General features: G+C 30.2%; 80 protein-coding genes, 1 other RNA gene, 2 pseudogenes and 1 riboswitch (1 of these 84 only partly in view). Of the genes and pseudogenes, 53 read left to right on the forward strand and 30 right to left on the reverse strand.

The genetic code is table 11. The annotated features are described in order from the left end of the window. From Q0684_RS11170 to Q0684_RS11205, 8 genes are all read left to right on the forward strand, one after another. A protein-coding gene (locus Q0684_RS11170; protein ID WP_299016625.1) for a hypothetical protein crosses the window boundary here: on the forward strand, window positions 1-258 show its final stretch. 261 nt of this gene lie to the left of the window's left edge; only the last 258 of its 519 coding nucleotides appear in the window; the start codon falls outside the window, past its left edge; it ends in the stop codon at window positions 256-258. 24 nt (window positions 259-282) lie between these two features. After that, entirely contained in the window at window positions 283-732 is a 450-nt protein-coding gene (locus Q0684_RS11175; protein ID WP_299016627.1) for a DUF2147 domain-containing protein, read from the forward strand. A 1-nt stretch (window position 733) separates the two neighbouring features. After that, window positions 734-1,858, forward strand: coding sequence for a DUF6268 family outer membrane beta-barrel protein (locus tag Q0684_RS11180; RefSeq protein ID WP_299016629.1), 1,125 nt, complete (start codon window positions 734-736; stop codon window positions 1,856-1,858). Between the two features lie 199 nt (window positions 1,859-2,057). Then, a complete protein-coding gene (locus Q0684_RS11185) occupies window positions 2,058-2,675 on the forward strand; it encodes a hypothetical protein (RefSeq protein ID WP_299016632.1) in 618 nt (205 codons plus the stop codon). A gap of 60 nt (window positions 2,676-2,735) precedes the next feature. Next, complete coding sequence (locus Q0684_RS11190) at window positions 2,736-3,683, forward strand: phosphoribosylaminoimidazolesuccinocarboxamide synthase (RefSeq protein WP_299016635.1); 948 nt, start codon at window positions 2,736-2,738, stop codon at window positions 3,681-3,683. A 32-nt stretch (window positions 3,684-3,715) separates the two neighbouring features. Continuing rightward, the gene (gene fabV / locus Q0684_RS11195; RefSeq protein WP_299016637.1) at window positions 3,716-4,903 is read left to right on the forward strand and encodes an enoyl-ACP reductase FabV; all 1,188 of its coding nucleotides are present in this window, start codon (window positions 3,716-3,718) and stop codon (window positions 4,901-4,903) included. An 85-nt stretch (window positions 4,904-4,988) separates the two neighbouring features. After that, window positions 4,989-5,471, forward strand: coding sequence for a hypothetical protein (locus Q0684_RS11200; RefSeq protein ID WP_299016639.1), 483 nt, complete (start codon window positions 4,989-4,991; stop codon window positions 5,469-5,471). After that, window positions 5,464-5,832 (forward strand): glyoxalase, encoded by a 369-nt coding sequence (locus Q0684_RS11205; RefSeq protein WP_299016641.1) that lies wholly within the window; start codon window positions 5,464-5,466, stop codon window positions 5,830-5,832. Before Q0684_RS11200 ends, Q0684_RS11205 begins: the two co-directional genes overlap by 8 nt. Window positions 5,833-6,064: 232 nt before the next feature. Here the strand turns inward: Q0684_RS11205 and Q0684_RS11210 are convergent, their stop codons facing one another. Both Q0684_RS11210 and Q0684_RS11215 read right to left on the reverse strand, forming a co-directional pair. Continuing rightward, complete coding sequence (locus Q0684_RS11210) at window positions 6,065-6,856, reverse strand: tellurium resistance protein TerC (RefSeq protein WP_299016647.1); 792 nt, start codon at window positions 6,854-6,856, stop codon at window positions 6,065-6,067. Window positions 6,857-7,066: 210 nt separating this feature from the next. After that, complete coding sequence (locus tag Q0684_RS11215; RefSeq protein WP_299016648.1) at window positions 7,067-7,795, reverse strand: sulfite exporter TauE/SafE family protein; 729 nt, start codon at window positions 7,793-7,795, stop codon at window positions 7,067-7,069. 415 nt (window positions 7,796-8,210) lie between these two features. Here Q0684_RS11215 and Q0684_RS11220 point away from each other — a divergent pair, with 415 nt between their 5' ends. The 10 genes from Q0684_RS11220 to Q0684_RS11265 all read left to right on the forward strand — a co-directional run bounded on the left by Q0684_RS11220 (window position 8,211) and on the right by Q0684_RS11265 (window position 20,924). Further along, a complete protein-coding gene (locus tag Q0684_RS11220; protein WP_299016649.1) occupies window positions 8,211-8,630 on the forward strand; it encodes a helix-turn-helix domain-containing protein in 420 nt (139 codons plus the stop codon). A gap of 106 nt (window positions 8,631-8,736) precedes the next feature. Continuing rightward, window positions 8,737-9,951 carry a hypothetical protein gene (locus tag Q0684_RS11225; protein WP_299016651.1) on the forward strand — a complete coding sequence of 405 codons (1,215 nt, stop codon included), beginning with the start codon at window positions 8,737-8,739 and terminating at the stop codon, window positions 9,949-9,951. A 13-nt stretch (window positions 9,952-9,964) separates the two neighbouring features. After that, window positions 9,965-10,225 (forward strand): DUF4212 domain-containing protein, encoded by a 261-nt coding sequence (locus Q0684_RS11230; protein ID WP_299016654.1) that lies wholly within the window; start codon window positions 9,965-9,967, stop codon window positions 10,223-10,225. Window positions 10,226-10,255: 30 nt separating this feature from the next. Further along, a complete protein-coding gene (locus tag Q0684_RS11235) occupies window positions 10,256-12,025 on the forward strand; it encodes a sodium:solute symporter family protein (RefSeq protein ID WP_299016657.1) in 1,770 nt (589 codons plus the stop codon). Between the two features lie 283 nt (window positions 12,026-12,308). Next, window positions 12,309-14,999, forward strand: a complete 2,691-nt coding sequence (locus tag Q0684_RS11240; protein ID WP_299016663.1) for a sensor histidine kinase — start codon at window positions 12,309-12,311, stop codon at window positions 14,997-14,999. A gap of 15 nt (window positions 15,000-15,014) precedes the next feature. Next, on the forward strand, window positions 15,015-15,380 hold the full coding sequence (locus tag Q0684_RS11245) for a response regulator (protein WP_299016665.1): 366 nt from the start codon (window positions 15,015-15,017) through the stop codon (window positions 15,378-15,380). 49 nt (window positions 15,381-15,429) lie between these two features. Further along, a complete protein-coding gene (locus tag Q0684_RS11250) occupies window positions 15,430-15,666 on the forward strand; it encodes a hypothetical protein (protein ID WP_299016670.1) in 237 nt (78 codons plus the stop codon). Window positions 15,667-15,776: 110 nt separating this feature from the next. Next, window positions 15,777-17,684 (forward strand): acetate--CoA ligase, encoded by a 1,908-nt coding sequence (gene acs, locus Q0684_RS11255; protein WP_299016673.1) that lies wholly within the window; start codon window positions 15,777-15,779, stop codon window positions 17,682-17,684. 320 nt (window positions 17,685-18,004) lie between these two features. Next, window positions 18,005-19,771: an ABC transporter ATP-binding protein gene (locus Q0684_RS11260; RefSeq protein ID WP_299016677.1), complete on the forward strand. Its 1,767-nt coding sequence runs from the start codon at window positions 18,005-18,007 to the stop codon at window positions 19,769-19,771. A 385-nt stretch (window positions 19,772-20,156) separates the two neighbouring features. After that, the gene (locus Q0684_RS11265; RefSeq protein ID WP_299016679.1) at window positions 20,157-20,924 is read left to right on the forward strand and encodes a DUF6503 family protein; all 768 of its coding nucleotides are present in this window, start codon (window positions 20,157-20,159) and stop codon (window positions 20,922-20,924) included. A 38-nt stretch (window positions 20,925-20,962) separates the two neighbouring features. On the opposite strand, the gene Q0684_RS11270 is transcribed toward Q0684_RS11265, so the two are convergent. Then, on the reverse strand, window positions 20,963-21,505 hold the full coding sequence (locus Q0684_RS11270; RefSeq protein WP_299016681.1) for an NUDIX domain-containing protein: 543 nt from the start codon (window positions 21,503-21,505) through the stop codon (window positions 20,963-20,965). Window positions 21,506-21,658: 153 nt separating this feature from the next. Further along, entirely contained in the window at window positions 21,659-22,747 is a 1,089-nt protein-coding gene (locus Q0684_RS11275) for a M42 family metallopeptidase (RefSeq protein WP_299016686.1), read from the reverse strand. A 149-nt stretch (window positions 22,748-22,896) separates the two neighbouring features. Between Q0684_RS11275 and Q0684_RS11280 the strand changes: the two genes are divergently transcribed. From Q0684_RS11280 to Q0684_RS11335, 12 genes are all read left to right on the forward strand, one after another. Continuing rightward, window positions 22,897-23,313 carry a hypothetical protein gene (locus tag Q0684_RS11280; protein WP_299016689.1) on the forward strand — a complete coding sequence of 139 codons (417 nt, stop codon included), beginning with the start codon at window positions 22,897-22,899 and terminating at the stop codon, window positions 23,311-23,313. A gap of 9 nt (window positions 23,314-23,322) precedes the next feature. Beyond that, window positions 23,323-24,210: an ABC transporter ATP-binding protein gene (locus tag Q0684_RS11285; RefSeq protein ID WP_299016692.1), complete on the forward strand. Its 888-nt coding sequence runs from the start codon at window positions 23,323-23,325 to the stop codon at window positions 24,208-24,210. 85 nt (window positions 24,211-24,295) lie between these two features. Then, window positions 24,296-27,946 carry a M1 family aminopeptidase gene (locus Q0684_RS11290; protein WP_299016695.1) on the forward strand — a complete coding sequence of 1,217 codons (3,651 nt, stop codon included), beginning with the start codon at window positions 24,296-24,298 and terminating at the stop codon, window positions 27,944-27,946. 243 nt (window positions 27,947-28,189) lie between these two features. Further along, window positions 28,190-29,263 (forward strand): esterase-like activity of phytase family protein, encoded by a 1,074-nt coding sequence (locus Q0684_RS11295; RefSeq protein ID WP_299016697.1) that lies wholly within the window; start codon window positions 28,190-28,192, stop codon window positions 29,261-29,263. A 37-nt stretch (window positions 29,264-29,300) separates the two neighbouring features. Next, window positions 29,301-29,813 (forward strand): hypothetical protein, encoded by a 513-nt coding sequence (locus tag Q0684_RS11300; protein ID WP_299016699.1) that lies wholly within the window; start codon window positions 29,301-29,303, stop codon window positions 29,811-29,813. 104 nt (window positions 29,814-29,917) lie between these two features. Continuing rightward, a complete protein-coding gene (gene dapA / locus Q0684_RS11305; RefSeq protein ID WP_299016704.1) occupies window positions 29,918-30,802 on the forward strand; it encodes a 4-hydroxy-tetrahydrodipicolinate synthase in 885 nt (294 codons plus the stop codon). A 230-nt stretch (window positions 30,803-31,032) separates the two neighbouring features. Further along, on the forward strand, window positions 31,033-31,893 hold the full coding sequence (gene bamD, locus Q0684_RS11310) for an outer membrane protein assembly factor BamD (RefSeq protein WP_299016706.1): 861 nt from the start codon (window positions 31,033-31,035) through the stop codon (window positions 31,891-31,893). A gap of 3 nt (window positions 31,894-31,896) precedes the next feature. Next, window positions 31,897-32,217: a DNA-directed RNA polymerase subunit omega gene (locus Q0684_RS11315; protein ID WP_299016708.1), complete on the forward strand. Its 321-nt coding sequence runs from the start codon at window positions 31,897-31,899 to the stop codon at window positions 32,215-32,217. After that, window positions 32,218-33,429, forward strand: coding sequence for a bifunctional phosphopantothenoylcysteine decarboxylase/phosphopantothenate--cysteine ligase CoaBC (gene coaBC / locus Q0684_RS11320; protein ID WP_299016710.1), 1,212 nt, complete (start codon window positions 32,218-32,220; stop codon window positions 33,427-33,429). 102 nt (window positions 33,430-33,531) lie between these two features. Beyond that, the gene (locus Q0684_RS11325) at window positions 33,532-34,422 is read left to right on the forward strand and encodes a DUF4835 family protein (protein ID WP_299016713.1); all 891 of its coding nucleotides are present in this window, start codon (window positions 33,532-33,534) and stop codon (window positions 34,420-34,422) included. An 84-nt stretch (window positions 34,423-34,506) separates the two neighbouring features. Next, a complete protein-coding gene (recN, locus tag Q0684_RS11330) occupies window positions 34,507-36,159 on the forward strand; it encodes a DNA repair protein RecN (RefSeq protein ID WP_299016715.1) in 1,653 nt (550 codons plus the stop codon). Between the two features lie 231 nt (window positions 36,160-36,390). Next, window positions 36,391-37,197: an SDR family oxidoreductase gene (locus tag Q0684_RS11335; protein WP_299016717.1), complete on the forward strand. Its 807-nt coding sequence runs from the start codon at window positions 36,391-36,393 to the stop codon at window positions 37,195-37,197. A 241-nt stretch (window positions 37,198-37,438) separates the two neighbouring features. Here the strand turns inward: Q0684_RS11335 and Q0684_RS11340 are convergent, their stop codons facing one another. The 17 genes and pseudogenes from Q0684_RS11340 to lysA form a co-directional block, all read right to left on the reverse strand. Further along, entirely contained in the window at window positions 37,439-37,576 is a 138-nt protein-coding gene (locus tag Q0684_RS11340; protein WP_299016719.1) for a hypothetical protein, read from the reverse strand. A gap of 18 nt (window positions 37,577-37,594) precedes the next feature. Next, complete coding sequence (locus Q0684_RS11345) at window positions 37,595-38,455, reverse strand: substrate-binding domain-containing protein (RefSeq protein WP_299016721.1); 861 nt, start codon at window positions 38,453-38,455, stop codon at window positions 37,595-37,597. 4 nt (window positions 38,456-38,459) lie between these two features. Continuing rightward, window positions 38,460-38,780, reverse strand: coding sequence for a hypothetical protein (locus Q0684_RS11350; protein WP_299016724.1), 321 nt, complete (start codon window positions 38,778-38,780; stop codon window positions 38,460-38,462). Then, the gene (locus Q0684_RS11355; RefSeq protein WP_299016726.1) at window positions 38,781-39,650 is read right to left on the reverse strand and encodes a nucleoside phosphorylase; all 870 of its coding nucleotides are present in this window, start codon (window positions 39,648-39,650) and stop codon (window positions 38,781-38,783) included. Window positions 39,651-39,653: 3 nt separating this feature from the next. After that, window positions 39,654-40,598, reverse strand: a complete 945-nt coding sequence (locus tag Q0684_RS11360) for a DUF1835 domain-containing protein (protein WP_299016728.1) — start codon at window positions 40,596-40,598, stop codon at window positions 39,654-39,656. 21 nt (window positions 40,599-40,619) lie between these two features. After that, entirely contained in the window at window positions 40,620-40,943 is a 324-nt protein-coding gene (locus Q0684_RS11365; RefSeq protein ID WP_299016730.1) for a translation initiation factor, read from the reverse strand. A 107-nt stretch (window positions 40,944-41,050) separates the two neighbouring features. Further along, window positions 41,051-41,998, reverse strand: coding sequence for a 2-oxoglutarate and iron-dependent oxygenase domain-containing protein (locus tag Q0684_RS11370; protein ID WP_299016738.1), 948 nt, complete (start codon window positions 41,996-41,998; stop codon window positions 41,051-41,053). Between the two features lie 60 nt (window positions 41,999-42,058). Then, window positions 42,059-42,778 carry a DUF6048 family protein gene (locus Q0684_RS11375; protein WP_299016739.1) on the reverse strand — a complete coding sequence of 240 codons (720 nt, stop codon included), beginning with the start codon at window positions 42,776-42,778 and terminating at the stop codon, window positions 42,059-42,061. Next, the gene (locus Q0684_RS11380; RefSeq protein WP_299016740.1) at window positions 42,759-43,130 is read right to left on the reverse strand and encodes a DUF6452 family protein; all 372 of its coding nucleotides are present in this window, start codon (window positions 43,128-43,130) and stop codon (window positions 42,759-42,761) included. The genes Q0684_RS11375 and Q0684_RS11380 overlap by 20 nt, the downstream gene beginning before the upstream one ends. A gap of 132 nt (window positions 43,131-43,262) precedes the next feature. Further along, complete coding sequence (locus tag Q0684_RS11385; RefSeq protein ID WP_299016741.1) at window positions 43,263-43,556, reverse strand: 4a-hydroxytetrahydrobiopterin dehydratase; 294 nt, start codon at window positions 43,554-43,556, stop codon at window positions 43,263-43,265. A gap of 190 nt (window positions 43,557-43,746) precedes the next feature. After that, a complete protein-coding gene (rlmD, locus tag Q0684_RS11390) occupies window positions 43,747-45,201 on the reverse strand; it encodes a 23S rRNA (uracil(1939)-C(5))-methyltransferase RlmD (RefSeq protein ID WP_299016742.1) in 1,455 nt (484 codons plus the stop codon). Between the two features lie 54 nt (window positions 45,202-45,255). Then, entirely contained in the window at window positions 45,256-47,691 is a 2,436-nt protein-coding gene (locus tag Q0684_RS11395) for a type IA DNA topoisomerase (protein ID WP_299016743.1), read from the reverse strand. Window positions 47,692-48,035: 344 nt separating this feature from the next. Beyond that, window positions 48,036-48,407, reverse strand: a complete 372-nt coding sequence (locus tag Q0684_RS11400) for a hypothetical protein (protein ID WP_299016744.1) — start codon at window positions 48,405-48,407, stop codon at window positions 48,036-48,038. A 25-nt stretch (window positions 48,408-48,432) separates the two neighbouring features. After that, a pseudogene (locus Q0684_RS11405) lies at window positions 48,433-50,556 on the reverse strand (Tex family protein). 194 nt (window positions 50,557-50,750) lie between these two features. Further along, window positions 50,751-51,266, reverse strand: coding sequence for a GNAT family N-acetyltransferase (locus Q0684_RS11410; RefSeq protein ID WP_299016745.1), 516 nt, complete (start codon window positions 51,264-51,266; stop codon window positions 50,751-50,753). 10 nt (window positions 51,267-51,276) lie between these two features. Then, the gene (locus Q0684_RS11415; protein WP_299016746.1) at window positions 51,277-51,888 is read right to left on the reverse strand and encodes a fumarylacetoacetate hydrolase family protein; all 612 of its coding nucleotides are present in this window, start codon (window positions 51,886-51,888) and stop codon (window positions 51,277-51,279) included. 96 nt (window positions 51,889-51,984) lie between these two features. Next, a complete protein-coding gene (gene lysA / locus Q0684_RS11420) occupies window positions 51,985-53,223 on the reverse strand; it encodes a diaminopimelate decarboxylase (protein WP_299016747.1) in 1,239 nt (412 codons plus the stop codon). Window positions 53,224-53,492: 269 nt separating this feature from the next. Between lysA and Q0684_RS11425 the strand changes: the two genes are divergently transcribed. The 8 genes from Q0684_RS11425 (at window position 53,493) to Q0684_RS11460 (ending at window position 61,783) form a co-directional block, all read left to right on the forward strand. Continuing rightward, window positions 53,493-55,352: a DNA topoisomerase IV subunit B gene (locus Q0684_RS11425; RefSeq protein ID WP_299016748.1), complete on the forward strand. Its 1,860-nt coding sequence runs from the start codon at window positions 53,493-53,495 to the stop codon at window positions 55,350-55,352. A gap of 491 nt (window positions 55,353-55,843) precedes the next feature. After that, on the forward strand, window positions 55,844-55,972 hold the full coding sequence (locus tag Q0684_RS11430) for a hypothetical protein (protein WP_299016749.1): 129 nt from the start codon (window positions 55,844-55,846) through the stop codon (window positions 55,970-55,972). 28 nt (window positions 55,973-56,000) lie between these two features. Continuing rightward, complete coding sequence (locus tag Q0684_RS11435) at window positions 56,001-56,195, forward strand: hypothetical protein (RefSeq protein ID WP_299016751.1); 195 nt, start codon at window positions 56,001-56,003, stop codon at window positions 56,193-56,195. An 89-nt stretch (window positions 56,196-56,284) separates the two neighbouring features. Continuing rightward, the gene (locus tag Q0684_RS11440) at window positions 56,285-56,503 is read left to right on the forward strand and encodes a hypothetical protein (protein WP_299016754.1); all 219 of its coding nucleotides are present in this window, start codon (window positions 56,285-56,287) and stop codon (window positions 56,501-56,503) included. 31 nt (window positions 56,504-56,534) lie between these two features. Continuing rightward, the gene (locus Q0684_RS11445) at window positions 56,535-57,062 is read left to right on the forward strand and encodes an ORF6N domain-containing protein (RefSeq protein ID WP_299016756.1); all 528 of its coding nucleotides are present in this window, start codon (window positions 56,535-56,537) and stop codon (window positions 57,060-57,062) included. Window positions 57,063-57,224: 162 nt separating this feature from the next. Then, complete coding sequence (locus Q0684_RS11450) at window positions 57,225-59,963, forward strand: DNA gyrase/topoisomerase IV subunit A (protein ID WP_299016761.1); 2,739 nt, start codon at window positions 57,225-57,227, stop codon at window positions 59,961-59,963. 160 nt (window positions 59,964-60,123) lie between these two features. Then, entirely contained in the window at window positions 60,124-60,459 is a 336-nt protein-coding gene (locus Q0684_RS11455; RefSeq protein WP_299016764.1) for a DUF2834 domain-containing protein, read from the forward strand. After that, the gene (locus Q0684_RS11460; RefSeq protein ID WP_299016767.1) at window positions 60,449-61,783 is read left to right on the forward strand and encodes a LuxR C-terminal-related transcriptional regulator; all 1,335 of its coding nucleotides are present in this window, start codon (window positions 60,449-60,451) and stop codon (window positions 61,781-61,783) included. The genes Q0684_RS11455 and Q0684_RS11460 overlap by 11 nt, the downstream gene beginning before the upstream one ends. Before the next feature lie 137 nt (window positions 61,784-61,920). Here Q0684_RS11460 and Q0684_RS11465 read toward each other — a convergent pair whose 3' ends face one another. Beyond that, on the reverse strand, window positions 61,921-63,030 hold the full coding sequence (locus tag Q0684_RS11465) for an ABC transporter substrate-binding protein (protein ID WP_299016771.1): 1,110 nt from the start codon (window positions 63,028-63,030) through the stop codon (window positions 61,921-61,923). A 105-nt stretch (window positions 63,031-63,135) separates the two neighbouring features. Between Q0684_RS11465 and Q0684_RS11470 the strand changes: the two genes are divergently transcribed. From Q0684_RS11470 to Q0684_RS11480, 3 genes are all read left to right on the forward strand, one after another. Beyond that, complete coding sequence (locus Q0684_RS11470; RefSeq protein WP_299016773.1) at window positions 63,136-64,056, forward strand: ABC transporter substrate-binding protein; 921 nt, start codon at window positions 63,136-63,138, stop codon at window positions 64,054-64,056. A 27-nt stretch (window positions 64,057-64,083) separates the two neighbouring features. Beyond that, window positions 64,084-64,320: riboswitch (cobalamin riboswitch) on the forward strand. 30 nt (window positions 64,321-64,350) lie between these two features. Beyond that, window positions 64,351-66,225, forward strand: coding sequence for a TonB-dependent receptor (locus Q0684_RS11475; protein ID WP_299016775.1), 1,875 nt, complete (start codon window positions 64,351-64,353; stop codon window positions 66,223-66,225). Between the two features lie 10 nt (window positions 66,226-66,235). Next, window positions 66,236-67,294, forward strand: coding sequence for a DUF5074 domain-containing protein (locus Q0684_RS11480; protein ID WP_299016777.1), 1,059 nt, complete (start codon window positions 66,236-66,238; stop codon window positions 67,292-67,294). A 75-nt stretch (window positions 67,295-67,369) separates the two neighbouring features. On the opposite strand, the gene Q0684_RS11485 is transcribed toward Q0684_RS11480, so the two are convergent. The 3 genes from Q0684_RS11485 to Q0684_RS11495 are packed head-to-tail and all read right to left on the reverse strand — an operon-like array spanning window position 67,370 to window position 69,216. Next, window positions 67,370-67,882 carry a hypothetical protein gene (locus tag Q0684_RS11485; protein ID WP_299016780.1) on the reverse strand — a complete coding sequence of 171 codons (513 nt, stop codon included), beginning with the start codon at window positions 67,880-67,882 and terminating at the stop codon, window positions 67,370-67,372. A 3-nt stretch (window positions 67,883-67,885) separates the two neighbouring features. Beyond that, the gene (locus Q0684_RS11490) at window positions 67,886-68,602 is read right to left on the reverse strand and encodes a DUF3307 domain-containing protein (RefSeq protein WP_299016783.1); all 717 of its coding nucleotides are present in this window, start codon (window positions 68,600-68,602) and stop codon (window positions 67,886-67,888) included. Beyond that, window positions 68,587-69,216: a SatD family protein gene (locus Q0684_RS11495; RefSeq protein ID WP_299016786.1), complete on the reverse strand. Its 630-nt coding sequence runs from the start codon at window positions 69,214-69,216 to the stop codon at window positions 68,587-68,589. Before Q0684_RS11495 ends, Q0684_RS11490 begins: the two co-directional genes overlap by 16 nt. Before the next feature lie 205 nt (window positions 69,217-69,421). Between Q0684_RS11495 and Q0684_RS11500 the strand changes: the two genes are divergently transcribed. From Q0684_RS11500 to Q0684_RS11545, 10 genes and pseudogenes are all read left to right on the forward strand, one after another. Continuing rightward, the gene (locus Q0684_RS11500; protein WP_299016790.1) at window positions 69,422-71,743 is read left to right on the forward strand and encodes a UvrD-helicase domain-containing protein; all 2,322 of its coding nucleotides are present in this window, start codon (window positions 69,422-69,424) and stop codon (window positions 71,741-71,743) included. Between the two features lie 153 nt (window positions 71,744-71,896). Beyond that, window positions 71,897-72,553, forward strand: coding sequence for a DUF4290 domain-containing protein (locus Q0684_RS11505; RefSeq protein ID WP_299016792.1), 657 nt, complete (start codon window positions 71,897-71,899; stop codon window positions 72,551-72,553). Window positions 72,554-72,556: 3 nt separating this feature from the next. Beyond that, on the forward strand, window positions 72,557-73,867 hold the full coding sequence (gene murA / locus Q0684_RS11510; protein WP_299016794.1) for a UDP-N-acetylglucosamine 1-carboxyvinyltransferase: 1,311 nt from the start codon (window positions 72,557-72,559) through the stop codon (window positions 73,865-73,867). A 263-nt stretch (window positions 73,868-74,130) separates the two neighbouring features. Continuing rightward, window positions 74,131-74,679: a nucleotide exchange factor GrpE gene (locus Q0684_RS11515; RefSeq protein ID WP_299016797.1), complete on the forward strand. Its 549-nt coding sequence runs from the start codon at window positions 74,131-74,133 to the stop codon at window positions 74,677-74,679. Window positions 74,680-74,754: 75 nt separating this feature from the next. Continuing rightward, on the forward strand, window positions 74,755-75,888 hold the full coding sequence (dnaJ, locus tag Q0684_RS11520; protein WP_299016803.1) for a molecular chaperone DnaJ: 1,134 nt from the start codon (window positions 74,755-74,757) through the stop codon (window positions 75,886-75,888). 183 nt (window positions 75,889-76,071) lie between these two features. Continuing rightward, window positions 76,072-76,375, forward strand: an RNA gene (rnpB, locus tag Q0684_RS11525) — RNase P RNA component class A. 219 nt (window positions 76,376-76,594) lie between these two features. Beyond that, a complete protein-coding gene (locus Q0684_RS11530; protein WP_299016811.1) occupies window positions 76,595-79,375 on the forward strand; it encodes a bifunctional aconitate hydratase 2/2-methylisocitrate dehydratase in 2,781 nt (926 codons plus the stop codon). Between the two features lie 176 nt (window positions 79,376-79,551). Beyond that, a pseudogene (locus Q0684_RS11535) lies at window positions 79,552-81,819 on the forward strand (aconitate hydratase). 107 nt (window positions 81,820-81,926) lie between these two features. Beyond that, window positions 81,927-82,598 carry a Crp/Fnr family transcriptional regulator gene (locus tag Q0684_RS11540; RefSeq protein WP_299016814.1) on the forward strand — a complete coding sequence of 224 codons (672 nt, stop codon included), beginning with the start codon at window positions 81,927-81,929 and terminating at the stop codon, window positions 82,596-82,598. An 81-nt stretch (window positions 82,599-82,679) separates the two neighbouring features. Next, window positions 82,680-83,570 (forward strand): anti-sigma factor, encoded by an 891-nt coding sequence (locus Q0684_RS11545; protein WP_299016817.1) that lies wholly within the window; start codon window positions 82,680-82,682, stop codon window positions 83,568-83,570. Window positions 83,571-83,845: 275 nt separating this feature from the next. On the opposite strand, the gene Q0684_RS11550 is transcribed toward Q0684_RS11545, so the two are convergent. Next, window positions 83,846-85,645 (reverse strand): DEAD/DEAH box helicase, encoded by a 1,800-nt coding sequence (locus Q0684_RS11550; protein ID WP_299016819.1) that lies wholly within the window; start codon window positions 85,643-85,645, stop codon window positions 83,846-83,848. A gap of 139 nt (window positions 85,646-85,784) precedes the next feature. After that, window positions 85,785-87,179 carry a hypothetical protein gene (locus Q0684_RS11555; protein WP_299016821.1) on the reverse strand — a complete coding sequence of 465 codons (1,395 nt, stop codon included), beginning with the start codon at window positions 87,177-87,179 and terminating at the stop codon, window positions 85,785-85,787. A gap of 181 nt (window positions 87,180-87,360) precedes the next feature. Here Q0684_RS11555 and Q0684_RS11560 point away from each other — a divergent pair, with 181 nt between their 5' ends. Continuing rightward, on the forward strand, window positions 87,361-88,980 hold the full coding sequence (locus Q0684_RS11560) for an ATP-binding cassette domain-containing protein (RefSeq protein WP_299016823.1): 1,620 nt from the start codon (window positions 87,361-87,363) through the stop codon (window positions 88,978-88,980). A 212-nt stretch (window positions 88,981-89,192) separates the two neighbouring features. On the opposite strand, the gene Q0684_RS11565 is transcribed toward Q0684_RS11560, so the two are convergent. From Q0684_RS11565 to Q0684_RS11575, 3 genes are all read right to left on the reverse strand, one after another. Then, window positions 89,193-90,134: a hydrogen peroxide-inducible genes activator gene (locus tag Q0684_RS11565; protein WP_299016825.1), complete on the reverse strand. Its 942-nt coding sequence runs from the start codon at window positions 90,132-90,134 to the stop codon at window positions 89,193-89,195. A 288-nt stretch (window positions 90,135-90,422) separates the two neighbouring features. Beyond that, complete coding sequence (locus Q0684_RS11570) at window positions 90,423-91,310, reverse strand: 3-hydroxybutyryl-CoA dehydrogenase (RefSeq protein WP_299016827.1); 888 nt, start codon at window positions 91,308-91,310, stop codon at window positions 90,423-90,425. A 151-nt stretch (window positions 91,311-91,461) separates the two neighbouring features. Next, entirely contained in the window at window positions 91,462-92,421 is a 960-nt protein-coding gene (locus tag Q0684_RS11575) for a Gfo/Idh/MocA family oxidoreductase (RefSeq protein ID WP_299016830.1), read from the reverse strand. Between the two features lie 147 nt (window positions 92,422-92,568). On the opposite strand from Q0684_RS11575, the gene Q0684_RS11580 reads away from it, so the two are divergent. Beyond that, the gene (locus Q0684_RS11580; RefSeq protein WP_299016833.1) at window positions 92,569-93,210 is read left to right on the forward strand and encodes a protein-L-isoaspartate(D-aspartate) O-methyltransferase; all 642 of its coding nucleotides are present in this window, start codon (window positions 92,569-92,571) and stop codon (window positions 93,208-93,210) included. The last annotated feature ends 220 nt before the right edge of the window (window positions 93,211-93,430 follow it).

The raw sequence follows: 93,430 nt of genomic DNA on the forward strand, positions 1-93,430 counted from the left end.
TATCCTGAGATTGGTAAAATAGTTATGGAACTAAAACCAGGAAACCAGGGGATGAGCAGAGTTGGTCTCTTGGAAGGTAATTTTGATAAAAATAAATTGAATGAATTAACAATTGCTACGAATCAAGAAGATTTTAAAGAAGGTTTTACTGAAGAGCGATTAACGTTTGTAGTTGATTTCGATTTAAAAGTAGAAGAATTTTTTGATGATATAAAATTCGAGTTGGACTTAACTTTTGAAGTAAAAACAAAAATATAAACACAATCTTAAAATAGTAATACAATGAAAAAAAAGATTTTTATAGTTGCATTTTGTTTATTCGCTTATGTTGGTTTTTCTCAAGATGCCAATGCAATAGTGGGCGTTTGGGAGCCAAGTAATGGTAAAGTATATGTAAAAATTAGTAAAATAGATAATAAATATTATGGTAAAATTGTCTGGTTAAGAGAACCTAATGATACAGATACAGGTAAACCAAAAACAGATAAAAATAACCCTGATGAAAGCATGAAAAATGTTCCATTAAAAGGTTATAGAATGCTAAAGGACTTGGTTTATGATGGGAAAAGTGAGTGGAAAGACGGTACTATTTACGATCCACAAAATGGAACCACATATAATTGTGTAGTCAATTTAAAAAACAAAAACACTATAGAATTAAGAGGTTATGTAGGTGTTAAAACTTTTGGAAGAACAGATACTTGGAAACGTTTAGAAAAAAAGAAAAAGTAAGATGAAATCAGTTCATATTCTAATTACGTTATTAATTTTCGGTTGTTTTCACTATGGTTTCTCTCAAGAAGAGGAAGAAGATTACAGCAATTTTGGCGCTGTGGATAGTACTCCTATAAAAAGGTATGCAAAACCTACTATTTCTGGTATGAGCCCACAAAAATTTATAAGCATTTCATTTGATGCTCAAATGCCATATAACTATCAGTTTTCTGATTTAAGATTTCCTCAAACCAACCCAGGAAGTGGCTTTAATGTAGACGAGGAAAATCCTAACATTAACGAGAGCGGTAGAGTTAATGTTACTGGAGGATTACGATTTAATACCAATATTCCAATAATTTCTAAAAGTAGTTTTGTTTGGCAATCAGGTATTAATTTTATAGATACTAGATACAATATTACAGAAAATACAAATACTCCAAATTCGTTACCCGATGGCACGCAAGTAAGAAGTTTAGGAAGAATATTAAATGAAGATGGTTTAAGAAATTTAAATTGGACAAATACTTTCTTTTTTCCACTGAATGAGAAAAATTTTATTGTATTTCAAAGTCAAATGGATTTAAGTGGAAATTACAATTTTGGAGATTTTCAACCTTTAAATACAGTTAGGTTTAGTGCTGCTGCTATCTATGGAAAAAGAGTAAATGATTATTTTAGATGGGGTTTAGGTGTGGCAAGAACATACAGAGTTGGTAATTTAAATTATGTACCAGTTGTAATGTATGATTGGACTTCTAAAAATCGAAAATGGGGAACAGAAATTTTGTTTCCAGCAAGAGCTTATGTTAGATATAATGTGAATCCAAACTCACTTTTTTTAGCAGGTTTTGATCTTCAAGGGCAAAGTTATCGAATAGAAGATTATTCTTTTGGAGGCAATTCTTTTGAAATAAGAAGAGGAGAAGTTCGTCCAAAAATTGAATTTCAGAAACGCTTAAAAGGATATTTTTGGTTGAGTTTAAAAGCGGGATATAGAATAGATTGGTCTTTTAATGCAGATCAATTAAACGGGAATACAGACTTTTTTAGAGGTTTTTTTGGAGAGCAACAACTTGGCATGGTTAATAATCTAAACAATCCTTTTTTCTTTAATATTGGTATCAATTTTGTAAGTCAATAAACACGTTTTTATAAGTTTTACTAAAGGTTATTCTTAACAAATAGATTTATCAAAAAAACAGCTATCTTGTTTATAAGAATTTTAGAGGTTTTAAAATGTATAGAACTTATTGCGAAAGAATGATGAATTGATAAAGGCTTGTTAGAAAATAAATTGATTAAAGAATACATACTTCAGCTAAAATTTTACAAATAGAATAATGAAATTTAAAAAGAAGAAACTACATTTACAAGACCTATTTTACATTGCTTATTTGTATTTAATAATTTTAGGTATAGTTAGCGATGCTATTTTTTACGGAATTTTTGGCGTTTCTTATTTAAATTATACCACTATTCTAGATGCGTTAATATCTCCAATAAGTCTGTTAACAAATAATTGGAAACTTGCTTTGACATTAGCTGTTATGTTTACATTGCTATATGTTTATTTAACAAAATGGGCTCCAAAATTATATAAAAAACTAAGGGTAAAGAAATGGTATCAAAAAATATACAACATAGAGAAATGGGATAAACGTTATGCAGATTTAGAAGAGAAAAAAAATCTAATTCCAGGAATGATGTTTCTTTTTTTTCTACTATTTGTTGCTATGAGAACTGGTTTAGGGTTTGGACTTAAACACAAATATCAAGAAAAGGAAATTATACCAAACTACACGTTAGTTTTTAAGGACAATCAGCATTTAAATGTTAGAAAAATTGGCCAAAACTCGGCTTATTTTTTCTATTTTATTCCTGGTGAAAAAGTGATTACTGCAACGCCAATTTCAGATAATTTAAAGCAAATAAAAGTATTGGAAAAGAAAAAGAAATAAGCTTAGAAAAGCTTATTTTTGTCGCCAGTTATCACAAACTAAAAACATCAATTTAAAAAGATGAATACAATTAACGAAACAAATTTTAAGTTTCCAAAACAGAAATCTGTTTACAAAGGTAAGGTTAGAGAGGTTTACAATATAAACGACGACCTTTTGGTAATGATAGCATCTGACAGATTATCTGCTTTTGATGTAATTTTACCACGTCAAATTCCTTTTAAAGGACAAATTCTAAATCAGATTGCTACTAAAATGATGAATGATACTGCAGATATTGTTCCTAATTGGTTAATTGCTAATCCAGATGAAAATGTGGCTATAGGGCATTTGTGTGAACCTTTTAAGGTAGAAATGGTAATTAGAGGTTACCTTTCTGGACATGCAGCAAGAGAATATAAAGCAGGTAAAAGATTGCTTTGTGGTGTTGCCATGGCAGAAGGTTTAAAAGAAAATGATAAATTTCCAGAACCTATAATTACGCCTTCAACCAAAGCAGAAAATGGAGAACATGATGAGGATATTTCTAGAGAAAACATACTTTCTCAAGCAATTGTTTCTGAAGAAGATTATATTGTTTTAGAAAAATATACAAGAGCTTTATTTCAAAGAGGAACAGAAATAGCAGCAAAAAGAGGCTTAATTTTAGTGGATACCAAATATGAATTTGGTAAAACTAAAGATGGTAAAATTGTATTGATAGATGAAATTCATACACCAGATTCATCTCGTTATTTCTACGCAGAAGGTTACCAAGAAAGACAAGATAAAGGAGAAGCACAAAAGCAATTGTCTAAAGAATTTGTAAGACAATGGTTAATAGAAAATGGATTTCAAGGCAAAGAAGGCCAGCAGATTCCAGCAATGTCTGATGAAAAAATATTAGAAATTTCTAACAGATATATAGAATTATACGAGCAAATTACAGGAGAAACTTTTGTAAAAGCTGCTACAGCAAATGTTTTGCAAAGAATTGAAGACAACGTAAATGCTTTTTTAGCAAACTAACAACCCAAAACAAACAATTATAAACTAAAATAATGATAATAGAACCAAGAACAAGAGGCTTTATATGTTTAACATCACATCCTACAGGTTGTGCACAAAATGTAAAAGATCAAATTGCTTACGTAAAGTCGAAAGGAAAAATTGATGGCGCAAAAAAGGTATTAGTAATTGGCTCTTCTACAGGATTTGGATTGGCATCTAGAATAACCAGTGCATTTGGTTCCGATGCTGCTACAATTGGTGTCTTTTTTGATAAACCAGCAACAGAAGGCAGACCAGGTTCTCCAGGATATTACAATACTGCAGCTTTTGAGCAAGAAGCACATGCAGCAGGTTTGTATGCAAAAAGTATAAATGGCGATGCATTTTCTAACGAAATAAAAGAGCAAGTTGTAAATCTAATTAAAGAAGATTTAGGTAAAATAGACTTAGTAATTTATAGTTTAGCATCACCAGTAAGAAAACATCCGGTTACAGGTAAAAGATTTAAATCTACCTTAAAACCAATTGGTGAAGTTTTTACCAATAAAACAGTAGATTTTCATACCGGTAACGTTTCAGAAATTTCTATAAATCCTGCAGAAGGAGAAGATGTAGAAAATACAGTAACTGTTATGGGAGGTGAAGATTGGAAAATGTGGATGGATGCTTTAAAAGAAGCAGACGTTTTAGAAGAAGGTACAACAACTGTTGCGTATTCTTACATTGGCCCAGAAGTTACAAAACCAGTGTATAGAAATGGAACAATTGGTGCTGCAAAAGATCATTTAGAAGCTACAGCTTTTGAAATTGCTGAAGATTTAAAAACAATAGGAGGTAAGGCTTATGTTTCTGTAAACAAAGCATTAGTTACACAGGCTAGTTCTGCAATTCCTGTAATTCCTTTATACATTTCTTTATTATTTAAAATAATGAAAGAAAAGGGAATTCATGAAGGTTGTATAGAGCAAATTCAGCGTTTGTATAGCCAACGTTTATTTGGTGGGAATTTAGATTTAGATGATAAAGGCAGAATACGAGTAGACGATTGGGAAATGCGCGAAGATGTGCAAGCAGAAATTGCTGCACTTTGGAAAAAAGCAACTACAGAAAATTTATCAGAATTAGGAGATTTAGAAGGCTATAGCAATGAGTTTTTTAAACTATTTGGTTTTAAAGTGCCAGGAGTAGATTACACAGCAGATGTAAACGAAGTGGTTGCCATACCAAGTGAGCAATAAAAATAAAAACACATAACTTATAGAAACCTCACAGTTGTTTAAATGATTTTAAATACTGTGAGGTTTTTTGTAAAACACCATTTTTTTGAAAGCAGTTACTATAAAACAATTAAAAGACGAATTATCTCACAAATCTGCCACTGAGTTAAAAGATTTGTGTTTGCATTTGGCAAGATTTAAAAAAGAGAATAAAGAGCTCTTAACATACTTATTATTTGAATCTACAGATGAAGAAGGTTATATAGCAACAATAAAAGAAGAGGTAGACGAGCAGTTTGATGAAATAAATACAAATAGCTTTTATTATATTAGAAAAAGTATGCGTAAAATTTTAGCGGCTATAAAAAAGCACATTCGTTATTCTAAGAAGAAAGAAACAGAAGCAGAATTGTTGTTATATTTCTGTAAAAAATTAAAAGAATTTAGACCATCTATAAAAAGAAGTACAAGACTGCAAGGTATTTTTGATATGCAGTTAAGAATGGCAAAAAAAGCCATAGAAAAATTACACGAAGATTTACAATACGACTTTCAACTAGAGGTAGATAATTTATTAGAAGATGCATAAAGAAAGACCAATTTTAGAAAATATTATAAAAGAGAACATGTCTATAACTGAAGTTTTTCAGAACAAAACTTTAAGACCTGTTATAAAAATGCAGCACTTGTTACTGATAAAATCATTTAAAAATTACCTTTTAAACCGAAAAATAGATTTTTCGGTTTTAACAGATCAAAAGAAAAAAAGCAGAATTAAAGGTATTTTTACAAAAGATATCAATTATAAAAACTTTACTATAGGTCTTATTGTTGGAGATTTTACTACTGATGAGTTTCATTTCTATGCAGAAAATACATCAGAAATTAATAGAAGAATATTACAAATAATTACACAGCGTGTACAAGACTCTATAAAAGAATTGGAATAAAAAAACCGTTGCTCCTCAGCAACGGTCTATCAATCAACCAAAAAACTTCTTATGTTTAAAAAACAGACCGCTTTAAAAATCTGTTTGTAAGAAGTAAAATATAATATTTTTACACTACAAAGATACTTAATTATTGTTTACTATTATTCAATAAAAGTTAAACAAAACTTAAAATACTCACAAAAAAAGAGCTATAAATGTCTCTATAACTCCTTTTTTAATTTTAAATAATTTATTTTTTAGCTAATAAATTTTTCTGATATTTTCCTTGTACAATATCTATTATTACTAAAATCCCTATTACAAAATAGAATGTAGTTTTACTCATTGGCACAATTTCTTCTCCAAAGATTTTAATATGTGCTAAATGGCCACCTTCTGTAAGCAACATAATACCAACTATAAAAAGAATAAATAGGCCTAAAACCTCATACATTCTGTTTTTAGATAAAAATTCAGATATTTTGTTGGCCATAAAAAGCATTAATAATCCACTTACAACAATGGCTGCAGCCATAACCAAAAAAGCAGTTGTTTCGTTTTCAATTTCTCTTGTAAGTCCAATAGCCGCTAAAATAGAATCAAAAGAAAACACTAAATTCATTAGTACAATGCTAAAAACAACAGCGTTAGAAGATTTGGTTCCTTTATCTGAAGCCATTTCGTTAATTTCTAATCCTTTTGTAGAAATTATGTGCCAAATTTCTTTAATTGCAGTATAAATTATAAATCCACCTCCTATTAAAACAATAAGACTGTGACCATTAAAAGCAAAGGCCACAATATCTTTTATTTCTGCAGTTAAAAAGGAAAAAGGTTTTTGAAAATATTTGATAAGAGAAACTAATATAAAAAGTAAAACAATACGTAATCCAATAGCAATTAAGATTCCAATTTTTCTTACCTTTTTTTGATCTTTAAGCGGTGCTTTTTTAGACTCTAAAGAGATATATAAAAGATTGTCAAACCCCAATACAGCTTGCAATAATATTAGCATTATTAAGGTGAAAATAACTTGTAACATTTATTTTATTTTTTTGGTTGAAGTTTTCAAAGGTATTTTTAATGCATGTATTGTGCAATTTTTATTTTATTTAGTTTTAAGGTTTTAAAGTTTTAAGGTTTTAAAGTTTTAAAGTTTTAAAGTTCTAAAGTTTTAAGGCTATCAGGTTTTAAAGTTTAATTTTTTTTAAATTCCACAAACCACAAACCACAAACCACAAACCACAAACCACTAAACCAAATATTTCCATAAAATTCTTAGACTTACAAACGCAATTAAAATTGCAGTTGCTTTTTTAAGCTGAATAGGTGTAAAAAAATTAGTACTTAATCTACTGCCTATTTGTCCGCCAATCAAAACAACTACCAATAAAATGGTGGTCAAATTCCAATCTATATAAAAGTTGGTATTCGCATATTGCCCAGTCAAACCTGCAATAGAATTTACTAAAATAAAAACACTGGCAGTTGCTGCAATTTTTTTGGGTGTGTCCCATTTTGTAAGGTGTAAAAGTGGAGCTAAAAATACGCCACCACCAATGCCAACCATTCCAGATATAAAACCTATAAATCCACCAAAAGTACTATTTACTATTTTGTTTTGGTTTCTTTTAGGACTTGATTTTACACTATGTTTTTTAGAAAACCACATGGTTAATGCAGCAAAAAGCAAAGTAAAACCTAATAAAATAAAAAAGAAATTTTGACTAATTCTTAATTTTCCGCCTAAAAAAGAAAAAGGAATGCTAAAAAGTACTAATGGAATAATTTTTTTCCAATCAATTACTTTCTGTCTATAAAAAAGAAGAACATTGCCCAAAACCACAACAATATTACACAATAAAGAGGTGGCTCTTATCTGTGTAAAAGCAATTCCTGTTAAGGCTAAAATTGCTAAATAACTAGAACCACCACCAAAACCAACGGCAGCATATAAAATGGCAACTATAAAAAATAGCAAAATAATATGCCAGTTTTGTAAAATGGTTTCAAAAATCAAATAATAAATAAATTAGTAGATAATTATTATAATTGTTTCAAAAATAATCATAAAAGTCTTAAAGGTTGCCTATAATTGAATTGATTTTATAAACTTCTGTGCACCTTTTTTGATAATAAATTTAAACCAATATTTTTTGTGATTAATTTTTCTTTAGGCTTTTCGTTTTAATTTATTTTCAGATATAAACTAAATAAGAAGCTGTTTTTTTTGAAAGTTGATGTAAAAATAAGTATTTCCTTTTTGTTATAAAAAGGCTTAAATTTAAACATATTTGTTTTTTTTAAAGGCTTTTTTTGTAAATAATGTTTAAAAATTTATTTTTTAGTACATATTTATTGTGCTAATTTAATATATTTATGCTAAATTAATATATATGACTATAGAATTTTGTCCTAATTGTAGTTCTAATGAGTACATTAAAAGTGGAGTAATTAAAAATAGGCAGCGTTATAAGTGTAAAAAATGCAATTATTTTTTTACCGTAAATAAGGTGGGTAAAAATATTGATGATTATTATGTAAACAAATCATTGCAATTATATCTAGAGGGTTTAACTTATAGAGAGATTGAGCGTATTTTAGGAATATCGCATGTAAGTATTATGAATTGGGTTAAAAAATACAACATAAAAAGACCTTATAATTCTAAATATCACCCAACTTATAAAATTTTTAATGCAAAAGAATTAAGTAATTTTTTTCAGGAAACTCAAAATATAAAAGGCGCGGGAGTAGTTGTAACAGAGTTAGGAGATAAGTTTATGTTAATAAAATGGGAACGATTTAAAGAATAGTATAGTAAATTAACATAAAAATATAGTAATATTTTTTTAACTAATTTATTTTAAGAGTTTAGCAGTGCACACAAAATCAATTATTCAATAACTAAACTATTATTTAATGAGAAAACTAAAATTATTACTATTAGGACTTTTTTTAGTATCCTATCAATTTTTAAGCGCCCAAGGATCTCCAGATTATGATGGAGGTCTTAAAATTAAGTTTGATGATGATGGTAAAAAATACCTTCGTTTAATTTCATGGGGTCAGGTACAAGCAACTTATAATAATGATGCAGGACCAACAACAAGTAAAACGAGTTTCAATTTAAGAAGAGCACGTATTTTAATGTTCTCTCAAATTACAGATAAGTTTTTAATACTAACCCATTTTGGTTTAAATAGTTTAAATAGCAACACACTTCATCCTTTAGGAAAAGGAGATGGTGCTCAATTGTTTTTTCATGATTTTTGGGCACAATATAATTTAAATAAGGATCATACTATAGGAGCAGGTTTACATTATTTTAATGGAATATCTAGGTTAAATAACCAAAGTACTTTAAATATGATGACCTTAGATAACAATCGTCAATCTTGGGCAACCCTGGGTCTTTCAGATCAATTTGCAAGACATATTGGCGTTTTTATGAAAGGTAAATTTGGTAAACTTCAATACAGAGTTGCCATAAATGATGCCATAAGCAATGGGTTGGATACAAGACCTGCTGTAAATGGAGAAGCTGTTTACACAGGTGCTAATATATTAGGTACTAGAGACGCAGGTAAAACTTTTGCTGGGTATTTTGAATATAATTTTTTAGATCAAGAATCTAATTTTTTACCATTTAAAGTAGGAACTTATCTTGGTGGTAAAAAAATATTTAATGTAGGTGCAGGATTTTTTCTGCATCCAAATGGTTCAGTAAAACTAGAAAGTGGCAATCCTGTAGGTGATGATGTTTCAATTTTTGCTTTAGACGCTTTTTATGATACACCATTAGGAGATAATGGAAGTGCTTTAACGGCTTATGCAACCTATCAATCTAACAATTACGGAGAAAATTATTTGTTTAGTGCTTATGGTACAGGAACAATGTTGTACTCGCACGTGGGTTATGTTTTTGCAGGTGATAAAACAAAAACAAGGTTTCAACCTTATTTTTCTTATGGTAGTAATAATTATGATGCAACATCAAATAATAGAAATATTTTAGGCTTAGGAATTAACGCTTATATGAGTGGGCATCACTCCAAATTAACTTTAGAATATAAAAATCAAAGTTTTGGTACTTCTACAAGCGCTTTAACTTTACAAGCAATGATTTATTTATAAAAAACAATAAAAAATGGAAAATAAACAACAGCATGCAACAGCGTATTGGAAACAAAACCTAAAATACCTAATTATCTTACTTTTAATTTGGTTTATAGTTTCTTTTGGTTGTGGAATTCTTTTTAGAGAAGAATTAAATGAAATAAGACTTGGTGGTTTTAAACTAGGCTTTTGGTTTGCACAACAAGGATCAATTTATGTATTTGTATTACTAATATTTGTATACGTACGATTGATGAACAAATTAGATAAAAAATTCGGTTTCGACGAATAATCAACTAAACTTAAAAAAAATATATTTATTATGAGCGTACAAACGTGGACTTGGATATTAGTAGGAATAACTTTTGCTCTTTATTTTGGAATAGCAATTTGGGCAAGAGCAGGATCTACAAGAGAATTTTATGTTGCTGGTGGAGGCGTTTCTCCATTAGCAAATGGTATGGCAACAGCTGCAGATTGGATGAGTGCTGCCTCTTTTATAAGTATGGCAGGTATTATTTCTTTTGCAGGTTATGATGGCTCCGTTTATTTGATGGGCTGGACAGGTGGTTACGTGCTTCTGGCTTTACTTTTAGCACCCTATTTACGTAAGTTTGGTAAATTTACAGTCCCAGATTTTATTGGAGATCGTTATTATTCTCATACTGCAAGAACAGTAGCTGTATTTTGTGCCTTAATAGTTTCGTTTACATATGTTGCTGGCCAAATGAGAGGTGTAGGAATTGTATTTTCTCAATTTTTGCAAGTAGAAATTGTTTGGGGAGTTTTAATAGGAATGACTGTTGTTTTAGTTTTCGCTTTTTTAGGCGGAATGAAAGGAATAACATACACGCAAGTAGCACAATACTGCGTATTGATTTTTGCATTTATGGTGCCAGCGTTTTTTATCTCTATGCAAATGACAGGTAACATAATACCTCAAATAGGAATGGGAGGTACTGTAGAAGGTGGAGAGTTTTTACTAGATAAATTAGATAAATTACATGTTCAGCTTGGTTTTAATGAATATACAAGCGGAACAAAAACTACTTGGGATGTTTTTGCAATTACTTTAGCATTAATGACAGGTACAGCAGGTTTGCCACACGTAATTGTTCGTTTCTTTACCGTACCAAAAGTTAAAGATGCACGTAAATCTGCGGGTTACGCTTTACTTTTAATTGCAATTTTATATACTACAGCACCAGCAATTTCTGTTTTTTCTAGAACAAATTTAATAGAAACTGTTAGTGAAACTAAATATTCTGAAATACCAGAATGGTTTAAAAACTGGGAAAATACAGGTTTAATTTCTTGGACAGATAAGAATGGAGATGGTAAAATACAATATGTAGCTGGTAATGCATTAGATGGAAAAAAACCAGTATATACAGAATTAAGAGGTACTTATGGAGAAAGAGTAATTGCCAATGCAAATATGTCTGCAAAAAATGAACTGTATGTAGATAGAGATATTATGGTATTAGCAAACCCAGAAATTGCAAACTTACCAAATTGGGTTATTGCTTTAGTAGCAGCAGGTGGTTTGGCTGCAGCTTTATCTACAGCAGCAGGTTTATTATTGGTAATTTCTACCTCTGTTTCTCATGATTTAATTAAAAAACAATTAAAACCAGAAATATCTGAAAAAGGAGAGTTGTTAGCAGCTAGATTAAGTATACTTGGTGCAATTATAATTGCAGGTTACTTTGGCTTAAATCCCCCGGGGTTTGTAGCAGCAGTTGTTGCACTGGCCTTTGGGTTGGCTGCAGCGTCATTTTTTCCTGCCATTATTCTAGGAATTTTCGATAAGAGAATGAACAAAGAAGGTGCTATTGCAGGTATGATTGTGGGTATTGTATTAATGTTGTTTTATATGATGAAATACAAACTAGATATGTTTGGAGGTGGTACAAAAGAAGATTGGTGGTTTGGTACATCTCCAGAAGGTTTTGGTACTATAGCAATGTTAGTTAATGTAATTGTATCATTAGGGGTGTCTAGATTAACACCTGCACCACCTCAAAAGGTTCAAGATTTGGTAGAAAGTATTAGAATACCATCTGGTGCAGGAGAAGCCTCTTCTCATTAAAAATTATTCATTTTTTGTTAGTTATAGAAATCAGTAATACAATTTGTATTGCTGATTTCTTATATTAGACAAAATTTAACCAAAATTATTGTAAAAATGAAAAAACACCATTCTCAAAAGTTAATCATACTTTCAATTGTGCTTTTTTTGTTGTTAAATATTCCATTCATATTAATTTTTAATATTGATGGAAACATACTAGGAATTCCTGTTTTTTACTTTTCAATTTTTTTAATTTGGTTGCTTTCAATTATAATTTCATTTAACGTCTTAAATCGTTATTATGAATAATTATTTACTGTTTTTTATTATTGTTATTTACCTTTCTTTGCTTTTTTACATTGCTTTTTTAGCAGAAAAGAAAAAACATAGTAAATGGGTAAATAATCCTTATGTATATACATTGTCTTTAGCTGTTTACTGCTCTGCCTGGACTTATTATGGCAGTATTGGTATTGCTGCAGATAGTGGTGTAAATTTCTTACCCATTTATTTAGGGCCAGTTATTGCTGCACCACTTTGGATATTGCTTCTAAAGAAAATCATGAGAATTTCTAAGCAACACAAAATATCTTCTATAGCAGATTTTATTTCATTACGCTATGGAAACAATCGTTTTTTAGGCGCATTAGTTACTTTTATCTGCTTATTTGGTACATTACCTTATATTTCTTTGCAATTAAAAGCCGTTTCAGAAACATTTCAAATTATGACTCATAATACTAGTTATAATTCAACAAGTGTTTTAGGAGATTCTACTTTTTATGTAGCACTTTTATTAGCTGTTTTTGCTACTTTTTTTAGCACTCAAAAAACAGATGCATCAGAAAAACATAAAGGTATTATTGCATCTGTGGCTTTTGAGTCTGTATTAAAATTAGTTTTTTTTCTAGTTATTGGGGTTTATATAACTTTTTATTTGTTTGATGGGACTATTGATATTCATAACCAAATTTCTAAGAAAGAAAATTTTAAAGCGTTAACTTCTTTAAATGGATTAGAAGACGGTTTAAATTGGTTTTTTATGATTGCACTTTCATTCTTCGCCATTTTTTTGTTGCCAAGACAATTTCAAGTATCTGTTTTAGAAAATAATAGAGAAAAACATTTAAAAAAAGCAATATGGTTGTTTCCTTTGTATTTATTATTGTTTAATATTTTTGTAATATTTATTGCTTGGGCAGGGAAATTAACCTTTGGCAACGATATTAGTACAGAATATTATTCGCTTTTATTACCTTTAAAAAATGGCAATATTTTTTTAGCAACACTAGTTTTTTTAGGAGGATTTTCTGCGGTAATATCTATGGTAATTGTTTCTACTTTGGCATTATCTAATATGGTTAGTAATAATTTAATAATTCCTTATGGCTTTTTAAATAAGTTTAAACGAAATGAAACAAATAGAAACTCTAAATACATTAAAAACATTAGAAGAATTTCTATTTTCACAATAATTATTATCTCTTATTTTTTCTATATATCTTTCTCTAAAGAATTGTCCTTATACGCTATTGGTTTAATTTCTTTTGTAATTATAGCGCAGTTAGCGCCTTCATTTTTTATTGGTTTATTTTGGAATAGAGGTTCCTCCAAAGCATCAATAATTGGTATTATTATTGGTTTTTTAATTGTGGCGTACACACTTATTTTGCCTTTTACAATGTTTGCCTATACTGGTGCTAACACTTTTGTAGAAAGTGGTTTTTTAGGATTAGATATATTAAAACCACATCAATTATTTCATATCGATTTTTTAAGTCCGCCTGCACACGCTTTTTTCTGGAGTATTTCTTTAAATACAATATGTTATTTGTTTTTTTCTTTAGCTTTAAAAAGTAATTATAGAGAACGTAATTATGCAGAAATGTTTGTAGAAAGTAGTAGTTTTAGTAGTTTGCAAGACAATGCATTTGTCTGGAAAGGAGAAGCTTATGTAAAAGATATAAAAAATGTTTTAGTCCGTTTTTTAGGAGATGTAAAGGCAAATAGAGCATTAAAACTTTTTTTTCAAAAGTATAATTTAGATGCAAATACACAATTGGCAGATGCTCGATTAATAAATTTTTCTGAAAAACTATTAACAGGAAATATTGGAAGTGCTTCAGCAAAAATCTTAATTGCAAATGTTGTAAAAGAAGAAGAAATAAGTTTAAGAGAAGTCTTAAAAATTTTAGAAGAATCTAAAGAAAATATTAGCAACAATAAAGTGCTACTTGAAAAAACAGATCAACTCTCTAAAATATCATCAGAATTAAAAAATGTAAATGAAGAATTGGTGGTAAAAGACAAACAGAAAGATGAGTTTTTAGACACAGTGGCTCATGAACTTAAAACACCAATAACAGGCATACGTGCAGCAACAGAACTTTTAATTGATGATATGGATGAAATGCCAACAGAATTAAAAAAACAATTTTTAAATAATATTTTACAGGATTCAGACAGACTAGGTAGGTTAATTAATAATATTTTAGATTTTGAAAAATTAGAATCGGGTCAGTTAAATTTAGATTTACAAGTAAACGACATCCAAAAAACCATAATAAAGGTTTTTGCAAGTATTTCTCAACTAGCGGCTAAAAAAGGAATAAAATTAATAAATAAAAACCCATATAAATTGCACTTGTTTTTTGATGAAGATAAGATGCATCAGGTACTTACAAATCTAGTATCTAATGCTTTAAAATTTTGTCCAGAAAAAAATGGTACAATTAGTATAGATTATTATTTAGGAAATAAAGAAGCCATAATAACTGTTGAAGATAATGGTAAAGGAATACCAAAAGACGATTTTAACTATATTTTTGATAAGTTTTATCAATCTAAAAATCAGAATACAATAAAGCCAGAAGGCAGTGGTTTGGGTTTAGCCATTACAAAACAAATTGTAGAAAAACATAATGGAAAAATATGGGCAGAAAAACGCCAAAAAAGTGGTGCTAAATTTGTTTTTACCATTCCTTTTAAGTAATTTTATACGTCTTATATGAAAAAAAAGATTTTAATTGTAGATGATGAGCCAAACATTGTAATGTCTTTAGAATATGCATTTAAAAAACAAAATTTTGAAGTATTTATAGCAAGAGATGGTAGTGAGGTTTTCGAGATTTTAAAAGGAGAAATACCAGACGTAATTATTTTAGACGTAATGATGCCAAATGTAGATGGGTATCAAACCATAAAAAAAATAAAAGAAACAGTAAATTTAACAGCTACTAAAGTAGTTTTTTTATCAGCAAAAAATAAAGCTTCAGATATTGAAAAGGGTTTAAAACTTGGAGCAGACAAATATTTAACAAAACCTTTTTCAGTAAAAAAAATAGTTTCAGAAATTCTAGAACTACTCAATTAAATTTTGGTTTTGTGTGCAAACAAACAATTTTTAATTTAAGTATTATATTATGAAATTTCAACTTAATTCTCTTACATCAGATGTTTTTATAACCATCTATGTAATTACTACATTGTATTTTCGATTCAAATTTGAAAATAGTAAAATTATAGATCCTGCACTTTCTATTGTGTTGGGAATTTGTTTTGTTGCCTTAATTTGGGCATTGATTAAACTTAAAATTCTAAATCCAAATTGGTTTGGTTTAATAAATACGAAACAACGTAAAATTTCAACAAAAAAATAAATAGTATTAATTTTATCATTTGGCGGTTTTTATGCCAGAATTTTAATTTTAGAATAATTGTTGCATTTATGTTTATGCAACAAAATCAAATTAAACAAAACATTTAAGTTATGAGTAATTATCACATAAAACACATAGAAGAATATTATAAAGTATATAGAAAATCTGTAAGAGAACCAGAAAATTTCTGGGAAGAAATTGCAGAAGAACATTTTTTATGGCGCAAAAAATGGGACAACGTTTTAGATTGGGATTTTTCTAAACCCCAAGTAAAATGGTTTGAAGGTGCCAAATTAAACATTACAGAAAACTGTATAGACAGGCATTTAACCACAAGAGGCGATAAAACCGCCATTTTATTTGAGCCAAATGATCCTAAAGAAGCTACAGAACATATTAGCTACAAACAATTGCACGAAAGAGTAAATCAGTTTGCAAATGTACTAAAATCCAACAATGTTGGTAAAGGAGATAGAGTCTGTATTTATGTGCCTATGATTCCAGAATTGGCAATTGCAACCTTAGCCTGTGCAAGAATTGGAGCCATTCATTCCGTTGTTTTCGCAGGTTTTTCATCAACAGCATTAGCCACAAGAATAAACGATTGCGATTGTAAAATGGTAATTACTTCAGACGGTTCTTATAGAGGCTCAAAAACAATCGATTTAAAAGGAATTGTAGATGAAGCCTTAGAAAATTGTCCTGGTGTAGCAACTGTTTTAGTGGCAAAAAGAATCAATTCTAATATAAAAATGAAAGAAGGCAGAGACCAATGGTTACAGCCTTTGCTAGACAATGCTTCTAAAGAATGTGTGGCAGAAATTATGGATGCAGAAGATCCGTTATTTATCCTATACACTTCTGGTTCTACAGGCAAACCAAAAGGAATGGTGCACACCACAGCAGGTTATATGGTATATACAGCCTATACTTTTAAAAACGCATTTCAATATAGAGAAAACGATGTCTATTGGTGTACAGCAGATATTGGTTGGATTACTGGGCATTCTTACATTGTTTATGGTCCTTTAGCAAACGGAGCAACTTCAGTACTATTTGAGGGCGTACCAAGTTATCCAGATTTTGGTCGTTTTTGGGAAATTGTAGAAAAGCATAAAGTAAATCAATTTTACACAGCACCAACAGCCATTAGAGCTTTGGCAAAACACGGTTCTGCACTTGTAGATAAATACAATTTATCGTCTTTAAAAGTACTAGGTTCTGTAGGAGAACCCATAAACGAAGAAGCTTGGCATTGGTATAATGATAATATTGGAAAAAACAAAAGTCCAATAATAGACACTTGGTGGCAAACAGAAACAGGTGGAATGATGATTACTCCAATTCCGTATGTAACTGCCACAAAACCAACCTATGCAACCTTGCCTTTTATAGGTGTTCAGCCTTGTTTAATGGATGAAAACGGACAAGAATTAAAAGGAAACCAAGTAGAAGGTAGGTTGTGCATAAAACACCCTTGGCCAAGTATTGCCAGAACCATTTGGGGCAATCACGAGCGTTATAAAGAAACCTATTTTTCTGCCTATAAAAACATGTATTTTACAGGCGATGGCGCTTTAAGAGACGAAGTGGGTTACTACAGAATAACAGGTAGAGTAGATGATGTAATTATTGTTTCTGGCCACAATTTAGGCACTGCACCAATAGAAGACGCTATAAATGAGCATCCTGCAGTTGCAGAATCTGCCATAGTTGGTTTTCCTCACGATATTAAAGGAAGTGCTTTGTACGGTTATGTAATTTTAAAAGACACAGGAGAAAGCAGAAATCACGATAATTTGCGCAAAGAAATCAATCAAATTATTACAGAACATATTGGCCCAATTGCAAAATTAGATAAAATTCAGTTTTCAGAAGGCTTACCAAAAACACGCTCAGGAAAAATTATGAGACGTATTTTACGTAAAATTGCGTGTAACGAAATGGATAATTTAGGAGATACAAGTACACTTCTAAATCCAGAAGTTGTGCAAAATATTATAGAAAATAGATTATAGCACAAGCTAAACTGAACTTGTTTCAGTTTCTGATAATAGGTAAGCTAGAATTTTTTTATGGCGTGTTTTTGTTGAAAAAACAAAAACCGCGCTTTTCACTATATCTTTTTGCTGAAAAACAAAAAGGATGCCGTTTCAATCGCTCACGCAGGTTTATTTAATAGCTAATTACAAATCTTAAAGTATATTTCTTTTTTATTTTAGACCTGACAGGTAATGCACTAAACTTGATTTAGCATCTCCTGTCAGGTCTTTTTATGTTAACTTTGTAAAGGTGGCAGATTAAATAATTCAGGCATAAAAATTGACTATTTCTAAATATGCAACATTTAAAAGAATCTAAAAAGAGTAAAACCAAACCAAAAGTAACTTTAAAACAAGCGTTTAAAACCATTATTTGGCCAAGGCGAAATTTGGTTTTTATTGGTTTAATTTTAATTATTATTAGAAGTTTATCGGGTTTTGTATTACCATTACAAAGTAAAGTTTTGTTAGATGAGGTTGTTCCTAAAAAAGATTTTAATCAATTATATCTTGTAATTGGAGTTGTAATTGCAGCCATTTCAGTGCAAGCCATTACTTCATTTTTACTTACAAAAATATTAAGTATTCAAGCGCAATATTTAATATCAGAATTAAGAGCACAAGTGCAAAAAAAGGTGTTGTCTTTGCCAATCAGTTTTTTCGATAACACAAAATCTGGTGCTTTAGTTTCTAGAATTATGAGTGATGTAGAAGGTGTTAGAAACTTAATTGGTACAGGTTTGGTACAATTAATTGGTGGTTCTTTTACTGCCATTTTAACCTTAGTAATTCTCTTAAAAATGAATGTTTGGATGACCGTTTTTACCTTCGTTCCATTATCTATTTTTGGTTTAATTGCTTTAAAATCTTTCAATTACATTCGCCCAATTTTTAGAGCAAGAGGAAAAATAAATGCAGAGGTAAAAGGACGTTTAACAGAAACTTTAGGCGGAATTAGAGTTATAAAAGCTTTTAATGCAGAAGCACAAGAAACAGAAATCTTTGAAAAAGGCGTTGCAGAAATTTTCGTAAACGTTAAAAAAAGCATGACAGCCACTGCAATTATGACGAGTGCTTCCACTTTTTTAATTGGTTTGGCAACAACAGGAGTTATGGGAATTGGCGGTTATTTTATGATGCAAGGAACCTTAACTTTTGGAGATTTTGTACAATTTACATTTTTGCTTGCATTTATGGTAGCACCAATTGTGCAAATGAGCAATATTGGGAGTCAGCTTACAGAAGCTTTGGCAGGTTTAGACAGAACAGAAGAATTAATGAATTTACCTGCAGAAGAAGATGATAAAGACAGAACAATTGAACTAGAAAATCTAAAAGGGGCACTAAATTTCGAGAATGTTTCTTTTGCTTATGATGAAGGAAAAGAAGTATTGCATAATATCAATTTTAACGTTCCTGCTGGTTCTGTAACGGCTTTGGTGGGTAGTTCTGGTTCAGGTAAATCTACTATTGCAGGTTTATCTGCTACTTTTTTAAATCCAAAGTCGGGTGTAGTTACTATAGACAATCATAATTTATCCAAAGTAAAGTTAAACAGTTTTAGAAAACACTTGGGTGTAGTTTTACAAGACGAATTTCTGTTTGAAGGTTCAATTAGAGAAAATATTTTATTTCCAAAACCAAACGCTACAGAAGAAGAGTTGCAAAATGCTGTAAATGCAGCCTATGTAAACGAATTTACAGACAGATTTGAGGATGGTTTAGATACCTTAATTGGCGAGCGAGGTATAAAATTATCTGGCGGACAAAGGCAACGTTTGGCAATTGCAAGAGCTATATTAGCAAATCCTAAAATAATTATATTAGACGAAGCCACATCAAATTTAGATACAGAAAGTGAAGCTTTAATTCAGAAAAGTTTATCAGAATTAATAAAAGATAGAACTACCATTGTAATTGCGCACAGATTAAGTACTATAAAAAAAGCAGATCAAATTTTGGTAATTGAAGCCGGAAAAATCGCAGAAAGAGGCACACATGATGAGCTAATAGCAAAACAAGGCAGATATTTTGATTTGTATACCTATCAAAGTAGGATTTAGTGAGACTCAATTTTTAAAAGTTGCAAAGCAACGCATTAAAAATTGCAAGTCGAACTAACCACGCTGAAAAGCGTGGTCTTACAACTTAAATATTCTCAATTAATAATAACTAATTCAGTCTGAGCTTGTCGAAGACCAACTATTTAGTATTCATCATGATATGGAAAACACTTCGACAAGCTCAGTGTGACTCCGTTTTGTTAAGAAGGTTGTTTAAGCTTTTAAAAGTTACTTATTTTCAAATATATCAATAAAACATACCAAGTCAGTCTGAGCTTGTCGAAGACCAGTAAATAACGTTATAAATAACTAAACATTTCTTATTTTTGTAAGTAGTAGTCTTTAAAATCGACTTTAGGAAAATCAACATAAAACCAATACAATCATGAAAAAATACGCCTTTATATTCTTAGTAGCAATTACAATTTTATCTTGTAAAAATGAAACTAAAAAAGATACCGATGAAACTACAAAACAAGAAATTGTTTCAGAAAATTATCCTGCAGAATTAGCTAAAGTTTTTAAAGCGCACGGTGGCATTGATGTTTGGAAAAAAGCAAAAGTCTTGTCTTTTAATAAAGGCGAAGAAGTACATACTACAGATTTACATACAAGAGATATTGTTGTAAATTCTCCTAATTTTTCTTTAGGATATCAAAATGGAAAAGTTTGGCTAGATGAAGAAAAAGAAGGAACATACAAAGGTAATCCAGCTTTTTATTACAATTTGTATTTCTATTTTTATGCAATGCCTTTTGTTTTAGCAGATGACGGAATTACGTACACTAAAGTAGAAGATTTAGTTTTTGAAGGTGTAAATTATCCAGGTTATAAAATTTCTTATGCGTCAGACAAAGGAACTTCACCAGATGACAACTATATTATTTATTACAACCCAAAAAGCTATAAAATGGAGTGGTTGGCTTATACGGTAACTTTTAGTTCTAAAAAACCGAGTGAAAAATATAGTTTAATTCGTTATAATTCTTGGGAGAGTTCAACAGGTTTGGTGTTACCAAAAGCAATTACTTGGTATAAAAAAGATGAAAAAGGAAACCCAACAGAACCTGCAAGGCCAGCAACAGAATTCACGTTACCTTTATTAAGTAATGCAAAGTTAGCCGATAGTTTTTATGCAAAACCCGTTAAATAATTTACGATAAATTTATTTGTGGAGAGAATTAATATTATTCATTTTAGATGATTTATAATCTTCTCATAAACACCAACATAATATTCATGAAACCTTGAAAGCAAAACGTTTTCGAGGTTTTTTGTATCTTTTAAAACAGTTAAATCAAACAATTTTATATCATCAACTTCCTCTTCTTGAACTTTTAATTTAGAAACAGGTACTTTTAATTCGGCAATAAAAACATGATGGTGTTCATTGTCTTTAATTCCGTTTGCATGCGCTACTTGATGAATTCTTGTGCCAATTTTAATAAAATCGTTTTCATTTAGTGATAAGCCAATTTCTTCTAAAACTTCTCTTTTGGCACTTTCTAAAACAGATTCTCCTGCACCAATATGTCCTGCCACAGAAATATCCCATAAGCCAGGAAACACTTTTTTAGTTATAGCTCTTTTTTGGAGTAATATTTTTTCATCTTTAGTAAATAACCAAATATGCACAGTAGCATGAAACCAGCCGTTTTTATGCGCTTCAGATTTTAGAGCAGTTTTTCCTGTTGGTTTTCCGTCGGGAGTAAGTATGTCTATAAGTTCATCCATTTTTTATGAAGTAAAATTGTAATTTATACGAAATGAAAAATCTCATAATTAATTAATAGAATTATGAGATTTCTCAATCGCCTAAAGAAGCTCATTTCGAAATGACACTTCTAAATTTAAAAGCCCTTTCCTTAGGAAAGGCATGGAATAGGATTAATCAAAATAAGAAAAAGTCTCTCCGTCTTTAATATTTAATAATGTTTCGTAAATCATTTTAATTACATTTTCTACATCATCTCTATGCACCATTTCCACAGTAGTATGCATGTATCTTAAAGGTAAAGAAATTAAAGCAGAAGCTACACCACCATTGCTGTAAGCAAAAGCATCTGTGTCTGTTCCTGTGGCTCTAGAAAGTGCAGAACGTTGAAAAGGAATTTTCTTTTCTTCTGCAGTTTCTGTAATTAAATCTCTTAATTTTTGTTGCACTGCAGGAGCATAAGCTACAACAGGACCTTTACCAATTTCTAAATGACCCGCTTTTTTTTGCTCAATCATTGGTGTTGTAGTATCATGAGTTACATCTGTAACAATAGCAACATTTGGTTTAATGGTTTGGGTTATCATTTCTGCACCACGCAAACCAATTTCTTCTTGTACAGCATTGGTAACATATAAACCAAAAGGCAATTCTTTTTTGTTTTCTTTTAACAAACGTGCTACTTCAGCAATCATAAAACCACCCATTCTGTTGTCTAAAGCTCTACATACAAATTTGTCTCCATTTAAAATGTGAAATTCATCTGGATACGTAATTACACAACCCACATGAACGCCTAAAGCCAAAACTTCTTCTTTGGTAGCGCAGCCTGTATCTATAAAAATATTGTCTGGTTTTGGAGCTTGCTCATTAGATTTATCTCTAGTGTGTATTGCTGGCCAACCAAAAACACCTTTTACAATTCCGTTTTTAGTATGAATATTAACTACTTTACTTGGCGCAATTTGATGATCTGAACCTCCGTTTCTGATCACGTAAATTAAGCCATTATCTGATATGTAATTTACATACCAAGAAATTTCATCTGCATGACCTTCTATAACTACTTTGTATTTTGCATCTGGATTGATTACACCAACTGCAGAACCATAAGTATCTGTAATAAAAGTGTCTACATAAGGTTTTAAATAATCCATCCAAATTTTTTGGCCTTCCCACTCATAACCTGTTGGAGCAGCATTATTTAAGTATTTCTCTAAAAAGTCTAAAGATTTTTTATTTAATATTGATTTTTCTGCCATTATTAATTGTTTTGTAGAATTTCTATTGTTCTTTGTTCTTGGTAAAAATAAAACGTTTTTTTAGCAATTGCATTAAAATTGTCATAAAAAATGTAACAAAAAGCACTAGCAGAATACTGATAAAACACTTATATTTAATTTTTTAAAATATGAAGCATAATTCAAAATTCTTCCTGGTATTTCTAATGCTATTTTTTGCGAGTTGTAATGTGAACAATTCACCTAAAAACACACCACCTTCACCCAATTTTAAAATTGGTAAAACAGGTTTTGAGAAAAAATTACAAACCATTTTTGATTTTGAAAAACTTCTTGTAGGTACTTCTTTAGATAGAAACTTTGGTATTTCTAAAACCGGTTTAAACTTAACTTTTAAAGTAAAAGACTTAAGTATGATGTCTAATGAAAGAATGCACAAACACAGTGAAGTTATTAAATTTGAAACCAAACAGAGTTTACTAAAATTAGATTCTTATGATTTTTTAAATGTTATTTTTAAAGAAGAAATGAAAGATGGTGACTTTACAAAATCATCAACAGTAACAATTAAAAAGCAACTAAAATAACCAATTGATATGAAATTAGTAATAGAAAATTTAACAAAGACCTATAAAAACGGAGTTAAAGCCATAGATAATTTAAGTTTAGAAATTGGAACAGGAATGTTTGGTTTGCTTGGGCCAAATGGTGCTGGTAAATCTTCTTTAATGCGAACCATAGCCACTTTACAAAGTCCGGATTCTGGTAGCATAAAATTTGGAGATATTAATGTTTTAGAAGATAACATGTCGCTTAGAAAAGTATTGGGTTATTTGCCACAATCTTTTGGCGTATATCCTAAAATGTCTGCAGAAGATTTGTTAGATTATTTTGCCACTTTAAAAGGAATTTCAAATAAAACAGAAAGAGCAACTATTGTAAAAGAGGTTTTAGAAATTACCAATTTGTATGATGTAAGAAGAAAATATGTGGCAGGTTACTCGGGTGGAATGAAACAACGCTTTGGGATTGCACAATTGTTATTAAACAACCCAAAGTTAATAATTGTAGATGAACCTACAGCTGGTTTAGATCCTGCAGAAAGGCACAAGTTTTTAAATGTTTTAAGAGAAGTAGGTAGTAATTGTACCATAATATTTTCTACCCATATTGTAGAAGATGTAAAGGAATTGTGTAATGAAATGGCGGTTTTAAACGGCGGAAAAATACTAAAACACACCACGCCACAAAAAGCAACGCAAGAATTAGAAGGAACAATTTTTACAAAAGCTATAGTAAAAGAAGATTTAGAAGAACATATGAAATTGTACAATGTGTTGTCTAGAAGTTTTAATGCGGATAATACTTTAAACATTAGAGTATATTCAGAAGAAAAACCTTCTGAAGAATTTATAGCAGCTAAACCACAACTAGATGATGTGTATTTTATAGCTTTAAAACAAGACGAACCAATATTAGTCTAAAAGTTGAAAGTTTAAAAGTTGGAAATACTAAAATAATCCGACAATCTAAAAATCTTACTTTCTAATTATCTAACAATCTAAAAATATGTTTTCAACAATATTTAAACAAGAATTAAAATATTGGTTTAACAAGCCTTTACTTTATATCTACATCATTATTTTTTTATTATTATCTTTTTTTATTGCGGGAACTACAGCTGGTTTGTTTGATGGCATAAACGGAACCACAGGCTCTTCTAGAATTGTAAATTCACCTATACAAATTACAGGTCTTTTTAATGCATTAACCGTATTTATTTTCTTTTTGTTCCCTTCAATTATAGGGGTTTCTATATACAGAGATTTTAAAAGTGAAATGCATACCATTTTGTTTTCTTATCCATTTACCAAAGCAAATTATTTATTTGCCAAGTTTTTTAGTGGTATTGTAGTGGTTTCTGCAATTGTTTTGGTAATTGCATTCGGTCTTTTTATTGGTTTTCGTTTTCCAGGTACCAATCAAGATTTGGTTGGTAGTTTTAATTTTGTTACCTACGCACAGTCTTATTTGGTTTTTATTTTACCAAATGTATTGTTTTTTGGTGCCGTAGTTTTTGCAGTCGTTACTTTTTCTAGAAATATTGGTGCAGGTTTTATTACGGTTATTATTTTACTATTTTTTCAAGGAGCAATAGGAGGTATCTTATCAGAACCAGAACAAGCAAATTGGTTGGCAATTTTAGATCCTTTTGGGTCTTCTGCTATAGAAAAATACACCAAATATTGGACAATGTCTGAGCAAAATGAGTTGCAGATTCCTATAAAAGAATACATTATTTACAATCGTTTATTTTGGTTAGCCATATCTTCTTTAATATTTGGCCTGGTGTATAAATATTTTAAATTTAGTCAGAATGCATTAACCATTTCTTTTAAGAAAAGGAAAGGAGAACGTGTTACCAAAACTAATTTTAGTGGTATTACAACCATAGAGTTAACTAAAGTTTCTTACGATTATTCTTTTCTACAAAATTTAAAAACTACTTGGAGACTTTCTGTATTGGAGTTTAAATACATTTTTAAAAGTTTACCTTTTATATGTATTCTTCTTGTTGGTATTTTAATATTGGTTATCGCTTTATTTGGAATTGGAGAAATTTTTGGAACTAAAACATTGCCAGTTACTTGGCAAATGTTAACAGGAGGTGCAACTTTTACATTAATTATAAATTTATGTACTTTTTTGTATGCAGGTATGTTAATACAAAGAGCAAGAACTGTTAAAATGAATCATTTAGTAGACAGCACACCCATACCAAATTGGGCTTTGCTATTTTCTAAATTTATTGCAATATTAAAAATGCAATTGGTTTTATTGGCTGTAATTATGGTGGCTGGTATTTTGTTTCAAACCTATAAAGGGTTTTATGATTATGAAATAATGCACTATGTTAAAGAATTGTTTGGTTTAAAGTTTTTGAATTATGCAGTGTGGGCATTTTTAGCCATTTTTATACAAACCTTATTTAAAAATCAATATTTAGGCTTTTTTGTATTGTTAATTTTAACGATTGTAATTCCGCTTTCTAGTTTAATAGGTATAGAATTAGCAGTGTTTAAGTACAATGAAGGTCCAGGGTTTAGCTATTCAGATATGAATGGTTATGGCTCTGCTTTACCAAGATATTTATGGTATAAATTGTATTGGATTTTAGGAGGAACCTTATTACTAATATTAAGTTTATTAATGTGGGTTAGGGGAATACCTAATAATTTTTCTGAGCGACTTTCTATAGCAACTAAACGTTTTAAATTACCACAAATAGCAGCTTTTAGTCTCTTTTTTATTGCTTTTTTAAGTTTAGGTGTTACTATTTACCAAGCTACAAAATCAGATTCTAAAAACTCTAGTTCTAAACAAGCAGAATTAGACGCTGTAAAATGGGAAAAAACATATAAAAAATTTGAGAATTACAAACAACCAAGGATAGTTGGTGTGGTAGCAAATATGGATATTTTCCCCAAAAAGAGAACCTACAAAGCGTCTGCAGTTTTTAAAATGGTTAATAAAACCAATAAAGCTATAGATAGTGTTTTCTTAAATCACAATTCTTTAGAAACTACCTTTGAGTTTAATAAACCAAATAATTTGGTATTAGAAGATACTGTTTTTCATTTTGATATTTATCAACTAGAACAAAAATTACAACCAGGAGATTCTTTAGAGCTTTCTGTAACTATTAAAAGTAAAGAAAACACAACTTTTAGAAGAAGATCTCCTGTAAGAGAAAACGGTACGTTTATAAACAATGGTATTTTTCCTTCTTTGGGGTATTCTTCTGTTGGCGAATTAAGAGACGATAAAACAAGGGAAAAATACGATTTACCTAAAAATAATTTACGTCCACATCCATCAGATTCTACTGCTTTAGGCAATACTTATATTTCTAAAGATAGTGATTGGATAGATTTTGAAGCAACTGTTTCTACCTCAGAAGATCAAATTGCAATTGCACCAGGTTATTTACAAAAAGAATGGGTAAAAGACGGCAGAAAATATTTCCATTATAAAATGGATAGTAAAATATTAAATTTTTACGCCTTTAACTCTGCAAGATATGAGGTAAAAAAAGAAAAATGGAATGGCATTAGTTTAGAAATTTATTATCACAAACCACATACCTATAATTTAGATAGAATGATGAAAGGTATGAAAGCATCCTTGCAATACAATGCAGAACACTTTAGTCCTTATCAACACAGACAAGCAAGAATTATAGAATTTCCAAGAACTGGCGGTACATTTGCACAAGCTTTTGCTAATACAATTCCGTTCTCTGAAGGCTTTGGTTTTATTGCAGATGTAGATGAAGAAAATGAAGACGGTGTAGATTATCCGTTTGCAGTAACTGCGCACGAAGTTGCACATCAATGGTGGGCACATCAAGTTATTGGTGCAGATGTTTTAGGGGCGACTATGTTGTCTGAAAGTTTGTCTGAATATGTTTCTTTAAAAGTTTTAGAACATCAACATGGAAAAGAAAAAATGCGCAAGTTTTTAAAACAATCTTTAGATGCATATTTAATGCAAAGAACATTTGAAACTAAAAGAGAAAAACCATTAATGTATAATGATGGGCAAGGTTATATTCGCTACCAAAAAGGATCTTTAGTTTTTTATGCTTTAAGTGATTATATAGGAGAAAAAAAGTTAAACGGAGCGCTTAAAAAATATGTAGAAAAAGTAGCATTTCAAGAACCACCGTATACAACTTCTATAGAAATGGTAGATTACATACGAAAGGTTACGCCAGATTCTTTACAATACGTAATTAAAGACATGTTTGAAACCATAACTTTATACAAAAATAGAATTGTAGATGTAAAATCTACAGCATTAGAAAACGGTAAATATAAAGTAGATATAGAATTTGAAGTTTCTAAATATAGAAATGATGAAAAAGGAAAAAAGTTTTATGGTGAGCAAGTAGGAGATACCTTGTCTTATCAAACAGAAAAAATGAATAAGCCACTTTTATCTGTGCCTTTAGCAGATTATATAGATTTGGGTATTTTTACAGAAGAGGAAATTGATGGTAAAAAGAAGGAGAAACAATTGTACTTTAAAAAACATAAAATTACTACCATAAATAATAAGGTTTCTATAATTGTTGATGAAAAACCAACAGAAGTAGGTATAGATCCCTACAATAAATTAATAGATACAAAGTCTGACGATAATAGAAAAACCTTATAAAATCTAAAAAAGTAATTTCGTTTTGCGGAATTGCTTTTTTAGATAGGAGTAAATGTTATAAGAATTTATGTTTAATTATTAGGGCTACAAACATAAATAAGGTTATTTACCGGTTTTAAGTACTTTTAATTATCATAATTCTTTTAGGGCAAATTATTTTTTAAAAGATGTACTTAACTGGGGTTAATGATTATAGAAAACATCTAATGATTGTAAAACAAAATTTAATTTAAAGTAATAATTATGAGAAAATTTGGTTTTCTTTTATTTTTAACTGCTCTATTATTGCAAGCTTGTGTAGTAAAAAGTAATGTAAAACTTGCTTTTTTACATGAGTATGTGTTAAAAAGTAATGTGCTTAATGATTCTACTAAGGTTGGTGGACTTTCAGGTATAGACTATGCTAATAATTTTTATTATATAGTTGTAGATGACCCTAAAGCCCCAAGATTTTTAAAAGCAAGCATAAACATAAAAAACAAACGTATTGATACTATAGTTTTTAAAAAAGCTCTTTATCTGAAAAATATTGACAGTAACAATTACTTAGATTTAGAATCTATTTTTATAGATTTAGCAAAGCAGCAAATTAATTTTACGAGTGAAGGTTCTATTAATAAAAATAAAAGACCTTTAATTTTTACAACAGATTTTAGCGGTAATTTTAAAAATGAAGTTGATTTACCAAAATCATTCCAGAACCTAAGCAATATAAGACATAATGGGGTTTTTGAAGGTTCTTCTAAAGATATAGCTCATAATGGTTTTTGGGTTGCTATGGAAGCGCCATTAAAAAGTGATGGAGAAGAACCAAAATTTAAAACAACACAATCTCCAGTAAGAATTACCTATTTTGATGCTTTTTCTAGAAAAGCAACCAAACAATTTGCTTATGAATTAGAGCCCATAACAAAACCTGCAAAGGGAAATGTGAATGTAAATGGGGTAACTGCAATTTTAGCTTATGCAACCAACAAGTTTTTAATAATAGAAAGAACTTACCAAAGTAATTATGGTGCTTATGGTAATATAATAAGAATATTTGATGCAGAAATTACCAAAAACACCTCTAACATTTTAAATACAACAGCTTTGCAGAACACTAGATATATACCTATTAAAAAACGTTTGTTGCTAGATTTTAAAGATTATAAAGATAAATTAACAGAAGGTATTATAGACAATATTGAAGGAATAACCTTTGGACCTGAGTTAGAAAATGGAAATGTTTCCTTAATTTTGGTTGCTGATGATAATTTTAAACTTTACGGAAAACAATTAAATCAGTTTATTTTATTAGAAATGATAAAAAAATAGATACCATTATTAAAAGTCCTAATTCAACACTTATTAAATGCTACAAGGTTTTAAAGAGAAAATTTTAAAGAAAAAATTACTTCAGTTAATTTCTAATCAGCAACAAAAGCAAGTTTCCGAAGTAAAAAAAATACAAACAATTGGTATTGTAACAAGTCTAGCAGTAGCATCAAAAATAAATTTAGCATTAGAAATAGAGCGTGAATTGCAAGTTAAAGGTGTTACTCAATATAATTTGGTAAAAGTGCTACCAAAAGAGGAAATTACCAAGCAACAGTTTACAGAAAAAGACATCAACTTAAAAGGAGAGTTTACACAACCTGAATTTAAAAATTTTTTGAACAAACCTTTTGATTTATTAATAGGTTATTTTAGTGAAAGTAATGTGTTTTTAGAAAGTGCAGTAGCGCAGTCTAAAGCAAGGTTTAAAGTTGGTTTTTCAAATGTGAATGAAGACTTGTATCTTATGGAGTTTTCTGAAAATATAGAAAATGTAAGCGGTTTTTTATTAGAACTAAAAAAATACCTTATAATTTTAAATAAATTGTAAAATTTAACTTTCCTTTTAAAGTTGTTTATTCTTGTTATTAATGCTTAAAAACACATCGAAATATCATCTTAAAATTGTAGTTTTGCTATCTAAAATATTTAAAAATGCAAAAGTTTGTAGGTACAGGAGTTGCTTTAATAACCCCATTTAAAGAAGATTTAAGTATAGATTTTACTGCGCTTGAAAAATTAGTAGAATATAACATTGCTAATGGTACCAATTATTTGGTAATAAATGGCACTACTGCAGAGAGTGCAACTATTACCAAACAAGAAAGAAAACAAATTATAGACGCTATTGTAAAAACAAATGCAGGTAGATTACCATTGGTTTTGGGTATAGGAGGTAACAATACACTTGCAGTTATAGATGATATTAAAACCACAGATTTATCTAATATAGACGGTATTTTATCTGTAGCACCATATTACAGCAAACCAACACAAGAAGGTTTCTATCAACATTTTAAAGCAATTGCACAAGCTACAGAAAAACCAATTATTTTGTATAATGTTCCTGGTAGAACAGCCAAAAATATGGATACAGAAACAACACTAAAATTAGCAAATGATTTTAAAAATGTTGTTGGTGTTAAAGAAGCAGGCAACAATATGCAGCAATATTTAGAATTAATTAGAGATAAACCTTCAGGTTTTTTAGTTATTTCTGGTGATGATGATTTAGCATTAGGAGTTACTTTGGCTGGTGGTTCTGGTGTAATTTCGGTTATAGGACAAGCTTATCCAAAAGAGTTTTCTACTTTAATAAATTGTGGTTTACAAGGGAAAAATAAAGCAGGTTATGCCATTCATTTTAAAATGATGCAAATTGTTGATTTAATTTTTGCAGAAAATAATCCTGCAGGTGTTAAGACAGTTTTACAAGAATTAGACATCTGTAAGAATGCAGTTCGTTTACCACTTGTTAAAGCATCTAACAATTTACAAGAACAAATTGCAGCTTTTGTAAAAAGTTTTAAAATAGATTAACAAACATTTAGCAGAAAATACACTTTCAATTCAGAATTTTTAGAGATTATTGTGTTGCACAATTAAGTCTTATATTTTACGTTGTAAAGAAATAATTTTATAAAAAAAGTAGCGCTTGTTAATATCTAATTCTACGTTAGAAATATTAAGGTTTTAGTTTAGAAAAAATAAAATTATTCAACTAGAAATAATTGTTTTTATAATCCATAATTAATCACTAATTTTGCCCGATGCAAAAAATTAAAAATTTAACGTTTTTAGTATTGTTTAGCTTGTTACTTGCCTCTTGTGGCGAGTATCAAAAAGTATTAAATAAAGGTACTACAGAAGAGCAGTATAAGTTGGCTGTAAAATTGTACGAGAGTCAAAAATACAGTAAGGCATTGCGTTTGTTTGAAAAGGTTGGTCCTACCTATAGAGGAAAACCTCAAATGGAACGTATTTCTTTTATGACTGCACAATCTGAATTTAATGTTAAAAACTATCCCACTTCCGGTTATTATTTTGATAGATTTGTAAAAAGTTATCCAAAAAGTTCTAAGATAGAAGAGGCTGCATTTCTATCCGCTTACAGTTATAAGCTGGCTTCACCTAGATTTAGTTTAGATCCAACAGATACAAATAAAGCACTAGAATCTTTTCAAAATTTTATTAATACGTACCCAGATTCAGATAAAATTGATGAAGCAAATACTTATTACAGTGAATTAAGATATAAGTTAGAAAAGAAACAATTTGAAATTGCTAAAACATATTATAGAACAGCAGATTACGATAAAAGAAATTATAAAGCAGCTATGCAGGCTGTAGATAATCTTTTAGAAGATTATTTAGGAACTAGTTTTAAAGAAGAGGCCTTGTTTTTAAAATTTAAAGCTGCTCACGACTTTGAATTAGAAAGTACAGATAGAAGAAAGAAACAACGTATTACAGTAGCTATTGATGCTTACGAAAAATTTGCCAATAGTTTTCCAGAGTCTGAGCATATGAAGGAAGCTAAAGAAATGTTAGCAACTTTGAAAAAGGAAGAAGTAAGGATAGACGCTATTATTGAGAAAATAGAAAAATTAAAAAAGGAAACCACAAAATAAGATATGGATTATAAAGAAACAAATGCGGCTTTAAGTACAATTACGTATAATAAAAATGAGATAGAAGCTGCTACGGAAAATATTTATGAAGCGATTTCAATCATTTCTAAGAGAGCAGAACAAATAAACTCTGATTTAAAAAGAGAATTGGTAGATAAGTTAGATGAGTTTGCTACTTATAACGATTCTTTAGAAGAGGTTTTTGAAAATAAAGAACAAATTGAAGTTTCTAAGTTTTACGAAAGATTGCCAAAACCTACGGCACTTGCTGTAGATGAATGGTTAAATAATAAAGTATACCACAGAACACCAGAAACAGAGTAAATGTCTGTTTTCAGAGGAAAAAAAATTCTTTTAGGAATCACAGCTGGTATAGCAGCTTATAAAACGGCTAGTTTAGTTCGTTTATTTATAAAATTAGACGCAGAGGTTAAAGTAATTATGACTCCTGCGTCTAAAGATTTTATAACACCTCTCACACTTTCTACACTTTCTAAAAATCCAGTAAACTCAGCGTTTTATGCAAAAGAAGACGAGAACGAAATGTGGAATAATCACGTGGAATTAGGTCTTTGGGCAGATTATATGCTAATTGCACCAGCAACAGCCAATACGTTGTCTAAAATGGCAAATGGTACTTGTAATAATTTGTTATTAGCTACTTATTTATCAGCAAAATGCCCTGTATATTTTGCACCTGCTATGGATTTGGATATGTATATTCACCCTTCTACAAAAGAAAGTCTAAATAAATTACAGTCTTTTGGTAATATTATGATTCCTGCCACTTCTGGCGAATTAGCTTCTGGTTTAGTAGGCGAAGGTAGAATGGCAGAACCGCAAGATATTGTTACTTTTATTGAAAAGGATATTTTAAATAAATTACCATTAAGAGGTAAAAAGTTGTTGTTAACAACAGGGCCAACTTATGAAGCTATAGATCCTGTCCGTTTTATTGGTAATCACTCTTCAGGTAAAATGGGTTTTGCTATCGCAAATGTTGCAGCAAATTTAGGTGCAGAAGTATTTTTGATTTGTGGTCCTAGTCATCAACAAATACAACATAATTTAGTACACAGAATAGATGTAGTTTCTGCGGAAGAAATGTATACAGCAGCACACAAATATTTTAAAGATGTAGATATTGCCATACTTGCTGCAGCTGTTGCAGATTATAGACCAAAAAACGTAGCAACGAGTAAAATAAAAAAGAAAGACTCAACGTTAGATATAGCATTAGAACCAACAAAAGACATTTTAGCTTCTTTAGGCAAAATTAAAGAAAATCAGTTTTTAGTAGGTTTTGCTTTAGAAACAAATAACGAGCTAGAAAATGCAAAATCTAAATTAGAAAGAAAAAATTTAGATGCTATTGTATTAAATTCATTACAAGACAAAGGTGCAGGTTTTGCTTCTAATACCAATAAAATTACTTTTATTGATAAAACTTTAGCTGAGAAACCCTTTGAATTAAAATCAAAAGCAGCAGTTGCTGTAGATATTATCAATGAGATTCTTAACAGAATTAGCTTATAGTTAAAAACCAATAGAATACATAAAAAGTATTATTGTACAGAAACATTTTTTTTTTAATTTTAACTTTAGAATTACTTTTAAGAAAACAACAATTTAAATTATATGCGCAAGACTGCATTACTTTTTTTATTTTTTTTATTCGTTTTCAACGGAATTGGGCAAGAATTAAATTGTTTGGTAACCATAAACTCAGATCAAATTGCAGGTTCTAACCAGCAAGTATTTGGTACATTACAAAAAGCATTAACAGAGTATATTAACCAAACAAAATGGACTAATAAAACGGTAAAGTCTGAAGAACGTATAGACTGTGCAATGACCATAATTGTAACTTCTAGAAACGATAACAATTTTACAGCAACTTTACAGGTACAATCTACAAGACCAGTTTATAACTCAAGTTATGCAGCGCCAGTATTAAACTTAAAAGACAACGAATTCAATTTTAAGTACAATGAATTTGATCCTATTTTTTACAATAAAAACCAGTATGATAGTAATTTAATATCTACCGTAGTTTTTTATGTATATGTTATTTTAGGCTTGGATGCAGATACGTTTGCTTTGTATGGTGGAGAGCCAGAATTAAAAGAAGCACAAAACGCTATGTTACAAGCGCAACAAAGTGGTATTGCATCTTGGCAAAACGTGGTTGGTAAACAAAATAGATTTCTACTTATAGATAATTTATTGTCTTCAAAATTAAAAGCATACAGAAAAACTTTATACGATTATCATAGAAAAGGCATGGATAATTTAATAAGTTCTAAAGTTATTGCACAACAACAAATAGAAGATAGTGTACTTTCTTTAGAATCTATCTTTAACAAAAGTGTTGGTAATTATTTAATTAGAGTCTTTTTTGATGCAAAATCAGAAGAATTGGTAAATTTATATTCAGAACCTACAGAAACCAAGAGAAAACAACGTTTACTGCAAGCTTTAAAAAGAATTTCCCCAAACAACAATCCAAGTTGGAGTAAGTTTAATTAACACTTTTACTTCATTTTATTTCTGTTTGATTTTGTAAAATTCAACAAATTTTCATTAATTTTAGACTTTAAAAATTATAGAAATTTGCTTACACAATTAACCATAAATAACTACGCATTAATTAACAGTTTATCAATAGATTTTTCTTCTGGCTTATCTATTATAACAGGTGAAACTGGTGCAGGAAAATCTATTTTGTTAGGTGCGTTAGGTTTAGTTCTTGGTAATAGAGCAGATTTATCTTCTCTAAAAGACACTACAAAAAAATGTATTGTAGAAGCTAAAGTTGCCATTTCTAACTATAGCTTAGAAAGTTTTTTTGAAGCCGCAGATTTAGATTACGAAGCAGAAACTATTATAAGAAGAGAAATATTACCTTCTGGTAAATCTCGTGCTTTTGTAAATGATACACCAATAACCTTAAGTGTTTTAAATAGCTTAAGAACCAAGTTGATTGATGTGCACTCACAACATCAAACTACAGAATTATCAGACGCTACTTTTCAATTTGCAATTATAGATGCTTTGGCAAAAAACCAACAACGCCTTACTTCTTATAAAAAGGGATTTTTAAAACTAAATCAATTAAAAAAAGAATTAGAAGATTTAGAAGAACAACAAAAAGAAGCCAATAAGCAATACGATTATAATTTGCATCTTTTTAAAGAATTAGAAGAAGCAAATATAAAAGAAGAAGAACAGGAGATTTTAGAAGAAAAATTAGAGAAACTAAATAACATAGAAGATATTAAACTAAATATAGCTGAAAGTTTAGAAATCTCTATAAATGAAGAAGTTGGCTTACAAAATTTACTAAATACACTAGAATTTAAAATTTCTAAGATAGCCTCATTTTCTAGAGAATATCAAGAGTTAGCTAATAGAATTACCTCTGTAAAAATAGAAATAGATGATATTGTTACAGAATTAGAAAGTGCAAACGAAAATGTAGATTTTAATCCCAATGAAGCAGAAGAAATAAATGATAGATTGCAACTATTATACAATTTACAGAAGAAGCATTATGTAAGTTCTAATGCTCAATTGTTGCAAGTGTATGAAGAACTTGCAACAAAAGTAGAACAAGTAGCCTCTGCAGCAGATACTATTTTACAAAAAAAGAGAGAAATTCACGAGGTTTCAGAAAAGTTAGATAAAGTTGCAGATTTATTAACCACAGCAAGAAAAAAAGCAATACCAAAACTAACAAAACAGCTAGAAACTATTTTGGGAGATTTAGGTATGGAAAACGCACGTTTTTCTATCAATATAAAACAAACAATTATTTATTTTGCTAACGGAAAAGACAATTTAGAGTTTTTATTTTCTGCAAACAAAGGCGGTAATTTTGGTGAACTTAAAAAAGTTGCCTCTGGTGGAGAATTGTCCAGAATAATGCTAGCAGTAAAACAAGTCTTGTCTGAAAACACAAAATTGCCAACTATAATTTTTGATGAAATAGATACAGGAGTTTCAGGGGAAGTTTCCAATAAAATAGCAGCAATTATGCAGCAAATGAGCACAAATATGCAGGTAATTGCCATTACACACTTACCACAAATTGCGGCAAAAGGGGCAAACCATTATAAAGTATTTAAAAAAGAGGTTGCAGGTGTTACAACAACAAATTTAAAAGAACTTTCTACCCAAGAGAGGGTTGTAGAAATAGCAGAAATGCTAAGTGGTAAAGATATTTCTGAATCTGCATTAACCCACGCAAAAGAATTACTGAATTAGTTTTTTTAGAGTAAAGAAAGTAGGAGTGAAGCGTAAGAAGTGAATAGTGAATAGTCAATAGTGAATATTGAGGAATAAGAAGAAAAAAACACAAATTATTCACAATAAAATATTGTTTTTTCGCCAAAAAATATAATTTAAACCACAAACCACAAACCACAAACCACAAACCACAAACCACAAACCACAAACCACAAACCACAAACCACAAACCACAAACTAACAACCAAAATGCAAAACTTATTAAAAGGTAAAAAAGGAATTATTTTTGGCGCATTAAACGAGAATTCTATTGCCTGGAAAACAGCAGAAAAAGCATTTGAACAAGGTGCAGAATTTGTACTTACCAATGCACCAGCTGCAATAAGAATGGGTAATTTAGAAATATTAGCCAACAAAACTAAAGCCACAATAATTCCTGCAGATGCCACTTCTGTTTCAGATCTAGAACATTTATTAGAAAAGGCAACACAAATTTTAGGTGGCAAAATAGACTTTGTTTTACACTCTATAGGCATGTCTGTAAACGTTAGAAAAAAGAAACATTATACAGACCCAAACTACGATTTTACCACAAAAGGTTGGGACGTTTCCGCAGTTTCGTTTCATAAGTTAATGAATGTTTTGTACCATAAAAAATCCATGAATAATTGGGGAAGTATTGTCGCTTTATCCTACATGGCAGCACAAAGAGTTTTTCCAGATTATAATGATATGGCAGACAATAAAGCCTTTTTAGAAAGCATTGCACGCAGTTTTGGCTACTATTTTGGTAGAGATTTTAAGGTACGTGTAAATACCATTTCACAATCGCCAACACCAACAACTGCAGGTACAGGCGTTAAAGGTTTTGATGGTTTTATAGCCTATGCAGAAAAAATGAGCCCTTTAGGCAATGCATCTGCTGCAGATTGTGCAGATTATACCATTTCTCTATTTTCAGATTTAACCAAAAAAGTTACACTGCAAAATTTGTTTCACGATGGTGGTTTCTCAAACATGGGCGTAAGTGATGCTGTTATGGAAAAATTTGAGTAATATTTCTTGAAGCTATGCTGTTTGGCGACAGGCAGGTTCCAGCTTCTAGCACTCGCTTCACGCCCAAAAGCGTGAGAGCTCAAACAGAAGCCTGTCCTGATGAGCGCAATCGAAAGGCTTCAATCTAGGCTAAACTAGTTTGTTAGCTTTACTTACTAAAGCCAACAAATAGCCTTTTTAAACCAAGAAATCCGCTACAAAAAGCGGATTCGTTGAATTTGAAATTAAGAAACAAATAAAATTACATTACATCTATTTGTTTTAATGTTGTTTGGTTAATTTCTATATCTGCTAAACCACAAGGTTTAGAAGTGCTTCTGCAAGAAGAAAAACAAATTATTCCTATACTACAAATTGCAACAAATACTACTTTTTTCATTTTAATATAATTTAAAGGTTAAAAGTACATATTTTTTATGAACTCACCCGAATTTTTCTTTTCTTCAATAACGTTAAACTTAATCATTTTATTTTGAATGCGGGTTACTAAATTTTTAGTAATCGGTTTTCCCTCATTCCACGATGTAATTTTTAGCCATTTTTGTATGTCCTCAATCTTCTGTTCGTATCTTTCTGCTAAAATTTCATCAATATTTTTAATATTTTTAAAACCTGTAGTTTGTGCATTTATTATATTTAAAACCTTTTGTACTTCTGCAAAGTTCTTTTCTAAAACTTCATTTCTAACAGCAATTACAAAACAAGGCCAAGGAGTAGGGCAGTCGTCTATTCTTCTAAAAGTACCATTATCTACCAAAGGTTTGGTAGTAAAATGTTCCCACATAAAATAATCGGCTTCACCATTTTTTAAAGCAGCAATACCACCTTGTAAATTACCAATTACTTTAAACTTCAACTTTTCTATATTCCAACCTTGGTTGTAAGCATTAACAATAGCCATTAAATGCGAACCAGAACCAAATCTACTAATAGCAATTGTAGCATGTTCTAAGTCTGCAATATTTTTAAAATTAGAATTAGCAGCAACATGTATGCCCCAAATTAAAGGCGTTTTTACAAAAGTTTGTACAATTTTAGATGGATTTCCGTTTGCAATATCTTTAATAATACCTTCTGTTAAAACAATAGCAATGTCTAGAGAACCTTCTCTTAAAGCTTTGCACATTTGTCCTGTTCCACCAGGGAAATCTTGCCAACGTAAATTTATATTTGCTTTGGTATATTCTTTATTTTTTAAAGTTAAGTACCAAGGGTAATTAAAATGTTCTGGTACGCCACCAACTTTTAAATTTGTCATAACATTATTGAAGCATAAAAAATAAAATTATAATAAAAAGTATAATTTTTAAGATTACTAATATTGATTTTGGTAATTTTCTAAAATTAAAGTTTGTAGTAAAATAAGGAGTTATATTATCTATAATTTCAATATTATTTTTAACACAAACTATATCTATTTTTAAGAAATCTTGTTCTAAAGCGTAAAAAACTAGACTATTGGTGTTTGTAAATGTTTCAATTTCATTTTTAATAGGTATGTTGTTTTCTCGCATTAATGTTTTAAAAAGTATCAAATCTTCCACTTTTATATAAAATCGAATATTTCTTTCATCTTTAAACATTTATTTTGCTAACTTATTTAAAGTATACAAAATTAATTCTTGCACAATTTTTTTAGGATTTTTACTAAAAGTTCCTGTAGCTCTATTTGCCAAAATAGCATTCATAGAACAGGCTTTATGGCCTAATAGCTTAGATAAACCATAAATTGCAGAAGTTTCCATTTCTAAATTACAAATTACATGGTTATTAAAGTGAAAACTATCTATTTTATGGTTTAAACTTTCGTCTGCTAAAGCCAAACGCAAAACCCTACCTTGGGGTCCATAAAAGCCTCCTGCGGTTGCAGTAATGCCAATAAAGGTATTTTTAGATTTTAATTTATTTTCTAATGTACTACTATTTTTTACAAGAATAGGTCTGGCTTTATTAGCATTCCAATTGGTATGCTTAATAAAGGCATCTTCTATTGCTTTGTGAACAATGGGTTCAATTTTGTATGCATGCAACATTCCGTTTAAATCTAACCCATAAGAACTAAGTAAAAAAGAATCTACAGGAATATTTTTTTGCAAAGCGCCAGATGTGCCAATTCTTACAATATTAAGTTGTGTTAACTTTGTTTTTATAGTTCTAGTAGGTAAATCTATATTTACTAAAGCATCTAATTCGTTTAAAACGATATCTATATTATCTGGACCAATACCTGTAGAAATTACGGTTAATCTTTTGCCTTTATATCTGCCTGTAGTGGTTTTAAACTCTCTTTTTTGTGTGGTAAATTCAATGGTTTCAAAATAATCTGTAACAGTTGCCACACGCTCTTGGTCTCCAACAAAAATAATATCTTCTGCTATATTTTCAGGCAACAAATTTAAATGATAAACGCTGCCATTTTCATTTAATATTAATTCAGATTGTTTTAAACTCATATTTTAGTTTGTGTTTTTCATCAGTTTTTTGGTGGTATTATTATATACAAAGTTATATTTATATGCTCCACCAAAATATTGATTTTTATCTGGTAACTGGCTTAAAAAAATAATTTTGTTGTTTAAAACTTCTTCCCCTTTTTTAGCTAATATTACAGGATTTAAATTCGAAAAAAGAGCTGTTAATTGTTGTATACAATTTAGATATTGTATATCTCCAAAACCAAACACTTCTTGCTCTTTTAATAGTTTTAAAACCAATTCTTTTTTAGAAGAAAAGGTGCCATTTTTTACAGTTTTAAGTACAAATTGTTCTAAATTATTCAATCCGTTTTCTACAGAAGGAAATCTTTGCAAATGAAGTTTTAAAGCATTTTCTAAGTAAATAAATGTGGTATTTTGCCTTTGTTTAATTACTGTTTCTATTCGTAACGGATTTTTAGAGCAATACAACTGCCAAACATAAGCTGCATAAGCAATATCTTCTTCAGAGAGCAGTGTTTTATTGTTATAATGTTTTGTTATTTGTGCTTTAGAAAGTTCTGTAAAGGAAAATAGTTTTTTATTATGATTAACTTTATCACCACAAATTAAAAAGACATCAGACGCTTTATGGTATTTTTTTAACCAACTAAGTAACCCCAAAAGGTTTATTTGACAAAATAAGTCAGAATCGAACCATAAAATAATCTGCCTACTTTCTCTTAAACCAAAAAGTTGCTGGTATTCATTTATGGTATATGCTTTAAATTGTTGTTTACTTATGTTATATGTGGTATTTAAAAAACGAAATCTAGTTTTCCAAAATAAATCACTACCAACATCTGCTACTGTTTTGCCTTCGCACAACATTTCTCTCCAAGTAATAAAATTTCCAGAGAAATTTAATTTTTTGAGATAGTTTGTGGTGGTATCTCCATTAGTAATATGTAAAATATCGGTTTTCAAATAAAATTGATTCGTATAAAATTAGCCGCCAACACGTTTTACTTTAAACCCTTTGTCTTTTAGCATTTGCATAATTTTATCTCTATAATCGCCTTGAATTATAATTTTATCATCTTTAAAACTACCACCAACAGAAAGCTTTGTTTTAATTTCTTTCGCAAGAATTTTAAAATCAGCTGTTGCACCTGTATAACCTTCTAAAATAGTTATGGGTTTTCCCTTACGTTTTTCGTATTTGCAAATAATAGGGTCGTCTTGTAACCAAATGTTAGATTTTTTTTCTTTTAGCACCTCTGTTTCTTTATGCTCTGGAAACAAGTTTTTTAATTGATCTTTTAAGTCCATTTTCCCATCCTAACCTTCCCAAAGGGAAGGGACACTGTTGTGTGTTTTTTGTGATTATTATTTTTTAGTTCGATTTTCTCCCCTTTGGGGAGATTAAGAGGGGATAACTATTTTTTTAACCCCAATTCTTTTAAACGTTCATCAAGAAATTGTCCTGCAGTAATATCTCCAAATTTCTTAGGATTTTTACTATCAATACAATTTTCTAAAACATCTAATTTCATTTCAGAAACAGGATGCATAAAGAAAGGTATAGAATAACGAGAAGTTCCCCACATTTCTTTGGGCGGATTTACAACTCTATGAATGGTAGATTTTAATTTGTTGTTGCTATGTCTAGACAACATATCACCCACATTAATCATTAATTCATTTGGCTCAGCCATGGCATCTATCCAATCTCCATTGTTATTTTGCACTTGTAAACCTTTACCTTGTGCACCCATTAATAGCGTAATTAAATTGATATCTCCATGTGCAGCAGCTCTTTCTGCTCCTTTTGGCTCTGTTTTTATTGGAGGATAGTGTATTGGGCGTAAAATACTATTCCCATTTTTTATATAATCATCAAAATACGTTTCTTCTAAACCTAAATGCAATGCTAGAGAGCGCAAAACATATTTTGCTGTTTTTTCTAACATTTTATAAGCTTGTTTACCAACTTCATTAAATTTTGGTAGTTCATCAATCAAAACATTTTCTGGATATTCTTTGGCTTTTTCTGTATCATTTTCTACATATTGCCCAAAATGCCAAAACTCTTTTAAATCGGCTTCTTTTTTTCCTTTTGCAGACTCTTTACCAAAAGAAACGTAACCTCTTTGTCCACCAATTCCTGGAATTTCATACTTTTCTTTTGTTTCTAGAGGCAATTCAAAGAAGTTCTTAATTTCTGAATATAAATCAGATACCAATTTTTCATCTAAAAAATGACCTTTTAAAGCAACAAAACCTATGTTTTCATAGGCGTTACCAATCTCATTTATAAATTTTTGTTTTTTTTGTGGATCTTCAGACAAAAAGTCTACTAAGTTTACACTAGGAATTGTATTCATTTTTTAAAATTTTAAAAAGAGTAGCTAAAGTTACTAAAATTTAGAGTTTTATTAAAATACTTATTTTTTAGTAAACGGAATTTGATAAGAAATGGTGTAGTTGAAACCAAAACCAGTATTTGTTTCAAAAATTCTATTAAAACCTGGCGCAAATAAAGATTTAAAGTTTTCGGGATCTTTTACAGACATCATAATTTTATAGGAAACGTTAAATCCTACAAAAACATTTTTTAAGGTTTCTACTTTTACACCTACCATTAATTCAGACCAATGCGCATTTAAGTTTTCTGTTGTAGCGTTTACTTCATTTTCTGCAGCAGTAAAAAAATTATTATTGGCTGGATCTGAAACATTTGGCGTAAAACTATTTAAGGTTTGATTAAATAAAGCAAAACCATATCTGTAACCAATAAAAACTTCGTTATTCATATTTAACCAGTTTTTATAAGCGTTATAGTTGATACCTAATCTTATAAAATTTCCTTTGGAAGTTGAGTTACTTACTCTAAATTCTTCGGTAGTCTCTTCTTCAAAACCAACTTCTGCTGCTATATATAAGTTTTTCTTTATTCTATAGTCTCCAACAATTTCAAAACCTGTATAATCTGAATTTAAACTGGCTAAAATTGGTCTACTTATATCTACTCCAAGCCTTAAACCATAAGTTGTTTTGTATTTTAAGGTGTCAGATTTTTTTGTAAAAAGACTATCCTTTTTTTGTTGCCCAAAACTAGCAACAACAACAAATAATAAAACAAGACTAGTGAAATATTTGTACATGCGCTGTGTTTTGATTATCTAAATTAAGAATTGTAGATGGCGTAAATTCTACAAACCAAGTGTTGTTTGGCGATGTAAATTCTACATTATTAAATACCAATTTAAAGCCGCAAGAACGCGAAACATATTCCTCCTGAATATCATATTCCACAGAAAATTGATTTACCACGTTATTTTTAGATAAATTAAATATAGTCTCTTGTGCATTTGGGTCTAAAGGTATGGCAATGCTGTCTAAACTTACATTATTGTATCTTGCAATGGTATCTGTATTGGCTTCAGTAGAAATATGAAGACCTTGAACTCTTTTTGGAGTTTCTCTATTGGTACTATCGTAAAAACGAATAATCAATTTGGGCGTTACCGGGTTTTGAACACAGAAATCATCCTTTTCACAGGCTGAGAAACCAAATAACAATAGGAAGCAATATAAAATTGTTTTTTTCACAAGTCAAATATACTAATTCAATTGTTTTTTTAAGGATTATTCCTCTTCAACTTCAACAATATTATTAATGGCTTTAGCCAATTTAAAATCGAGTTCTGTAACACCATCTGCATCATGTGTGGTTAAAGTAATGTCTAAAGTATTGTAAATATTTGTCCATTCTGGATGATGGTTTAATGCCTCACACTCAAAAGCAATTCTATTCATAGCAGACATGCAGTCTTTGAAATTATCAAACTCAAAATCTGTGTGTAATGCGTTGTCATAATATTCCCAGTCAACTAATTTTTCCAATTTTTTATTGATTTCGAATTCTGTTAGTTTCTTCATTTTTACCGGTATTTGTCTAGTTTCGAATTACGTAATGAATTCAATATATTTTAATTTAATTAAGAATATGTCTTCGACAAGCTAAGACTGACATTTTGAGTTTTTACTGGTTTTATCTAATTACAATTATCAACAATTTAAAAATTATAATTGAATAGCGAAAGTCACACTGAGCTTGTCGAAGTGCATTTTACGCTTTTTCAAACAAAACCACAGTTTCTATATGGCTTGTATGTGGAAATTGATCTACCAAACTAATTTTTTTAAGTTGATAACCAGCTGCTGCTAATAATTCTGTATCTCTAGCCTGTGTTGCAGGATTACAAGAAACGTACACCATTCTATCAGCATTTAAGTTGATAATTTTCTGCAAGGTTTTTGGGGCAATTCCTGCTCTTGCAGGATCTAAAATGATGGTTTTAATTTTATTTTGATATTCTGGATGTGCAATTAGAAATTTACCAACATCTGCAGCATAAAATTTTAAACCTTCTATATTATTTCTTGTGGCATTCTTTTTTGCGTCTTCTATGGCAGAAGCTACAATATCTACACCAACAATTTTTGTGTTATTAGATTTAGAAGCTACAATTTGGCCAATTGTTCCTGTTCCGCAAAATAAATCCATAACTACAGTATTGTCTACTTTGGTTTTGTCTGCTAAAACGTATTCTACCACTTTAGAATATAACTTTTCTGCACATTTTGGATTGGTTTGAAAAAAGCTTTTCATGCTAATTTCGAAGTTTAAATCGAGTAATTCTTCTACAATTTTATCTTTACCGTAAATTAAATCGATACTTCCAGAAGTTGCAATGGTTCTGTCTCCAGTTTCATCATTAATTGTGTGTAATAAACCTGCCAAACGATTTCCTAAAATATCTTTTAAGAAGTTGGCAAACTTGTTTAGATCGAACTTGGCTAAATCTGGAGAAGTGGTAACTAAATTACATAATAATTCATCTGTTTTAAACGATTTTCTAACCACAAAATAACGGAAAAAACCTTCTCTTTTTGGTCCATGCCAAGGTGCTAAACCTGTGTTTTCGCAATATTCTTTAATTGCTTTTATGTTGTCTTCTAATTGTTTGTCAAACAAACCAGAATCTTTTTCTAAATTATCGCCCATCCACCAAACACCACGTCTTTTAAAACCTAGTGTAAACATGTCTTTGTCGGTTTTGTTTACACGATCGTAACCAATGGCAGAAAAACCATATTCCATTTTATTTCTGTAATGAAAAACGTTTGGCGAGGTTACAAATTCGTCAAATAAAGTGTCTATATTTTCTACTTTACCAATTCTTTTAAATAGAGAAAGTGTGCTTTCTTTTTTGTATTTGTGTTGAAGTTCTATTGGCAATTGAATGTATGGTGCACCAGGAATATCTTGATATGCTACTTCAACTTCGTCTTTAGAGGGTTCTAAAACATCTATTAATTTGGCTTCCGCGTATTTTTTACTGGATTTACTAATTCTTACTTTCACCAATTGCCCAGGTAATGTGTTGGCTACAAAAACAACAAAACTACCTTCTTCTGAGTGTATTCTTGCAATTCCTTTTCCGCCAAAGGCATAATCTTCAATTTTTAATTCTAAAACTTGATTTTTTTTAACAAATTTATTGCGTTCTCTACGTGGCATTTTCTTAATTTTTGAATTGCAAAATTAGCAAAAGATATTGATTGGAGTTCTATTCTATTTAGAAATAATAGACAATACCAATTCTTTGGTTAAGGGTTGACCATTTGCAATTTTTTTGATGTTTTCAAAAGTAAATACAAAATCGCAACCTGTTTTATAGTTAGAGCATCCATAGGCAGTTTTACCTTTTAAAATGCTTCCTGTTGCACATTTTGGACAATTAATGTTTTTGCTAGTTTTTGACAAAGCAATCTCTTTATTATTTAAAGATTGCTTTACTTTGTTTGCAATGACTTTAGGTTCTAATTTCAAATTATAATTTTCATCAAAACGAATTAAGGCTTCTATTTTACCTGTTTCTGTTTTAAAACCTTTTAAATTGGTTGTTGATCCTTTGTCTAAAAGACGAATAAGCTGATTTTCAGAAATTTTCTTTTCAGCAAAAGAGAATGATAATTTAAAATCGCAATTATTTTTATATTCTGAACAGCCAAAAGCAGTAGAACCTGTTAATAGTTTTCCTTTTTTACATTTTGGACAGGTTTTCCCTGCTACTTGTTTTTTTACTTTCTTGTCATTTTTATCTTGTGGAGACTTCTCGACTGCGCTCGAAGTGACATTTGAATTCGAATTAGAGTTCGAAGAAATTCTCTTTTTAACCGTATTAGAACGTACTTCATATACCAATTCATCTACCATCTTTTTCATGTTATTGATGAAAGTTCCTGCATTAAACTCGCCACGTTCTATTTCTTTTAAACGTTTTTCCCAACGACCTGTGAGTTCAGCAGATTTTAGCAATTCGTTATCAATAATATGAATCAAATCGATACCAGTTTGTGTAGGTAAAACCAATTTCTTTTTACGTTCTATGTATTTTCTTCTAAATAAAGTCTCAATAATACTTGCTCTTGTAGATGGTCTTCCAATTCCGTTTTCTTTCATCAACTCACGCATTTCATCATCATCTACTTGTTTACCTGCAGTTTCCATGGCACGTAATAACGAAGCTTCTGTAAAATTTCTTGGTGGTTTGGTTTCTTTCTCAAGAAAAGAAGGTTCATGTGGCCCTTTTTCTCCTTTTACAAAGGAAGGTAAACTTCCTTTATCACTTTGAGATTTCTCGGCTGCGCTCGAAATGACATTAGAATTATCGTTGTCATTTCGACCTTGTGGAGAAATCTTATTATTATCACTCTTAGCTCGACGAGGAGTAAAAACAACTTTCCATCCTTTATTGATAATTTCTTTACCTGTTGTTTTAAAAGGAACATCTGCAGCTTTACCTATTACAGAGGTGTTAGAAACATCTGCATCTGGATAAAAAACAGCAATAAAGCGTTTGGTAATAATATCATACACTTGTTGCTGATTGTATTGCAAATTTCCTTGAATTCCTGTAGGAATTATGGCATGGTGATCTGTGACTTTTTTATCATCAAAAACACGTTTTGTCTTTTTAATTTTCTTTCCTAAAAGTGGTTGTGTAAGTTCGCTATAATTGGTTAACTTGCTTAAAATTCCGTGTACTTTTGGATATAAATCGTTTGGTAAAAAAGTAGTATCTACTCTTGGGTAGGTTACTACTTTCATTTCGTATAATTTCTGCACCATTTTAAGGGTTTCATCTGCAGAAAATCCAAATTTATTGTTACAATACACTTGTAAACCTGTTAAATCGAATAATTTTGGTGCATATTCTTTCCCTTTCTTTTTGGTTACAGAAACAATTTCAAAATCAGATTCTGCTACTTTATCTGCTAAAACTTGGCCATCTTCTTGTTTTAAAAAACGACCATCTTCATAATTAAAAAGTGTATTTCTATAGGTAGTTTGTAGTTCCCAATAAGGTTGTGGTTTAAAATTTTGAATTTCTTTAAAACGATTTACTAACATGGCTAGGGTAGGAGTTTGTACTCTACCAACAGACAAAACTTGTTTGTAACCGCCAAATTTAACGGTGTATAAACGCGTTGCATTTAAACCCAATAACCAATCTCCAATGGCTCTAGAATAACCTGCGTAATATAAATTATCGTACTTTTCTGAAGATTCTAAATTTTTAAATCCTTCTTTTATGGCCTCTTCAGTTAATGAAGAAATCCATAAACGTTGCACTTTACCTTTATAATTACATTGATTTATTACCCAACGTTGAATCAATTCTCCTTCTGTACCAGCATCTCCACAATTAATAACCACGTCTGCTTTTTCAAAAAGACTTTTTACGATATCAAATTGTTTTTTTATGCCAGAATCGCCAGTAACTTTGGTATCAAAACGTTCTGGTAACATGGGTAGGTTGTTTAAATCCCAACTTTTCCAATGTGGTTTGTAATCTTTGGGCTCTAAAAGTGTGCATAAATGCCCAAAAGTGTAGGTTACAGCATAGCCATTACCTTCATAGAAACCATCACGTTTTGTTTTGGCTCCTAGAATGTTAGCAATTTCTCTTGCTACAGATGGTTTTTCGGCAATGCAGACTTTCATTTCTTAATTTAGAATTTCGAAAGTAAGAAAATAATTGAGAAGTTTTATAAATCCTTTTTTAACTTATTAGGATTTTGTCGAGTATCAAAAATAGTAACAATAACAATTCTTTTTGAATTGAATCTATAAAATAAGGTAGTTTGTTTGGTAATCATACATTTATGTAAGCCTTTCTTAAAAGAAGATTTTGAAAATATTTCAGGGTTTAATTGAATTATTCTGATACTTCTGTTAAGTTTTTTTGCAAAATCAGATTTTACTTTTAAGTTCCAATTTTCTACTAAATACTCAAAATAATTTTTCTATTTTTCTTTTTGCAGTTTTAGAAATAATTATATTTCTAATCATTTTAAGTGAGGAGCTATAAAAGTTTCATAATCTGAAGTTTCTCCATTAATAATCTCTATATCAGCTTGTTCAATTTCTTCTCTTTGAGAAGGGGTTAATTCATACCAGAAATCGTTATTATTCCATAGTGTTTTTTCAAGTTTTGAGATTGTTTCTTCGTTATCTAAATTGATAAAATCATTTATAAATGCTAGTTTTTTCTTTTCTTTAGAAGATTTTAGGTTGTTGTAATTTAAATTTTCCTCATTTACAATGTCAGCATCAAAATTATATCTTTCAAAAATATGTTCTATTTTTAAAAGTAATTCTGATTTCTCAATTGCCAAAATCTTTTTTATAAGCTCTATTTTTTTAGTTTGAATATTCATATTCTTTTTTATAAAGATAATAAAATTATTTCACCAAAGCCAACTGAATTCTCTTTCGAACCACATCCACCTCTAAAACTTTTACAATAATTTGCTGTTGTAAACTTACAATTGCATTTACGTCTTTTACAAAAGTATCAGACAAATTAGAAACATGAATTAGACCACTTTCTTTAATGCCTAAATCTACAAAACAACCAAAATTTGTAATGTTATTTACAATTCCTGGTAACAATTGGCTAATTCTTAAATCGTTTAAGGTCTTTATATTGGCATCAAAAGAAAAAGCTTTTGCCTTTGCTCTGGGGTCTAAGCCAGGTTTTTCTAATTCTTTAACAATATCTTTTAAAGTAGGTAAGCCAATATTTGTAGCCACATAATTTTCTAATATTATTTGTTGAATAATTTCTTTATTTCCAATTAAATCAGAAACTTTTAAGTTTAAATCTTTGGCAATTTTATCAACAACACTATAACTTTCTGGATGAACCCCAGAATCATCTAAAGGATTTTTACCATTTTTAATTCTTAAAAAACCTGCGGCTTGTTCAAATGCTTTTCCTCCTAATCTTGGTACTTTTTTAATTTCTTTTCTAGAAGAAAAAGCACCGTTTTCATTTCTATAATTAACAATGTTTTCTGCCAATTTTGGTCCAATACCAGACACATAACTCAACAAAGATTCACTGGCAGTGTTTATATTTACACCAACTGTATTTACACAGTTTTCTACAGTTTGGTCTAATGCTTTTTTAAGTTTGGTTTGATCTACATCATGCTGATATTGTCCAACTCCAATAGATTTTGCATCAATCTTAACCAATTCTGCTAATGGATCTTGTAAACGTCTACCAATAGAAACAGATCCACGAACAGTAACATCATAATTTGGGAATTCTTCTCTAGCAATTTTAGAAGCCGAATAAATTGATGCCCCAGCTTCACTTACTACAAAAACATCTACTTTGTTTTTAAACTGAATTTTTTTTACAAATTGTTCTGTTTCTCTAGAAGCTGTTCCATTACCAATAGCAATTGCCTCAATTTTATGAGCATCTACTAAAAAACTAATTTTTTTAATAGCATCTGTCTTTTTGTTTTGTGGTTCGTGTGGAAAAATAGTTTCATTATGTTCTAAATCTCCTTGAGCATTTAAACAAACCACTTTACAACCCGACCTAAAACCAGGATCTATTGCTAAAACTCGTTTTTCTCCTCAAGGAGCGCCTAAAAGCAATTGTTTTAAGTTTTTAGTAAACACTAAAATTGCTTCATCGTCTGCTTTTTCTTTGGCTAAAGTTAATCTTTCATTGGCTAAAGAAGGGTATAATAAACGTTTAAAAGCGTCTTTTATGGCGAGTTCTATTTGAGGTGAACATTCGTTTTGAGATCTTATTACTCTATTCTCTATTCTTTGCAGAATTCTTTCAGAATCAATTTCTATTTTAATTCTTATAAAACCTTCACTTTCTGCTCTTAAAATTGCTAATAATCTGTGTGAAGGAATTTTGTTTAAAGACTCACTCCAATCAAAATAATCTTTAAATTTTTGTGCTTTTTCTGAATCTTTTTCTTTCTTTATAATTTTAGATGAAATAATTGCAAATTTTTCTAATTCCCTTCTAATTGTACCTCTAATATCTGTTCTTTCATTAATCCATTCTGCAATAATAAAACGAGCACCTTCTAAAGCATCTTCTTTTGTTTCAACTTTGTTGGAAATGTATTTTGAAGCGGTATAATGCAAATCGTTTACACGCTGACTCATAATCATTTTTGCCAATGGTTCTAAGCCTTGCAAACGTGCAGTTTCTGCTTTGGTTTTTCGTTTTTTCTTGTAAGGTAAATACAAATCTTCTAAAGCTATTAAATCTTTAGCACTATTTACTTTTTCTGATAATTCTGTAGTTAAAACATTTTGTTCTTCTAGAGCTTTTAGAATTGCTTTTTTACGTTTTTCTAAGCCTTCAAAAATTTCTTTAAATTTTACAATAGCACCAATTTCTACTTCATCTAAATTGCCAGTCTTTTCTTTTCTATATCTGCTGATAAAAGAAATAGTAGCATCTTCTTTTAGTAAAGAAAGCGTGTTTTTTACAGATTTCTCAGAAAGTTGTGTTTGCTGAATTATGTATTGAAGAATTTGCATTTTGTGTTGTAGGTAAGAAGATAATAAATGTTAATTATCAGTTTAAGACTTCTCGATACAATTTCGCAAAAAAGCGAAATCACTAGAAGTAACAAAGATCAGCATTTATTCATAAAAATTGATGAAATCTGTTACTTCTAGTGAAATTCTTTTTTCAAGAATTTTTTATCGAGAAGTTAATTCAGAATATTACTTTAAGAAATCACTTTCTCAAAAGCCAAACGTTTTGCGTTGTAGCTTGTGTAGATAATTCCGCAATATTTATAGCCTAATTTTTTAATAAGATTTTGCATTCCAACATTATCTTCATGCGTATCAATTTTTAAACTTTTTACGTTTTTGTCTTTTAGTTGTTTGTGAAATACTTCAAACAAAAAAAGCGCTAAACCTTCTTTTCTATGCTCTTTTTTTACTGCCATTCTATGAATTACGCCATAAACTTCATCTTCAGAAATAATCCACTCACCATCAATCACTTTTTGGTAAGTTGGTTCTTTTCTTAAGGTGAACATAGAAGTAGCAATTATTTTATCATCATCATTAAAAACAACAAAACTTTCGCCATTTTTAATATCATTTGCTACTTGTTCTGCATTAGGATATCCATTTTGCCATTGCTCTATATTTTGTGATGCTAAATAGGATTTTGCATCATCAATTATAGTCATTATTGCAGGAATATTTTCTGTTGTAGAAAGTCTAATTTTCATAAAAAAGTAATTAAATCATTTTAAAATCTAACAATAATTCGCCATTTACAGCACATTGTAAATGGTCTCCTTTAAAAATTTCTCCTTTACCAAGGGCAGGAGTTCCTGTAAAAATTAAATCTCCAGGTTGTAAGGTCATATATTTAGAAATAAAAACAATAATATCTGCAAAATCGTGAATCATATAAGCTGTATTGCTTTCTTGTTTTAATTCGCCATTAATTTTTAAATCGAAATTAATATCACCTAAATTATAATTAGTAACAGGTTTAAAACTAGACATTGGTGCAGCACCATCAAAACCCTTGGCAAATTCCCAAGGATGTTTGGTTTCTCTAGCATCTGCTAAAATATCTTTAGCGGTATAATCTATTCCAACAGCAATTTCAGAAATGTAAGCATTTGCATTCTCTTTGCTTATGTTTTTGCCTTGTTTACCTATTTTAATTACCAATTCAACTTCGTAAATTAGTTGGTTTGTAATTTCACTAGGATAATGAACATCACAATTAACAGCCAAACTACTTTCTGGTTTAGAAAATATAAATTTTTTGCCCTTTTTCTTTTCTGGAATGTCTTTTAAATCGGCTACATAGTTACTTCCAATTCCTAATATTTTCATGGTATTTTACTTTTGATTGTGGTGTAAATGTAAATAAAAAATCCACTTAAAAGAATACTTTAAAGTGGATTTATTGATTTGTTATTTTTAAAAACTTTAAGCAGAAACAGATGCTTTTTTAGTTGAAGGTTTTAAATCTATAATTTCTTGATTATGCAAAATATCTTGAATGGTTTGACGTTTTCTAATCAAATAATCTTTTCCTTCGTGCACCATTACTTCTGCAGGTAAATATCTTGAGTTATAGTTAGATGCCATAGAAAAACAGTAGGCACCAGCATTGTGGAAACAAAGAATATCTTCTTCAGAGATTTCTGCAATTCTACGATTAGAACCAAACGTATCTGTTTCGCAAATGTAACCAACAACAGAATAATATCTATCTCTACCAGTTTCATTAGAAATATTGCTAATTCTGTGGTAAGAATCGTACATCATTGGTCTTACCAAATGATTAAAACCAGAATCTACATGTGCAAAAACTGTAGAAGTTGTTTGTTTTACTACATTAACTTTTGCTAAGAACACGCCAGCTTCAGAAACTAAAAACTTACCAGGCTCAAACATTAAGGTAATTTCTTTACCATATTCTTTACAAAACTGATTGAAACGTTCTGATAATTGTACACCTAATTGCTCTATATCTGTAGAAATATCTCCTTCTTTATAAGGCACTTTAAATCCACTACCAAAGTCTATAAAATCGATGTTTTTAAATTGTTTAGCAACGTCAAATAAAATTTCTGATGCACGTAAAAAAGTATCGATATCTAAAATATCTGAACCTGTGTGCATGTGAATTCCGTTAATATTCATTCCTGTGTTTTCTACAACTCTTTGAATATGTGGAACTTGGTGAATAGAAATACCAAATTTAGAATCTATATGACCTACAGAAATTTTAGAATTTCCACCAGCCATAATATGTGGATTGATACGCACACAAACAGGAATATTCGGGTGTTTTTGTCCAAATTGCTCTAAAATAGAAAGGTTATCTATATTTATTTGCACACCTAATTTAGCCACTTCTTCAATTTCTTGTAAAGAAACTCCGTTTGGTGTGTAAATTATATTTTTTGGGTCAATTCCTGTAGTTAAACCTAATTGTACTTCTTGATGAGAAACGGTATCTAAACCAGCACCTAAGTTTTTTAAAACTTTTAAAATATTAATATTAGAAAGTGCTTTTACAGCATAATTTAATTTTAAATTTTTAACTCCATTAAAAGCGCCTGTTAATCGGTTATATTGCGATGCTATTTTTGCAGTATCATAAACATATAAAGGACTTCCGTATTTATTTGCTAATTCTAAAAGTTGTGCGTTTTCCACGATATTTTTATTTAATTTTTATCAAAAGTAATTAAAAAATAGGGTTAAATATTATTTGTTTAAAAATAAAACAAATTGTTTTTTATTGTGATTTTCTTCGGCTTTTAGCTATTCGATTTTTGACATTAGCTAACAGCAAAAAGCCATAAACAAATAGCTAAATCTTCGTTGAAATCATGTTGATAACTAATTGCTTTAATTGTTTCTTTTTTTGATGTGAAGCCTTATTTTTACGAGTACTGCAAACTTAATTCTAGTAACGATTTTTTATGAGTCAAGAAACAAAATATACAGAAGATAATATTAGATCTTTAGACTGGAAAGAGCATATAAGAATGCGTCCAGGAATGTACATTGGTAAGTTAGGAGATGGTTCTTCTGCAGACGATGGAATTTATATTTTGGTTAAGGAAGTTTTAGATAACTCTATTGATGAGTATGTAATGGGCGCTGGTAAAACCATAGAGATTTCTATTCAAGGCAGTAAAGTTACCGTTAGAGATTATGGGCGAGGAATTCCTTTAGGAAAAGTGGTAGATGTAGTTTCTAAAATGAATACTGGTGGAAAGTACGACTCTAAAGCCTTTAAAAAATCGGTTGGTTTAAATGGTGTGGGTACAAAAGCCGTAAATGCACTATCTTCTTATTTTAGAGTAGAATCTTCACGTGAAGGGAAATCTGCTTCTGCAGAATTTAGTCAAGGTAATTTAGAAAATCAAGAGTTTTTAGAAGAATCTTCTAGAAGAAAAGGAACAAAAGTACAGTTTATACCAGACGGAGAGATTTTTAAGAACTACAAATTCAGGAATGAATATGTAGCAAAAATGTTGAAGAATTATGTGTACTTAAACCCAGGTTTAACCATAATTTTTAATGGAGAAAAATTCTTTTCAGAAAACGGATTAAAAGATTTATTGGAAGACAACAACAATAAAGATGATATGTTGTATCCAATAATTCATTTAAAAGGAGACGATATTGAAGTTGCCATTACACATAGCAAAACACAATATTCAGAAGAATACCATTCTTTTGTAAACGGACAACATACCACACAAGGAGGTACACATCAATCTGCATTTAGAGAAGCTGTTGTAAAAACAATTAGAGATTTTTACGGTAAAAACTTTGAAGCATCAGACATTCGTAAATCTATAATTTCTGCAATTGCCATTAAAGTGATGGAACCTGTTTTTGAGAGTCAGACTAAAACAAAATTAGGTTCTACAGATATGGGAGGAGATTTACCAACGGTGAGAACTTACATTAATGATTTTCTAAAAACAAAGTTGGATAATTTTCTGCACAAAAATACAGTTGTAGCAGATACGCTTCAGAAGAAAATAATTCAGGCAGAAAAAGAACGAAAAGAACTTTCTGGAATACGAAAATTAGCAAAAGATAGAGCTAAAAAGGCCAGTTTACACAATAAAAAATTACGCGATTGTAGAATTCATTTGGGTGATGTTAAAAAAGACAATTATTTAGATACCACTTTGTTTATAACAGAGGGAGATTCTGCCTCTGGTTCTATTACAAAATCTAGAAATGTAAATACACAAGCCGTTTTTAGTTTAAAGGGTAAACCTTTAAATTCTTACGGATTAACTAAGAAGATTGTGTATGAAAATGAGGAATTTAATCTACTACAAGCCGCTTTAAATATAGAAGATGGTTTAGAAGATTTACGTTACAACAACATTGTAATTGCTACAGATGCAGATGTTGATGGAATGCACATTCGTTTGTTATTAATTACATTTTTCTTGCAGTTTTTTCCTGAATTGATAAAAGAGGGGCATTTGTATATTTTAGAAACACCGCTGTTTAGAGTTCGTAACAAGAAACAAACGTTTTATTGTTATTCTGATGAAGAAAAGCGTGAAGCAATAGAAAAATTAAGAGGAAAACCAGAAATAACTCGATTTAAAGGTTTGGGTGAAATTTCACCAAATGAATTTGTACATTTTATTGGTGATGATATTCGTTTAGACCCAGTAATGTTAGATAAAGACATGACCATAGATCAAATGTTGCAGTTTTACATGGGTAAAAATACACCTGATAGACAAAAGTTTATTATAGAGAATTTGAAGGTTGAGTTGGATTATGTGGAGGATGAAGTTTAATCCTACCCTAAATCTTTTCCATTTCGTCTGCGCTCAATGCAGGCTTTAGAGAGGACTTTGATTTGTTAATGGTTTTGGTTAAATATAAATTTAAAAATCCCTCAAAGGGTTTTAAACCCTTTGAGGGATGAAAAAGAATACATAATTTAAAATTTTAATTAAAGAACAATATTTAGAAACAGAAAATATTTAGGATTATTCTCTTCTTTTATGATGGCGTTTACTTTACAGATGATAAAAATAGGATTATAAAAGAGGAAGTAAAGGTATTATAGATCTGATAGGTTTTTAAAACCTAAAAGATAAAGCTAAAAAAAATAATTTTATGAAAATAAAGTTTCAAACAAAAGAGGAGAGTAATCTAGAACAGAAAAAGATTTTTTTGAGCCTTGCTCCCGAAGTTAGAGTTCTTTACTTTTATAGATTAATGGAAAGGTTAAAGAAGTTTCCAACAAAGGAAAAAAGCTGTAATAATTTTAAAATTGTAATACATGAATAACCTCTGGGAAGATAAAATTAATTATTTTATTTCTTTAGCAAACACATATCAAGTTAAGATGATTATGGTTGGCGCAGGTGCAGGTATTGCACAACAGTTACAAGAAATAAATATAAAATAACTTTTAATTAAAAGTAGCAATCTATTTTATGAAAACAGCAAAAAAAGTTTTTAATATATTTTCAATAATTTTTGTGTTGATTTTTATTTTCTGGTTGACTCAGATAAATTATAGTGATTTTTCTTTCAAAGAAAACACGTCTGCTTATTTAGGTTTGTTATCTTCTTTTATGATGGCGTTTGCTTTACAAATGATTAAGGGTGGCATTAAAGAGAAGAAGTAATATATTATATAGACCCTTCAGGTTTTAAAACCTGAAAGGTCTGATTGATACAAGATAATTTTTTATAGATTCTTTGAATTATAAATAGAATGAAAAATAAAAATAGAAAACTGATAGAAATATTTTGTTTTATTGCAGTAGGAATCATATTTCTAGTGAATTTATTAGAATTAAATTATGATAATTTAAGTTGGAAAGAGAATAGTGGAGCATATTGGAGTATTATTTCTGTAAGTTTTATTTTTTTATCGTTCGTTTTTAATTCTAAAAAAGAAAATGAAGTAAAAAATAACAGAAACTGTAGATGACAATTTTTGGTTTTAAGATGATAAAAAGCTAATGAAAGAAGATAATTTAATAATTCCTGATGAAATAATTTCTAATAAAATTTATTTGATTCGTAATCAAAAGGTAATGTTAGATAGGGATTTAGCCGATTTATATCAGGTAGAAACAAAAGTTTTAAAACAAGCTGTAAAAAGAAATTTAAATCGTTTTCCAGAAGATTTTATGTTTCAATTAACTAAAAAAGAGTTTGAAAACTTGAGGTCACAATTTGTGACCTCAAGTTGGGGAGGAACTAGATATTTACCATCAGTCTTTACAGAACAAGGAGTTGCAATGTTGTCTAGTGTTTTAAAAAGTGATAGAGCTATAGCCGTAAATATTAAAATTATTAGAATATTTACAAAAATGAGAGATTTATTGACTGATAATTTAAGTTTACAATTAGAAATTGAAGACATTAAAAAGAAAATGAACAATCATGATAAAAATATTGAATTGGTATTTTCTTATTTAGATGAATTGGTTGAGAAAAAAGAGGATGAAAAGGCAAGAACCAAAATAGGTTATAAAAAAGATTAAAAAAGGCGAAGATTTAATTAATAAGCCCGCGTTAGGGATTGAACGGCATGTTTGAGCTCTTGCGCTTTTTTAGCGCAAAGCGAGTAGTGAAAGCCCGTTTAAACGCCCAAAATAATGAACAAATACACTATTAAACGATTAAACAGTTAAACGTTTTTTTAAATGAGTGAAGAAATAAACGAGAACGAACACGAAGAGGAGTTAGAAAACTTGCAAGAAGAGCAAACAGAAACCATTACCAAAGTTACAGGAATGTACAAAGAGTGGTTTTTAGATTATGCGAGTTATGTAATTTTAGAGCGTGCAGTGCCTTCTTTAGAGGATGGTTTAAAACCTGTGCAACGTAGAATTATGCATTCTATGAAAGATTTAGACGATGGACGTTACAATAAAGTAGCCAATATTGTTGGGCATACTATGCAATATCACCCTCATGGAGATGCTTCTATTGCAGATGCAATGGTGCAAATTGGTCAGAAAGAATTGCTGATTGATATGCAAGGAAACTGGGGAAATATTTTAACTGGAGATAGAGCTGCTGCTTCTAGATATATTGAGGCGCGACTTTCTAAATTTGCGTTGGATGTGGTTTTTAATCCGAAAACTACAGATTGGAAATTGTCTTATGATGGACGTAGAAAAGAGCCAATTGATTTGCCAGTAAAGTTTCCATTATTGTTGGCACAAGGTGCAGAAGGAATTGCAGTTGGGTTGTCTACTAAAATATTACCACACAATTTTATTGAGCTAATTGATGCTTCTATAAAATATTTAAAAGGACGTAGTTTTAAAATTGTACCTGATTTTTTAACTGGCGGAATTGCAGATTTCACCAATTATAATGATGGTAAAAGAGGAGGAAAGGTGCGCGTAAGAGCTAAAATTTCTCAGTTAGATAAAAAAACGTTGGTCATAAATGAAATTCCGTTTTCTACTACAACTTCTTCTTTAATAGATTCTATTTTAAAAGCGAATGATAAGGGAAAAATAAAAATAAAAAAGATTGAAGACAATACTGCTGCAGAGGTAGAGATTTTGGTGCATTTACCGCCAAATGTATCACCAGATAAAAGTATAGATGCTTTGTATGCTTTTACCAATTGTGAAACTTCTATTTCGCCTTTGGCATGTACCATTCAAAACAACACTCCTGTTTTTACGGGCGTTTCAGATATGCTAAAACATTCTACAGATTTAACGGTAGAATTGTTGAAAAAGGAATTGGAAATTCAGTTGAATGAATTGGAAGAACAATGGCATTTTTCTTCTTTAGAGCGTATTTTTATAGAAAATAGAATCTATAGAGATATTGAAGAAGAAGAAACTTGGGAAGGTGTAATTGAAGCAATTGACAAAGGTTTACAACCACATATAAAACACTTAAAACGAGCAATTACTGTTGAAGATATTACGCGTTTAACGGAGATTCGTATTAAAAAAATATCAAAATTTGATATTGACAAAGCCAAACAATTTATAGAAAGCTTAGAAGAAAAAATTGCTATTGTAAAAAATCATCTAGCAAATTTAATTGATTTTGCAATCGATTATTTTAAGCGTTTAAAAGAAACTTACGGTAAAGGAAAAGAACGCAAAACAGAGATTAGAATTTTTGATGATATTGTAGCGTCTAAAGTTGCTATGAATAACACAAAACTCTATGTAAATAGGGCAGAGGGCTTTATTGGAACATCACTTAAAAGAGATGAATTTGTGTGCGATTGTTCTGATATAGATGATATTATTATTTTTAGAAAAGATGGGGTAATGTCTGTTACTAAAATAGACTCTAAAACTTTTGTTGGTAAAGATATTATTCATGTTGCTGTATTTAAAAAGAAAGACAAAAGAACGGTGTATAATTTTATGTACAGAGATGGTACAAAAGGTACTTCTTACATGAAACGTTTTAATGTAACTTCTGTAACAAGAGACAAAGAATACGATTTAACTAATGGCAATAAAGGCTCTATTGTACATTATTTTTCTGCAAATCCAAATGGAGAAGCAGAAACAGTTACAGTTACCTTAAAATTAGTTAGTCGTTTAAAGAAACCTAAATTAGATATAAATTTTGCAGATTTGTCTATAAAAGGTAGAGCTGTAAGAGGTAATGTAATTACTAAATATGCTATTAAAAGTATCGATTTTAAATCTGCTGGAGTTTCTACATTAAAACCACGTAAAATTTGGTTTGATGATGCTGTACAACGTTTAAATGTAGATGATAGAGGAGAGTTGCTAGGCGAATTTAAAGCAGAGGACAAGCTATTAATTATAACCCAGAGTGGAAAAGCTATGGCTGTAAAACCAGACTTGGCAATGCATTTTGAGGATGATATGATTGTTTTAGAAAAATGGAACCCTAAAAAACCTATCTCTGCCATTTATTTTGATGGTGAAAAAGAACGTTATTATGTAAAACGTTTTTTAATTGAAACTACAGATAAAGAAGAAGATTTTATTTCTGAACATCCAAAAAGTCAGTTAGAAATTGTGGCTACAGATTTTAGACCTGTAGCAGAAATTCAATATTCTAAAAGAAGTTTAGAAAACGAAAAGGTTAATTTTGAGGAATTTATAGCTATTAAAGGGATTAAAGCGCAAGGAAATCAATTAACTACAGATAAAATTAAAAATGTAAATCTTTTAGATTCTTTGCCTTATGAAGAGCCAAAGGAACAAGAAGTTGAAAAAAATGAAACAAGTAAAGAACCTTTTTTAGAGGATAAATTGCCTTTAGAAATACCTGTAGTTAAAAAAACAGCGGTTATAGATGAACATGATGCTAAGTCAGCTTCAGCATTAAGTAAAGAGCATAAAAAGAATGATTTGTTGAAGAAAGCAATAAAAAAGAAAAAAGAGAAAACAGATGATGAAAATCAGCAGACTTTGTTTTAAGATTTTAAAAACTGAGTAGTAGATTTTTTGCAGAGAGCACCTAGGGTTTTTCATTTTTTACTACAGAGCAATCTCACACATAAAAAGGAAGATTTAACTCATAAATAGTAGAATTTCTAGACAAGATTAAAATGACAGAATTGAATAACATTTTTAAATTATGAAATTAAAGCACTGGTATCTATTTTTAGCGATTTTAGGTGTTTGCTATACTTGGTATTATAATATTCAATATTTTAATACTGTAGAAAACGCAACATTTATTGGTTTTTTTAAAGATGCGCAACAAAATTTTGCGGGCAAATCTTTTGGAGCAGACTTAACTGTGGTTTGCCTTACTTTTTTCGCTTTTTTAATACCTGAATCTTTACGATTAAAAATTAAGTTTTGGTGGGTTTTAATTCCGCTCACTTTTTTAGTAGCAGTTGCTTTTACATTTCCTTTGTTTTTGTATTTAAGGCAACAAAAAATAGATCTAGCACAAGATGAGGTTTAGAATTCTTTTTTTCATTTTATTTTTAGTAGTTAGTTTAACTAATGCGCAATCAGACATTTTTTTCTTTAAAGATGTGGCTGGTAATTTAGATTTTGCAACAGTAAAACAAAAATCATTTAAAGTTTTAGAGAAACAAATATTAGAAGAGTATTCAGAGGCTGTTTATTGGTTTAAAGTACCGCCAAAAAATACAGATTCCGTTTATGTTTTTAAAGTTTTATATGAGAGAATACAGCAGGCTAAAGTTTATAAAGGGAAACAGCAATTAAGAAAATTGCAAAATGAAAGGTATCTCACATATCAATTTTCTAGAGATACTACTGTATATATAAAAGTAAACCCCAAATTGCATGGGTACATACCTGTTTCTTTAGAAACTAAAGAAAAATCAACTTTAGCTAATAATAATGCATTGTTACTAAACGGATTTTATTATGGTTTTGCTGTTTTAGTTATTATTTACAATTTATTTTACTTCTTTTTATTTAAAGATGATGCTTTTTTGTTTTATGCGTTGTTTTTGACAAGTATGACCTTTGGATTATTTACTATGGATGGAATGTTAAATTTTTACAACATACCAGAAAATGTAAATACTATTTTAATGACATTAAATTACTCTTCATTAGCCTATTTTTCTTCAAAATTTGCGTACAGTTACATGCTTTTGGATAGGTATTACCCAAAAATTAAAAAGTTAACTAATCTAATTGGTGGTGCTATAGTATTACTAACTGTTTTGTATTTTTATTATGGTAATTACTACTTTTTACTTTACTTAAATTTACTTGTATTTGGAATATTTTTGTTGTTTTGGTTTTGTGCAGTATTACTTTTCAATAAAAACATCTACATTAAAATATTAACTATAGGCTATGCAATTATTTTATTTTCTGCTATAGATTTTTACATTTTTAAATTTTTAGGAATACCCTTTGGTAATATAAACCCTATAAATATAAAAATTGGTGCATTTTTAGAAATGATTATTTTATCTATTGCCGTTTTATATAGAGTAAAGGTTATTAAGGAAGAAAATGAGTTTATGCGAAGTGACATTATACAATATTCTAATGAATTGAAAACTTTAAAAGCAAATAACCAACAAGACAATACAAAGAATGGAGTTTTAGATTTAAGCTTAAGAGAATTAGAAGTTTTTAATTTAATAGTTATCGGAAAAACAAATAAAGAGATTTCTAATGAAATTAACATCTCTATTAACACTGTAAAATTTCATTTAAAAAATATTTATGATAAACTAAACATTAAGAGTAGAAAAGAAGCTAAAAATTTAAATAAGCCCTTAAACAAAGGGTTTTAAGTGCAGAACTACCCAAAAACTACCCATTTAAAATGTAATTTTTAAACTTAATAATAATATATTTGTGGCATTCCCCCACAAATCCCCCACTTTAAAATTTAAAATTTTAAACTTCAACCATTTTGGTTGAAGTTTTTTTATTTGATTTTATCAAAAAAAGTAAGCTGGTAATTTGGTAGTAATTCTGGATGTGTAATTTTCAAAATATCTTTTAACAGTGCATCAGGTTTTATAGCAGAAGTTTCAAAATATATTAAACCACCAGTAGCTCCTTTTTTATTAGCGTAGGTATACACTTTATTATTTTTAAAAGCATTAAAATTTTGATATTGTTCACTAGAGTTTTCCATCTCTTTTTTGGTTTTATACAAACCACAACCAATCCAATAAGTTGCATTTTGTGCCTTGTCTAAAACGGTTTCTATACTTAAAGGTAAACTACCCGTTTTTTTAGAGTTTTTCCAAAGGTAATTGGTATTGGCATCTTTAAAATAGGTAGCAATAAAACTTTTTCCTCCAGGGGCATACCAAACATCACTAAATAAATTACCAGACAAAACAGTTGGTTTGTCTTTTGCTTTTAAAGCTAGCTCTTTAGTAGCAAGATATCGCTGTTCAATGGCTTTAAAAATACTATCAGCCTCTTTTTCTTTATTTAGTAAAGCCCCAAAAAACTTTATCCATTCTGCTTTGCCTAAAGGAGTTTCCTCTAACCAGTCTCCATTGTAAATTACGGGTATTTTACTTTTTAAAATTGTTTTAAAGCTTTTATTGCTGCCTTCTAAGCTAAAAGCCACAATTACATCTGGAGATAGCTCAATTAATTTTTCTGTATTTATGCTTTGTGCAGTGCCTAGCTCTTTAATTTTACCCAATGCAATGCGCTTTCTTGTTTTTTTTGATGAAATAAATTGTGTCTGAGGAAAACCAACAATGGCATTTTCTGCATTTAGCAACTCTAACATTGGTATGTGTGTTGTACTTGTGGCAACTAGACTTTTAACAGGAGTTTTTAATTTGTTTTCAGCTAAATTTGTAACATTACCTAAAATAAAAGTATACTCTTTTTTTGCTTTTTGATATGGTTTTTTAATAATTAATTTTGTAATCTTTTCTTCTTTAACAATATCAAAACCCTTTGCATACTTTATAGTTTTGCTGTTTTTTAAATGTATTTCTGTACTTTTTTCATTCTTACAGGAAAATAATAGAAAAGTAAAAAAGAATAAAATAGGATAAATTTTCATAAGATTTAATTGTAACAATTAACTCTACAAAGATTAGAAACATTTTTTTATTTTTTAAGATAAAACTTACAAAACAATGTAAATTTGCTTTAAAAATATTTTTTTATGAAAGTATCTTCTTTTATGCCAGCAGTTACCCAAATGATTTATGATATGGGTTTACAAGATTATTTAGACGGAATAACCTTTGAATGTCCTGCAATTGCTTTAAAAGAAAAGCAAGTTGCTGTGCGTTATAAATTAGAAGGGCAAACGTTAACTAGCCAAGAAATTAATACTATTTTTTCTAAAGCTAAAGCTGATGGAGAAACTTTGTATTATGTAGATGAATCTGTTTTAGAAGCGGTTGCACCAGATATTATTTTTACGCAAGATGTTTGTGATGTCTGCCAAATAGACACGGAATGTGTTGCAAATTCTGCTTATAAATTACCCAAAATTCCCAATTTAATTTCTGTAACACCAAATTCTTTAGAAGATGTTTTTGATAATGCGTTAACAATTGCCTCAGCAATGAATAAAAAGGAAATTGGTTTGGCTTATGTAGCGCAATTAAAAGAAAGAATTCATGCTATTGTAGATCAACAAAGAGCAAAAAGATTGCAGTCTAAGAGTGTTTTATTGTTAGAATGGATAGATCCATTATTTAACTGTGGGCATTGGATTCCACATCAAATAGGTTATGCAGGTGGTATTGATTTACTCTCGCATCCTTCTGGAGATAGTATTGTAATTTCTTGGGATAAAATTGTAAAATACAATCCAGAAGTACTAATTATTGCACCCTGTGGTTATGACGTAAAAAGAACGCAAGAAGACATGAAGTTTTTAGAAGAAAAACCAGAATGGAAAACTTTAAGAGCTATACAAAACCAACAAGTTTATATTGCAGATTTTGATATGTTTACACAATCATCTGCCAAAACTTTGGTAGATGGCATTTCTTGTTTATCGCAAATGATACATCCAAAACACTTTACAACTACTGCTGCATTACAACAAAAATTCGTGAATTATAAGTCTTAATTTGTTTGTTATAACATAAAATAGCCTACATTTGAAAAAAATTAAGGTTTTATTCTAGGCAACTAGAGTAAATTAAAAGGGAATTTGGTGTAAATCCAAAGCTGTTCCCGCAACTGTAAGTTTATGCTACTATGTAGCACCTCTTTGTAGGTTGTTATGAAATCTTAAGCCACTGTTTGCTTTCTGAAGAATATTCAGAATAAAAATGGGAAGGCATCATAACAAGAACGAGTCAGGAGACCTGCCTAATTTTAAAAATCTATAAAAACTTTCGGGATAAAAGTTTTAGTGATTATGAAAAAATATGTCTTATTTTTTTTAGTAATAGGCACGTATACATGCAATGTATTTGGCCAAAAAGATTCTTTAGCAACCTTGCTTAAAGAAGTAATAGTTGTTGCGGATAAATCTTTTAAAAAGAACTCTAAAAGTTCTAAAGTAGTAGCTTTAAAAGATTCTGTATTGTTTAAAAACACAGAGTCGTTTGCATCTTTATTACGTTTTAATGCTCCCATTTACATAAGAGAATTTGGTGCTGGTGGTACAAGTTCTGCAAGTTTTAGAGGTACTAGTAGTTCTAATACAGCAGTAATTTGGAACGGAATTAATATAAACTCTATAAATAACGGCCAAACAGGTTTTAACTCTTTAACTGTAAGTTTGTTTGATGATATTAATATTAGAAGCGGTGGTGGTAGTTTAGAATATGGCTCTGGTGCAATTGGTGGTACAGTACATTTAAACGATACTTTTGTTTTTAAGGATGCTGAAACTATAGAAAACCAGTTTATCGTATCTGCAGGTAGTTATAATACTTCTAATAACTTGTATAAATTTAAGTATTTTTCTAATAATTTAGCTGTAAAATTTGGGGTTTCCTATAATGCTTCAGATAACGATTATCCATTATTAGGTACCAATTTAAATAACGAGAATGGTGCATATAAAAATGTTAGTTTTAATGGGGGTTTTTCCCATAAAATCACTAAATGTTCTGAATTAAACTTGTATTCTACCACTTATTTAGGAGAACGTTTATTTTCTGGTGAACTGCCAAATCCTTTGGTTGCCAATGATAAATATAAAGATTTTAATCACCGAAACTTAATAACTTATAGTATTGCTAAAAACAATTATACAAATCAAGTTAATATTGCTTATCTAACTGAAGAGTATCGTTTTTTTGATGATAAAAATAGTGAGAATTTCAATTTTGGAAGCTCTGAAAGATATCTGGTTAGTAATCGATTTGGGTATGATTTCAAAAATATAAATGCAACAATTAGTTCTTTTACAGAATACGAATCTATTTTTGGTAAAACAGATCAAATATCAGAAAAAAATAGAAGACAGTTTTCGCAGTCTATTTTGTTTAATCAACATATTAATAACCTGTTTTTTTATGATGTTAAAATTAGAAAAGATTTTAACTCTGATTATAAAGTGCCTTTTACTTATGCGGTTGGCACAAAATTAAAGGCTTTTAAACACCTTTCTTTTAGAGCAAACGCTTCTAAAAACTTTAGAGCGCCTACTTACAATGATTTGTTTTGGCCTGGCCAAGGAAATTTAAGCTTGAAACCAGAAACAGCATTACAAGGTGAGTTTGGTATAGTCTATGCCAACAAAAATTTTAAAATAGATGTTGCAGGTTTTTATATTTCTGCGAAAGATAAAATTGTTTGGAGCCCAAATGGAGACCCACAAAGAGCTGGTATTTGGACGCCTATTAATTTATCAGACTCAAAAAATAAAGGAGTTGAAGCGCTTTTAGAATATGCAACGAATATTGGTGCGCATACGCTACAAATAAATGCGAATTATAGTTATACACATGCAAAAAACACTGAGACCGATACCTTTTTAATTTTTGTGCCGAAACATTTATTTAATGGAAGTGTTGGGTATCAATATAAAAAGATTAGTGCTTTTTATCAACAATTATATACAGGTGCTACTTTTACTACAGAAAGTAATTCGCCAGATTTTGTAATTCCTAGTTTTTTTGTAGGTAATGTTGGGGTAGATTATCTATTTCTAAAAACAGCGCAAACAAAACTTTCTTTAGGAGTAAAAATTAATAATGTATTGAATCAACTTTATTTTACCCAGCCTAGAAGGCCTTTACCAAATAGAAATTTTAACTTAAACATAAACTATAAATTTTAAACAAATGAAAATGAAAAAATTACCAATAACACTAGCACTTGCCGTGCTTTTTTTAACTTCATGTAAAAATAGTGAAGAAGATATTTTACCAAAAGGAGATTTTGAAAATGGTATTTTAATTAGTGGCGAAGGTTCTGGAGCTGGAACAGGTTCTATATCTTATGTATCTAATGATTTTACAATAACAGACAATCTTATTTTTAAAGATGTAAATAATTTAGAGTTAGGTACGTTTTTACAGTCGGTTGCTTTTGATAGTGAGAATGCATTTATTGTAGTAGATAATCAAAATACAATTACAGTTGCAGATCGATTTACTTTCGAGAAAAGAGGGGAAATTACAACAGATTTATCTACGCCTAGATTTATGGCAATTGCTGGTAATAAAGGGTATGTGACCAATTGGGGATCTACTGCTAGTGCAACAGACGATTTTATTGCAGTTGTAGATTTGTTAACTTTAACTGTAGAAAGCACAATTCCTGTAGGTAATGGTCCTGAGCGAATTATAGAAAGAGACAATAAATTATATGTGTCTCATAAAGGAGCTTTTACAACTAATAATATTATTTCTGTTATAGATATTACCTCTAAAGAAGTAAAAGAAGTTACTGTAAAAGACAATCCAGATGAAATGTATTTTAATAGTGCAGGGCAATTAATAGCACTGTCTTCTGGTAGAACTATATTTGATGCAGATTTTAATGTAATAGGTAATACTTTAGGTAGTATTGCAACAATTGATACTACAAGCTTAAGCATTACAAACGAACTTGTATTTGAATTAGGAGAACACCCATCTTTAATGGTGTTAGAAAACAATACGTTGTATTACAATTTAGGTAGTAAAATATATGCAATTCCTGCAGATGCAACTAGTTTAGCTACTTCAGAAATTATTACTGCAGAAGGTTTCTTGTACGGTTTTGAGGTAGAAGGAGATAACTTATTTACTTTAAATGCCAATTTTTCTGATGTTAGTGATTTGAATGTTTATAGCATTGCTACTAAATTAAAAACACAAACAAAAGAAGTTGCTTTAGGTGCATCAAAAATTTACTTTAATTAGAAAAACATAACGAAAAAGAGAAGAGAGAGTGTTAAAAAGTCATTTGTATTCATAGAATACAGGTGGCTTTTTTAATTACAATAAATCTTTTACTTCTTTTTTTATAAAAGCAATGGCAGTTTCTGTTGGTGGTAAAGTTTTAGAATAATCTATTAACACATTTTCTCTTAAATCGTTCGCAGAATTAGAGGTTTCAGAAAGCTGTCTTAGTTTATTAATTACTGCGTTTTTTGCGGCTAAAATGGCCATCCAAGTTTCATCAGAAATATAAATTTGTTGTACTAAATTGTGTTCGTATTCTTGTTCTATATTTGCTAATAATAACTGTAAATAATCTGGGGTATTATCAGAAATTGGCTGAATGCGCATTAGCATTTTTACAGGGTTTATTCTATCACAAAATAACAACATTCTTTCATTGGCTTGCAATTTTGTGGGCAAAGCTTCTTTTTTTCTTAGAGCTAAGAGTTCTAATCTTTTTTCTTCATTTTTATTATTGATGAATCCGTTAAACATATAATAAGCTACAAAGCCTGTAACTGCAGCAGGTAAAATATATGCAATACTTTCTATAATTTTATCTTCCATAATTTATAATAATGTTATTAAATACGAATATAAGATTCCTATTAAAATAGCCAATCCAAAACTTAACAAAGTACCAATTAAAATATATTCCGTTAATTTCCTGTCTTTAGATGCTGTTAAATCTCCAAACCTAAAAACAGATTTTGCAGCTAATAAAAAACCAATCGCTTGCCAATTATTGGTTACAATAAAAGTAAAAATAAACAAGCGTTCTAAAATACCAATATATTTTCCTGCTTTGGCTAAAGAAGCATCTTTTTCTTTCTTTTTTTCTGGTGTCCATTGGCTAATAATTATTTTTATAAGTAAAGGAGATACATGTGTAATTAAAGACAGCGCCGTAAAAAAAAGTACAGTTTTATCATTAAAAAGTATTGATAAAGAAAATGTGTTTTCATAGTATAAAGAGGCTATAACCAAAGCCAAAATGTGTAATATTTGATCTATAAAAAACCAAACTCTTTTGTTATTTTTCTTTTGAAAATAAAGTTTAGCAACATCAATACAAAAATGAGAAATTAAGAGAAATACAATGGCAAAAGCATATTGTTCTACTTCAAATTTAAGCAAGCATAAAAGTAACATTGCATGTATACCAATATGAAAATAAAGGTATAAAGATTTTATTTTCTTTTTTTCTTTGTCTTTAACCCATTTTGTAGGTTGCAAAACAAAATCGCCAATAATATGCGCTAGTAAAAGTTTTATAAAGAATAGCATCCGTTTATTTTTTTATGCGTTACCATTGTACGATATATTTTTTCGAATTGCATAATTTCATCTAAACCTGCTCTTTTTCTTCTTTCGCTGGCGCTACTTTCAGAAATATTTAATTCTTTAGCGAGTATTTTTTGGGTAGTGCCTTTATTATTTAAATATTTTACAGTAAATTCTGCTGAATTTTTAGTCCAATTATCCATTATTAATAGCGCCAAAGCTAATGAGGTATTCATTAATGTATTAAACTTTTCATCGTTTGTTAATACAGCTAAATTTTGTTTTTTTACAAGTGTATCAAAAGCTTTCCCACTAAATGTAAAAGCTTCTCCATTTCCTTCAGTAATACGCTTATAATTCTCGGTTTTTTCACCAATTCCAATTCCAATTCTAACATCTAAATTTTTAATTTGCTTTAAAATGGCTTTTAATTTTATGGTAAAAAACAAGGCATGTTCAGGTTGCTCTATTTCAACCTGAAAACTATCTCCTCTAAAAATTTCCCAAGTTTTTGGTGATGCTCCTATTTCTTGAAATGTTTTTTTGAGTAAAGACATCCAAATATTAGTGTCTACATTTCTAGAGTTTATAATGTCTCCTGTGATAATACTGGTCATAAACTAGTTTTTTTCAAAGATACTAAAATTATTCGGCTATTAACCCGAATATTACATAATTCGGGTTTTAAGACGAATTTGATATAATTCGGGTTTTAAGACGAACTTGTATGATAATAACTTGTGAATAAATTATCAACTTTTAGCATAAAAATAAAATGAGAGTTCTTAATTTAGTAGCTTAAACTCTACAAAAAAATATCTTTTGAGCAATTACTTAGATTCTTTAAATGAACCTCAAAAATTAGCCGTTTTACAAAAAGATGGTCCAATGATAATTATTGCGGGCGCAGGTTCTGGTAAAACACGTGTTTTAACTTACAGAATTGCGCATTTAATGACGCAAGGTGTAGATTCTTTTAATATTTTATCGTTAACGTTTACTAACAAAGCCGCTAAAGAAATGAAAGCGAGAATTGCATCTGTAGTAGGTGCAAGTGAAGCTAAAAATCTTTGGATGGGAACTTTTCACTCGGTTTTTGCACGTATTTTACGTTCAGAGGCAGATAAATTAGGTTTTCCAAGTAATTTTACCATTTACGATACTCAAGATTCTGTTCGTTTAATTTCGTCTATTATTAAAGAAATGGGTTTAGACAAAGAACGTTACAAACCCAAACAAATTTTAGGAAGAATTTCGTCTTTTAAAAACAGTTTAATAACTGTAAGAGCTTATTTTAATAATTCAGATTTACAAGAAGCAGATTTGCATGCAAGCAGACCAAAAGTAGGCGATATTTATAAAGAATATGTAGATAGGTGTTTTAAAGCTGGCGCAATGGATTTTGATGATTTGTTATTAAGAACCAATGAATTACTGGCTCGTTTTCCAGATGTTTTGGCAAAATACCAAGACCGTTTTCGTTATATAATGGTAGATGAGTATCAAGATACAAACCACTCACAGTATATTATTGTAAGAGCCTTGGCAGATAAATTTGGTAATATTTGTGTGGTAGGTGATGATTCTCAGAGTATTTACAGTTTTAGAGGAGCTAACATTCAAAATATCTTAAATTTTCAAAAAGATTATCCAGATGTTAAAACCTTTAAATTAGAACAAAATTATAGATCTACAAGTAATATTGTAAACGCTGCAAACTCTGTTATAGCTAAAAATAAAACCAAGTTAGATAAAGAAGTTTGGACAAGCAATGATGCAGGAGATTCTATAAATGTAATGCGCACCATTTCAGATGGAGAAGAAGGCCGTTTTGTGGCGCAATCTGTTTGGGAAAACATGATGAACAATCAGTTAACACCAGATAATTTTTGCGTGTTATATAGAACCAATTCACAATCTAGGGCTATTGAAGATGCTTTGAGAAAGAAGAATATTGATTATAAAATTTACGGAGGAATTTCTTTTTATCAACGTAAAGAAATCAAAGACATTTTGTCTTATTTACGTATTTTAATCAATCCAAATGATGAAGAAGCGCTAAAAAGAATTATTAATTACCCAGCACGTGGTATTGGTGCAACTACTATAGATAGGTTAACAATAGCTGCAAATCATTACAAAAAATCTATTTTCGATATTGTAAAATATATCGATAAATTAGACATCAAAATAAATTCTGGAACTAAAAACAAGTTACAGAATTTTATGAATATGATTTTGCGTTTTCAGATTGAAGCCAAAACTAAAAATGCATTTGAAATTGCAGAATTGGTTGTAAAACAAACGCTTTTAATTAAAGATTTAGAAAAAGATGGCACACCAGAAGCTGTAAGTAAAGTAGAAAATGTACAAGAACTTTTAAACGGAATTAAAGATTTTATTACCGACAAAATAGAACAAGGAGAAGATGCCTCTTTAACCTCTTTTCTAGAAGATGTGGCTTTAGCAACAGATTTCGATTCAGAAAAAAACGATGACAAACCTACCGTTTCTTTAATGACCATTCACCAATCTAAAGGTTTAGAATATGCGTATGTGTATATTGTTGGTTTAGAAGAAAACTTATTTCCGTCTGCCATGAGCATGAATACTAGAAGTGAGTTAGAGGAAGAACGTAGATTATTTTATGTTGCTCTAACAAGAGCAGAAAAGGTTGCTTATTTAACTTATGCACAAACCCGTTATAGATGGGGAAAATTAGTAGACGCAGAACCAAGTAGATTTTTAGAAGAAATAGACGATCAATTTTTATATTACATCACACCAAAAGTACCAGAACCTAGTATTAATAGATTTGTAGATAAATCTATTTTTGATGATGCGCCAAAAGGAATCCGTTTTCAAAAACCAATTCAACGTAAAAAAATGGAACGTGATTTGGCAAAAAAGAAAGAAGTTATCATTCCTAAAAATTTAAAAAAAGTATCGCAAGTTTCGCCTAAAATGAATCTTTTTGATGGTGAAATTGTAGTTGGTAATATTGTAGAGCACAACAGGTTTGGTAAAGGAACTGTAGTTGGTTTAGAAGGTAAAGGGCCAGATAAAAAAGCTGAAATTCAGTTTGCAACTGCAGGTAAAAAGAAATTATTGCTACAATTTGCTAAATTAAAGGTGGTTGGGTAATAAATTTTGAATTCGTAATTCGTAATTCATAATAATTAATTATTTTGCAACATTAAATAACTACAAGAATAAGTTGACAGTTCTAAAAAAGACAAGAACTCTATAAATTTCTAAAATTGATTAGAAATTTAAAAACTTCACAAAATTACATAAATGACATTCGATTTAGAATACAATTCAGAAAGACCGTTAATGATTATACCAGAATACGGCAGACATATTCAAAAATTAGTAGACCATTGCATAGCTTTAGAAACTAAAGAAGAACGCGATAAAATGGCAAAGGCCATTGTAGATGTTATGGGTAATTTACAACCACATTTGCGAGATGTGCCAGATTTTAAGCACAAACTTTGGGATCAGTTGTATATTATGTCAGATTTCAAATTAGATGCAGAATCTCCATATCCAACACCTTCAAAAGAAGAATTACAAGAAAAACCAGAAGCTTTAGCATATCCAAAATCTGCTTCTAGATATCGTTATTATGGCAACAACATACAAACTATGATAGATGTTGCTTTAAGTTGGGAAGAAGACGAAAAGAAACAAGCATTGGTATTTACTATTGCCAATCACATGAAAAAATGTTACTTAAATTGGAACAAAGATACTGTAGATGATGCTGTTATTTACAACCATTTATACGACTTATCTGACAGGAAAATAGATTTAAGAAATTCTGAAGAAACACTTGCAGAAAGTAAAAGTCTATTAAAGAAAAGAAATTCACAGGGGCAAAATCATTCTAGAAGCAACTATAAAAAGCCACACCACAACAACCAAAACAAAAACAGAAAAAGATATTAATCTATGGCATCATTTAAAATAGAGGGCGGACATAAATTAAACGGAACAATTACGCCACAAGGTGCAAAAAATGAAGTTTTGCAAATACTTTGTGCGATTTTATTAACGCCAGAAAGAGTAGTGGTAAATAATGTACCAGATATTATAGATGTAAATAAACTAATATTTATTCTTGGTGAGTTAGGTGTAAAAGTAGAAAAATTAAGCACAAATTCTTACGCTTTTCAAGCGGATGAAGTAAATTTACCTTATTTAGAATCTGAGGCATTTAAAAAAGACGGAAGCTCTTTAAGAGGTTCTATAATGATTGTTGGCCCATTATTGGCGCGTTTTGGTAAAGGATACATACCAAGACCAGGAGGAGATAAAATTGGTAGAAGACGTTTAGATACACATTTTGAAGGTTTTATTCGTTTAGGAGCAAAATTTCGTTATAATAAAGAAGAATCTTTTTACGGAGTAGAAGCAGACCAATTAACAGGAGTAGAAATGTTGTTAGATGAAGCCTCTGTAACAGGAACAGCAAATATTTTAATGGCAGCAGTTTTGGCAAAAGGCACCACAAAAATATACAATGCCGCTTGCGAGCCTTACATTCAACAACTATCTAAAATGTTGAATGCCATGGGTGCAAAAATTTCTGGTGTTGGCTCTAATTTACTAATTATAGAAGGTGTAAAAGCTTTAGGTGGTTGTGAGCATACAGTTTTACCAGACATGATAGAAATTGGCTCGTGGATTGGTGTTGCAGTAATGACGCAGTCTGAATTAACTATAAAAAACGTTTCTTGGGAAAACCTAGGACAAATACCAAACGTATTTAGAAAATTGGGTATCACTCTAGAAAAAAGAGGAGACGATATTTACATTCCTGAACAAGCATCTTACGAAATTCAGAATTATATAGATGGCTCTGTTTTAACCGTTGCAGATGCACCTTGGCCTGGGTTTACACCAGATTTGTTAAGCATTGTTTTGGTAATTGCTACACAAGCAAAAGGTACAGTTTTAATCCACCAAAAAATGTTCGAAAGCCGTTTGTTTTTTGTAGATAAATTAATAGATATGGGCGCAAAAGTAATCTTGTGCGATCCACACAGAGCAACAGTTATTGGTCACAATTTCCAATCGCAATTAAAAGCTACCAAAATGACGTCGCCAGATATTAGAGCAGGAATTTCATTATTAATTGCAGCTTTATCAGCTAAAGGAACATCAATAATAAACAATATAGAACAAATAGATAGAGGTTACGAAAACATAGAAGCAAGACTAAAATCTATAGGCGCAAAAATTGAAAGAATAGTAGATTAATATTATTTTATGGATAGGTTTCCAAAACCTCATAAGCATAAAAAAAAGTTATTAGGCTTATCTTGTTTAAATAATTAGAAACTATTTCCCGCTTTCCGTTATATCTTTTTGCTGAAAAAAGCAAAAAGGATGTCACTACAATCGGGGTTAAACTTGTTTGCCAGCAATAATGCATCAATTAAAAATAGTGTCAGTTTGACACTATTTTTTTGTTGGCAACATATTTGAATAATAAAGGTAGATAATTAAATTATTACTAAGAAATGAGTAAGAAAGAAGATATAAAAGAAGAAGAAGTTATAAACGAGCAAGAAACGGCTCAAACCGAAGATAATCAAGATGTTGAGGTAGAAGAAGTAAAACAAGAACCAACTGCAGAAGAATTAGTACAGGTAGAAAAAGACAAGTTTTTACGTTTATTTGCAGAGTTTGAAAACTATAAGAAGAGAACTTCAAAAGAAAGAATAGAATTATTTAAAACAGCAGGACAAGAAATTATGACATCTTTACTGCCAGTTATAGATGATTTTGAGCGCGCTTTGTCACATATAGAAGATGATAAAGAAGCAGAGGAATTAAGAAAAGGTGTTTTATTAATTTACAATAAATTTTACAACACTTTAGAGCAAAAAGGTTTAGCCAAAGTAAAAACTAACGCTGGCGATACTTTTGATGCAGAAATTCATGAAGCAATTACACAAATACCAGCACCATCTGAAGATATGAAAGGTAAAATTATAGACTGTGTAGAAAAAGGATATAAGTTAGGAGACAAAATAATTCGTTATCCAAAAGTGGTAATAGGTCAATAAAAAGTATGCAGTATACAGTTGCGTTTTCCAGTTTTTGGACTGCCTACTGAGTACTAAATACTGAAAACTGAACAAATGGCAAAACAAGATTTTTACGACATATTAGGCATTTCTAAATCAGCTACTCAAGCAGAAATTAAGAAAGCATATAGAAAAATGGCAATCAAATATCATCCAGATAAAAATCCAGATGATAAAACTGCTGAAGAAAACTTTAAAAAAGCAGCAGAAGCCTACGAAGTTTTAAGCGACGAAAACAAAAAAGCACGTTATGATCAATATGGTCATGCAGCTTTTGATGGTCCTCAAGGTGGTGGCGGTTTTGGTGGTGGTGGCATGAATATGGATGACATATTCAGCCAATTTGGAGACATTTTTGGCGGAGGTGGTTTTGGTGGCGGCTTTGGAGGTGGCTTTGGTGGCGGCCAAAGACAAGCCAGAGTTAAAGGTACTAATATGCGTATTCGTGTAAAACTTACTTTAGAAGAAATAGCCAAAGGAGTAGAGAAGAAGGTAAAAGTGCGGAGAAAAGTACAAGCAGATGGTGTACGTTACAAAACCTGTTCTACTTGTAATGGTTCTGGCCAACAAATGCGTGTTACCAATACCATTTTAGGTAGAATGCAAACCGCTACAACTTGTAGCACATGTTCTGGCGCAGGAGAAATGATAAGTAGTAAACCAAATGGCGCAGATGCACAAGGTTTGGTGGTCAAAGAAGAAACAGTACCTATTAACATTCCTGCAGGTGTAACAGAAGGTGTACAGCTAAAAGTAGGTGGAAAAGGAAATGATGCACCAGGTAAAAACTCTGTTTCAGGAGATTTATTAGTGTTAATTGAAGAAATACCGCACGAAAACTTAAAAAGAGAAGGTACTAACATTCATTATGATTTGTATGTAAATTTCTCTGAAGCAGTTTTAGGAGTCAGCAAAGAAGTAGAAACCGTAACGGGAAAGGTAAAGATTAAGATTGATGCAGGAACACAATCTGGTAAAATTTTACGATTAAAAGGTAAAGGATTACCAAGCATAGAACGTTATGGAACAGGAGATTTCTTAATCCATATAAATGTTTGGACACCTCAAGAGCTAACAAAAGAACAAAGACAGTTTTTTGATAAAATGCAAGGTGATGTTAACTTTGTACCAAGTCCGAATAAATCAGACAAATCATTTTTTGAAAAAGTAAAAGACATGTTTTCTTAAATTAATGTTAAAGTAATAAAAATCACATTATTTTAGCATACTAATATGGTTTTTTGATATATATTCGCACAGTTATTGAGAAATCGATAACACTTTTTCTTTTTCATAGCAATTTTCCCACTCAATTTTTTTGAGTGGGTTTTTTTATAAAAGAAAGTGTAATTTTGCATATAATATAAAAATTTAGCAGACTTATCTTATCGTCACGCTTTAGCGTGAAGGAAAGTCCGGACACCAAAGAGAATCATAGCGGATAACATCCGTCCAGCGAAAGCTGAGGACAAGTGCAGCAGAAAGTATGTACAGGTTAAGCTGTAGTGAAACCAGGTAAACTCTATGAGGTGCAATGCCATGTATATTAGAATTTGAGAGCTTCTCGCTCGACTCTAAAGGGTAGGCAGATAGATTCTAAGAGTAATTTTAGAACTAGATAAATGATAAGAACCTTTTTAAGGTACAGAATTCGGCTTACTAGTCTGCTTTTTTTTATATTTTTCTCAAAAAATGAATAAAATCATTCATTTTTATTCATTTTTATTCAGTTATAATTCAAATAGTTTTTTATTATCCATTAATTAACGGTTTCTATTATTTATCTTTCAAAATCTAAGGAAAAAGAGTAGTTTTGCTATTACATGTTCTTATGAATTTTTGTAGCGAAAATTATAAAACTTAGAAAAAACTAAACATAAAAAAAACTCCATTTATGAGCATTTATACGGATTATCTTAAGCAAATAGAAGATAGAAAAGGTCAAGGACTTCACCCACAGCCAATTGATGGTGCAGAATTAACAAGCGCACTTATTGCACAAATAAAAGACGTAGATAATGAATACAGAGAAGGTTCTCTTCATTTTTTTATCTATAATGTTTTACCAGGTACTACAAGTGCTGCAGGTGTAAAAGCCAAGTTTTTAAAAGAAATTATTCTTGGAGAAGAAACAGTAAAAGAAATTACACCCGCTTTTGCTTTTGAACAATTATCGCACATGAAAGGTGGGCCTTCTATAAATGTTTTATTAGATTTAGCTTTAGGAAATGATGCTGCCATTGCATCAGAAGCAGCTAAGGTGTTAAAAACTCAGGTTTTCTTATACGAAGCAGATATGGAGCGTTTAGAAACTGCATTAAATTCGGGAAGTGCTATTGCTAAAGAAATCATAGAAAGTTATGCGCAAGCAGAGTTTTTTACAAAATTACCAGAAATAGAAGAAGAAATAGAAATTGTAACTTTTGTTGCAGGTATTGGAGATATTTCTACAGATTTATTATCCCCAGGTGCAGATGCACATTCAAGATCAGATCGTGAATTACACGGACAATCTATGTTTGAGCACAATAAAGAAATGCAACAAGAGTTATTGGCATTAAAAGAAAAGCATCCAAATAAAAGAGTGATGTTAATCGCAGACAAAGGAACAATGGGAGTTGGTTCTTCTAGAATGTCTGGGGTAAATAATGTTGCTTTATGGACAGGGATTCCTTCAAGTCCTTATGTACCATTTATTAATATAGCGCCAGTTATTGCTGGTACAAATGGAATTGCACCAATCTTTTTAACAACTGTTGGTGTAACTGGAGGTATTGGAATTGATTTAAAAAACTGGGTTAAGCAAAAAGATGCAAATGGTAACACAGTTGTAGATGAAGATGGTGAGGCAATTTTAAAAGAAGAATATTCTGTTGCAACAGGAACTGTTCTTACCATTAATACGAAGACAAAAAAATTATATAAAGGAGACCAAGAGTTAAAAGATATTTCTACTGCCTTAACACCACCAAAAAAGGAGTTTATAAAAGCAGGAGGTTCTTATGCTGTTGTTTTTGGTAAAAAGTTACAAACTTTTGCTTGTAAAGTGTTAGGAATTGATGTTCCTCAAGTTTATGCAGCTGCAAAAGAAGTATCTATTGAAGGACAAGGTTTAACTGCTGTTGAAAAGATTTTTAACAGAAATGCAGTAGGAACTACACCAGGAAAAACATTACATGCAGGTTCTAATGTTAGAGTAGAAGTAAATATTGTAGGTTCTCAAGATACTACAGGATTAATGACTTCTCAAGAATTAGAGAATATGGCTGCAACAGTTATTTCTCCAATTGTAGATTGTGGTTACCAATCTGGTTGTCATACCGCTTCTGTTTGGGACGATAAATCTAAAGCTAACATACCAAGGTTAATGTCGTTTATGAATGATTTTGGATTGGTTACTGCACGTGACCCTAAAGGGAACTATCATGCAATGACAGATGTAATTCATAAAGTATTAAATGACCTTGCTGTTGATGATTGGGATGTTATTATTGGTGGAGATTCTCATACACGTATGGCAAAAGGAGTTGCTTTTGGTGCAGATTCAGGTACAGTCGCTTTAGCTTTGGCCACAGGTGAAGCTACAATGCCAATTCCAGAATCAGTAAAAGTTACCTTTAAAGGAGAAATGAAATCTTATATGGATTTCCGTGATGTAGTGCATGCTACACAACAACAAATGTTGAATCAGTTTGATGGCGAAAATGTTTTTCAAGGAAAAATTATTGAAGTACATATTGGTACTCTAACTTCAGATCAGGCGTTTACTTTTACAGATTGGACAGCAGAAATGAAAGCGAAAGCATCTATCTGTATTTCTGAAGATGAAACTTTAATTGAATCATTAGAAATTTCAAGAGATCGTATTCAGATTATGATCGATAAAGGAATGGATAATCCTAAGCAAGACTTAAAAGGTTTAGTAGATAAAGCAAATACACGTATCATTGAAATTAAAACAGGAACTAAATCTGCTTTAAAGCCAGATGCAGACGCTAAATATTATGCAGATGTAATTATTGATTTAGATCAAATTGTTGAACCAATGATTGCAGATCCAGATGTAAATAATGAAGATGTTTCTAAGCGTTACACGCATGATAACATTCAACCTTTATCTTTTTACGGTGGAACTAAAAAAGTAGATTTAGGTTTTATTGGTTCTTGTATGATTCATAAAGGAGACATGCAAATTTTAGCACAAATGCTAAAAAATATTGAAAAGCAACAAGGTAAAGTAGTATTTAACGCACCTTTAGTAGTGGCACCACCAACTTACAATATTGTTGATGAATTAAAAGCAGAAGGAGACTGGGAAGTTTTACAAAAATATTCAGGTTTTGAGTTTGATGATAGTGCACCAAAAGGTTTGGCAAGAACTAAATATGAAAACATGTTGTATTTAGAACGTCCTGGATGTAACTTATGTATGGGTAATCAAGAAAAAGCAGAACCAGGAGATACAGTAATGGCAACTTCTACACGTTTATTTCAAGGAAGAGTGGTAAGAGATACAGGAGAGAAAAAAGGAGAATCATTATTGTCATCAACACCAGTTGTAGTGTTATCCTCTATTTTGGGTAGAACACCAACTATGGCAGAATATGAAGCTGCTGTTGAAGGTATTGTGTTAACTAAATTTAAGCCTTCTAACAAGAATTTGGTAGTAGCATAAATAAAATATAATAATATGTGAATAAGCCTGAGTCTAGTACTCAGGCTTTTTTTGTGAAATACTTCTTGTTGTATTTTTAATCTTAGTTTTAGAGACAAAAAAGTCTATTAAGGTAAAAAAGTTTTTAAATCAATAATAATTATTTAAATTAGAGGTGAATAATTAAAATAATTGATATGGCTTTCGATATTGATATGATAAAAAAAGTGTATGCAAACGTTTCAAAACGAGTTGATACTGCACGTGAAATTACAGGTAAACCATTAACATTAGCAGAAAAAATTTTGTATGCCCATCTTTGGGAAGGAAAACCCAAGAAGAATTTTGTTAGAGGTAAAGATTATGTAGATTTTGCGCCAGATAGAATAGCTTTACAAGACGCAACTGCACAAATGGCATTGTTGCAATTTATGCAAGCAGGTAAAGATAAAGTGGCAGTACCAACAACAACGCATTGTGATCATTTAATTCAAGCAAAAAATGGTGCAAGTTCAGATTTACAATCGGCTTTAAATACAAGTAACGAAGTTTTTAATTTCTTAGAATCTGTTTCTAATAAATATGGTTTAGGATTTTGGAAACCAGGAGCAGGAATTATTCATCAGGTAGTTTTAGAAAATTATGCATTTCCTGGCGGAATGATGATTGGTACAGATTCTCACACCGTAAATGCTGGTGGTTTAGGAATGGTGGCAATTGGAGTAGGTGGTGCAGATGCTGTAGATGTTATGGCAGGTATGGCTTGGGAATTGAAATTTCCAAAGTTGATTGGTGTTAAATTAACAGGAAAACTTTCTGGTTGGACAGCGCCAAAAGATGTTATTTTAAAAGTTGCAGATATTTTAACTGTAAAAGGAGGAACAGGTGCTATTGTAGAGTATTTTGGACCAGGAGCAATTGCTATGTCTTGCACAGGAAAAGGAACCATTTGTAATATGGGAGCAGAAATAGGTGCCACTACTTCTACCTTTGGTTATGACGATTCTATGGAGCGTTATTTAAGAGCTACAGACAGAAGTGATGTTGCAGATGCAGCCAATAAGGTAAAAGATTATTTAACAGGAGATGCAGAAGTATATGCAAATCCAGAAAAATATTTTGATCAAGTAATAGAAATTAATTTATCAGAATTAAGTCCGTTATTAAATGGACCTTTTACGCCAGATTTGTCTACAAAAGCGGGTTCAGATATGACTGCCATTGCAAATAAAAATGATTGGCCTTTACAAGTTGAATGGGGTCTAATAGGTTCTTGTACAAACTCTTCTTACGAAGATTTATCTAGAGCCTCTTCAGTGGCACAACAAGCCATAGATAAAGGACTTGGTATTAAAGCAGAATTTGGAATAAATCCAGGTTCTGAAAAAGTAAGATACACAGCAGAAAGAGATGGTATTTTAGACATTTTTGAAAAATTAGATGCAACTATTTTTACCAATGCTTGTGGTCCTTGTATTGGTCAATGGGCAAGATATTCAGATCCTGCAAACGCACCAAAAAACTCAATTATACATTCTTTTAATAGAAATTTTGCTAAAAGAGCAGATGGTAATCCAAATACACACGCCTTTGTAGCATCACCAGAAATGGTTGCAGCGGTAACTATTGCAGGTCGTTTAGATTTTAACCCCATTACAGATAAATTAATTAACCAAGATGGGGAAGAAGTAATGTTAGATGAACCTACAGGTTGGGAATTACCACCAAAAGGTTTTGAAGTAAAAGATGATGGTTATTTAGCACCAGAAAAAGATGGTAGTCATGTGCAAGTAGCCGTTAAAGAAGATTCTGAAAGATTACAATTATTAACCCCTTTTACGCCATTAGGAAATGAATTAAAGGGATTAAAATTACTAATAAAGGCAGATGGAAAATGTACTACAGACCATATTTCTATGGCAGGACCTTGGTTGCGTTTTAGAGGTCATTTAGATAATATTGCAAATAATACCTTAATAGGTGCTGTTAACGCTTTTAATCAAAAAACAAACTTTGTTAAAAATCAATTAACTGGAGATTACGATGCTGTGCCTGCAACACAAAGAGCGTATAAAAAAGAAGGAATTAAAACCATAGTTGTTGGAGATCATAACTATGGAGAAGGTTCTTCTAGAGAGCACGCTGCAATGCAGCCTAGGCATTTAGGTGTTGCTGCTGTAATTGTAAAATCTTTTGCAAGAATTCATGAAACAAACCTTAAAAAACAAGGAATGTTAGGATTAACTTTTGCAAATGAAGCAGATTATGACTTAATACAAGAAGACGATACGTTTAACTTTTTGGATTTAAATTAATTTGCCCAAGATAAACAATTAACTTTAGAAGTAATTCATGCAGATGGCAGCACAGATGCTATTCAACTGAATCATACGTATAATGAGGCACAAATAAATTGGTATTATGAAGGTTCTGCCTTAAATTTAATAAAAAAACAGAACGCTTAATTTTATAATTAACTAAAGATTATTAAAACTCCTGAAGAAATTCAGGAGTTTTTTTGTAAGTAAAAATTATTAGTTTAGACTATACAGGTATCAAATTAAATTATAAAATGAAAAATATCTGGTTCTTCGATAATGTAAACTTATTCAATTTGCTTTGTCCACATAAATTTAAAGAATACCAAAAATGCCACACTTTTGATGTTTACAAAAAAAGCGATTACGTTTATTTTGCAGAGGATGCAGCAAATAAGGTTTTTTTAATTCAGAAAGGAAAAGTAAAAATTGGTTACTATACAGAGGAAGGAGAAGAAGTAGTAAATGCAATACTTACCAAAGGCGAATTATTTGGAGAGAAAGCAATTTTAGGTGAAGAAAAGAGAAATGAGTTTGCACAATCTTTAGATAATTCCACTTCTATTTGTCCTATAGGTATTGAAACGATGCATGATTTAATGCGAGACAACAGAACCTTCAGCTTAAAAATATATAAATTTTTAGGATTACGTTTTAAAAAGTTAGAACGCAGATTACAACTTATTTTGTTTAAGGACACCAAAACACGTTTTTTAGAATTTACCAAAGAGTTGTGCGAGGAATATGGGTATGATTGCGAAAAAACTGGCGATAAAATAATTGTTCATCCTTACACTCAAAAAGATATTGCTTCTTTAATAGGGACTTCTAGATCTAACTTAAATGTACTTATGAATGAGTTAAAGGAAGCAAGTATCATCAATTTTAATAGAAAAGAATTAAGAATTTTACAAGAAATAGCCTAAGTGTTCGCTAGCGAACATTTAAAGACAATCTTAACGTTTAATTTTGTCACCAACAACAATTAATTATAAATAGTAAATAAAATGAAAAAAGTATTAAATTTAGCAATAGTATTCGCTTTAACAGCATTTTTTGTGGCGTGTAGCGATAATGAAGAAAATGAACCTACAACAGGTAACTTAACTGTAGATTTTACTGGCTTAGAAGCTTTAGGACCAGATTTTGTATATGAAGGTTGGTTAATAGTGAATGGAACGCCAGTAAGCACAGGAACTTTTACTAGTGTAAACTTCCCGCAAACTTACACCGTAGACAGTAATGATTTACAAACAGCCACTACATTTGTTTTATCTATAGAACCAGCAATAGATCCAGATCCTGCACCTGCAGCAACAAAAGTTTTAGCTGGGGATTTCTCTGGAAACACTGCAAATGTATGGGTTGCACCTGTAACATCAGATGCTAATGATTTTACAAACATATCTGGACAATTTTTCTTAAGAACACCAACGGATGAAATGGCTGGTTCTGGAAATAATGGTAATGATGCATATGGAATTTGGTTTGGAACTCCGGGAGCGCCACCAACTGTAGGCTTAAGTTTACCAACATTAGCTCCAGGATGGCAATATGAAGGTTGGGTTGTTGTAGATGGAGTTGGTCCAATTTCTACAGGAACATTTACAGGACTTGCAGAAAGAGATGATACTAATGGTTTTAGTGGAACTCAAAGTAATGCAGGACCACCAATTCCTGGAGAAGATTTTTTCTTAAATGCCCCAACAGGTTTTACATTCCCTTTAGATGTTAGAGGAAGAACAGCAGTTATTAGTATAGAGCCTTCTCCAGATGATTCTCCTGCACCTTTTGCAATGAAGCCATTACTAGGTGCTGCAGGAAATGAAACTGCACCAGCAACACATACTCTAAATCAAAATTTAGCTACATTACCAACAGGAACTGTAAGAAGATAATTTTTATTTAATAGTTCTTCAAAAAAAATACAAGCAATTAATTGCTTGTATTTTTTTTTGAAGTATTATTTGTAATACTACTAACTCTTTTAAAAGTAATTATTTAGATATTATATATCATTTTCAATTTGTAGAGAAATCTTGGTTTAATTTCACATGAAATTTTTTGATTCTACTATGTTTCAATTAAAAAGACATCTATTTGGAGCTACTATTTTATGAACAAATCTGATTATAAATTACTAGTAAAGCAGCTTCTTTATTATAGATTTCTGTTAACTTCTTTCTCTTCGTTTTCTGCCAAAACCTCCAGATTTCCTGTCTCCACCGCCAGAAGAACGTCTTTCAGAACTCCTGTTAGAATCTTTAGATCTTCTAGAAGAACCTTCTGCACTTCTACGTCTTCCAAATCCGCCATCTTTTTTACCAAAAGGTTTCTTTCCTCCACGTCTTCCACCTCCAGAACGTTCTTTCTTGGTAATTTCAACATTTACAGATCTCCCATCAAAATCAGGTTGATTTTCTGCAAAAGCTTCTAAAGTTTTGTCTTCAAAATTTTTATCTATTTCGAAAAATGAAAAAGTGTCTAAGATGTCTATTGCACCAATTTCAATTTTATCGCCAATATTTTGTTCGTTAATTAAACCAATTAACTTACCAGGGTTTAGGCTATCTTTTCTACCAATATTAATAAAAAAGCGCGTCATGTTTTCGTTAGTAGATCTAGCTCTAGAATTATCTCTAGAAGATAAATCGTTTAAATCTTTTGAGTTTTCATAATATGCTAACATACTATTAAACTCTAAAGAAACAAACTTTTGAATTAGTTCTTCTCTATCTAAATCTTCTAATTTAGTATATATATTTGGTAAAAATTCTTCAATTTCAGAACTGTTAACTTCTGTAGCCTTTACTTTATCTATTAAATGCATTAACTGATTCTCAACAATTTCTTTACCTGTTGGCACTTTAGTTTCTACAAATTTCTTTTTAATAATTCTTTCTATAGATCTAAGTTTTCCTTTTTCTTTACCGTTTACTAAGACAATAGAAATACCTTTATTACCAGCTCTACCAGTTCTACCACTTCTATGTGTATAGTTCTCTATTTGATCTGGTAATTTATGGTTTAAAACATGTGTTAATTCTGTAACATCTAAACCTCTTGCAGCAACATCTGTAGCTACTAAAATTTGAATGGTTTTCTTACGGAATTTACCCATTACAGAATCTCTTTGACCTTGAGATAAATCTCCATGTAAAGCATCTGCACTATACCCATCTTTTATTAAATTATCTGCAACTTCTTGTGTTTCTCTTCTTGTTCTACAGAAAATAATTGCATATATGTTTGGGTTTAAATCTGCAATTCTTTTAAGTGCAGGGTAACGTGTTCTTTCTGTAACAGCATAATACTCGTGACTTACATTATCTGAACCTTGGTTTTTTTCACCAGAAGTAACTTCTACTGGTTTGGTCATATAATTTCTGGCAATAGCCTCAACTTCTCTAGGAAAAGTAGCAGAAAAAAGTAACGTTTGTTTGGTTTCTGGCGTAGCTTCTAAAACCTTATCTAGTTCTTCTTTAAAGCCCATGTTTAGCATTTCATCAGCTTCATCTAAAACCAACCACTGCACATTACCTAACTTTAATGCTCTTCTATTTATAAGATCTACTGTTCTACCAGGAGTTCCTACCACTATTTGAGATCCTCTTTTTAAAGATCTAATTTGTGTATCCATATTAGCACCACCATAAACGGTAGTTACTTTTACATTTTTTAAATATTTGCAAAAGTCTTCTATATTTTTACCAATTTGTACGGCTAATTCTCTTGTTGGAGATAGTATAATTGCTTGCACATTAGAATTACTTTCATCTAAAAGTTCTAATATTGGCAAACTAAATGCTGCTGTTTTTCCTGTACCTGTTTGTGCAAAAGCCTTTAAATCGTCTGTAGAAGATATTATTTGTGGAATTGCTTTTTCTTGTATAACAGTTGGTTTTTCGTAACCTAAATCTGTTAATGCTTTGTTTATAGGCTCTTTTAGGCCTAATTCTAAAAATGTTGACATTACTGTGTTTTTGTAGATTCACAGAACGCCCACCTGCAAACCTTGTTAATAAATTTCGACTTGGTTTTGTTTTAAAATACTCAAAATTAAAACCGTGCAAAGTTACAGTAAATTATAAACATAGCAAGTTTTGTGCTATTTAATTATTTTTAGTAAGATTTTGTAGCTGCTTATAAAAATTATTGGAGGAAATGCTGGCGTAGCCGTTTTCTATAATTCCGTTTTTATTTACTAGAATTGTTCTTGGCATTGCACTTTGTAAAAAATTGTTTTTTAAGCTTTTTGCATTAATATAATATTGGTCTTTTATATCTAAATTATGTATTCTACTATTGCTATTTCCATCAATTTCTATAACGGCAAAATTTAATTTAGGAAAGTTTTTCTTTAAGTATGGTATTCTTGTACTTAAGAAAGAGTTAGAAAAATATTTTTTATTCCAAAACACGAGTACCGTATTTTTATTTAAAGTAAAATCTTGAATGTTTATTTTTTGATCCGTGAAGTCTATTATACTAAAATCTTTTAATTCGTCTCCTTTATGTAAAGTCTTGTTGTCTTCTAGTAATTTACTAATTAAGGTTTTATCATCTTCATTAGAACTTAATTCAAAAAATGTAGCAAATGTTGGTTGATTAATATTACAGCTTGATTTTTTATAAAAATGATCTAAAACTGTTCTTTTCAAAAATGCATTTTTAGAATTTTCAGTATTAATTTTACGATCTATAGTTTTTAATAAATCAACTGTAAATTCCGAAGAGAATTCTAATCTTGTAGGTTTATGACCTAAAGCATAGGTTAAATTATACAAATAATTTCTTATATATCTTGTATAAGGTGTATAGTACATTAAACTGTCGTTATTAAAACGAATGTTTTCCCTGTAATTATAGAAGTTCGTATTATTAATCTTATAATCTACCTTTTTATGAAGTTTAGCGTGGTTAATGGGATACCTTTCAATTCTAGAGTAAATGGGATACGTAAGTGCAGTTTTTAAGATATTAAAATAACTGGTAGTTTCTTCTGGATGTTTTTCTACATAATCTCTAAAAGTTGTTAAGCGTTGCTTGATTAGAGAATCCATTTTATTCAGGTAAACGTCAGAATTATGCGTATTAAGTTTATAGAAAAAAGAATTTTGATTTTCGTCTTCTATAAAAATATCAATTAATATGTTATTTCTTTCTGCGCCTTTACCTGCATAAACTAAAGATTCATCAAAATCCCAAGTATTTAAACGCAGCATTAAGCTGTCTTTAGGTTCTAGATATATGTACTGATTTTCATTACCGTGTTCAAAATAATACAAACCTTCTTTTAAGGAAGTGTATTTTCCTAAAAATTTATTTTTGGCGTCTAAATAAAGCGTATCTATAACTTTATCCATAGTTTGTAGCACAACAAACTTAGTTTTAGGGTTAATTATTTTTCCACCAAAATAAGTTTCTTCCTTTTCTTCTTGGTTTAAACAACCCAGAAAATTAAAAGCAAAAAGTAGTATAAGAAATATGTTTTTTTGATGGTTCATGTTAAATAATTGCGCTGTGAACAAAAGTAGATATAACCCTGTCTTATGCTTGTTAATACGCTGTTAAAATAGCCTTAAGAAAAGAGCAAAGTTTTACTTAAGTGGATGTAAATCTATTCTTTTTAAAACTTGATAAAAAGAAAGGAATTTGTACTTTTGCACAAAATTTAAAAATAGAGTTATGTTATCAGTTTCTAATTTATCTGTACAGTTTGGCAAGCGTATATTGTTTGATGAAGTAAATACGAAATTTCAAACAGGCAATTGCTATGGAATTATTGGTGCAAATGGTGCAGGAAAATCTACTTTTTTAAAGATTCTTTCTGGCAAACAAGACCCAACTTCTGGCAGTGTACATTTAGAAACAGGCAAGCGTATGTCTGTTTTAACGCAAAACCATAACGAATTTGATGAGTTTCCGGTTTTAGAAACAGTTGTAATGGGTAATAAAGAGTTGTTTGCTATTAAAAAGCAAATAGACGAGTTATACGCAGATTATACAGACGAAAATGCAGAGAAAATAGGGGAGTTGCAAATTGTTTTTGAAGAAATGAATGGTTGGAATGCAGATTCTGATGCAGCAGCTATGCTATCTAATTTAGGTATTTCTGAAGCCTTACATTATACATTAATGAAAGATTTAGACGGGAAACAAAAAGTACGTGTTCTGTTAGCCCAGGCTTTATTTGGTAATCCTGATGTTTTAATTATGGATGAGCCTACCAACGATTTGGATTTTGAAACCATTGGTTGGTTAGAAAACTTTTTAGCCAATTATGACAATTGTGTTATTGTGGTTTCGCATGACAGACACTTTTTAGACGCAGTTTGTACACATATTTCTGATATTGATTTTAGTAAAATAAATCATTATTCTGGTAATTATACATTTTGGTATGAGAGCTCTCAATTAGCAGCAAAACAAAGAGCACAACAAAACAAAAAAGCAGAAGATAAAAAGAAAGAGTTAGAAGAATTTATTAGACGTTTTTCGGCCAATGTTGCCAAATCTAAACAAGCAACATCGCGTAAAAAAATGATTGATAAGTTAAATGTAGAAGATATAAAACCTTCTAGCAGACGTTACCCAGCAATTATTTATAAGAGTGATAGAGAAGCAGGAGATCAAATTTTAAATGTAGAAGGTTTAGAAAAAAACTTTGAGGGAGAAAAGCTTTTTAGTGATGTACACATCAATTTAAATAAAGGTGATAAAGTGGCCGTTATTTCTAAAAATTCTAGAGCCATTACTGCTTTTTATGAAATTATAAACGGAAATCAAAAAGCAGATGCAGGTAAATTTGCTTGGGGTGTTACCACAACACAATCTTATTTGCCACTAGATAATTCTTCGTTTTTTCAGAATGGAGATTTAAATTTGGTAGATTGGTTAAGGCAATATGCCCAAACAGAAGAAGAGCGAGAAGAAGTTTTTTTACGCGGTTTTTTAGGGAAGATGATTTTCTCTGGAGAAGAAGCTTTAAAGAAAAGTAATGTACTTTCTGGAGGAGAAAAAGTACGTTGCATGCTGTCTAGAATGATGATGAAGAGGGCTAATATTTTGGTTTTAGATGAACCAACAAATCACTTAGATTTAGAGTCTATACAATCTTTAAATAACGCTTTAATTAATTTTAAAGGAACAATTTTATTTTCTACACACGATCATGAATTTGCACAAACTGTTGCCAATAGAGTTATAGAGTTAACTCCAAAAGGCGTTATAGACCGATACAGTACTTTTGATGATTATTTAACGGATCCAAAAGTGAAAGAATTACGTGAAAAAATGTATTCATAATAACATAAAACTTTAAACTCATAAAAAAACCTAAAACTACACGTAGTTTTAGGTTTTTTTGTAACGCAAAATAAGAAAGATAATAAACGCTTTTTATATTACTTAGCTTTAAGTTAAAAAACTATTTTATTGTGTCTTTTTGTCTTTTATGATTTGAATTATCGCTTTGTTGTTTGCATTCTTAAATACGTAAACTGTCTATACTTTTAAACTTATTTTTTATTTATTGGACTAATAATTTTAACGTCAGAAAAGGAAATTGCACCTCTAACCACACCATCTATAGTTTTCTTTAATGCCTCTATTAATTGCATTTTTAATTGAGATTTATGGTAAATTAAACTGATCTCTCTAGCAGGAGGCGGATTTGTAAACTCACGCAAATGTTTTTTATCTACATCATTTAAATCTAACGTATGTAAATAAGGTAACAAAGTCATACCTAGACCTTCTTTAGAGAGTTTAATTAAAGTATCAAAACTTCCGCTTTCTAACTGAAAGCCTTTTTTGTTGTCTATTTTATGATTTCTACATAAATTTATTACGCTATCTTTAAAACAATGCCCATCTTCCAACAACAAAATATCTTCCATTTCTAGCTCCTCTTCTTTAATTACTTTTTGATTAAAAAAGCGATGATTTTGCGGAATTAAACCAACAAAAGGTTCATAATATAAAGGTTGTTCTTTAATGGCTTCATTTTCTAAAGGTGTAGCAGCAATTGCAGCATCTATATGGCCATCTGTAAGTTTTCTAATTATTTCTTCGGTAGTTAATTCTTCTATAATTAATTTTACTTTAGGGTACTTTTTAGTAAAATTTTGCAGAAACATTGGCAGTAAAGTAGGCATTACAGTTGGTATAATACCCAGCCTAAATTCTCCACCAATAAAACCTTTTTGTTGATGTACAATGTCTAGAATTCGGTTACTTTCATCTACAACAACTTTAGCTTGTTCTACTATTTTTTCGCCAACTTGGGTTAGTTCAATAGGCTTTTTAGCACGATTAAATATTTTAATATCTAACTCGTCTTCTAACTTTTGAATTTGCATACTTAAAGTAGGCTGTGTAACAAAACTGTGTTCTGCTGCAACAGTAAAATTTTGATATTCTGCAACAGATAAAACGTATTTTAATTGCGTAATTGTCATTAAATAATAATTTACGATAAAGGTATAAAAACTATCAATAATAACTATTGTTTACAAAGGTAAATTTGCAATGTTTTATAATTCTAAATTATAAAAAGTAAGTTGTTAATAATATTTCTTAAAAAAGAATAATTAAGAAAGTAAAATAAAACGTTATTTATGTTTGTAGTAGTATAGAAAAAGCCAATTTTTTCTACCTTTACTATGCTTTTTTTAACCTTTTGGTTAAAAAAAGTTACAGCAAAATAAACAAACTAAAAAAGTCAAATTGCTTTTGTAGACTTAACTTTATGCAAACATTTTGGCTACAATTTCCGCTTTTTTGTTTGCGGAATAATCGTAAAATCCTTCGCCAGACTTTACACCAAGTTTACCAGCAGTAACCATATTTACAAGTAGTGGACAAGGCGCATATTTAGGGTTTTTAAAACCATTATAAAGCACATTCATTATAGACAAACAAACATCTAAACCAATAAAATCTGCTAATTGTAAAGGCCCCATAGGATGTGCCATGCCTAACTTCATTACAGTATCTATTTCTTGCACACCAGCAACACCATTGTACAAGGTTTCTATAGATTCGTTTATCATTGGCATTAAAATTCTGTTAGCAACAAAACCAGGATAATCGTTTACAGCAACGGGAATTTTACCAATTTTTTTAGACAAATCTACAATGGTATCCATTACATCATCAGCAGTATTGTACCCGCTAATAATTTCTACTAATTTCATAATTGGCACAGGATTCATAAAATGCATTCCTATTACCTTTTCTGGTCTATTTGTAACTGCTGCAATTTGCGTTATAGATATAGAAGATGTATTTGTTGCAAGAATTGTTTTTTCTGCACAATTTTCATCCAATTCTTTAAAAATCTTTAGTTTTAAATCTGTGTTTTCTGTGGCAGCTTCAACCACTAAATCTACATTTTTAACACCTTCACTTATAACGGTATATAATTTTATATTGTCTAAAGTATTGTTTTTATCGCTTTCTGTAATTTTTTCTTTAGCAACCATTCTATCCAAATTTTTAGAAATAGTTGCCACTCCTTTTTCTAAAGAACTTTTAGAAATATCTATTAAATTAACCTTATAGTTAAATTGAGCAAAGGTGTGTGCAATGCCATTTCCCATGGTTCCTGCACCGATTACAGCTATATTTTTCATAAAAAAAGCCCCATATTGACCTTACTTAATTGAAGGAATTTTTATTTGGGTGAATAAAAATTTCATTATTATTATACTGGTTATCAATTTGCATTGCAATACCTAAAACTCAATAGTATTTCCTTCCCTTTGGGAAGGATTAAGGATGGGATTAAAAACAATCAATAATCATTTGTGCAACGCGCAAAGCTTCTGTACCTGCACCTAAAGAAACTACTGGCACTTTATCGGTTTCAATAGCCTCTGCAAAAGATTCTAACTCGTCTAAAATGGCATTATTTTCTAGGACTTTTGGCTTATCAAAATAGATTTGTTTCTTAACGCCTTCTGCATTTTGTAAAATCATGGCAAATTCATCCGGATTTTCAGGTACATCATTCATTCTTACAATTTCAGACTCTTTACTTAAAAAGTTTACAGAAATGTAAGCATCTTTCTGAAAAAAGCGTGTTTTACGCATGTTCTTCATAGAAATTCTACTCGCTGTTAAATTCGCAACACAACCGTTTTCAAACTCAATTCTAGCATTTGCAATGTCTGGTGTATCAGAAATTACAGATACCCCACTTGCATGTAAATTTTTCACTTTAGAATCTACAACAGATAATATAATATCTATATCATGTATCATTAAATCTAAAACAACGGGTACATCTGTACCTCTAGGATTAAATTCTGCCAGTCTGTGTGTTTCAATAAACATAGGATTGTTTATTTTATCCTTTACAGCAGTAAATGCAGGGTTAAAACGCTCTACATGACCCACTTGCCCTTTTATGTGATTTTGGCTTGCTAAAGTTCTAATGGCTTCTGCTTCTAAAACTGTATTTGTAATGGGTTTTTCTATAAAGATATGGCAGTCACTTTCTATTGCTTTTTTGGCACAATCAAAATGAGATAATGTTGGTGTAACTATATTTACAACCTCTACTGCTGCAATTAATTGTTCAACAGAATTAAACATTTTGTAACCAAATTCTTCAGCTACTTTTTTAGCATTTTCTAAGTTAGGGTCAAAAAAACCAACCAATTCATATTTTTTAGATTGTTGTAATAAACGTAAATGAATTTTACCAAGATGGCCAGCACCTAAAACTCCTACTTTTAGCATATATGTATTTTTATATTTAACTCTTTTAAAGTTAAACGTTTGTGTTGATTTATTTAATTCGTTAAAAAACGAGCCAAACAAAGATACAATTTTATGAGTTTGTAAATATAATTATCCTTATTTTTAGGTCTTAGAAATTTGTTAAAATTGAAAGATACACCAAAACATCAAGGACTTAGAAATCAATTAGCTATTGTGTTAAAGGCAAAGGGAATTGTAGATGAAAATGTTTTAAATGCAGTACGTAAAATACCAAGGCATTTGTTTATAGATTCTAGTTTTGAGTCTCACGCTTACCAAGATAAAGCATTTCCTATTGCTGCAGAACAAACCATATCTATGCCTTATACTGTTGCTTTTCAATCGCAAACTTTAGCGATTGTTTCTGGTGAAAAAATACTAGAAATTGGTACAGGTTCTGGTTACCAAACTGCAGTTTTATTAGAGCTGAAAGCAGAAGTCTATACAATAGAAAGACAAAGAGAATTGTTTAAAAAAACATCGCTTTTTTTACCCAAGCTAGGGTATAAGCCTAAAAAATTTATTTTTGGAGATGGTTATATTGGACTAAAAGAAAAAGCACCTTTTGATAAAATTATTGTTACAGCAGGAGCACCTTATGTGCCAAATCCTTTATTGGCTCAACTAAAAATAGGAGGTAAGCTGTTGATTCCTGTTGGAGATAAAACCCAAATAATGACCCTTTTTACAAGAAAATCTGCTAAAGAGTTCGAAAAAGAAGAATTAGGAGATTTCGCTTTTGTACCAATGTTAGAGGAGAAAAATTGATTGATATGGGTTTTAAAGTTAAAAAGTTGCAAAGTTTTAAAGTTAAAAAGTTAAAAAGTTAAAAAGTTGCAAAGTTGCAATGTGAAAATTGTTTATAAGTTTATTTGTTTAAAGATTGAAAAGAAGCTAGTTTTTTGGAATTTACCATCAACCATCAACCATCAACCATCAACCATCAACCATCAACCATCAACCATCAACCATCAACCATCAACCATCA

The organism is uncultured Polaribacter sp. (assembly GCF_947503875.1).
In the GTDB taxonomy this organism is placed as follows: Bacteria; Bacteroidota; Bacteroidia; order Flavobacteriales; family Flavobacteriaceae; genus Polaribacter.

Coding starts and splice junctions, on each gene's coding strand:
- Q0684_RS11465 (WP_299016771.1), bottom strand. CDS start 63,030: ATGAAAATTTATCCTATTTTATTCTTTTTTACTTTTCTATTATTTTCC.
- Q0684_RS11190 (WP_299016635.1), top strand. CDS start 2,736: ATGAATACAATTAACGAAACAAATTTTAAGTTTCCAAAACAGAAATCT.
- Q0684_RS11185 (WP_299016632.1), top strand. CDS start 2,058: ATGAAATTTAAAAAGAAGAAACTACATTTACAAGACCTATTTTACATT.
- Q0684_RS11445 (WP_299016756.1), top strand. CDS start 56,535: ATGAAAGAAGATAATTTAATAATTCCTGATGAAATAATTTCTAATAAA.
- Q0684_RS11460 (WP_299016767.1), top strand. CDS start 60,449: ATGAGGTTTAGAATTCTTTTTTTCATTTTATTTTTAGTAGTTAGTTTA.
- Q0684_RS11295 (WP_299016697.1), top strand. CDS start 28,190: ATGAGAAAATTTGGTTTTCTTTTATTTTTAACTGCTCTATTATTGCAA.
- Q0684_RS11225 (WP_299016651.1), top strand. CDS start 8,737: ATGAGAAAACTAAAATTATTACTATTAGGACTTTTTTTAGTATCCTAT.
- Q0684_RS11250 (WP_299016670.1), top strand. CDS start 15,430: ATGAAATTTCAACTTAATTCTCTTACATCAGATGTTTTTATAACCATC.
- Q0684_RS11415 (WP_299016746.1), bottom strand. CDS start 51,888: ATGAAAATATTAGGAATTGGAAGTAACTATGTAGCCGATTTAAAAGAC.
- Q0684_RS11575 (WP_299016830.1), bottom strand. CDS start 92,421: ATGCTAAAAGTAGGAGTTTTAGGTGCTGGCCATCTTGGTAAAATTCAT.
- Q0684_RS11570 (WP_299016827.1), bottom strand. CDS start 91,310: ATGAAAAATATAGCTGTAATCGGTGCAGGAACCATGGGAAATGGCATT.
- Q0684_RS11260 (WP_299016677.1), top strand. CDS start 18,005: ATGCAACATTTAAAAGAATCTAAAAAGAGTAAAACCAAACCAAAAGTA.
- dnaJ (WP_299016803.1), top strand. CDS start 74,755: ATGGCAAAACAAGATTTTTACGACATATTAGGCATTTCTAAATCAGCT.
- Q0684_RS11365 (WP_299016730.1), bottom strand. CDS start 40,943: ATGGACTTAAAAGATCAATTAAAAAACTTGTTTCCAGAGCATAAAGAA.
- Q0684_RS11355 (WP_299016726.1), bottom strand. CDS start 39,650: ATGAGTTTAAAACAATCTGAATTAATATTAAATGAAAATGGCAGCGTT.
- Q0684_RS11395 (WP_299016743.1), bottom strand. CDS start 47,691: ATGAAAGTCTGCATTGCCGAAAAACCATCTGTAGCAAGAGAAATTGCT.
- acs (WP_299016673.1), top strand. CDS start 15,777: ATGAGTAATTATCACATAAAACACATAGAAGAATATTATAAAGTATAT.
- Q0684_RS11220 (WP_299016649.1), top strand. CDS start 8,211: ATGACTATAGAATTTTGTCCTAATTGTAGTTCTAATGAGTACATTAAA.
- Q0684_RS11180 (WP_299016629.1), top strand. CDS start 734: ATGAAATCAGTTCATATTCTAATTACGTTATTAATTTTCGGTTGTTTT.
- Q0684_RS11370 (WP_299016738.1), bottom strand. CDS start 41,998: ATGAATACAATTCCTAGTGTAAACTTAGTAGACTTTTTGTCTGAAGAT.
- Q0684_RS11435 (WP_299016751.1), top strand. CDS start 56,001: ATGAAAACAGCAAAAAAAGTTTTTAATATATTTTCAATAATTTTTGTG.
- Q0684_RS11545 (WP_299016817.1), top strand. CDS start 82,680: ATGAAAAAAGTATTAAATTTAGCAATAGTATTCGCTTTAACAGCATTT.
- Q0684_RS11550 (WP_299016819.1), bottom strand. CDS start 85,645: ATGTCAACATTTTTAGAATTAGGCCTAAAAGAGCCTATAAACAAAGCA.
- Q0684_RS11485 (WP_299016780.1), bottom strand. CDS start 67,882: ATGGAAGATAAAATTATAGAAAGTATTGCATATATTTTACCTGCTGCA.
- Q0684_RS11270 (WP_299016681.1), bottom strand. CDS start 21,505: ATGGATGAACTTATAGACATACTTACTCCCGACGGAAAACCAACAGGA.
- fabV (WP_299016637.1), top strand. CDS start 3,716: ATGATAATAGAACCAAGAACAAGAGGCTTTATATGTTTAACATCACAT.
- Q0684_RS11425 (WP_299016748.1), top strand. CDS start 53,493: ATGAGTCAAGAAACAAAATATACAGAAGATAATATTAGATCTTTAGAC.
- Q0684_RS11205 (WP_299016641.1), top strand. CDS start 5,464: ATGCATAAAGAAAGACCAATTTTAGAAAATATTATAAAAGAGAACATG.
- Q0684_RS11210 (WP_299016647.1), bottom strand. CDS start 6,856: ATGTTACAAGTTATTTTCACCTTAATAATGCTAATATTATTGCAAGCT.
- Q0684_RS11515 (WP_299016797.1), top strand. CDS start 74,131: ATGAGTAAGAAAGAAGATATAAAAGAAGAAGAAGTTATAAACGAGCAA.
- Q0684_RS11230 (WP_299016654.1), top strand. CDS start 9,965: ATGGAAAATAAACAACAGCATGCAACAGCGTATTGGAAACAAAACCTA.
- Q0684_RS11490 (WP_299016783.1), bottom strand. CDS start 68,602: ATGCTATTCTTTATAAAACTTTTACTAGCGCATATTATTGGCGATTTT.
- Q0684_RS11285 (WP_299016692.1), top strand. CDS start 23,323: ATGAAATTAGTAATAGAAAATTTAACAAAGACCTATAAAAACGGAGTT.
- Q0684_RS11450 (WP_299016761.1), top strand. CDS start 57,225: ATGAGTGAAGAAATAAACGAGAACGAACACGAAGAGGAGTTAGAAAAC.
- bamD (WP_299016706.1), top strand. CDS start 31,033: ATGCAAAAAATTAAAAATTTAACGTTTTTAGTATTGTTTAGCTTGTTA.
- Q0684_RS11350 (WP_299016724.1), bottom strand. CDS start 38,780: ATGTTTAAAGATGAAAGAAATATTCGATTTTATATAAAAGTGGAAGAT.
- Q0684_RS11560 (WP_299016823.1), top strand. CDS start 87,361: ATGTTATCAGTTTCTAATTTATCTGTACAGTTTGGCAAGCGTATATTG.
- Q0684_RS11325 (WP_299016713.1), top strand. CDS start 33,532: ATGCGCAAGACTGCATTACTTTTTTTATTTTTTTTATTCGTTTTCAAC.
- Q0684_RS11475 (WP_299016775.1), top strand. CDS start 64,351: ATGAAAAAATATGTCTTATTTTTTTTAGTAATAGGCACGTATACATGC.
- Q0684_RS11385 (WP_299016741.1), bottom strand. CDS start 43,556: ATGAAGAAACTAACAGAATTCGAAATCAATAAAAAATTGGAAAAATTA.
- Q0684_RS11345 (WP_299016721.1), bottom strand. CDS start 38,455: ATGACAAATTTAAAAGTTGGTGGCGTACCAGAACATTTTAATTACCCT.
- Q0684_RS11300 (WP_299016699.1), top strand. CDS start 29,301: ATGCTACAAGGTTTTAAAGAGAAAATTTTAAAGAAAAAATTACTTCAG.
- Q0684_RS11455 (WP_299016764.1), top strand. CDS start 60,124: ATGAAATTAAAGCACTGGTATCTATTTTTAGCGATTTTAGGTGTTTGC.
- Q0684_RS11265 (WP_299016679.1), top strand. CDS start 20,157: ATGAAAAAATACGCCTTTATATTCTTAGTAGCAATTACAATTTTATCT.
- Q0684_RS11565 (WP_299016825.1), bottom strand. CDS start 90,134: ATGACAATTACGCAATTAAAATACGTTTTATCTGTTGCAGAATATCAA.
- Q0684_RS11335 (WP_299016717.1), top strand. CDS start 36,391: ATGCAAAACTTATTAAAAGGTAAAAAAGGAATTATTTTTGGCGCATTA.
- dapA (WP_299016704.1), top strand. CDS start 29,918: ATGCAAAAGTTTGTAGGTACAGGAGTTGCTTTAATAACCCCATTTAAA.
- rlmD (WP_299016742.1), bottom strand. CDS start 45,201: ATGCCACGTAGAGAACGCAATAAATTTGTTAAAAAAAATCAAGTTTTA.
- Q0684_RS11235 (WP_299016657.1), top strand. CDS start 10,256: ATGAGCGTACAAACGTGGACTTGGATATTAGTAGGAATAACTTTTGCT.
- Q0684_RS11470 (WP_299016773.1), top strand. CDS start 63,136: ATGAAAGTATCTTCTTTTATGCCAGCAGTTACCCAAATGATTTATGAT.
- Q0684_RS11505 (WP_299016792.1), top strand. CDS start 71,897: ATGACATTCGATTTAGAATACAATTCAGAAAGACCGTTAATGATTATA.
- murA (WP_299016794.1), top strand. CDS start 72,557: ATGGCATCATTTAAAATAGAGGGCGGACATAAATTAAACGGAACAATT.
- Q0684_RS11290 (WP_299016695.1), top strand. CDS start 24,296: ATGTTTTCAACAATATTTAAACAAGAATTAAAATATTGGTTTAACAAG.
- Q0684_RS11555 (WP_299016821.1), bottom strand. CDS start 87,179: ATGAACCATCAAAAAAACATATTTCTTATACTACTTTTTGCTTTTAAT.
- coaBC (WP_299016710.1), top strand. CDS start 32,218: ATGTCTGTTTTCAGAGGAAAAAAAATTCTTTTAGGAATCACAGCTGGT.
- Q0684_RS11175 (WP_299016627.1), top strand. CDS start 283: ATGAAAAAAAAGATTTTTATAGTTGCATTTTGTTTATTCGCTTATGTT.
- Q0684_RS11400 (WP_299016744.1), bottom strand. CDS start 48,407: ATGAATATTCAAACTAAAAAAATAGAGCTTATAAAAAAGATTTTGGCA.
- Q0684_RS11480 (WP_299016777.1), top strand. CDS start 66,236: ATGAAAAAATTACCAATAACACTAGCACTTGCCGTGCTTTTTTTAACT.
- Q0684_RS11440 (WP_299016754.1), top strand. CDS start 56,285: ATGAAAAATAAAAATAGAAAACTGATAGAAATATTTTGTTTTATTGCA.
- Q0684_RS11280 (WP_299016689.1), top strand. CDS start 22,897: ATGAAGCATAATTCAAAATTCTTCCTGGTATTTCTAATGCTATTTTTT.
- Q0684_RS11430 (WP_299016749.1), top strand. CDS start 55,844: ATGAATAACCTCTGGGAAGATAAAATTAATTATTTTATTTCTTTAGCA.
- Q0684_RS11410 (WP_299016745.1), bottom strand. CDS start 51,266: ATGAAAATTAGACTTTCTACAACAGAAAATATTCCTGCAATAATGACT.
- Q0684_RS11245 (WP_299016665.1), top strand. CDS start 15,015: ATGAAAAAAAAGATTTTAATTGTAGATGATGAGCCAAACATTGTAATG.
- Q0684_RS11275 (WP_299016686.1), bottom strand. CDS start 22,747: ATGGCAGAAAAATCAATATTAAATAAAAAATCTTTAGACTTTTTAGAG.
- Q0684_RS11495 (WP_299016786.1), bottom strand. CDS start 69,216: ATGACCAGTATTATCACAGGAGACATTATAAACTCTAGAAATGTAGAC.
- Q0684_RS11315 (WP_299016708.1), top strand. CDS start 31,897: ATGGATTATAAAGAAACAAATGCGGCTTTAAGTACAATTACGTATAAT.
- Q0684_RS11240 (WP_299016663.1), top strand. CDS start 12,309: ATGAATAATTATTTACTGTTTTTTATTATTGTTATTTACCTTTCTTTG.
- Q0684_RS11375 (WP_299016739.1), bottom strand. CDS start 42,778: ATGTACAAATATTTCACTAGTCTTGTTTTATTATTTGTTGTTGTTGCT.
- Q0684_RS11530 (WP_299016811.1), top strand. CDS start 76,595: ATGAGCATTTATACGGATTATCTTAAGCAAATAGAAGATAGAAAAGGT.
- Q0684_RS11340 (WP_299016719.1), bottom strand. CDS start 37,576: ATGAAAAAAGTAGTATTTGTTGCAATTTGTAGTATAGGAATAATTTGT.
- Q0684_RS11540 (WP_299016814.1), top strand. CDS start 81,927: ATGAAAAATATCTGGTTCTTCGATAATGTAAACTTATTCAATTTGCTT.